Consider the following 114,011-nt stretch of genomic DNA (forward strand, 5'->3'; position numbering starts at 1 on the left):
CAACCAGTTTCTGGTTGCCGCTGGCGTCGCGGATATCGGCGGGAACGGTTGCGCCGTCGAAATCCGAGCCGAGGCCGACGCAGTCGATGCCCATGCGCTCCACCATGTAATCGATATGGCGCACCATCAGGTCGAGGCCGGTGTTGGCGTCATCGCGGGCATCCGGGCGCAGCATGGTCACGGCATAGTTGAGGCCGACAATGCCTTTGCGCTCGCGGATCGCGTCCATCTGCCGGTCGGTGAGGTTGCGCGCGACCGCCGTCAGCGAATGGACGTTGGAGTGGCTTGCCACGAGCGGCTGGGTGGAGGTGTTGGCGACGTCCCAGAACCCCTTTTCCGTGATGTGGGCAAGATCGATGAGAATGCCCATCCGGTCGCAGGCCTTCACCAGTTCAAAGCCGAGATCCGTCAGGCCAGGCCCGGTATCGGGCGAAAGCGGATAGGCAAAGGGCACGCCATGTCCAAAGGCATTGTGGCGGCTCCAAACGGGGCCGAGCGAGCGCAGGCCGGCCGCATGAAACACTTCGAGCGCATAAAGATCACGGTCTATTGCCTCGCAACCTTCCATATGGATCACCGCTGCAAACTGCCCCTCGCCGATCGCATCGCGAATGTCGGCGGTGGACCGGCAGATGCGCCAGGCGCCCGCCTCGTGCAGCTTCAGCGCGATGGCAAATTTTTCCATCGCAATGTCCAGCGAGGCCGCGCGGTCCAAAGGCGCGGCAAGCGGCGTGTAATAATGGCCGTTGACGTCCGGTTCCTTGAGGATCAGGTCACCGGACGGGATGTAGATGGCGCAGAGCCCGCCCACCAGACCACCTGCGCGGGCGCGCGGCCCATCGATATGGCCTTCGCGCGTTCCCTTGACGAATTCCGCCACCGGATCAGCACCGTTGCGCATGGTGCGCCACAGCCGCAAGAGAACATCGTTGTGGCCGTCGAACACAGGTTCCATCTGGGATTTCCGAATTGTCATACTAAAGCACTCGATAGGAGGGCGATCCTAGGCCAATCTACAAACTGTCGGCAAGGCGGAAAGTGCCGCCACGCACAACTACTGCCAGCGACCGTCAGTACCCTTCGTCAGCATCGGCGTCTCGAGCACGCCATGGACCAGCGGCCGCCATGCCGGATCCGCGGCATCGAGCGCCGTATGCCACCGCGTGGATTGCAGCATGGCAGCGCCGATGGCGACCGGCGCGACGCCCACAGTGTCTAGCAATCGCAGGCCCGCCACGATCGAACTGCCGCTCGAAATCACGTCATCAACCAGCACGACCCGCCGGCCCTCGATGAGCGGCAGCATGCGCGGGTCCACATAGAGGCGCTTTGCCTGTTCGGGCGTGGTGATGGAGGTGAGCGGCACCGACAGCGTTTCCTCGTACCAGAATTTCCGCGAGGTCCCGAGCGGCACATACCGCGTGTGGCCGAGATGGCGGGCAAGGGCTGCGGCAAGGGTCAGGCCGAGCGTCGGCAGGCCCACGACCACATCCGGCTGAAGCGGTGCGATGCGCTCCGTCAGATCCTTGGCCAGCGCCTCGACCACGGCAAAGCCGGCCTGGTTGATGATGAGGGAGGCCAGCGCATGGCGCCCGTCCGGCAGCGGCCGGATCGGCAGGCGCAACTGCCGGCCATCGGCGAAGCGGGCCGGATAAAAGGTCTCGAACGGGCCGTCGTCCGGGAAACTTGCCGGCGCATGAACCTCCTGCCAGAATTCGTGAGGCTGCATCAAAAACTCCGCATCAGGCATAATAAGGCTCGTCGCGCCAGCGGCCGACTTCCTCGATCAGCCAGCTGCGAAACAGCTTGACCGGACGGAATTCGACGCGGGTAATCGGCGCGACCACATAATAGGAACTGGGGCTGCGCACCTGTTGCGGCAGCGCCTGCACGAGGTCTCCCGCCGCAAGCTCGGATTCGATCAGAAACAGCGGCATCAGCGCGACACCAAGACCGGCGCTGCAGGCCTGGGCGACGCTTGAAAACTGCTCGAACCGCATGCCGGGCGCCGGCGTGCCGGCAACCGCCATGCTTTCGAAGAAATGCGTCCAGGCGCCGGGACGCGAGGCCATGTGCAGAAGCGGCAGCGGCAGAAGATCAGCCGGCTGCTCGATGACATGGCCTGCCATGAAGGCCGGGCTGCAGACCGGCGCCACCATCTCTTCCATCAGGAAGGTGCATTCCGCGCCCGGCCAGTTCGGTTGTCCGATATGGATGGCGACATCCAGCCCGTCCTGCTCGAAATCGAACATGCCGATCCGCGTGGCAAAGTTCAGCGTGATTTCCGGATGGGCGGACACGAAGCGGGGAATGCGCGGCAAAAGCCAGCGCGTGCCAAAGGTCGGCAACATGGCAAGGTTCAGCGTATCGCCATGCCGTTTCGTCATGGCCTGCAGCGAGGCGGCGCGGATCTGCGACAGAGCGCCGCCAATGGCGCGCGCATAGGCGCGTCCGGCCTCCGTCAGCGCCACGCCGCGGCTGGAGCGATCAAACAAAAGGATGCCCAGCTGGTCTTCCAGACCGGAAATCTGGCGGCTTATGGCGCCTTGGGTCAACGACAGCTCGTCGGCGGCATTGGAAAAACTGCCGAGCCGCGCCACGGATTCGAAGGCGGCAAGGGCGCTGGTGGAGGGTAAAAGCTTGCGGCTGACATTGGACATCGTCCATTCCTATAGCTCATGTCATCGTGAGTAAACGGCGCTGGACCCGACAAGCCTGTTGGCGGATAACCTCTCCCACAGTTTTAAAGTGGAGGTTCCATTGAGCGACCGTGCAGCATTTTCCTGGGAAGACCCCTTTCTTCTCGACGACCAGTTGAGCGAAGACGAGCGGATGATCCGCGATGCGGCTGCCGCCTTCGGCAAGGCCGAGCTTCTGCCGCGCATTCAGGAAGCCTATCTGTCCGAAACCACCGAGCCGGACCTGTTTCGCCTGATGGGCCAGGCCGGGCTTCTCGGTGTCACGCTTCCGGAAGAATACGGCGCAGCCAATGCCAGCTACGTGGCCTACGGCCTTGTCGCCCGCGAAGTCGAGCGCATCGACAGCGGCTATCGCTCGATGATGAGCGTGCAGTCCTCGCTCGTCATCTACCCGATCTTTGCCTATGGCTCGAATGAACAGAAGAAGAAGTATCTGCCGGGCCTCGTCTCCGGCGAACTCATCGGCTGCTTTGGCCTGACCGAGCCCGATGCCGGCTCCGATCCGGGCGGCATGAAGACGCGTGCCGAAAAGATCGAAGGCGGCTATCGCCTGCGCGGCTCGAAAATGTGGATTTCCAACGCGCCGATCGCCGATGTCTTCGTCGTCTGGGCAAAATCGGAAGCGCACAACAACGAGATCCGCGGCTTCGTGCTGGAAAAGGGCATGAAGGGCCTGTCTGCGCCGAAGATCGGCGGCAAGCTGTCGCTGCGCGCCTCGATCACCGGCGAAATCGTCATGGACAGCGTCGAAGTTTCCGAAGACGCGCTTCTGCCGAACGTGTCCGGCCTGAAAGGTCCGTTCGGCTGCCTCAACCGTGCCCGCTACGGCATTTCCTGGGGCGTGATGGGGGCTGCCGAAGATTGCTGGCTGCGCGCCCGCCAGTATGGCCTGGATCGCAAGCAGTTCGGCAAGCCGCTCGCCGGCACGCAGCTTTACCAGAAGAAGCTCGCCGACATGCAGACCGAAATCACGCTTGGCCTGCAGGGCTCGCTTCGCGTCGGCCGCCTGATGGACGAGCACAAGATGGCGCCGGAAATGATCTCCATCATGAAGCGCAACAATTGCGGCAAAGCGCTCGACATCGCCCGCCAGGCCCGCGACATGCATGGCGGCAACGGCATCCAGATCGAATACCACGTGATGCGCCACGCGCAGAACCTGGAAACGGTGAACACCTACGAGGGCACGCACGACGTTCATGCGCTGATCCTCGGTCGCGCGCAGACTGGGATCCAGGCCTTCTTCTGATACCCGCGCACGGCACCGGACGATCATGAAAAGGATCGGGGGACATCTCCCGATCCTTTTTTTATTAGTCATACTTTTTGCCTCGGGCGTTGAATGTCGAACCTTTTTGTCCTAACTGAGGGGCGAAACTTCCAAACCAGGCCGCGATCCTCCCTCGCCCTGCCTCCCCGACCGTCCGCTTTTAAAGACCAAGAATTGAGGTCCTCTCATGCATAGCTATCCTGACGTAAAGCTTTTCATCGCCGGCGAATGGCGCGATGCCATCGGCGGCAAGACCATTGCCGTGGAAGATCCCGCGACCCAGGAAATCATCGGCCAGATCGCCCATGCGGAAAAGGCTGATCTCGACCTCGCACTCGAAGCCGCCGACAAGGGCTTCAAGATCTGGCGCGACACGTCCGCCTTCGAACGCTCGAAGATCATGCGCAAGGCGGCCGACCTGCTGCGCGAACGCATCGATTACATCGCCTGGCTGATGACGCGCGAACAGGGCAAGCCGCTCGGCCAGTCCAAGGCCGAAATCATCAATGCCGCCGACACCATCGACTGGTTCGCCGAAGAAGCCCGCCGCACCTATGGCCAGATCATTCCGGCTCGCTTCGGCGGCGTGTCCAACATGGCCGTGAAGTTCCCGGTCGGCCCGGTTGCGGCCTTTACGCCGTGGAACTTCCCGATCAACCAGATCGTGCGCAAGCTGTCTGCTGCCGTCTCCGTCGGCTGCTCCATCATCATCAAGGCGCCGGAAGAAACCCCGGCTTCGCCGGCTGAACTCATCCGTGCCTTTGCCGATGCCGGCGTTCCGGCAGGCGTCGTCAACCTCGTCTACGGCGTTCCGGCGGAAATTTCCGAATATCTCATCCCGCATCCGGTCATCCGCAAGATCTCGTTCACCGGCTCCACGCCGGTTGGCAAGCATCTGGCAGCGCTTGCGGGCAAGCACATGAAGCGTGCGACGATGGAACTCGGTGGCCATGCGCCGGTCGTCGTGTTTGACGATGCCGATCTCGACAAGGCGATCGAAGTCTCGGCTGCGGCGAAATTCCGCAATGCCGGTCAGGTCTGCGTGGCACCCACCCGCTTCCTCATCCAGGACGGCGTGGCCGACCAGTTCATCGACGGCATCGTGAAGTATGCGGAGAACCTTAAGGTCGGCAACGGCCTTGAAGCCGACGTCACCATGGGTCCGCTCGCCAATGAGCGCCGCATCCCGGCCATGGAAGACATGATCAACGATGCCGTGTCCAAGGGTGCTGTCCTGAAGACCGGCGGCAAGCGCATCGGCAACAAGGGCCATTTCTTCGAGCCGACGGTTCTCGTCGACGTGCCGACCTCGGCCAAGATGATGAACGAAGAGCCCTTTGGCCCGATCGCCATCGTCAACCGCTTTTCGACCATCGATGATGCCATGGCAGAAGCCAACCGCCTGCCGTTTGGCCTTGCATCCTATGCCTTCACCGGCTCGGTCAAGACCGCCCATGCGCTCGGCCGCCAGATGGAAGCCGGCATGCTGACCATCAACCACAACGGCTTTGCCATTCCGGAAGTCCCGTTCGGCGGCATCAAGGATTCCGGCTACGGCACGGAAGGCGGCTCGGAAGCGGTGGAAGCCTACATGGAAAGCCGCTTCGTCAGCCAGATGAGCTAAGCCTTTCGCTTGTTATAAAATCGAAAAGGCGTCGGGGAACCGGCGCCTTTTTTGTTGGTCGCGTCTTGAGAAGAAAGCCCCCTCTGGCTGCCGCCATCTCCCCCACAAGGGGGGAGACACCATGTGGCAACGCCATGCCCTTCCGCCAACGCGCTCCTTGCCGTGACGACAGATGGGACAGGGTTGACTGTAGCTCATAGATTAGTGCGAGCCTCAGCCACCTGCGCTCTCCCCCTTGTGGGGGAGATGGCGGCAGCCAGAGGGGGACTTTTGCCAACTATCACCCCAGCGAAAACACCTTGGCCCGGCGCAGCGTGACGAAACCCGCCTCGCCTTTTTCAACGGCCTGTTCCGGCTCGACGTCGAATTCCAGCGTCTCGCCGGTCGAAACCGTGGCAATGACCCGACGCTCACCCGGACGATCCAGCACGCGCTCCACCTTTGCGGCCAGACCCGGTCCATGGGTCGACCAGTCGAGATCGCGCGGGCGGGCAAAGATGTCGACTGGTCCATCCGGAACGCCGGCGGCAGCCACCTGCGCACCGCCGACATGGGCAACCCCTGCCCGCACCTCACCCGTCAGGCGATTGGCGTCGCCCAGAAATTTCATGACGAAGGCATCCTTCGGATCGCGGCAAACCTCTTGCGGCGTGCCCTGCTGGACGATTTTTCCCTCTTTCAGGATCACCACCCGGTCGGCAAGATCGAGTGCTTCTTCCTGGTCATGGGTGACGAAGATGGTCGTGATGCCGAGTTCCTGGTGGATCTCGCGCAGCCAGCGGCGCAGGTCGTGGCGCACATTGGCGTCGAGCGCGCCAAAGGGTTCATCGAGCAACAGAACCTTCGGATCGACGGCAAGCGCACGGGCAAGCGCCACACGCTGGCGCTGACCACCGGAAATCTGGCCGGGAAACCGGTCGCCGAGGCCTTCAAGGCGCACCAGCCGCAGAAGATCGGCGACGCGGGCGGCAATCTCCGCCTTGTCGCGCTTGACCTTCGACACTTTCATGCCGAAGCCGATGTTTTCCGCCACCGTCATGTGCGGGAAGAGCGCGTAATGCTGGAAGACGAAGCCGACGCCACGTTCGCGCACCGGAATGTCCGTTGCTTCCTCTTCGCCGAAATAGATGCGGCCCTCATCGGCATATTCGAGGCCGGCGACCATGCGCAGGATCGTTGTCTTGCCCGAACCGGACGGCCCGAGCAGCGCGACCAGTTCGCCGCTTTCGATTTCGAGTGAAACGCCATGCACGGCGCGAAAGGTCTCGAATGTCTTGATGACGCTATCGAGGCGGATTTTCATGGGCGTATTTCCGGCGTGGCGAGGATGGCTACAGGCTTGACGCGGCGGCCGGCGCCCCGGCCTTCCAGCGCCACCTTGGCAATGATGGTAAAGACGGCGATGACCGCCAGAATGGAGGCCGAGGCAAAGGCGCCGGCGGCCTGGTAATCATGGTAGAGCAGTTCGATATGCAGCGGCAGCGTGTTGGTCTGGCCGCGAATATTGCCCGACACGATAGAGACGGCTCCGAACTCGCCCATCACGCGCGCGTTGCAGAGCACGACGCCGTAGAGCATGGCCCATTTGACATTGGGCAGCGTGACGGAAAAGAAGGTGCGCCAGCCGGATGCGCCAAGCGAGGTGGCGGCCTCTTCCAGATCACGCCCCTGCGCCTGCATCAGCGGAATGAGTTCACGCGCCACAAAGGGTGCGGTGACGAACATCGAGGCAAGCACGATGCCTGGCAGCGCAAAGAGGATTTTCACGTCATAGGCATCGAGCAGCGGGCCAAAAATGCCCTGCAGGCCATAAACGAAGAGATAGGCCACACCGGCGACGATGGGCGAAACGGAAAACGGAATTTCCGTCACGATCAGCAACAGGCGTTTGCCGCGAAAATCGAATTTCGTCATGGCCCAGGCGGCCGCCACGCCAAAGACGGTGTTGAGCGGCACGGCGATGAGGGCGGTGATCACCGTCAGCATGATGGCATGCTGCGTATCGGCATTGGCAAGCGTCGCGACATAGACCTTCCAGCCTTGGCGAAACGCTTCAACGCCGATGACGATGAGCGGCGCCAGGATGAGCAGTGCGCCCAGCAAAAGCACGATGCCGATCAGCAGGCGGCGAAAGAGCGGATTGTCGCCGACACGCGGCGGTTTTCTACGGGCGGTGCTCATCGGCTATCCTTTCACCGTGTAGCGCAAGGCGCGGGCCTGCAGCCAGTTCGTGACGGCAAGCATGGCAAAGGCTGTCAGCAGAAGCACCGAGGCAATGGCGGCGGCGGCCTGATAGTCATATTCCTCCAGCCGGATGAAGATCAGCAGCGCGGTGATTTCCGTCGACATGGGCTGGTTGCCGGCAATGAAGATGATGGCGCCGAACTCGCCCAGTGACCGGGCAAAGGAGAGCGATGTGCCGGCGAGAAGCGCCGGCGCCAGAAGCGGCAGGATGACGGTTCGAAAGATCGTCCAGTCTGACCCGCCGAGCGACTGCGCCGCCTCTTCCAGCGCCGGGTCCAGGTCCTCCAGCACAGGCTGCACCGTGCGCACGATAAACGGAAGGCTGGTGAAGCACATGGCAATCATGATGCCGAGCGGCGTATAGGCGACCTTGATGCCGATATCGGACAGAACCGATCCGAACCAGCCATTGGCGGAAAAGAGGGCCGTGAGCGAAATGCCGGCCACCGCCGTTGGCAGGGCAAAGGGCAGATCCACCATCGCATCGATGATCCGGCGACCGGGAAAGCGGTAACGCGTCAGCACCCAGGCAAGCGCCAGCCCGAAGAAGAGGTTGAAGATGGTCGCCGCCAGCGCGGCAAGCGCCGTCACCCGATAGCTCGCAACCGAGCGCGGCGAAGAAACAATGGTCCAGTATTCGGCAAAGCCCAGGCTGGAGGCCTTGAAGATCAACGCTGCCAGCGGCAGGACAACGATCAGGCCGACGTAAAACAGGGTAATCCCGAGCGACAGATTGAGGCCCGGCAGGACATTGCGTCTCACGATGCGCTTCTTTCGGGGGTCATGGTAGGCACTCCTCGGACTTCACGGCAAAACCCGGCGGTGAGGATCCGCCGGGTTTTGCAAGCGTTGCCAATGGTATTGGGTTAACGGCTGCCGTACAGCTTGTCGAGCGTGCCGCCGGAGGCAAACTGCTCCTTCTGGATCTTGTCCCAGCCGCCGAACACGTCGTTGACATTCACCAGACGGATGGACGGGAACTGATCCTTGAACTCTGCCGTGACCTTTTCATTGTGAACGCGGTGGCCGAACTGCGCCGCGATGCGCTGGCCTTCCTCGCTGTAAAGGAAGTCGAGATACGACTTGGCCAGTTCCTGCGTGCCGTGCTTCTTGGCCACCTTGTCGACCACGGCGACCGGGAATTCGGCGAGCAGCGAGACGGACGGAATGACGCTTTCCACCTTGTCGGCACCGTATTGCTTGGCAATGCCGCGCGTTTCGGCTTCAAACGTGATCAGGACATCGCCGGTTCCGCGCTCGACAAAGGTGGTAGTTGCCGCACGGCCTCCGGTGTCGAAGACCGGCACGTTGTCAAAAATCTTCTTCACGAAGGCTTCCACCTTCTCCTCGTCGCCGCCGAAGGCTTCCTTTGCGTAGGCGGTGGCGGCGAGATAGGTATAGCGCGCATTGCCGGAGGTCTTCGGGTTGGGGAAGATCACCTTCACGTCGTCGCGGGCAAGATCCTTCCAGTCCTTGATGTTCTTCGGATTGCCGGCCCGCACCAGGAAGGACGGGAAGGAATAGAAGGGCGAAGCCTCATTGGGAAAGTTCTTCTGCCAGTCGGCCGAGACAAAGCCCTGCTTCACCAGAAAATCGATATCCGTGACCTGGTTGAAGGTCACAACGTCAGCTTCCAGACCTTCCACGATGGCGCGCGCCTGCTTCGAGGTTCCGGCATGCGACTGATCGATGGTGATGCCCGGATGGGTCTTGATGAAGGCCTCGTTTTCGGCAGCAAACACCTCGCGGGCGACATCGTAGGACGCGTTGAGAAGCTTGTTCGGACCTTCGGCAAAGGCAGGTGCTGCAAAAAGTGCCGCAAGCGCAGTGCCAAGAATGAGGAGGCGGTTCATGAAAATCTCCGGTCAACGTCAGTTGAGCGGAATTTACGGGTTCACCTGCGCCAACGCGAGAAACCCGGCATCTGCCTTGGCAGACGGATCGGGAATTTTCCACTCAATCCAGGGTCGAACCGCGATGGTCTTTCCAAGCCATGCTTCCCCTTGAAGAGAGGGCGGGAAGCGGCAGGGGCACCGCTTCCCGCCTGTCGCTCATTCCGCGGCGGTGGGAAGAGTGAGCGACGAGGGCTCCTTCGGGCGATCATCGTTCTCGCCGGAGGTCTTTCGGGATTTCGGCTCGCGGCCGAAGAACAGGGCGTAGGCGGCCGGCAGCACCAGAATGGTAAGGACAGTGCCCACCAGGATGCCGCCCATCATGGCATAGGCGAGCGGTCCCCAGAACAGGCCGCGGGAAATCGGGATAAGGGCCAGAACCGCCACCAGCGCCGTCAGCATGATCGGGCGGAAACGGCGCACGGCGGCTCCGACGATGGCTTCGGCCCGCGCCATTCCGGAGGCAATATCCTGGTCGATCTGGTCGACCAGGATGATCGAGTTGCGGATGATGATGCCAAGGAGCGCAATAACACCGAGGATCGCCACGAAACCGAAGGGAGCACCGGTAACGAGGAGCGCGGCCGATGCCCCGATGATGGCGAGCGGCCCCGTCGCCAGCACGAGCATCGACTTGCCAAAGTGCTGCAGCTGGATCATCAGCAGCGCGACGATCACGAACAGCATGACAGGCGCCTTGGCGGCAATCGACATCTGGCTCTCCGCCGCGTCCTCGGCGCCACCCTGGATCTCGACCTTATAGCCCGCCGGAAGCGCGCTGCGCAGATCGCCCATGCCCTGATACATCTTCATCGCCAGGTCGTTGGGTTCAACACCATCCGGGACGGTCGCCTTGATGGAGACGGTCGGCAGGCGGTCACGGCGCCATTCGATGCCGTTTTCCTGCACGGGTTCGACGCGCGCCACCTGCGAGACCGGCACGAAGCCACCATTGTCCGTCGGGATGTAGATCGAATTAACCGCCGTCAGCAGATGGCGCGTCGCATCGGGCTCACGCAGGACGATGGACACGGTTTCCTCGCCATCGCGGAACTGGTCGAGCGTTGCCCCGCTCATCGTGGCATAGAGCATCTGGCGCACGCGCTGCGAACTGACACCCAGCGCACGTGCACGGTCCTGGTCGATGATCAGCTTCATGGCTGTCACCGGCTCCAGCCAATCGTCATGCACGGTGCCGAGAAGCGGATTCTGATGGAAACGCTCCTTCACCTGATCGGCAATGCGGCGCACTTCGGCACGGTCTGGACCGGTCACGCGCATCTGCACGGCCCAGCCCACCGGCGGACCGAGGAAGAGGCGATCGACCTTGCCGCGCACCGTCGGGAAATCCTCGGCCAGGATCTTGCGCAGCTTGACGATCATCCGCTCGCGCTCCTCAAGCCCGTTTGACATGATGAGCAGCTGGGCAAAATTCGGGTTGCGCAGTTGCTGGTCGAGCGGCAGGAAGAAGCGCGGCGCACCTTCGCCGATGAAGGTGGCGACGAACTTCTTGTCCGGATCGTCCATGATCTTCTGTTCGAGCGCCTTGGCCTGGCGTTCCACCTCCGCAATCGCCGTGCCTTCCGGCAACCACAGATCGACGAGGATTTCCGGGCGCGAGGACTGCGGGAAGAAGCTCTGCGGGATGAACTTGAAGCTGTAGAGAGAGCCTGCAAACACCATCAGCGTCATCAGGAGAACGATGATCCGGTGCCTGACCGCCCAGCCGACCGTTGCGCGCAAGGCGCGATAGAAGCGCGTATCATAGCTGTCATGATGCGTGCCGGCATGGGCGCGCTGCTTCAGGATCATGTAGCCGAGCCAGGGCGTGAAATAGACCGCGACGAACCACGAGGTCACCAGCGCAATGCCGACGACGTAGAACAGCGAGCGCACGTATTCGCCGGCGGTGGAGGCCGCAAAGCCGACGGGAATGAAGCCGGCCGTGGTGATCAGCGTGCCGGTCAGCATCGGGAAGGCGGTGGAGGAATAGGCGAAGGTGGCGGCGTCGAGCTTTTCCAGCCCCTCCTCCAGCTTGCGCTCCATCAGTTCCACCACGATCATCGCGTCATCGACCAGAAGGCCGAGCGCGATGATAAGGGCGCCAAGCGAGATGCGCTGCAGCTCGATGCCAAGCTCGTACATGATGGCAAGGGTGGCGGCGAGCACCAGCGGAATGGAGATCGCAATGACGATGCCCGAGCGCCAGCCGATCGACAGCAGCGACACCACCAGCACAATGACCAGTGCTTCGAGAAGGGCCTGTGAAAACTCGCCGACCGCCTCGTGCACCACTTCCGGCTGATTGGAGATCTGCGCAACGGACACACCGACCGGCAGAGCGCTTTCGAACCGCTTGTATGTTTCCTCGACCCACTGGCCGACATCCGTCACCTTGTAGCCGTTCTGCATGACCACGCCGATTTCCACGGCATCGCGGCCATTGAAGCGGAACTTGCGATCATAGGGATCGATCAGTCCCTTGCTGACGGTCGCGATATCGCCGAGGCGAAACACCTGGTCACCGCTTCGGATGCGCAAGGCGCGGATGTCTTCCGGCGTGCGCACGCCGCCTTCCACGGAGATGCGCACCGAGCGGGTTGCGGTTTCAACCGTACCGGCGGGATCGACATTGTTCTGGCCGGCGAGCGCGTTCTGGATATCGGTGAAGGTCAGATTGCGCTCGGCAAGCGTCTTGGAGGAGACGTCGACATATATCTTCTCGTCCTGGGCGCCCAGGATCGAAACTTTCTCGACACCCTTGGTGGCCAGCAGCATGTCGCGGGCCTGCGTGGCAAAGGTCTTCAGCTCGGGATAGCTGTAGCCGTCACCGGTCAACGCATGGAGCGTGATATAGGTGTCACCGAATTCGTCGTTGAAATAGGGGCCGAGAAGTCCGCTCGGCAGTTCCTGCTCGATATCGCCGATCTTCTTGCGCACCTGATAGAAGGCATCGGCCACCTGCGCGGAACTCGTATCGCCCTTGATCTGCAGCGTCGTGATCGAGGAACCGGCGCGCGTATAGGATTTCACCCAGTCGAGATGCGGGGTTTCCTGCAGCTTGCGCTCAATCTTGTTGACCACCTGATCCTGCATCTCCTCGATGGAGGCGCCCGGCCAGACGGCCTGCACCACCATGACGCGGAAGGTGAAATCCGGATCTTCCTTCTGGCCCATGTTCATGATGGCAAGGCCACCGATGACGATGATGATGCCGAAGAGGAAACGGCCGATGCTCGGATGGGCGATTGCCCAGCGCGACAGGTTGAAGGGCTGTTTTCCGGACCGGTCCTGGCGGGAGGATGTCATGGAGGTGTCCTGCCTTTGAGCGTGGGTGTCAAGAACGGATCGGGGGCGCGGCATCAGCCTCGCCGGCGGTTTCAGGCGCTTGCCCGTAGAGGCGGATCTTCATGTCCTCGCGCATGAACTGCGTGCCGGCGGCCACCACCACATCACCCTTGGCAATGCCACCGGTCACGCGCACGCCGTCATCGGAGAAGCCGCCAACGGTGACCTCGCGCACATGAACGGCGCCGGAGGCCTGGTCAAATACCCAGACGACCGGTTTGCCATCCTGCTTGGCAAGCGCCGAAAGCGGCAGAACATAGGCGGGCGTCGCGCCCTCTGTGGTCGCCGTCACCGTTGCGGTCATGCCAAGGCGCAGCTGCGGATCATCCGGCAGGCTGACGCGAACGGCAAAGGTTCGCGACGTGCTGCTGGCGCTGCCGGCGATTTCGCGCACGGTCCCAGTGAGCGACAGGCCGCTGTTCGACCAGAAGCTGGCCTTCACCGCCTTGCCGGGCTTGAACTCGCTAATATCGACCTCCGGAACGGCAATCTCGACTTCCTTGGCACCATCGGCAGCCACCGTGACGACGGAAGAACCGGCCGCCACGACCTGGCCCGCTTCAGCGCTGACGGCCGTGACGATGCCATCGACACCTGCCTTCAGGCTGGCATAGGACACCTTGTTGCGGGCCTGCTCGAGTGCGGAAACGGCTGCATCGCGCGCGGCAACGGCCTGATCATGCGACAGCTGGCTCTGCTCCAGCGCCGATTGCGAGGTGACGCTCTTTTCCTGCAGGATTTCGGCGCGGCGCAGCGCAAGGCGGGTGATATCCACCTGCTTTTCCGCCGAGGCAAGTTCCGCTTCCGCCTGGCGCACGGACAGTTCGTAATCGACCGGGTCGAGACGCGCCAGCACGTCTCCCGATTTGACCCGCTGCCCGACATCGATCAGGCGTTCCGTGATCTTGCCATCCACGCGGAAGCCGAGCGCGATCTCGCGGCGCGCCTTGACGGCGCCCGAATACTGCAGAAGCCGTCCTTCATCCGGCTCCGCCACCGTGACCACCTTGACGGGTCGCGCTTCGGGAGCGGCAGCCTGCTTTTCCTCGCTGCAGCCCACCAGGACCATCAGCGAAGCAGCCACGGCGAATTGTTGCCAGGACAACGTGGTCTTTTTCGTCACTTCTGCGGCTCCTACCGGCATGTGAAGGGCGGATCGTCTCGATCCCCCTGCTCTGGACTGACTAAACGAGAGCGCGCAGGATGAAGGCGGCCATGTCATCCGGGCCTGCAACCTCATCCTGGCTCAGTTTTTTCGAAACGATCTGCGGGTGGCAGAATGCGGTGGCTGCCTGCATGAAGCACTCGGCCGCCAAAAGGCTGTCCTGCGCACGAAATTCGCCTGCAGAAATGCCATCGTCGATGATCGAGCGGATCAGGTCGCGCACGCGCTCCAGATGCTGCTGGATCACCTGCCATTGCTGGTCCATGGCCACCAGCACCATTTCATGAACCTTCTCGTCATCGAGCATGGTTTCGACGGTGATGCGGTGCTGCAGCAGAAGATGGTTCTTCAGGCGCTCTGCCGCCGCCCCGCCGCCTTTGGCATTGGCGGCCAGGATGGCATATTGCTGCTCCAGCATACGCCTCGCGATGGCCTGATGGATCTCGGCCTTGGAGGAGAAGAAGCGATAGATATTGGCGGGCGACATCGACAATTCGCGGGCGATGTCTGCCACGTTCGTCTTCGCATAGCCGTAATGCATGAACAGGCGCGCAGCGGTGTCGAGGATACGCTCGACATTCTCCTTGCGCACATTTTCCTGGGACGGGGCCGACTGATCGCTCATGACACCTTCTGACTAACGACTGACGAATTTATAATTTCGTCAGTCGTATCATGTGCCGCCCTTTTGTCAACGCCCCCCGAAGATTTTTGAATGCCGTGGAACCATTTATGACAAAGCGCGTTTATAAGAGCCGCAAAATGTAGGCGAGGATGGGGGCGCAATGGCCGATGGCCTAAAGGAGCAGCTGGCAACACACGATCACGCGCGGCTGCTGATCAATTCCATTAGCGATTATGCCATCTACATGATCGACCCTCAGGGTCATGTGGCCAGCTGGAACCCGGGCGCCGAGCGCGTTAAAGGCTATGCGGCGTCGGAAATCATCGGTGAGCACTTTTCCCGCTTCTATACGCCGGAAGACCGTGCCAGCGGCGCCCCGGAAAAAGGCCTTGCCGTTGCAACCAGCATCGGACGCTTCGAAAAAGAAGGCTGGCGTGTTCGCAAGGACGGCAGCCGCTTCTGGGCGAATGTGCTGATCGACGCCATTCGGGATGAAGACGGCACGCTGCTCGGATTTGCCAAGATCACCCGCGACATCAGCGAGAAACGCGACACGCAACTGGCGCTCGCCAAAGCGCGCGAAGATCTGTTTCAGGCCCAGAAGGTGGAAGCCATCGGGCAGCTGACGGGTGGCATTGCGCATGATTTCAACAATCTGCTGATGGCCGTGCTCGGCAGCCTGCAGATCCTAGAGAAACGACTGCCCGCCGATCCACAGCTCACGCCGCTTGTGGCCAACGCCATTCGCGGCGCCGAGCGCGGGGCAGCACTGACACAGAGGCTGCTGGCCTTTTCGCGCCGGCAGGAGCTGGATGTCCGGACCATCGATGTGGAAGAGTCGATCGAAGGCATGCTGGAGCTGATGCGTCGGTCACTGGACGCCAACACGGCCATCGAGGCCTCCTATGAGGCCGACCTCCCCTATATTCTCACCGATGCCAACCAGTTCGAAACGGCGCTGATCAACCTCGTCGTCAATGCGCGCGATGCCATGCCGGGCGGCGGCACGATCCGCATTTCCGCCGCGGCTGAACACCTGAGCGAACCCCAGGGAATGCTGGCGAGCGGCACCTACGTGGCCGTTTCGGTGAACGACCGTGGCGAAGGCATGGATGCGCAGACGCTGGAGCGGGCGACAAGCCCCTTCTTCACCACCAAGGGGATCGGCAAGGGCACCGGGCTCGGCCTTTCCATGGTTCAGGGCCTGACGGAGCAATCCGGGGGGCAATTGCGGCTGGAAAGCGAAAAGGGCGTCGGCACCACCGTCACCATGCTGCTTCCAGCGATCGTTCAGAAAGATGCAGTGCACGTGCTGCCGAAGGAAGAGGTAATCCCCATGTTTGACAGCCCGATCCTCGACCGCGCGCTCACCATTCTCGCCGTCGATGACGATGCGCTGGTGCTCATGAACACTACGCTCATGCTGGAAGATCTCGGCCACACCGTGATCGAGGCGTATAATGGAGAAGAGGCGCTGAAGGTCCTCGAAGGTGGCACGATGGTGGACATGGTGATCACCGACCACTCCATGCCGAAGATGACGGGGGCCGAACTTGCGCACCGCATTCGCGTGTCCCAGCCTCGTTTGCCGATCGTGCTCGCAACCGGCTATGCGGAGCTGCCGTCCGGCGAAACCATCCAGCTTCCCCGGCTTCCTAAGCCGTTTTCGCAGCAGCAGCTGAAGGCGTCCATCGCCTCTGCCCTGCAGGCCGGCTGAACCAAGGTCGCCTTCAGGCGTTAGAATAGCACGCAACATCAGGAGGACACCGCATGGTTTTCAAACCACAGACTTTTCATGAACTGGAGCCGACGGTGGAGCGTGAGGTTCCGCCGCAGGCGGCGCTGGAAACCGCCGTTGCCGCAGCCCTTGCGGGCGCCGGCGGCCTTGACGCCACCGATGTCACCGTGACCGTCAAGGGCTCTCAGGCAAATCTTGCGGGACGCGTGCTTCGTCCCGGCGAAGTGACCCGCGCCGAAGAAGTGGCTCTCTCCGTGCCGGGCATCCGGTCGGTCGTCAACAGCATTACGGCCCAGCAGCCTCTCTGACCTTTTCCAGGCTGCCTTCAACGCAAAAAGCCCGGCGCGTGAGCCTCACGCGCCGGGCTTTTCTCATGAATGCCGAGGCTTAGCGCGGCAGGGCATAGGCGATAACATAATCACCGGCCTTGGTGCCGACCGAGCCATGACCACCGGCGACCATCACCACGAACTGGCGACCGTCATCCACCGAATAGGTCATTGGCGTGGACTGGCCACCGGCCGGAAGCCGTGCTTCCCACAGCTGCTCGCCATTGGTGAGGTTGTAGGCCCGCAGGTAGTTGTCGACGGCAGCACCCAGGAAGGCAACGCCGCCCTTGGTGATCATCGGGCCGCCGATGCCCGGAACGCCAAGCTTGAAGGGCAGCGGCAGCGGCGTCATGTCGTAGACGGTGCCGTTCTTCAGCTTGTAGGCGATGTCGCCGGTGCGCAGGTTGGTCCCTGCGACATAACCCCATGGCGGTGCCTGGCAGGGGATCTGCAGCGGGCCGAGGAAGGGTCCCATGCGAACGGCATATGGTGCACCTTCGTTGCGGTTGAGGCCCTGTTCCGACCCCTTCTCGTCCGATCCCTTCGGCGGAACTTCCGAACGCGGAACGAGCTGCGAGGTGAAGGCAAGGTAGGTCGGCATGCCGAACATCACCATGCGCTCCGGATCGACCGCCACGGAACCCCAGTTGAAGGTGCCGAAATTGCCGGGATAGACGATCGTTCCCTGCAGCGAGGGCGGCGTGTACTGGCCTTCGTATTTCAGCTGCTTCAGGCGGATGCGGCACACCAGCTGGTCAAACATGGTGACGCCCCACATGTCGCGGCCCTCCAGCGTACGCGGGCGGAAGTTGAGCGCAGAGATTGGCTGGGTGGGGGAGGTATGATCCTCGGGGATGGCGCCGCCCGGAGCCGGCTTTTCGCTGACATCGATGATCGGCTCGCCCGTGCGGCGGTCCAGCACATAGATGTCACCCTGCTTGGTCGGGCCGATCAGGGCCGGTACCTGCGTGCCATCGGACTTGGTCAGATCCATCAGCACCGGCTGGGCCGGCACGTCCATGTCCCAGAGGTCATGATGCACGGTCTGGCGCACCCAGCGATCGGCACCAGTGTTGATGTCGAGCGCCACGATGGAGGACGAATATTTCTCCACGCTTTCCGAGCGGTTCATGCCGAGTTGGTCAGGCACCTGATTACCGAGCGGAATATAGACCAGCCCGAGAGCCTCGTCATAGCTGAATACGGACCAGCTATTGGGGGAGTTGGTCTTATAGCTCTGGCCTTCCGGCAATGGAGCCGTCTGCGTCGGATTGCCGGAATCCCAGTTCCAAACCAGAGCGCCCGTCTTCACGTCAAAGGCGCGGATGACGCCGGATTGCTCTTGGGTGGAGTAATTGTCGTTGACGGCACCGCCAATGATGATCTTGCCGCCGGCAATGACCGGCGGAGAGGTCGAGTAATAATAACCGGCCGGATTGTAGCGCATGCCGGCCTGCAGACGCAGCGTACCATTGTCGGCAAAGGTCGTGCAGACCTGGCCGTTCTTGGCGTCGAGCGCGATCAGCCGGGCATCGGATGTCGGCAGATAGACGCGCGTGGCGCAGGGAGCATCCGGTGCGGCGGCCGGATCGGCATAATAGGTCACGCCGCGGCAGGTCTGGTGCTGACGATCCGGATTGAGACCGGAATTGCTGTCGAATTTCCAAATCTGCTTGCCGGTTGTCGCGTCGATGGCGATCGCCCAGTTATGCGGCGTGCATACATAGAGCGAATTGCCGACCTTGAGCGGGGTGACCTGATAGGTCGTTTCGCCCACATCCTGCGGCAGCTTGACGTCGCCGGTCTGGAAACGCCAGACTTCCTGCAGTTTGGAGACATTGTCGACATTCACCTGATCCAGCGGCGAGTATCGCTGACCGTAAGGTGTGCGTCCGTACTGATGCCATTCGCCGGGCGGAACGTCGCCTCCCAGATTGGGCGCTGCGGCGACCTGATCCTGTGGCAGGTTGCCGTGGGTGTCCGTCGTATTGACCACCATAGAGATGACCGCGATGACGATGGCAAGTGCTACGGAGGCCCCAAGCGGGCCGGCGCTTGCGCCATAGCTAAAACCGGTCGTCGGGCTCTTGAAGCCCAGAGGCCTGCGGATCCATGGGGTGAGCAACCACATGCCGAGCACGATGATGACACCGCCGCGCGGGCCAAGCTGCCACCAGTCGAAGCCGACTTCCCACAACGACCAGCCGAGCGAGCCGAGAATGATCAGCGAATAAAGCCAAAGCGCTGCAGCGCGCCGCAGGAAAAGCAGGATGGCGGTGAGGAGAAAAGCAATGCCGGTGATGAGGTAATAGACACTACCACCCAGCATCATGAGCTGGGCGCCACCGGCGGCCAGAGCAATCCCGATCAAGGAGAACAGGACCGCTGTGATCGTAACGGACATATTGAAAATCCCAAAATAGTGTGCGGAAGGCCATGGCCACTGGCCATACCCGCGCCGGTAACGGCATCCATCGTCAAAAGGTTCCAGAGCGTGTCTGAAACTTTCCAGTAGGGCGTTCCAATGCGTCCTCAAGAGGAGGAGGTGTACTTTATTCCTCGCCAAGCTCCTGCAGAATCTGATGGCGGGCACGGTTCAGCCGGCTCTTTACGGTGCCGATGGCGCAATCGCAGATCTCGGCGGCAGACTCGTAGCTTTCCCCGAGGATCGCCACGAGCGTCAGAACCTCGCGGTAATGCGGGGGAAGTTTCGCCAGTGCCTGCTGCACTTCGCGGGCCCTTGCCTGGATCTCCTGCGTTGCCTCCATCGGCGAATCGCCGGACACGCATTCCTCAAGCCCCGGCGCCTCACGCCCCAGGATCTTCGCGCGCGTGTAAAATGTGTTGCGCATGATCGTGAAGAGCCAGGATTTCAGCTTCGTGCCGGGCTCGAACTTGTCAAGGTTCCCGAGCGCCTTCATCAGCGTTTCCTGCACCAGATCATCTGCGTCGGACGAATTGCGGCAAAAGGTGCGGGCAAACGCGCGGAGAGCGGGGATGAGTCTGACAATGTCTGCGCGTGCAGGATCGCGACTCAACTGTGATTCGGACACCGTTGCAAACCTCTCCAATAGCGGTGGTGGGATCGAGGTGGCAAACGTCGCGTGTGTCTATTTGGTTCCGCTTGAATATGGCGATCGGCGGTTGTCCTTACCCCTTCCTCGATCCACGGCGTTGCGGAACAAACTCAGGGTGCTTTTCGTTCTTGGGCCAACTTCAAGGAAACCGAAAAGGTGGCACCATGAGCATCGTTGGAACCCGGGTGATTGCAGAGGGCGGCGGTAAGTCCGGCTATACGGTCGAATTCGTCGAGCAGGGCGGCAATGTCGTCTCCGTCAGCCTTCGCGCGCAGACCGCCGATATCAATCGCACCAACGCGATTGCAAAGGCGAAGGAATTCCTCGGCCGCATCGTTGAAAACGATGTCCTGCCGGATGAGATGGTGGATGCGAACAGCGCATCGGTCGATGGCGGCCAGACCCTGCCGCTGGAATCCGACCGCCATAACGGAGAGGATATCGAACAGCAGCTGGACAAGGGGCTTGAAGACACGTTTCCCGCAAGCGATCCGGTCTCGGCCACCATCACCTCCATCCCCGGCCGCACCTGATCCAAATCTGATCGATAAGTCACGCCCGGCGGCCGATCGCGCAGCCGGGCGTCGCTTTGCGTGCGCTGCCCATTGACAAGCAAGCCCATTCCGCGCTTTCCAGTAGTTTAGAGGTTGCTGCCGGACGCCACTGCCGCGCCGCGCAACCGACGCACGCACACAAGGCTCCGCCGAGAGGTCGGGATGACGAGAAATTCGGAAAAAATGACCGGCGGAAAAACAATTCTGGGAAACAAGGTCAGCGGCAAGGTTGCCGATCTCCTCGGCGAGATCGAAAAAGAGCCGGTTCCCGATCGCCTGCTCGACCTGGCGCTTCAGCTGCAGAAGGCGCTGAACGAAAAGATCGACCAACAGGACTGAGCTGAGGCGAGCAAGGCAGCGTCCGGCGCACCGTCGACGCTGCCGTGTGCTTTTAGTCAACCTGCAGCGGCAGGATGTTGTCGATCCGCACCACGCCATCCAGAACTTCCCGCGGACCCTCGGTTGAAAACCGGCCGGAGAGATCCTCTATAACCGTATAAAGCTTTTCGCTCCGAAAGGCGCTTGCCATGCGGGTTGAGTTTCCCTCGGCGGGACTGGCATCGATCTCGGTGAAATCCAGTTCCGCGTCCGTGGCGACCAGCCGTGCGTCGCCGGCCGTCAGTGCCCGCACGACCACTTCCCCCTGCGGTGGGCGATCCATCCACTGCGGATCATCCAATGGGGCGCTCGGCACCAGCCGGTAGATCTTCATCGTCTGCATTTCCAAATCCTCTCAACGTTTGATCAAGGCAGCCATCAAACATCTGCGCCCTGCCATCGTTCCTGAAGGTTGCGACGAGGAAAGGTCGAACAGACGACAACCGCCGCGCGACGCGTCGGTCAGCCGGCAACTGGCGCAATTTTGCGGTGCGATATGGAACATTGTGGTGGGCGGCCGGTTACACCCTTGCGCTTCACGCGCCACGCTATTCCCCAAAACCCGTTGAGGAGACACCGACCATGGCGACCAAGACCCTTGATGATCTGTTTTACGAAACCCTGAAAGACATCTATTACGCCGAGCGCAAGATTTCCAAGGCGCTGCCGAAGATGGCGCGTGGCGCCCAGGATGAAAAGCTGAAGCAGGCTTTCCTGACGCACAAGGAAGAAACCGATGGCCAGATCGAGCGCCTTCAGCAGGTGTTTGAACTGATCGGCAAGCGCGCCCGCGGCAAAACCTGCGCCGCCATCGAAGGCATTCTTGAAGAGGGCGAGGAAATCCTCGAGGAATTCAAGGGCACGCCCGCCCTCGACGCCGGCCTGCTGGCCGCAGCACAGGCTGTCGAACACTATGAAATCAGCCGCTACGGCACGCTGGTCGCCTGGGCAAAGCAGCTCGGCCTTAAGGACGCAGTAACCCTTCTTGAGGAAACGCTTTCGGAGGAAAGCAAGACCGACGCCACCTTGACCACGCTGGCCGGCAGCGCCGTGAACATTGCCGCCAAGAAGGCCGCCTGAGGTCTCGTCTGCGGCTCGCCGGTGCGCGAGCCGCAGGCACTGCCTCAAGTCTAAATAGTGAAAAGCCCGCCAGTCTCTCGGAGTGGCGGGCCTTTTGCTGTCTTGAAATCAAAGAGGCGACATGGCTGGCGAAGGCGTTCAGCGCTCAGAGAGCAGCGCCGGGCTGCTGCGGCATCACCCGCGTCATATCGCCGTTCACCTCCTGTCGGCGGAAAACCGGACGGCGCAGCGTCTCCAGTTCATCCTGCGCGTGGCGCTTGGCAGCGCTCAACGCCAAGCCATAGGACGGATAGGATGCCGACGGTTTTCCATTCAGCATGTAGATCCAGCCGGTGGCGTGGGGAATGATATCGACACATTTTTCCATGGAACGGGCCTCCTCACCCTGGCGTTTAAACCGCAAGGGACACCGAAGGTTCCACGTCTTTTTATAAAAAATTCCCCTCCCGGCGGGTTGCCAGTTGCCACCGCAGCGCACAAAATTCATCGGCGCTGGAACTTTTACGAAAAGTGCGCGTTTCGATGCTCGGGCAAATGGAGACGACGATGGCGGATTCGGAAGAGTGGATCAGAAACCGGGCCTATGCATTGTGGGAGGCTGACGGTTACACCCACGGCAAGGATGCCGAGCATTGGGAACAGGCACGCAGGGAATTTGAAGCGGCAGGCGCATCCGGCAAAAAGGGCGCCAAAGCGAGCGCTGCCAAGACGAATACATCCAAATCGATCGCCGTTGAACCGGCGCCAACCGATCCCGTCATCGATACCGCTCCCGCCAAGGCAAAGCCGAAGGCTGCCGCAAAGGCTGCGGCCGCACCGGCAAAGACGCGCGCGGTGAAGAAGACCGGTCATTAACACCACGTCACCTCTTAGCGCTGCGGCGTGCGAGGTCCGGGTGCCCCTGCCAAAGACGGCGGTACAGTCGCGCACCCTTTGCCATCAATTGCTTCTTTGCGTCGTGAAGGGATTCACGGCGCCGAATTTCCTTTGATCTTTGTTTGGACACGGCATGCAGGCCCAGCCTTCCTCCCTCCGTATTTCCCCCCGCCGATGGAACGTCGCCCATGGCCGGCGCGTTTGCCACCACACAATGACAGGCGCGCGCAGGATTTCGCCATGATGAACGCTCCGATCAGCTTTATAGACCGCCGGGTTCGGCGTGGCCGGGATCGCTTAGCAGAGACGGTCGCGCCAGAGAGGGACAGGCCCCACATGAACGTATTATCGGTAACTTCGGAGCTATTCCCCCTCATCAAGACGGGTGGTCTGGCCGACGTGACCGGCTCGCTTCCCAAGGCCTTGCAGACCTGCGGAATTTCCACATCGACACTCCTTCCGGGCTATCCCGTCGTCATGGACAAGATCAAGGGCGCGGTTCCACTGCTTGCGTTTGACGATCTGCTGGGCGAACAGGCAAGCCTCCTGCATGCGCAGGTGGATGACCTCGACCTTTTCGTCCTGGACGCTCCGGCCCTGTTCAACCGTCCGGGGGGGCCGTACGTCGACGAGGCAGGCAACGATCATCCGGACAACTGGAAGCGGTTTGCTGCCCTGTCGCGCGCAGCCGCCGAAATCGCCAATGGCGCCCTGCCCTCCTGGAAGCCGGATCTGGTTCATACCCATGACTGGCAGGCAGCACTGACCTCCGTCTACATGCGCGAGATGGGCTGCACCCTGCCGGTCGTTCTGACCATTCATAATCTGGCGTTCCAGGGGCAGTACGGCGTCGACCGCCTGCACGCCATCGGCCTGCCTGCCAGCACTTACACGACCCAATGTCTCGAATATTTCGGCGATATCAGCTATATGAAGGGCGGGCTGCAGACGGCAGACGCCATTACGACCGTCAGCCCCACCTATGCCCGCGAAATCTTGACGCCGCGGTTCGGCATGGGGCTGGACGGCGTGCTGAACGAACGCGTGATGGCTCTCCGCGGCATCGTCAACGGCATTGACCTCGATGTCTGGGACCCCGCCACCGACACCTACCTGCCGCGCAATTACGATGGGACCAGCCTCAAGCGCAAGCGCGAGAACCGCGCTGTGCTTCTGGAACGCTTCGGCCTCGACCATGGCGAAGGGCCGGTGTTTTCCGCCGTCACCCGGCTGACCTGGCAGAAGGGCATGGACATGCTCGCCGAAACCGCCGACGAAATCATCCATAATGGCGGCAAGCTGATCGTGTTCGGCAAGGGCGACCATGACATTGAGGCAGCGCTGCTGGCCACCGCTGCCCGTTTCCCCGGACGCATGGCCGTGCATATTGGCTATGATGAGCCCACCGCCCATCTGATCCATGGCGGATCGGACGCGATCGTGCAGCCATCCCGCTTCGAACCCTGCGGCCTCACCCAGCTCTATGCGCTGCGCTACGGCTGCGTGCCGGTGGTGTCGCGAACCGGGGGTCTCTCGGAAACCATCATCGACGCCAATGATGCCGCTGTCTCTGCGCGCGTGGCCACCGGGTTCCAGTTTCACCCGGTCAACACCGATGGCCTGAGGCTGGCGCTCCGCCGCGCGCTCGACACCTATTCCGACACGCGCAGCTGGGCACGCCTGCAGAACCAGGGCATGAAGACCCGCTTCTCCTGGGAACGCAGCGCGGAAAAATATGCCGCGATCTATGCGAACCTCGTCGGCAACCGCACGGATGGCGGTCTTCGCCGCCTGGGCGCCTGAGACAAAAGCCGGTCGCTTCTGTCGCGTGACCGCCCGATGATTTCCTCCCCGGCTGTCATGCTGTGGTATTGCTGATCAAGAAAGGCCCGCAGCCCATGCTTGAGGGCCTTTTTTCATGCCGCCTCAGCGGCGAGCATGCTCCGTCTCACTTCACAGTTCACAAATCCCCTTTGCGATTTACTTTGCCGACTGCCCAACACAAAAAGGCCGGCAAACGAGCTGCCGGCCTTCCCATGTCGTAAAATCGTTTAGGCCTTAGCCGCGGCGGAACACCGCAAGGCTGCGCCCTTCAAGCTCGAAATCCTCATCCTGATCGATTTCCTGGCCACGGATAGCCGGATCGGCGGTTGTCAGCTCGAGGATCCAGCGGCCCTTGTTGAGCGGCGGGATCTTGAACGGCACTGTGCCTTCGAACGGGTTGAACAGCATCAGCACGTCCGACCAGATGCCCGGCTGGCCTTCCAGGTCGCGGCGGCCGAGATGCAGGCCAAGCGTCGTGCCTTCCAGCCATTGCTCCGGCTGCTGGTAGCCGCCGCCGGCGTTGAACCAGTTCACCTCCATGCCATCGCGCCAGTTTTCGCGACGGAACAACGGCTGCTTCTGGCGAAGGGCAATGACGTGGCGCGTGAAGTTGCGCAGAGCCTCATTGGTTTCCGGCAGGCCTTCCCACTGGACCCAGGAGATCTCGCTGTCCTGGCAGTAGCCATTGTTGTTGCCCATCTGGCTGCGGCCGAATTCATCGCCGGCCAGCAGCATCGGCGTCCCGTGCGACAGGAACAGGGTCGCAAGGAAGTTGCGCTTCTGGCGTTCGCGCACCGCATTGATGCCCTCGTCTTCCGTCGGACCTTCCGCACCATAGTTGTAGCTGCGGTTGTCGTTGTGGCCGTCGTTATTGTCCTCGCCGTTATCGTCGTTGTGCTTCTCGTTGTAGGACACCATGTCGTTCAGCGTGAAACCGTCATGGGCAGCGAGGAAGTTGACGCTCGACCAGGGGCGACGGCCGCGCAGGTCATAGATATCGCCGGAGCCGAGCAGGCGGGCGGCAAAATCCGGTGCCGTGTTCTGGTCGCCCTTCCAGTATTCGCGGGTGGTGTCGCGATACTTGTCGTTCCATTCCGCCCAACCGGGCGGGAAACCGCCAACCTGGTAACCGCCAGGGCCGATATCCCAGGGCTCGCCGATGAGCTTGACCTTGGAGAGGGTCGGGCACTGGGTAATGGCGTCAAAGAAGCCGCCGCGCTCGTCAAATCCTTCCGGCTCGCGACCGAGAATGGTCCCGAGATCGAAGCGGAACCCGTCGACATGCATGTGATCGACCCAGTAGCGCAGCGAATCCATCACCATCTGCAGCACGCGGGGATGCGAGGTGTTCACCGTGTTTCCGGTGCCGGTGTCGTTGATGTAATAACGGTGATTGTCCGGCAGCGTGCGGTAATAGGAAAAGTTGTCGATGCCCTTGAAGGAGAGCGTCGGCCCCAGCTCGTTGCCCTCGGCAGTGTGGTTATAGACCACGTCGAGGATCACCTCGATGCCGGCGTCATGGTAGGCGCGCACCATATCGCGAAAACCCTGGAGGCCGCGCGGACCATAGTAGCGCGAGGCGGGCGCGAAGAAGCCGATCGTGTTGTAGCCCCAGAAATTATGCAGCCCCTTGTCGAGAAGGTGCTGGTCGTCCGGGAACTCGTGCACCGGCATCAGTTCGACGGAGGTGATGCCAAGGCTCTTGATGTAGTCCACCGTTGCCTTGTGGCCCATGCCTTCAAACGTGCCGCGCAGGTTTTCCGGGATGGCCGGGTTGAGCTTGGTGAAGCCCTTGACGTGGGTTTCATAGACGACGGTTGCGGGCCAGGAAATATTCGGGCGGTTGTCGCTGCTCCAGTCGAAGGCAAAGGGATCGATGACCCGGCACTTCGGCGTATAAGGGGCGCTGTCGCGCTCGTCGAAGGTAAGGTCCTTGTCTTCATGCAGCAGATCATAGGCGAAATGCGCATCGTTCCAGTCGAAATTGCCGACCAGTTCGCGAGCATAAGGATCGATCAGCAGCTTGTTGGGATTGAAGCGATGGCCGTTTTCCGGATCGAACGGGCCATGGACGCGGTACCCATAGAGCTGGCCGGGCTTTACGCCGGGAAGATAGCCATGCCAGATCTCGTTGGTATATTCGGGAAGCGTGATGCGCGCGATTTCGCTCTTGCCGCTCGGATCGAACAGGCAAAGCTCAATGCGTTCCGCATGCGCGGAGAAAATGGCAAAGTTCGTGCCATTGCCGTCATAGGTCGCGCCGAGTTCCAACCAGGAACCCGCTTCCACTTTAAAATCGGTCGTTGTGATATCCATGTCCGCACCTTCTGTCGCTGTGCGCAAACAAAGCGCCACGGACCATTTCGTTCCCGCATTGCGGCAAGATCGACGCTTTAATCAAAGTTAGCGCGGAGGAGCGCCTCCGGTCGCCGGAATATCGCCGCCGCTGCCGCTCTGCGGCGTCGGATCGCGGTCGGTGGGCGCCGTGTTGCCGTCCAGCCGATTTTCGACGGGTGGCGATGTGTCGGAAGGCGCGTTCTTCTTCTCATCGTCGGCAGGACCGCAGGAAGACAGTGTGGCAATCAAAGCGGCGCATCCGGCCATAAACAGCGTTCTCATGAATGAGCCCTCTTCTTGTCGCCCCTCCGTCAACCGTGGTGACCTCGGTAGCGATTAAAAATTTCTCGTCCTGCCAGTAACCTTTTGCGCCTTTCGATGTTCCTCCCATCCGACAAACCAGTTCGCCGTGACCGGCTAGAGGAGAAGGACAATGATGAACCCGCAGTCTGCAGAAGAGATGGAAGGCCGCCTCAATGCCCACCGTGAGCTGATGATCGATTTCATTGCAGCTTTGCTCGCCGGCGATCAGAGCCTGCAGCGGTTCACGCGACGGCTGTCGGAGGATGCAAGTTTCAAGGATCATGAGGAGGATCCCGGCGTCGTTCCGGGGGAAGGCATCGCCATTGCCAACAAGGCTGCCGACGAGATCCGTTCCATTCTCGAAGCCGCCCGTGCGCGCGCAGGAGCCGAGGACCGCATGGCGTAAAAATGTGCCTCGGGCGCGCGCCGGCGTCATGGTTGTGACACGATCGCAACACATTCTTAACACCTGTGGCAATCGTGTGGAACCAGATGAAGGCAAGCCCGTTCTGGAGGCACAACCCCTCAGGAGAGACGTCATGCCGCGTGAATGGCTGGAAGCTGCAAGTCTCGTGCTTGCCATCGCAACATGCTACATGCTGATCGTGCCGGTCTGAGCGGCCCGATCCTGGCAGCACGATCGACCGTGCGCGGGCCCTCTCAACGGGTGTTGGCGCGCGCGGCAAAATACGCGGCCAGATCCTCCACATCCTTGTCCGTCAGATCATTGGCGGCGCGTGCCATCAGATGGTGAAACGCCGTGCCGCCGCGATGGCCCTCGCGAAACAGCCTTAGCTGGCGTGCCAGATAAGGCGCGCTCTGGCCGGACAGGGTGGGATAGACCGGATTGCCATCCGCCTTCTCGTGACAGCTGAGACAGGCGGGAATGCGATCCTCGGGCCGGCCTGTGCGCGCAAGCTTTTCCCCATCCTCGACGTTGCCGCCATTTGGATTTGCCTCTTCCGCCGAAAGAGTGTTGCGCGGCATCTCGGCATAGTGGGCCGAAAGCGCCGCCACCTGATCGGAGTTGAGCCCGTTGACGGCGGTCTGCATGACGCCGCTTGCGCGCTCTCCCTTGAGATAGGCCATGAGGCTTTTCCGCAGATAGTCAGGCGATTGCCCGGCAAGGCTCGGGATGAGACTTCTGCCGTTCAGCCGGTCCTCGTCATGGCAGGACTGACAGCCGAGCTTTGCCGTTCCCCCTTCAGAAGACGCCGCAAGACCCGCAAGACGTTGATACTCGGCGGCGTCCATGTTCGGCATCCTGCGCAGGAAGGCCACCATCGACCAGACCTCATCTGGGCGGTGCTCCGCCGGCCAGGCAGGCATGCCGGTAAAGCGCACGCCCTTGTCGACGATGTGAAACAGTTCCGCATCCGTCCAGGTGGGGATGCGGGGCTTCAGATCCGGAGGAACCGGCAGCATGCCGAAGACAACCGACGAGCGTTCGCGCGCGGGCGATCCATGGCACATCGCACAGCCGGCTTCATAATGCCCGGCCGCAAGTTTGAGCATTTCGGGATTGTCGAAGGGCGGAACCTCGGTAGAAAGCGAAGCGGTGCGCACAGAACTTTGCATCGACCAGTGGAGGAACCAGTCGGTGATCGCCCAGTGGCCGCTTCTTGCCCCGATATTGATGAGACCTGACCAGGCCACGAGCAGCGCAAGGACGGGCGCGATGATGACGGCTGCGATCAGATATTTCCAGCGGATGTACATCAGCCCTCCTTTATCCCGGTCGTTTGCGGCGCATTCAGCGTGCGCGCCAGAAGCGCGACACCGCCGGCGAGATAGACGGCCGCGCCGACCATCAGCATCACGACCCCGCCGACCTGCTGGTCCTCTCCCGCCGAGAGCGTCGTGCCGAAACAGGTGACGAGGCCGTCGCCGTAGAGCGGGCGCGGCGACAGCGCCAGAAGCGCGCCGAGAAGCGTCATGTGCATGGTGGTGAAGAGAAGACCCAGCGTGCCGCCGAGCCGGCGCTCGTCGCGTGCCTCACCCGATCCCCCAAAACAGGAGAGCCAGAGGATGAGGCCGGCCGTGAGGAAACACGCCTGCTCCAGCATGCGAAAGACGGCAGAACTTTCCGACAGAGCCCGAAGCGCCGGCAGGTGCCAGCCCCAGACGACGATCAGCTCGATGAGCGACGCCGTGAGCGGCGTAAGCATGCGGCTTGTCGCAACGCGATCATAGCGCGAGCCGGAGATGGAAAGAGCCAGAAGCGGGGCAGCGCCCGCAACCACGGCCATATGGGTGATCATGTGGACCGAAAAAGAGGCGGCGTTTTCGAAGATGAGCAGCGCCCAGGCGGCGCACAGCACCAGCAGGCCGGCGAGGAACATCACGCGTTTCGTCGTGGTGGTCATGTCTGGCACTCCGCCAGGATGATCAGCGGAATTGCAGTGTAGATGACGGCGACGAAGCTGAGACCGGATAACAGCAGCGTCGCAAAACCCTGGAACAGGCGCCGATCATGTGCGGTTGGCGCATCATGAGGGGCATCCTGGGAGCCAAAGCCCCATTGTCGCCAGGCGAGGTAACCGGCAAGCACGATGAAGGCGAGCGCAAACAGCGTGAAGGCGACGAGGCCCCAGCGGAAATGGTTGAAGCTGAGGCCGTAGATACCGGGCTTGGCGCAGTAGATCGCCATCACGACATAGCTGACGACAAAATGCAGCGCCCAGACGGTGGGCGCGGTAAACAGGGTCCAGAGCGTTTCGACTTCGCGGGGGATGACGCTTTTCATGAAACCCTCATCTCAGGCTCGGGAAGAGGCCGATGGTGGCAAAGGTGCCGACCGCCGTTGCCAGCATGAAGTGCCAATAGAGCACGACATTGCGCAGGTCCTGGTCATAGGTGCCGGTGAGGCGCCCGGCAAAACTGCGCGCCAGGCAATAGGCCTGCATGATGACGGCAACCGCCGCATGCGCCGCCGTCCAGACCACGAGAACCCAGACGACCGCCGGATAGACGTGCCGCGTCGGCTCCATGGCATGCGTATACGGCCCGAGGAACCCGGCAGCCGTTCCACCGACGGTGAGCAGGATGGCGAGAACCAGAAGCAGCCGTGTGCCGACCGTCCGGTCGCGATCATTGACCGACCGTGCCGCCATCATCGCCAGCCACGCGGCGATGAAGAGGGCGGCGGCCACCAGCGGCCACATCATGCCGGGACCGGCGGCCCCAGCGGTGAAATCGTCGTGAATGGTCCAGTAGAAGAAATAGCCGAAGATGAGGCTTGCAAAGGCTGTGCCGTCTCCGACCATGGTGATGAACATCGCCCACCAGCCGACGGAGGCCGGACCCGAGACATAGAGCGGAAAGCTCTGTCCCATGCCGGCGTTCCGATTTTCCGTCTCGGGGATTTGCGCCGTTCCCGTCCACAGCCAGTAGAGGATGGAGACCAGCGTGCCGATGGCGCAGAGGATGGTGATCCACCACCACTCATAGGTCAGCGAAATGAACACGCCGCCCAGCATGAAGGCGGCAACCATCGTGACACGCGACGATCCGCCGACCCGCAGCACCTGCAGCGGCTTGCCATCGAGAACGGAGGTGACCAGCGTTTCGCGGTGGCCGGTCTCTGCGTCCGGCAGGTAGAAGCGCCCCTCGGCAATATGCTGGCGCAGGTCCGGCTGGTCCCACAGCGGATAGCGGCTGCTGACGGCGGGAATGGAGCGGTACCCCCAGGTTTCGTCCTTCTCGTTCAGCCATTCCATTGTCCCGGCATTCCACGGGTTGACCGGCGAGGCCGGCACATTGCGCTTGGGCCGCAGCACATCGAGGACGACCAGAGCAAAGCCCGCGGCAAAAACGAAGGCGCCAATTGTCGAGATGAGGTTGAACCAGTCCCACCCCATCTCCTCCGGATAGGTGTAGACGCGGCGCGGCATGCCGCGAAGGCCCGCAAAATGCATCGGGAAGAAGGCGACGTTAAAACCGATGAACATCAGCCAGAAGGCGATCTTGCCGAGGCGATCGGACAGTTTCTTGCCCGAGAAGAACGGGTAGAAATAATAGATGCCGGCCGTTACCGGAAACAGCATGCCGCCGATCAGCACGTAATGCAGATGGGCGACGATGAAATAGGTGTCATGCGCCTGCCAGTCGAAGGGCACCAGCGCCACCATCACGCCCGTCAGACCGCCGATGATGAAGATCGCAAGGCCGCCGGCGCCAAACAGCATCGGCGTCGAAAAAATCACCCGGCCGGCAAGCATGGTGGCGATAAAGACGAAGATCTGCACACCGGTCGGAATGACGACTGCTTCGGAGGCGGCCGAAAAGAAGGCAAGCGAGATCTGCGGCAGGCCCGTGGTGAACATGTGATGCACCCAGAGCCCGAAACTGAGAAAGCCGGTGCCCACCGCAGCCAGCACGATCCAGGAATAGCCGACGATCGGGCGCTGCGAAAAGGTCGGCACGATCATCGCCATCAGCGCAATCGCCGGCAGGAAGATGATGTAGACCTCGGGATGCCCGAAAATCCAGAACAGGTGCTGCCACAAGAGCGGGTCGCCGCCGCGGGCGGAATCGAAGAACGGCCAGTCGAACATGCGCTGCATTTCAAACAGCAGGTCGCCGGCAATGAGCGGCGGAAAGGCAAACAGGATCATGCCGGCCACCACCAGCAGATACCAGGCAAAGAGCGGCATCATGTTGACGCGCATGCCCGGCGCCCGGCATTTCATGATGCCGACAATGAGTTCGACGGCGGCAGCGATCGAGGCCACTTCGATGAAGGACAGGCCAAGCAGCCAGATATCGGCACCGATGCCCGACTGTTCCTTGTCGGTGGCGAGCGGCGGATACATGAACCAGCCGCTATTGGGCGCCGCATTGAAGAAGATCGAGCCGCAGACGAAGACACCGCCGATGGCAAAGCTCCAGTAGCCGAAGGCCGAAAGGCGTGGAAACGGCAGTTCGCGCGAGCCGAGCATCGAGGGCAGGATGAAGATCGCCACGGCCTCAAAGATCGGCACGGCAAACAGGAACATCATCACCGTGCCATGCAGGGTGAAGGCCTGGTTGAAGAATTCCGCCGAGACGAGATCATTGTTCGGCACAGCGAGCTGCAGGCGGATCAGAAGCGCCAGCAGGCCGGCAAACAGCATGAACACGAAAGCCGTGCAGCCATACCACAGGCCGATCTGGCTGTTGTTGACCGAGGTCCAGTAACGCCAGCCCGACGGCGTGCGCCAGACGTCCCGCAGGCGCTTTTCCTGCGCGGCGCGCTCCTCTTCGGTCAGCAGCGGTCCCAGTTCGACGGTCATTCCAGTCCTTTCAGGTAGAGGGCAATCGCTGACACATCGGCCGCGGGCAGCATGGTAAAGCCTGGCATGCGCACGCCGGGCTTGATGGCATCGGGATATTGAATGAAGCGGGCAAGGTTTTCCGGCGTATTGGGCAAGGTCCCGGCGGCGACCGTCGGCCGGCTTCCAAATGCCGTGAGGTCCGGCCCGAGCGCGCCGTCTGCCGGCGTGCCGGAAATGGCATGGCAGGAGCCACAGCCATGGCGCAGAAAGAGATTGAGCCCCCGCGGCTGGCCGCTCACGACAGGCTCGACGCTTACGACCGGAACCTCCCGGTGCCGCGCTGCCAGCCAGTCCTCAAACGCTTGAGGCTCCAGCGCCTGCACCGAAAAGGCCATGAGCGCATGGGCGGTGCCGCAGAATTCGGCGCAAACGCCGCGATAGGTGCCGGGCCGTGTCGCTTCCAGTTGCAGAGCATTGGTGCGGCCGGGAATGGCATCCATCTTGCCGCCAATCGAGGGGATCCAGAACGAATGGATGACGTCCTTGGCCTTCAGAAGGAAAAGCACCCGCTCGCCGACGGGCATGTGAACCTCGTTCGCCGTCTCGCGGACCACGGCACCGGTGCTGTCGAGATAGCGCACCCGCCACCAGTATTGCTCGGCCGTTACTTCGATCCGCCGCAGCCCCTCGCCTTCACCGCCGAACCACGGACGCATGGCCGGCATCAACCAGACCGCATAGGCGAGCAGAAAGGCCAGCACGACCACCGGAAAGGCCACCCCGCCGAAGAAGATCACCCGGCTTGCGCCCCTCTCGGACATCGGCTTTTTCTTCAGGCGGCTCGCATAGATGACGGCGCCGACGACGATCAACCAGATCACGCCGCCGCCGGCGACCATGGCCCAGAACAGCGTCGCGACGGCCTCGGCCTCCGAGCCGGCGGGGTCGAGCGCCGACTGGACGCCCGTGCAGGAAGTAAGGCCAAGGCCCGATAAAAAGACGGCGAGTGGGAGCCGACAGTTAACTGGAGATCGTATTGGCCGGCTCCTGCCGGTCAAGCGGTCATCACACATCCATGCCCCTGCGGCTGATCGTCAGTGAAATTGCCGCATCCCGGCAATGGCGAACAGGGCGGCAACAGCGGGCATTCGAATTTGTTCCAACCAGCGTTCGATTTTTTTCTGCGGAACCATCCGCAGCGCGTGCCGGTTTATCTGGCACCACAGGCCAATCAGGGCCTGAACGACATGCAAGGCACTTCGTCTCCCCAGGGGCCACCTCGAACCCGGTTCATCGGGAGCGATACACCGGAGGAAGTGAAATGCACAATGTCATCGCCAAACTGAGGGGGCTGATCGGCCTTCGCCCGTCAAAGCCCCTGCGTCCTGCTGAACGCGCACCCGACGCATTCCATGTCGTGATGCCGGACAGCGTTGAAATGCCCCTTCCAAGGGCTCCTCGGGAGGAAATGCGTGTGCCCGCCTCTATCAATGGGCGCGACCTCTCGACCGGTCGTCTCTGAGACGGCCGCCATCGACTGAACGCGCCGTCTCTGACGGTTCGAACTAAACGAAAGGACTTACAATCATGACAGATATCAAATCCGCTCGCATCCTGATCCTCGCCACCGATGGCTACGAGCGCTCCGAGCTTCGGGTTCCGCTCGAAGAGCTGCGCAAGCAGGGCGCCGACGTGAAGATCGCGTCGCTCGAAGCCCGCGACATCAAGAGCTGGGACGAGAAGGACTGGGGCGACAGCGTGCCGGTCGATCTTGTCGTCACCGATGTGAAGGCTGAAGACTATCACGCCCTGGTCATTCCGGGCGGGCAGATCAACCCGGATATCCTGCGCGCAAACGCCGATGCAGTTCGTGTCGTGCGTGACTTCGTCAAGAGCGGCAAGACGGTTGCTGCCATCTGCCACGGCCCGTGGCTGCTGGTGGAAGCCGACGCCCTTCGCGGCCGCAAGGCAACCTCCTTTGCCTCCATCCGCACCGACGTGAAGAATGCCGGCGCCTCCTGGGAAGACAAGGAAGTCGTGGTCGACAAGGGCATCATCACCTCGCGTTCGCCGAAGGATCTGCAGGCATTCGTTGCCAAGATCGTCGAGGAAATCGGCGAAGGCATTCACAATCGCCGCGCGGCTTGAGACCACACGCCTCAACCGAAAACTGGCCGCTCCTTCACCGGGGCGGCCTTTCTGCGTTCGGGATCTATCTGCATGAGAAACAATGGCCGGACGAGGCCTTATATCTGCTGTGAGGGTTCAACGATGGCGGCGTTCTTCAGGAAGGAGAGCATCCGCTGTTCGTCGCTCCTGAGGCCTGACAGCTGCGCATCGGCGCGCACAGGATTTTCCACCAGCGCATCAAGCGGACTGGCGTCTTCGGCAAGCTCCAGGATGAGCGGGTGGATATAGCTGTTGCGGCACACGGTGGGCGTGTTCTGCAGCTCTTCGGAGGCAGCCGTCGTCAGGAGCTTGACCTTGATCCGCTCGCCAGCCTGATGGGCCCGGCGCGCCGCACTGAAGGCTGCAACGCTGCCGCCCCAGGTGCGAAACGTCTTGGCGGAAATCGGCAGGCCGGAGACCTCGGCCAGATAGGCGTTCAGACGGCCCGAATCCACTGCATGCGGTAGCCCGTCCTCGTCGGGAAACGAAAACAGCTGGCGGCCCGGCAGATCGGCGATCTCTTCGAAGATGCGCTGAAGGCGGGGTTGGCGAATGGTGTGGCGCACGCGCTTGCCGCCCTTGGCAGTGAACTGCAGCACCACGGCATCATCCATCAGCTTCATGTGCCGCTTCAACAGGGTGGTTGCGCCATAAGTCTTGTTTTCCTTGGCATAGGCCCGGTTTCCCACGCGAAGATGCGTGGCATCCAGAAGAGCGACCAGCGCCGCAATGACGGCTTCCGGATGATCGAGGCCGATCCCGAGATCCTTCTGCACACGGCGGCGGATGCGGGGCAGCGCCTCGCCGAAGCGGATCAGCTGATCGTATTTCAGCTCGCTGCGGAACAGCTGCCACTCGGCGTGATAGCGATATTGCTTGCGCCCGCGTGCGTCGTAGCCGGTTGCCTGCAGATGGCCGCGCGGATCAAGGCAGATCCAGACATTCTCATAGGCCGGCGGCAGGCCGAGCGACTGAATGCGCTGCTTTTCCGGCCCGGCACAGACAAGTGTTCCGTCCGGCATCCGATAGCAGAAGCCGCGGCCCTTGCGCAACCGGCGGATACCGGGGACGGTATCGTTGACATAGGTGAGGCCGATGGTGGCAAGCGCCTCGATGGCCTCATCGGCGGAGGGAGCGGTGACGGTCATATCCATAGCCGCCAAACGCTGAAGACTTGCGTTCGTTCCTGTTGCCTTACCCAGGAAGATAAGAAGTCAACCGGGACCGTCCTTGCCAGGCTCGGCACTACACCGCTCGAAGAGGCGGCGGGGGCCCACAAGGCTCCAGCGGAAGCCGTCCACGGCATAATCGACCTCCACCTGCCCGTTGAAGGAAGCCGCCGCGTGACGCTTGATGATCGTGGTGCCAAAGCCCGTGGCGGCAGGCTCCTTAACCTGCGGCCCGCCTGTCTCCTGCCAGGTGACCCGCAGGAACGGCTCGTCCGCGCCCTCCTTCTCGACAGGCGCCCAGGTGAGGTCGACTCGACCTTCCGGCACGGAGAGCGCACCGTATTTGACGGAGTTTGTCGCCAACTCGTGCAGCACGAGGCCAAGGTTCTGCACCGCCTCGGCGCGCAGCACAAAATCCTCGCCCGACAGTTTGACGCGGTGGCGCGTTTCGGCAAAGATTTCCAGATGCAGCGCCACGACCCGCGTCATCGCGACACCGGCCCATTGCTCCTGCGCCAGCATTTCGATGGATTTTCCAAGCCCCTGCAGGCGCTCGCCGATGGCGCGCTGAAACTCCTCCATGGTAGTGCCGCGCCGCGCCAGCTGGCGCATCATCGCCTGCACCAGCGTCATGATATTCTTCGTGCGATGCACGAGTTCATGCATGACGAGATGCGCGCGGTCTTCCGCTTCGGACCGATCAAACGACGCATTCGACAGCGCAATGGCAATATGGTTCGCTTCCGTGATCCGTGTATTGACCGGAGAGACGATTTCGCCGCGTCCGATGCGATCCGCCATGGCGGCAATCTGGCGGATCGGAACACGCAGCTGGCGGGCGACCGCATAGGCAATGATCAGCCCGACGGCAAGGATGATGAGGCTGCCGGAGATGAGGTAGCGCGAAGCGGTGATGATGCTTTCTTGCGCTGTGGCGATCGGGCCCCAGACCACCACCTTCCAGGGCCAGTCCTGCAGGCGAGCGTAACCATACATTTGTCGGGGCTTGCCGCCGATATCCTCGATCGTGCCGCTGACCCCGCTCATCAAGGCTTGCGTTTCCTGTGCGAATGGCGGCGTCTCCCCAGCGCCGGCGGCCGTTGAGGTCACGATCCGGTTGTGCTGGTCGAGAACGGCCACGGACCAGCCGTGAGGCAGGCTTTCGGCGCTGATCAGCCGCTGCAGGTCCTCGGCGTTCTGCGTAAGGACCAGCGCCGCCCCGACATGGGAAAGCTCTGGCGGCAACGGCATCATCACGTTGAACACCCAGCGCCTGGCATTTGCGCCGACGAAGACGGAGGACACCTCGATCCGCCTCGACGAAAGGGCGGCTTGCAAGCCCTCCTTATCCGCCATCGGCCGCAGGGGTTCGCCGAAATCGGTACGCGTATTGAGCTTCTGGCTGCCATCGGCATTGGCAAGCACGATGAACCGGGCACTGCTGCGCAGACTGCTGCGGGTTCTTTCGTGGAAGGACTTGAGGTCGCCGGTGGTGAGTTCCGGTGCATTGGCGATCAGCCGCAGCGTGGTGACGGAATCGCGCAACTCCTGTTCGATAGAACGGGCGATGGCACGGGCATCTTCCTGCGTATCGCTGTTCAGAATAGCGCGCTGCTGGCTTTCCAGCTGCAGCATCAGGAAGACGACGAAGGCGACCAATGGCAGGGCGATAACGGCCGACAGAGCGACAAGGTAGAAGCCGATGGAGGCCGTCGGGAAATCGCGCGAAAGCCTGCCCATCGCGCAATCAACCCCGCAGACGTGACGATTGAACGTTCCTGGCCGTGGCCCTCATGCCCTTTCGCCCCCCGCTGCACTGCCGATCTTTATGTTCTAACCGACTTCGCCCTCGGAACCAAGTGATTATGCCCATTGCAGAAACGGGTTGGCCGCCCCCTGCCCGGCTTGATTGTCTCTGGTCACCTCCGCCGTTGGGCAGCAGTCTCACCGCCACGTCAACGTCGCGCTCGCGCCTATTCCGGCTTGTGCCGCTTCAGCCCCTCATCATAATGCGGCGACCATTCCTTGCCGATGTGCTGGCCCGGTGGCTCCTTGTGGGCCGTTGCGTCCTCGGAGCCGGTGATGACGGTGGGCTTTGCCGAATCGACACCGCTTGCCTTGCGATCACCCTGATTCTTGCCGAACTGCCCCTTGGCGTCCTGCCTTATGGTCGCTGCGTCATTATCCTGGGGAATATCCTTGCGCATCGTCGCCTCCTGCCGGGTTTGTGCGCGCGCAGCGGTTGCTGCACGCCTATTGCCTTATGAACCGGTGGCAACAGCGAAGGTTCCACTTCTCCAGTATTGCGGGCCCGGCTTCCGGGGTCCATGCGCAAACGGGAGTTGCACCGCCCGATCCATGCGCCGTGCCGCGGGCTTGCACGGGCAGAAACGACATGTTCCACCCCCATAAAAAGTATGATTTATATGCCGCCGGGATGAGGAACAGGGTAAGCAGGAGGACGATAATGACGCTTGAGGAGACCGGGTGGCCGAAGCGGTTGCCGGGTGCGCGAGCCGCCGCCAGGGGCAGTGGCTCGGAAAAGCCCACGTTGCGCACGATTGCCGAGCTGACCGGGCTTGCCGTCACCACCGTCTCCCGGGCTCTGGCCGGCGCGCCACAGATTGCGCTGGAAACGCGCCTTCGGGTGGCCCGGGTGGCGCAGGACATCGGCTATCAGCCCGACAGCGCCGCCCAGCGGCTTCGCACGGGCCGCACGCATGTCATCAGCCTCATTCTCGACCCGCACGAGGAAATCCTCGGCTATGCCACCTCGATGATCGGCGGATTGTCCAAGGCGCTGCGCGATACGCCCTACCACCTGGTCATAACCCCGCATTTTTCCGACCGTCCGCAGGTCGAGCCGGTTCGCCACATCATCCGCAACCGCACGGCAGACGGTGTGATCTTTACCCGCACCGAGCCGCAGGACGAGCGGGTGAAACTGCTTCTGGAAAATGATTTCCCCTTCATCTGCCACGGTCGCACCGAGCTTGCCACGCCGCATCCATATGTCGACTACGACAACCACGCCTTTGCCTACCGCGCCAGCCGCCGGCTGATCGAGAACGGCTGCCGCAAGCTTGCAATCATCCTGCCGCCCTCGCAGTTCACCTTTTCCCGCCATATGCAGGATGGCTTCATGGCCGCCGTCGGCGAGGCAGGGATCGCCTATGAAATCCCTGGCGACATCACCATCGACAGCCGTTCGGCCGCGATCCGTGACTGTTTCTTCGAAGCCTTTGGCAAACGCGACCGCCCGGACGGGGTGATCTGCGGCGGCGAGGTCATTGCCATGGCGGTGATGGCGGCAGCCCATGACCGCAGCCTGACGCTCGGGAGCGACGTGCATGTGGTCACCAAGCAGACATCCGGCCTCTTCGACCAGGTCCGGCCCCGCATTCCCACCATCCGCGAGGATCTCTTGGAGGCGGGCGTGCAACTCGGTACGCTTCTGATGGAACGCATCCTGCGCCAGACGCCGGTTGCAGACCTTCAGCACCTGCAGACGGTGGAGAATTTTTGAAGAAGGCCCCCGTCGTGGGACGGGAGCCTTGCGGTCTGCTTCTCAATCTTCGTCCTGGAACACCACTTCGCGCTTGGCCCGCACGCTCGGCACCAGCACCACGATCAGCACGCCGAGCGCCAGTGCCAGAAGCGTGGCGCTGATCGGCCGCGTCACAAAGGTCGACGGATCACCGCGCGACAGGATCATGGCGCGCCGCAGGTTTTCTTCCAGAAGCGGCCCGAGCACAAAGCCGAGCAGCAGCGGCGCCGGCTCGCAGCGCAGTTTCACCAGCACGTAGCCGATGAAGCCGAAGAAGGCGACGGCATAGAGATCGAAGACGTTGGAATTGACGCTGTAGACCCCGATGGAGCAGAAGGCCATGATGATCGGGAAGAGCACGTAATAGGGAATGGTGAGCAGCTTCACCCAGAGCCCGATGAGCGGCAGGTTCAACACCACCAGCATCAGGTTGCCGATCCACATGGAGGCGATGATGCCCCAGAACAACGCCGGCTGTTCGGTTGCCACATTCGGCCCCGGCACGATGCCCTGGATGATCATCGCGCCGATCATCAGCGCCATAACCGGATTTGCCGGAATGCCGAGCGTGAGAAGCGGAATGAATGAGGTCTGCGCACCGGCATTGTTGGCCGATTCAGGTCCTGCCACACCGGCGATCGCGCCCTGGCCGAATTCCTGCGGGTTTTTCGAAACGCGCTTTTCCACCGTATAGGAGGCAAAGGCGGCGAGGATTGCACCGCCGCCGGGCAGAATGCCGAGCGCCGATCCGATTGCCGTGCCGCGCAGGACCGGGGCGACCATCTGGCGGAAATCGTCGCGCGTCGGCATGAGGCCGCTCACCTTGGAAATCAGCACCGAACGGGTCTTTTCGTTTTCCAGATTGCGCAGGATTTCGGCAATGCCGAAGACGCCGACTGCGACCGCCACGAAATTCAAGCCATCGGCATATTCACGGATGCCGAGCGTGAAGCGCGGCGTGCCGGAATAGATATCAGTGCCGACAAGCCCGAGCAGCAGGCCGAGCACGACCATCGCAAGCGCCTTGACGATGGAGCCGGAGGCGAGCGCAATCGAGGAGACGAGGCCGACCACCATCAGCGAGAAATATTCGGCCGCGCCGAACTGCAGCGCGATCGAAGTGAGCGGCGGAGCAAAGACGGCAACCAGGAAGGTCGAGACCGTGCCGGCAAAGAACGAGCCCAAGGCCGCAATGGCAAGTGCGGCTCCGGCGCGCCCCTTGCGCGCCATCTGGTAACCATCGATGGCGGTGACCGCAGACGAGCTTTCACCCGGCATGTTGATGAGGATGGCGGTGGTCGAGCCGCCATACTGGGCGCCGTAATAAATACCGGCGAGCATGATCAGCGAGGAGACCGGCTCCAGCTGGAACGTGATCGGCAGCAGCATGGCAATGGTTGCCGTGGCACCGATGCCCGGCAAAACGCCGATGAGGGTGCCGAGAAGCACGCCCACCAGGCAGAAGAACAGATTGGCAAGCGAGGTCGACGTGGAAAAGCCGAGGGCCAGATTGTGAAAGAGTTCCATCGATGCCTCCTAGTAACCGAGCCAAGGGCCAAAACTGCGGAAAGGCAGGCCAAGGCCGTAACTGAAGACGAGCACGGAAAACACCGTGATGGCGGCCGACAGCACAACAGCCATGACCGGCTTCATCCGCGACGAGGCGAAGGAGGCAATGAACGCCGCAAGAAACAGCGCCGGCACGAAGCCGAGCCCGCGCACAGTAAAGCCGAACACGATCGGCGCCGGCAGGATGAAGAGCAGGCCGCGCCAGGCTATGGCGCCGACGCCTTCATGCACGGTGCGCAGAGACTGGATCACGATGATGGCGCCGAGCACGATAAGCGCGCCTGCGAGCAGCAGAGGAAAATATCCCGGCCCCATGCGAAACGCGGTGCCAAGCGTAAGGTCCAGCGACTGCGCAGCAAAAAACAGCCCGAGCGCCACGAAGATCGCGCCACAGAGCGCATTTGTCCTGTCGATTACTATGGATTTCATGGTGTCCCCGTTGGTCCCCTGGAGATCTGCACGAGAGGGCGCGCTCGACGCGCCGGCCGGTATGCGCCCGGCGGTCCTGCCGCCTTTCGCAACGGGAGCCGGCGTCGCGCCGGCTTTCCCACCTCTCAATGTCCTTTGAACGCATGGCCCCTTCCCTTAGGAGAGAGGCCATGCGGCCGGCGTCTCAGTCGGCGTACTGGCCGGCCCCTTCGATGACCGGCTTCCAGCGGGCGATCTCGGTTTCGAGCTTGACCTTCAGCGCAGCCGGCGTGGCGTCGGAAGCCGAAGACGGGGCCGTGCCGAGTTCGGCAAAGCGGGCTGCAACGTTCGGATCCTTCAAGGCCACCTGCAGGGCCTTGGACAGCCGTTCCGTAACAGCTGCCGGCGTGCCCTTCGGCGCATAGATGCCGTGCCAGATGCCGACTTCGAAGCCGGCCAGGCCAGCCTCGACCGCCGTCGGTACATCCTTCAGCACATCCAGACGCTTGGGCGAGGTGACCGCATAGGCCTTGATCGTGCCGCCCTGGATCTGCTTGGTGGTGTTGGTGGTCTGGTCGCACATGATGTCGACCTGACCGCCGAGAAGGTCGGTCATCGCCGGTCCCGTGCCCTTGTAGGGAACCGTGACAAGCGGCGTCTGGATGGCACTCATGAACAGCATGCCACACAGATGCGAGGCAGCCCCGATCCCCGCATTGGCAACGGTAACCGTATCCTTGTGGGCCTTGGCATACTCGATCAGGCCCTTCAGATCCTTGGCTTCCAGATCCTTACGCGCGACGATCGTCATCGGCACATCGGTGACGAGACCGACATATTCGAAGGACTTCAGCGTATCATAGGCGAGCTTGCGATAGAGCGTGGCGCTGGTGGCCATGCCGATATGATGCAAAAGCAGAGTATAGCCATCGGCTTCAGCGCTTGCCACGCGCCCGGCGCCCAGCGTGCCGCCGGCACCGCCGACGTTTTCGATGATGATCTGCTGGCCGAGATCCTTCGACATGGCTTCGGCCACCAGGCGCGAGACCGTATCGGTCGGGCCACCCGCCGAGAAGGGCACGATCATGGTGATCGAACGTTCCGGATAACCGGCCGCCTGAGAGACGGTGGACGACAGGGCAAGAGCGGCAAACGCGGTCGCACAGGCGATAGCCTTGATGATTTTCATCGACATCCTCCTCGAGATGAAATCCGGCCGGTCGCTGACGGCTCCTCCCCCAGCAACCAGATGAGGCCATCTGTTCCCGCACACGGCTTTCATGCAACAACCCGATGAAGGCCGCCGCCCTTCAAACCGCGATACTGCAGTGCGGCATGGGTCGATTTCTTCCCATCGCGGCGTTTTCATGGGTGGATTTCCACCCATCGGCGTCGCCGCTTAGTCTTCCCCTAGCTCCATCAGGCTTTCCGGCGACAGCAGCTTCTTGTCGAGGCCATATTTCTGCATCTTCTCGTAGAGCGTCTTGCGGCTGATTCCGAGCTGTTCGTAGACGGGCCGAAGGGCCCCGCCATGGGCGGCAATGGCACTCGCGATAATATTGCGCTCGAAGGCTGCAACGCGGTCGGAGAGCCTACCGCTGTCCGGCTTCACCAGCGCGCCGCCATCGCCCGGGCGCATATCGAGGCCGAGCACAAGCCGGTCGGCGGCATTGCGCAGCTCGCGCACATTGCCCGGCCAGTCACGCTGGGCAACCGAAGCCACCACTTCCTGGGGCACGTCGATATCGTCGCGGCCATAGCGGGCGCAGGCTTCGCGCACCAATTGCAGGAAGAGCAGCGGAATATCCGCCCGGCGCTGGGCAAGCGAGGGCACGCGAAGGGTTGCGACATTCAACCGGTACAGAAGGTCGGCACGAAAGCGGCCGGCCGTCACTTCCGCTTCCAGATCGACCTTGCTGGTGGCGATAAAGCGCACGTCGAGGCCGACCGTCTCGTTGGAGCCGAGCCGTGTGATCACCCGCTCCTGCAGCACGCGCAGGAACTTTGCCTGCAGGTCGAACGGCATGGAGCCGATCTCGTCGAGTAGGATCGTGCCTCCCCGGCCATGCTCGAATTTGCCAAAGCGCGGACGAAGCGCACCGGGAAAGGCACCCGCCTCATGGCCGAACAGCTCGCTTTCGATAAGGTTTTCCGGCAGTGCCGCGCAATTGATGGCGATGAACGGCCGGTTGGCGCGCGCGCTCACATCATGCAGCGCCCGCGCCACCACTTCCTTGCCCACACCCGTATCGCCGATCACCAGCGTGTCGGCATCGGCTGCCCCGATGGCGCGGATCTGGTAGCGCAGATCGACCATGCCCTGGGTGCGCCCCGGCAGCCGGCTTTCCAGGTCATCGCGCTTGCCCGCCACGGCCCTCAGGCGCCGGTTTTCGAGAACGAGACCCCGCCGGTCGAGCGCTCGGCGGATGACGCCCGAAAGATGCGTCGTGGTGAACGGCTTTTCGATGAAATCATAGGCGCCTTCCCGCATCGCCTTCACCGCCAGCTGCACGTCGCCGTGGCCAGTCACCAGGATGACCGGGATTTCCGCGTCGAGTTCCCGGATCCGTTGCATCAGCGTCATGCCATCGAGGCCCGGCATGCGGATATCGCTCACCACGACGCCGTCAAAGGCATAGCCGATGAGTTCCAGAACGTGGTCGGCACTGGCAAGCGTCTGCACCGAAAGCCCGGACAGCTCCAGCGCCTGCGCGGTGGAGCGGCGCAGTTCCTCCTCGTCGTCCACCAGCAAAACCCGCTGCATGCGTCCCAGCCTATCCTTGTGTCCGCTCGCCTGCCGGCTGCAGCCTGATGCGAAAAAGCGCCCCGCCCTGGGGGTGATCGCTGACGTCCAGGCTGCCACCGAAGTCCTTGATGATGTTATAGGAGATGGAAAGGCCAAGTCCCAGCCCCTTGCCGACACCCTTGGTGGTGAAGAAGGGATCGAAGATGCGCTCGCGGATGGCCGCCGGCACGCCGGGCCCGTGGTCACGCACGAAAATGGCCACGAGTCCATCTTCCGGCCGGGCGGATATCTCGATCTCCCTCTCCTCCAGCCCCTCCATCGCATCGGCGGCATTGGTGATGATGTTGACGAGCACCTGCTGCAGGCGCACGAAGCCCGCCTCCACCGCAAGATTGGGTGACGACAGATCGACGACGAGCGTCGCGTCGGCGGCTTTCAGGCGGGCGGCGACGATGTCCAGCGTGTCCCGGATCACCTCATCGAGCAGCACCGGCCCGAGTTTCTCGTTGGGTTTTCTGGCAAAGTTGCGCAGGTGCCGGGAGATCGACGCCATGCGGTCGATGAGCGCCGAGATGCGGCGGATATTGTCGTTCGCCTCCTCCAGACGGCCGCGCTCGATGAGAACGGCGGCACTGTCGGTATAGGTCTTGGCGGCCGCGAGCGGCTGGTTGAACTCGTGCGACAGCGCCGCCGACATCTGGCCGAGCCCGGCAAGCTTGCCGGCCTGGATGAGATCGGCCTGGGTCTGACGCAGCTGCTGTTCGGTGAGACGCCGTTCGGCGATTTCCTCTTCGATGCGCGTATTGACGCGGGCAAGGTCGGCGGTGCGCTCCACCACGCGCCGTTCCAGCTCGCCCTGCGCTTCGGCCTGCAGCATAAGACGCTCGGCAAGGCGCTGACGCCGCTGCAGCAGGATGGCAAGGCCAAGCCCGGCCAGACACAGAAGCAGGAACCCGGCGATCACGACGGTCTGCGCCTGCGCCCGAGCGGATGCCGTATCTGTGAGCACATTCACCGTCCAGCCCGCCTCCGGCATGGCTTGCGACAGCGCCAGATATTCGCGCGTGCCCTGACGTTCGACGATGCGCACGAGCCGGTGGCCAGCCTCCATGACTTCGGTCGAGGGCAGCGGCTTCAGCACCGCATCGGCATAGCGGCGCGATGCGCTCGTGCGTGCCAGCCGTTCGGGTGTCAGCGGCAGCACGGCATTGTAGAGCCATTCCGCCGTGCCCGTCATGAAGATGATGCCTTCCGGATCGGAGACGAAGATGCGTGCATCACCCCCCACCCAGGAGGCCTCGATCATGTCGATGTCCACCTTGAACACCAGGACACCGAGGATGCGGCCGGAAATTTCGATGGGCGAGGAAAAATAGTAGCCGCGCTTGGCCGATGTGGTGCCGAGCGCATAAAAGCGGGCCTGAGCCCCCTGTGCCGCTTCCTGGAAATACGGCCGGTAACTGAAATTCTGCCCGATGAAGCTGGTCGGCAGTTCGAAATTGCTGGCAGCGATCGTCTGGCCATCCATGGTCATCATGTAGATGTCAGAGGATTTGAGAAGGGCATTGATCTCGCTGAGATAGCGGTTGGTCGCGTGGCGGATCACCACATCGTCCGGATGCTGGATCAGTGCCTCTATGGCCGGCTGGTCGGCAAGAAGCGCCGGCAGTGCCTCGTAGCGACGCAGATGCCCTTCAAGCGCAGAAACGGCCAGACGAAGCGTTGTCGCGCCTTGCGTTTCGGCCTCGCGCAGGTAGCGCTTCTTGATGACCTCGCCGCCATAGACGACGAACAGGATGCCGATGAAAAGGATGGCAAGAACCGCCGCCTGTGCCGTCAAGAGCCGCCGGCGCGGTCGCGCGCGGTCCGCGGTACCGTCCCCCTCGCCTCGTCGCATCAGACCCGCAAAGGCACCTGCAGGCTCGGCTCGCCCGTTTTCTGCCACCGTTTCCGATCCTCCCACTCTCCCCTTGGGGCAGTTGAGCCGATCTTTAGCGTACACTCAAGTGCGTCGCGCCGTTTTGCGCGCCGACCGGACGCGCCACCGTTTCAGCCCGGACACCAAGAGTTCAGACGATCGTGAGAGGGGATCGGTTGCAATGCGCCCTGATGGGCGTAGTCTTGCGATACCGTTGGCCATTGCACGGGGCGCCGGCGGCTGGAAGACGAGCAAAAGCTTTCGCCCTCTATGAAGGAGGTGGCAAACGTGACCATATCGGCTGCTGAAACCACACTCGAACCGCAGGAACTCGCATTTCTGCAGACCTGCTTTGATGTCTTGCGCCGGGAACGCGGCTTGGAGGGCGTGGCTCTCAGCGACAAGCGCGCGGCCGACAATCTGGCTGCCGAAATCATCGAGCTCTATCGCACCGGCATTCGCGATCCGGCTGAACTGACCGCCAAGCTGAGCTCCTGAGAGCCGGCCCGCAGCAAGCCCGCCGCACAGCCTGCCGGCGGGCTTTTCCGTTCAGCCTCTTTGAGACGATCAGCGCTTGGCCAGAAGATCCCGCTCGTCGCGCATGAGGTAAAGTCGCGTGACGACATCAAGATGAGTTTCAAGCCAGGCTGCCATCGCCGCCTCCTGCTTGAGGATGGTCTCGAACACGCCCACCGCTTCGGTGTCACCCAATTCGTCCGCGGCCGTGAGCAACACCCGGTAGAGCGCGATCTTTGAATGTTCGAAGCCATAGGCCGCCATGGCGATCCGCACCACCTCGTCGGCGGCCAGCATCCCGGTCATGCCCTGCGCCACGGCTGAGAGCCGACCGGCCACACCCTTCAGCACCGAGCCGCTTCCCGAAGCGCGGTCGAGAAGCCGCAGCAGAACGTCCGCCTGTGCTTCGGTCTGCGTCAGGTGCTCCTGCAGGCGCTCGCGCAATTCCGGATAGTTCTCGATGCGGGCGATCTGGGCGCGCAACAGAGCCGATGCCTGCACCTCCAGAGCGTGCGCCTCGCCAAGCCAGGCAATGAAATGGTCGACGGAATGGGCCATCAACAAACTCCTTCAATCTTCGTCAGTCGGCGCCGGTCAAAACCTCAGCCGGAGACGACCTCTCCTGCGGCTTTTGATCCTATCCCAGGATTCAGCCCTTTCCTTGACATAAATGCCGCAACAAAGATGGGAACGATCTCCCGGGCTTGCGGTTCAACAGTCAGCAAACGAGGAGATGATCATGCCAGCCCCGCGCGATCCGAGCGAACAGCCGCCGATGCCGTCCCCCGTCTGGGCTCCCGAGCCGCCGATCCAGGAACCTGAACCGGACCGGTTGCCCGATGAGACGCCTTTGCCAAACCCGGACGAGACGCGCGAGCCGCCGGCACAATTCTAGCCGGCCGGCGCGTGGCGGAACTTCCCGCCGCATTCCTGAAGTTTGATCGATCCGCAACTTGTCGTGCCCCGGACGGGAACCGGCGTCGCACCGGTGCGTTCTGTGCCCAGAGCAGGGATCCAGAAGGTGACGATCGTGGACGCGAGCATGTACAGCGCCGGCCAGAGCCAGACAGCGCAAGGCAAAACAGCACAGGGCCAGACATCAAAGACGGCTTCCATCATCCGTCCCGGCCGCAATGCCTGGCGTGAAGCCGTTACAAGCCGCGCCGCCTTTCTTGTCGATGGCGCTGAATATTATCAGCGCCTGGCGCAGGTTCTGGCCAAGGCCGAAAAATCGATCTTTATCGTCGGCTGGGATTTCAATCCGCACATTCGCCTGACGCCGGAAGAGGACGGAAGCCCGACCCTTGGCGAAATTCTGCGCGCGCAGGTGGAGGCCCATGAGGGGCTGATTGTGCGCATTCTCGTCTGGGGCATGGGGCCGATCTATTCCGGCAAAAGCTTCAAGCTCTTCCAGAAGACCGGATGGAACGACCATCCGCGCATCAAGCTGGAATTCGATTTCCGCCATCCGGTCCGTGCCAGCCATCACCAGAAAATGGTGGCGGTGGACGATGCGGTGGCGTTTCTCGGCGGCATCGACCTCACGGCCCGCCGCTGGGATGACCGCCGGCACGCCATTCCCAATGCGCTGCGCTGCTCGCCGGACGGCACCTGCTATGGACCGGTGCATGACCTGCAGGCCATTCTGGCCGGTGATGGCGCCGTTCTGGTGGGAGACGCCGCCCGCAAGCGCTGGAAACGCGCAACCGGCGAAGTCTTGAATGCCGATCCCGGCAATGCCGAGTCACTCTGGCCGCAGGATCTGGCGCCGTCGCTCACCGATTGCCCGGTGGCACTGGCGCTGACCGAACCGCTTCTGTGGAACGGCAAACGCGGCCGCCGCGAGGCGGTGCAGCTGACGCATGATGCGCTTCGCGCGGCACGGCGCCACATCTACCTGGAATCCCAGTATCTGGCCTCGTTTACTGTCGCCCGCACGCTGGCCGAGCGGCTGCAGGAGCCGGACGGCCCCGAGATCGTCATTCTGGTGACGCGGGAATCGCACGGGCTCCTCGAAAAACTGATGATGGGCCATAATCGCAACCGGCTGATCCGCCGCCTGAAGCGGCTGGACCGCTACAATCGGCTGCGTGTGTACTATGCCGTGACGCGGGATGGCGAGGGCAAGGAGACGGAGATCATCGTCCATTCCAAGCTGGTGGTGATTGACAACCGCTTCGTGCGCATCGGCTCCTCCAACCTCAACAACCGCTCGGAAGGGCTCGATACGGAATCCGACATCGCCTTCGAGCCGACGACCGACGAGGGTCGCCGGGCGCTGACTGCCTTGCGCGACGATCTGATTGCCGAACATCTGGAGGCAAGCCCTGCCGATATCTCGGCCTCGATTGCCGAGACCGGCTCGCTGATCCGGACCATCGAGCAGTTCAACAGCAGGCCGCGCGGTCTGAGGCCGTTCGTCATTGCAAGCAATGGCGAGACGGAGTCGCTGATCGGCACCTCGCTTGCCGATCCCCGCCGGCCGTTCTGGCCGTTCCGCCAGCTGAAGGTCGGCACGCGCTGGGCGCTGTCACGCCTGACGCGCAGCTTCACCTGACGGTTCACGCTCCGGCGCCAGCCGGCGGAAATAGGCTTCCGACACGAGGAAGACCGGCACACCGATCAACAGCGGAATGAAGTAATAGAGCACGCGGAAAGCAACCAGCGCCCCGATCGAGGCGCTGGCGGGCAACAGCATCAGCATGGTTGCCTCCAGCACCCCAAGCCCGCCCGGAACATGGCTCAGCATCGCGGCAATCGTGGCCGTCACATAGGACGCTGCCACCTGCAGATAACCGGCATCGGTAAAGGTGGCGAGCAACTGGTGGAGCGCGCCGGCCACGCAGCCGAAATTGACGGTGCCGACGGCAATCTGCGCCAGACACATCTTCGTCTGCGGCATCTCCATGCGAAACGAGCGGAATTTGAGCGGCGGCCTTCCCCAGATGGAGCAGACGACATAGGCGACCGGATAGGCAAGAAACAGAAGTCCCAGCCAGAACCGAGCTGCTGGATCGAGATCAAGCATGCCGTCGCCCGTCGGCGGCATGAAGAGAAGGGTGATGGCTGCGAGCATGCTGAGGCCGAGAAGCACGGTTGCCCCGCAAAACAGGATGACCTTGGCCACTTCATCGCCCGAAAGCCCCCAGCGCGTATAGAAACGGTAGCGAACCGCACCGCTCGATAGTGCTGCCCCTCCTACATTGTGGCCGATCGACAGTGCCGTGAAAGAAGCAAGTGCCGCACGCCGGAAAGGTTGCGGCCTGCCGACATAGCGCAGCGCCAGCCAGTCGAAGCCGGACAGGCAAAGATAGGAAGCCGCGACAAAAAGCGATGCCGTGACAAGCCGCCAGGGCGGGATCATGGATAGCGAGCTGCGGATATCCTCAAGACTGTAGCGGCTCAGACTTCGATAGACGAGTACAGCTGCAATACAGATGATTGCGGCCACGAGTAGTCGGATGATCTGCCGCGTCACGTCAGCTCCCTCGCTCTTCAGGTGGTTTCGGCACGATGGCCAAAGGTGAGTTTTGCGTTAAGGGAACGAAACGCGCGGATAGGGGTTCCCTGCCTCATGATCGAACCTGTCGAAGATACGGGCCCTGTGCCACGCCGGACCATCCGCATCCTCAGCTATAATGTTCACAGTTGCGTGGGCACGGATAAACGGCTCGATCCGGGCCGGGTCGCAGACATGATCGCGCAGATTTCGCCCGACATTATCGGTCTGCAGGAACTCGATGTCGGCCGAAAGCGCAGCGGCGGCATTGACCAGGCCGAAGCGATTGCCAGCCTCTTGAAGATGGATTTCCAGTTCCACCCGGCGCTCAGCGTCAAGGAGGAGCGCTATGGCGATGCGCTTTTGACCGCCTTTCCGATGCGTCTTCGCCGCGCCGGCGCGCTGGCCTCGATCGGGGAACCGCGCGGCGCCATCTGGGCGGACATCGATGTGGACGGCCAGCCCGTGCAGGTGTTCAACACACATCTTGGGCTGCTGCGCCGCGACCGGCTGCGCCAGGCCGAGGAGCTTGTCGGGCCGGGCTGGCTCGGCCACCCGGATGTGCAGGGAAAGCCGACCATCCTCATCGGCGATTTCAACTCGATCCCGTCCTCGGCCCCCTACCGGACACTTGCCGCCCGGATGCAGGATGTGCGCCATCACGCCGGCGGGCTTGCAAAACCGACCTTTCCCTCGCGCTTTCCGCTTCTGCGGCTCGATCACATTTTTGTCTCGGGCGGCCCGCGGATTTTAAGCTCCGAAGCGGTGGAACATCCCTTGGCCCGCCGCGCATCCGACCATCTTCCGCTTCTGGCCACGGTCGAGATCTGACGCAGATCGGGGAAACCAACCCGCGACAAACAGCAAATTAACCAAGGGCACTTTACGGCGAAGCAACCCCGCCCATTTCATGGGGGTGTGACACTTTGCCTGCGCGGATCCGCCCGGCTGCGGCAACGCTACGCATTGTGCAGCGCAGCAGATGCCCCGAGACTGCCTTTACCAGCGCCCCGCAGCCACGGGGTCGGACAAAGAGCGAGTGCCCCCATGTTTGACAATTTCGATGCCACGATGCTGGCGCGAATACAGTTCGCCTTCACCGTTTCCTTCCACATCATCTTTCCGGCCTTCTCCATCGGGCTTGCAAGCTATCTTGCCGTGCTGGAGGGCCTGCACCTCTGGACGAAGAAACCCGTCTACATCGAGCTGTTCGACTTCTGGAAAACCATCTTCGCCATGGCCTTTGGCATGGGCGTCGTCTCCGGCATCGTGATGTCCTACCAGTTCGGCACGAACTGGAGCGTGTTTTCCGACAAGGCTGGCCCGGTCATCGGCCCGCTGATGGGCTATGAGGTGCTGTCGGCCTTTTTCCTCGAGGCCGGCTTCCTGGGTGTCATGCTGTTCGGCCGCAAGCGCGTCGGTCCGGCCCTGCATTTCTTTGCAACCCTGATGGTGGCGCTCGGCACGCTGATGTCGGCGATCTGGATCCTGGCGGTCAATTCGTGGATGCAGACGCCAGCGGGCTTTGCCGTCAACGATGTCGGCCAGTTCGTGCCGGTGGACTGGTGGGCGGTGATCTTCAACCCGTCCTTCCCCTATCGCTTCGTCCATATGGTGATGGCGGCCTATCTCACCACGGCGCTCGTCGTTGGCGCGGTCGGCGGTTATCACCTGCTCCGCCGCACCGCGCCGCTTCGCGCCGGCACGATGTTTTCCATGGCGATGGGCATGATTTCCGTCGTCGCCCCCCTGCAGATCCTTGCCGGTGACGCGCATGGTCTCAACACGCTGGAGCACCAGCCGGTGAAGGTCATGGCGATGGAAGGCCATTATGATAGCCATCCGGATGGCGCACCGCTCATTCTCTTCGGTCTTCCGAACCCGCAGGAGAAGCGGATCGACTATGCGGTCGAGATCCCGAAACTGTCGAGCCTGATCCTCAAGCACGATCTCAACGCGCCGCTTGCGGGCCTCGACACGGTGCCGGACGAGCTGGAGCCGCCGGTCACCGTGGTCTTCTGGTCCTTCCGCGTCATGGTCGGGCTCGGCTTTGCCATGCTGGGACTTGGGCTCTGGAGCCTCTACTGTCGGTTCCGGCACACGCTTTACCAGGCAAGCGGGCTGCATCGGCTGGCTGTCGTCATGGGCCCCGCCGGTTTCGTCGCCGTACTCGCCGGCTGGATCACCACGGAAGTCGGCCGCCAACCCTACACGGTCTATGGCCAGTTGCTGACGGCGCAGTCGATATCGCCCGTTTCGGCACCGGCCGTCGCCTCCTCGCTGATTGCCTTCGTCATCGTCTATTTTCTCGTCTTCGGCGCGGGTACATTCTACATCCTGCGGCTGATGGGCAGGTTGCCGCGTGACCCAGACGGCCATCTCGGCCAGGGGCCGATCCGCACGGCCGGCATCACGCCGGCCTCCGGCCTTGCGGACGGTCACGCAGCCCATTCAGTTTCTCATGCCCATTCTCATGGAGGTGCCCACCATGGCGCTTGATCTTCCCTTCATCTGGGCGGCCATCATTGCCTTTGCGGTGCTGGCCTATGTCATCCTTGACGGTTTCGATCTCGGCGTCGGCATCCTGTTTCCGTTTTTCGATGCCAAGCATGATCGCGATGTGATGATGAACTCGGTAGCACCCGTCTGGGATGGCAACGAGACCTGGCTGGTGCTCGGCGGTGGAGGCCTGCTTGCCGTCTTTCCGCTCGCCTATGCCACCATCCTGCCGGCCCTTTACGCCCCGCTCATTGCCATGCTGCTGGCGCTGATCTTCCGCGGTGTCGCCTTCGAATACCGCTGGCGCTCGAAACGGGCCGAACGGCTTTGGGACGGAGCCTTTGCCGGCGGCTCCACCGTCGCCGCCTTCTGCCAGGGCGTGGCGCTCGGCGCGCTGGTGCAGGGCATTCCGGTGGTAAACCGCGCCTATGCCGGCGGCTGGTGGGACTGGCTGACGCCCTTTTCCATCGCAACCGGCTTTGCGGTTCTCGTCGGCTATGCGCTTCTCGGCGCAACATGGCTGGTGATGCGCACGAGCGGGGATCTGGCCGCGCGCGCCCGGCGCTTTGCCTTTGCAACCGCGCTTCTCACCGTCCTTGCCATGGCATGCGTCAGCCTGTGGACGCCCTTCCTCAAGCCCGACTATCTCGACCGCTGGTTTCGCTATCCGACCGCGATCTTCAGCGTCATCGTCCCGCTTCTGGTGATCGGCTGCCTCATGGTACTGCTGAACGGGCTGAAGACGAAGCATGACAGCCGGCCGTTCCTGGCGGCACTCGGGCTTTTCGTGCTGGCCTATGCCGGCATAGGCATCAGCTTTTATCCCTATATCGTGCCGACGTCGGTCACGATCTGGGATGCCGCAGGGCCCGACAAGAGCCTTGCCTTCCTGCTGGTGGGTGCAGCCGTGCTGGTGCCCGCCATCCTTGCCTATACGGCCTATGCCTATTGGGTGTTTCGCGGCAAGGTGAACCCGGAAGAGGGATACCACTGATGGCATCGAAGATGGCCCGGCAGATCGGCTGGTTCGTGGCACTCTGGGCGGCCGGCGTTCTCAGCGTCGCCCTCGTCGGGCTGATCATCAAGCTGTGGCTCGGGGCGTGAGCCGCCCCGGCCGTCGTGAAGGGTTAACGCCGTGTCAGCGCCACGAGATACCGCGATGGCTCGGCACCCGGATTGAAGAACACGCAGGCGCTGGGCGGACCAAGCTCCAGACAATCCCCCGGCGCCAGATGGTGGAGCGTCTCGCCCTCAGAAAAATCCAGCTGTCCTGACAGAAGCCAGATCTGCTGGCGCTGGAAGGCAAAGGCAGACGCCGGATAGGGAATGCGCACGCCAGCCGGCAGCGTCACCTCGATCAGTTCCAGAAGCCCGCCATTTGGAACCGACACCGCCCGGCGCGTATAGCCGGTTTCGGGATCCGTCCAGACCGGCTGGTCGCTCATGCGCGAGAGGCGGTCGTCGGCGCGCTCGGCAAGCGCCAGCAGCACCGAGAGCGGCAGGCCGAAGGCGCCGGAGAGGCGGCCGAGAACCGTGGCTGTCGGGCTTGCCTCACAGCGCTCGATCTTGCTGATCATGGCCTTGGAGACACCGGAGCGCTCGGCCAGATCCGACAGCGACCAGCCGCGATTTTCCCGCTCGATCCGCAGGCGCTCGGCAATCGCCTGCCCGCTCAGAATAAAGGCGCCAGACGCTGCCGGAAGATCCTCGCCGCCCATTCTTGCATTTCCTTAAAATCGTCTCTTATAGTGGACGACAGAAATCCTATACGAAACAGCTGGCGGGCTGCAAACCATTTAACCGGGAAAGCCGGAGGGGAATAATGCGCGAAATCCGCTTCAACGCCTTCGACATGAACACGGTCGGCCATATTCAGCAGGGTCTGTGGCGGCACCCGCGCGACCAGTCGTACCGCTATCATGAGATCACCTACTGGATGGATTACGCCAAGCGGCTGGAGGCAGGCCTGTTCGACGGCATTTTCCTTGCCGATGTGTCGGGTGTCTACGATGTGCTGGGCGCAAGCGCCGATGCGGCCATCCGGGGAGCGGTGCAGGTGCCGGTCAATGACCCGATGATGCTGGTGCCGGCCATGGCCGCCGTCACCACGCATCTCGGCTTCGGGGTGACGGCAAACCTCACCTACGAGCCGCCCTTCCTGTTTGCCCGACGCCTGTCGACGCTCGATCACCTCACACAGGGACGCATCGGCTGGAACATCGTCACCGGCTACCTGGACAGTGCCGCGCGTGCCCACGGTCTTGCGGGCCAGATGGCGCATGACGACCGCTACGATCTGGCCGATGAATACATGGAGATCGTGTATCGCCTGTGGGAGGAAAGCTGGGAGGACGACGCGGTGGTGTTTGACCGGGACGCCGGCCTCTATGCCGACCCCGCCAAGGTCCACAGGATCGACCATCAGGGCCGGCAATACAGGCTGGAGGCGATGCATCTCACCGCCCCCTCGCCGCAGCGCACGCCGGTGCTTTACCAGGCAGGCTCTTCGCCGCGCGGGCGAAAATTTGCCGCAACGCATGCCGAATGCGTCTTCGTCAACGGCCAGAAGATCGACGGCGTGAAGGCGATCGTCGAAGACATCCGCAAAAATGCGGTCGATGCCGGCCGACAGGCGGATGATATCAAGGTGTTCATGGGCGCCACCATCGTCACCGGCCGCACCGAAGCCGAGGCGCGCGAAAAGTTCGAGGACTACAGGCGCTATGTCAGCTCGGAGGCAGCCCTCGTGCACGCCGCGGCCTCCCTGGGTATCGACTTTTCAAAATACGATCCGGACGAGCCGATCGAGACCGGCAAAAGCAATGCCATTACCTCCAATGTCGAGGCAATGACCCGCGCAGCCGGCCCGCAATGGACGCGCCGCAAGCTGCTTCAGCAGATGGTACTGGGCAGCCGGCAGGCCCCGATGGTGGGTGCCGCCGATGATATTGCCGGGCGGTTGATCGCGTGGAGCGAACAGGCCGGCATTGACGGGTTCAACCTGTCGCGCACCGTCGTTCCGGAATGTTTTGACGACATCATCGATCTCATCGTGCCGATCCTGCAGGAGCGCGGAGCCTACAAGACCCATTATGCTGAAGGTCCGATGCGGCAAAAGCTGTTTGGAACGCCGCGCCTGCCGGACCGGCACGTGGGCGCAAGCCACCGCAGAAAGACATCCTGACCGGGTGCGGCAGGAGGGCGAGCAGCGCCTCGGCCCTGGAAAATGCTTCTGGAGATTCCGGCTTGTATTCCCGGCACCCAGCGCTGCGGCCATGCTGTGGCTGCACCGCCGGACGTGGGCCGCCTGAAACGCGGCTTCAGGCGCCCCTGGTCGGGATACGGTTTTCCAGCTGCCGGAAGGCAAAGACCAGAATGCCGGTGAGGCAGAGATAGATGAGCGCCAGAAGCAGCAGCGGCTCATAGGTCAGGAAGGTTTCCTGGCGCACGCGCGAAATGATGGCGTAGACATCCACCACCGTGACCGTCGCCACAAGCGGGGTCGATTTGAGCTGCAGCACCGTCTCGCCGGTCAGTGTCGGCAGCGCGCGGTGAATGGCGCGCGGCAACCAGATGCGGCGAAACAGCGTGAACGGACCCATGCCATAGGCGCGCGCCGCTTCCAGCTCTCCGCGCGGCACGCCGGCAAAGGCGCCGCGCATCACCTCGCCCTCATAGGCGGCAAAGGAAATCATAAGCGCGGCAAAACCATAGGGCCAGGCCTGGCGCAGATAGGGCCAGAGGAAAGAGGAGCGGATTTCCGGATATTGCGCAAACAGCGAGCCGAGCCCGTAATAAAGCAGCCAGAGCTGCAAAAGAAGCGGCGTGCCACGGATCAGCGTGCAGAAGCCGCTCGCCGCCCAGGCCAGCGGCTTTGGCCCCGTCACCTGCACGAGACCGAGCGGCACGGCAAACAGGAAGCCGACGATGGCAGTGGAAAACAACATCAGCAGCGTTTCGCCAATGCCGTAGATCAGCCGTTCCTGATAGCGCGGCAGCCAGTCCCAGCGCATGAACCAGGCCACGCAGAACACCAGCACGGCGGCAACCGCCATGAGAAACAGGCGATGCGGCTCAAACAGGCTGCGCGCCTTAGGCGCCACATAGGCGGCCGGGCTTTGGGCCTCGCTCATCAGGCGCCTCCCTGACGGACAAGGCCGCGGCGGGCGCGTTTTTCCAGAAGGCCGATCAGCAGGTTGGAGATGAGCGTGACAGCGAGATAAAGCGCACCGGCAGCGAGGAAAAAGGTGAGGTAGGCCTTCGTCGTGCCGGCCGCCTGGCGCGTGACCAGCGTCAGTTCGGCAAAGCCGACGACGGCCAGCAGCGCGGTATCCTTGGTGGCGATCATCCAGAGGTTGGACAGACCCGGCAGCGCATAGGGTAACATCGCCGGCAGCGTGATGCGCCGCAGCGACAGAAGCGGCGACATGCCATAGGCGCGCGCCGCCTCAAGCTGCCCCTGGGGGACGGACAGGATCGCGCCGCGCAGCACCTCGGTCGAATAGGCCCCCTGCACCACGCCGATGACGAAAATGCCGGCGGCAAGACCGCTGATATCGATGGACGGCAGCCCAATCAGCGCCGTCAGATGGTTCACCGCATCGGTGCCGGCGTAATAGAGAATGAGGATGAGCACGAGTTCCGGTACGCCGCGCACGACGGTCGTATAGACTTCCAGGAGATCGCGCAGGATCGGCCCGCCCCACAGCTTGCCGGCCGCGCCGCCGGTGCCGATGAGGAGGCCAAGCAGATATCCGCCGAACGCCACCTGCAGCGAGTGGAGAAGACCGGTCAGGAGTACGCCGCCCCAGCCCGGAGACCAGAGCGAGAGAAGTTTGAGAGTGGCGTCCATGAAGAGGCGCTTTCAGAGCCGGAGAGGCACGTCCGGCCCGACACACAAACGTGCGGGGCCGGACGAACGGATCTCTGTCGGCTTAATTGCCGTAGATGTCGAAGGCGAAATACTTCTTGGAGATCTTGTCGTAGGTGCCATTAGCGCGCACGGCCTTGATGGCGGCGTTGAACTTGTCCTTCAGCGCCGTATCTTCCTTGCGAAGGCCGATGCCGATCCCGGTGCCGAGAATTTCCGGATCGTCCTTCACATTGCCCTTGGATTCGCAGCAGGCCTTGCCCTGCTCGCTGTCGAGGAACGCCTGCAGCGTAATGAGGTCAGCCTGGGTGGCATCGATGCGGCCGGCGGCCAGATCCTGGTTTGCCTCGTCCTGAGTCTGGTATTCCTTGATCTCGGAAACGACCGGCGCAAAATACTTCTTGGCATAGTCAGCCGAGACGGTGGACACCTGGACGCCGAGGATCTTGCCCTTCAGGCCTTCCGGCGTGGCGGTGAACTTCTCGCTCTTCGGACCGATGACGGTCGCCGGCGTGTTGTAATACTTGTCCGAGAAGGCGATCGTCTTTTCGCGTTCTGCCGTGATCGACATGGAGCCGATGATGGCATCGATCTTCTTGGAGGTCAGCGCCGGAATGATGCCATCCCAGGCAACCGGGGTGACGACACATTTTTCCTTGGCTTCGGCGCACAGCGCATCGATGAAGTCGATTTCCCAGCCGACCCACTTGCCGCTCGCATCCGGCGAGGAAAAGGGCGGATAGGGTTCCGCGGCAACGCCGATCTTCAATTCCTGGGCGGCAGCCGAGCCGAAGGCTGCAGCGCTGACGGCAAGCGCAATTGCGGTGGCCTTGAGCAGATCTTTCATGATTTTCCCCTTTCGGTGATGCTTTGCGTTTTTGGTTCTTGTTAGTGGATGGAGCTGATGAACTTCTTCAGGCGCTCCGACTGCGGGTTCTCGAAGATTGCCTCCGGCGAACCCTGCTCCTCGATATGGCCTCCATGCAGGAACACCACATGGTTGGCCACCTGGCGGGCAAAGGCCATTTCATGGGTCACCAGGATCATCGTGCGCTTTTCGCGCGCCAGATCGCCGATGACGGAGAGAACTTCGCCGACCAGCTCGGGATCGAGCGCGGATGTCGGCTCGTCGAAGAGCATCACCAGCGGCTGGATGGCAAGTGCGCGGGCAATGGCTGCACGCTGCTGCTGGCCACCGGACATGAAGGCCGGATAGGCATCGCGCTTCTCGTAAAGGCCGACGCGGCGAAGCAGCGTCTCGGCGGTCGCAATCGCCTCATCGCGCGGCTGCCCGAGCACATGCACCGGCACTTCAATGACATTCTGCAGAACGGTCATGTGCTGCCACAGGTTGAAGCTCTGAAATACCATGCCGAGTTTGGTGCGGATGCGCTGAACCTGGCGACGGTTGGCCGGCAAGAGACCGCCATGGCCATCCTTCTTCATCTGGATGGTTTCGCCGTGGATGGACACTTCACCGGAGGTCGGCAATTCCAGGAGATTGATGCAACGCAAAAATGTGGATTTGCCCGACCCGCTGCCGCCGATCAGGGCAATCACATCACCCTGATTTGCACTCAGAGAAACACCCTTTAAAACCTCAAGCGGACCAAAGCGCTTAAAAAGGTTTTTCACTTCAATGGCTTGCGCCGTTTCCGCCATGTTACCTTCACCGCCGGACGTTCATCGCCCGGTCTGCTCTGCCGACTATTCCCCCAGCATGTTGTTCTTCTTGCGCGGTGCTGGCGCCGCATGATCAGGACTTAGTTTTGCACTTGTCTAAAAATTACTCAAGCGTATAATAAGGGCAGTCCAAGGTTTTCATCCCGAACTCATCGAGGTTATTCATGAACGGATACGGCTGCCAGGCCATGTCAACGACGCTTGCGCGCGTGCTGATGCGCCGCCCGGGCGCCAGCCTTCGCGCCGCCAATGCCCGGGAATGGCATTACGGCCCCGGCTTCGAGGCGGAAAAGGCGATTGCACAGCATGCGCAGTTTGCCGGTCTCGTGGCAGCCTCCGGCGCCGAAATTCTCTGGGTGGAAGACGATGGCGACGGGCTTGCCGATTCCATGTTCACGCATGACCCTTCGCTGATGACCGACAAGGGCGCCGTGATCCTGCGCATGGGCAAGGCCTTGCGCGCCGGCGAACCGGCGCTGCATGCCAAGGCCTATCGCGAGGCCGGCATTCCGATCCTCGGCACCATCGAGGCGCCAGGCACGGTGGAAGGCGGCGATTGCGTCTGGGTGGATGACAAGACGCTCGCCGTCGGGCGCGGCGTGCGCAGCAACCAGTCGGGCATCGAACAATTGCAGGCCATTCTCGGCCCGATCGGCGTCACGGTTCTCGGCTATGACCTGCCGCTCTGGCAGGGCGAAGAGGCCTGCCTGCACCTGATGTCGGTGATCAGCCCGCTTTCCGAAACCATGGCGCTCGTCCACGCACCGCTGATGCCGGCCGCATTCTATCTGATGCTGAAAGAGCGCGGCTATACGCTGATCCATGCGCCGGAAGCCGATTTCGCCGCAAGCAACGGCCTCAATCTCAACGTGCTGCCGACGAGCCCCGGACAGGTGATCATGGTCGATGGTTTTCCGGCGACCAAGGTTGCCATGGAAGCCCATGGCTGCACCGTGACCACCTTCGAGGCGGATGCGCTCTGCATCGCCTGCGAGGGCGGCCCGACCTGCCTCACCCGCCCGATCCTTCGGCAGGCGGCGTGAACCGGCGGACCTTTCATCGGGCCCCAGAGGCCGAGCGGCGCGAGGATCTGATCACCGCGACGCTCGACTGTATTGCCGAGCTTGGCATCCAGGGTGCCACCGTGCGCCAGATCGCCACCCGCGCCGGCGTGACCGGCGGTCTCATCCGCCATTACTTCGCAAGCAAGGACCTGATGATGCAGGACGCCTATCGCGAGGTGATGCGGATGATGAGCGCGCCCGCCTTTGCCGCGGCCGATAGCCCCGGCACGGCGCGTGACAGGCTGATCCGCTTCATCGTCGGCAACCTCACGCCGCCCGTCACCGATGCGCGCATGCTGTCGCTCTGGGCCGCCTTCATCGGCCATATCCGCGTTGAGCCGGCCTTTGCCGCCATTCACCGCGAAAATTACGTCGCCTTCCTGTCAGTGCTGCAGGATCTGCTGCAGGCCTTTTTCGAGGAACAGGGAAAGCCGCTGGCTGCCGATACATGCCGCCACCATGCGATTGCATTGAACGGCTTGATCGACGGGTTGTGGCTGGAGGGAACGCTGGTGTCCGACATGTTTCACGATCATGAACTCGCCGATACCGCCATCCTCTCGGTCGAGCGGCTGCTGGGCCTCAACCCCGGCGATCTCGTCGCTCCCATCCGCACCTGAACTGGAGATTTTTCTGTGCGCTACGCTTCCATCACCGACCGCCTGGCCGATCTCGGTTCCGGCCGCTGGGCCCTTCATTTGCAGGCGCGCCGCATGAAGGCTGCCGGCGAACCAATCATTGAACTCACCATCGGCGAGCCGGACCTGCCGCCGGACCCGGAGCTTCTGGCCGAATGCGCCCGCGCCATGCATGCCGGCCGCACCCGCTATTCCAACGGCCGCGGCGAACCGCCGGTCCTGAAGGCGCTGGTGGAAAAATATCAAAAGCGCCGGCCGGGCGTGACGGAAAAGAATTTTCTTTGTTTTCCCGGCACGCAGACCGCGCTCTATGCCGTGATGACCGGGCTGGTGGAAGCCGGCGACGGCGTACTGGTCGGCGATCCGCTTTACGCGACCTATGAGGGCGTAATTGCCTCCACCGGCGCGCATTTCATCCCCGTGCCGCTTCGCCCGGAAAACCGCTTCCATATGCAGGCAGAGGATCTGGAGCGGGCGATCACGCCGGAAGCGCGCGTGCTGCTTTTGAACACGCCGCACAATCCGACGGGCGCCGTGCTGAGCGAGGCGGAAATTGCCGCCATCGGAAAGATCTGCCGCAAGCACGATCTCTGGATCGTCTGCGACGAGGTCTATGAACAGCTGATCTTCGGCGAGGATTTCGCCTCGCCCTTCGACATGGCCGAGCTTGCCGAGCGCACCATCGTCGTGTCCTCCATTTCGAAGTCGCATGCAGCACCCGGCTTTCGCAGCGGCTGGGCGGCAGGCCCGGAGGAATTTTGCGAACGGCTGCTGCCGGTGTCGGAAACCATGCTGTTCGGTGTCCAGCCCTTCATTTCCGACATGACGGCGCTGGCGCTGTCCAAGCCCTTCGAGACGGCCGGCATCATGCGCGCCAACTACGAGCGCCGCGCCGGAATCGTCCGCGATACGCTCTCCGGCAGCAATCTCTTGAAGCCGATGATGCCGGAAGGCGGCATGTTCGTGGTGGTGGACGTGACGGCAACGGGGCTATCCGGCGCCGATTATGCGCTGGAACTGCTGCAGACGGAAAAGGTCGCGGTCATGCCCGGCTCCTCCTTCGGCCACCAGGCGGCCGGCTTCATCCGCATTTCGCTCACAGTGCCCGACGAGGTGCTGGAAGAGGCCGTCAAGCGCATGGCGGTGCTTGCCGGGCGGCTCGCGGCACTGCCGGCAGACCAGAAGACGACCTCCACCCCACTGGGCGCCTGACGTCCTTTCTCATGAAAGTGCGGCTCTTGCGCCCCGACGCCAGAGCCGCATTTCTACACACCGAGATAACGATCCTGCAGATCCGGCGTCAGCCCGTCCGGCGGTCCGGCCCACACCGTCTTGCCGTTTTCCAGCACGACGCAGCGATCGGCCACCGGCAAAAGTTCCGACAACGTCTTGTCGACCACCAGGATCGACAGTCCGTCGCCCTTCAGGGTGCGGATCGCCCGCCAGATGTCCTGACGGATGACGGGGGCGAGACCTTCGGTCGCTTCGTCGAGGATCAAGAGGCGCGGATTGGTCATCAGCGCGCGGCCGACCGCCAGCATCTGCTGCTCACCGCCCGACAGTGAGCGCGCCATCTGGTCGCGCCGTTCGGCAAGGCGGGGAAAGAGGTCGTTGACCCGCTCCAGCGTCCAGCGGCCCGGCCGTGCAGCGGCAACCAGGTTCTCGTAGACCGTGAGGTTCGGAAAGCAGCGGCGGCCTTCCGGCACAAGCCCAATGCCGAGGCGCGCGACCTTGTGCGGCGGCAGGCGCCCGGTCGTTGCGCCATCGAACCGCACCTCGCCCGATTTCGGCGGCATCAGGTTGCAGATCGATTTGATGGTGGTCGATTTGCCCATGCCGTTACGCCCCATCAGGGCCACGACCTCGCCTTCGGCGATGTGAAGGTTCACGCCGAACAGGGCCTGGCTTGCGCCATAGAAGGTGGCGATATCCTTGACATCGAGCAGCATCAGGCGTGATCTCCGAGATAGGCCTGACGCACGGCCGGATCGTTGCGGATCTCGTTCACCGTGCCGGTCGCGATCACCCGACCATAGACCAGAACCGAAATCCGGTCGGCCAGCGCAAAGACGGCATCCATGTCATGCTCCACCAGCAGGATCGGCGCCTCCTGGCGCAGGCTGTCGAGAAAGCCGGTCAGCACCTTGGAGCCTTCCGGCCCCATGCCGGCCATCGGCTCGTCGAGCAGGAAGGCCTTCACATCGAGCGCCAGCGCAATGGCGATTTCCAGCTGGCGTTTCTCGCCATGGGACAGCTCGGATGCCGGCACATGGGCACGCGCCGCAAGCCCCACCCGCTCCAGCCGGTTCATGGCGGCATCGGTGAGCGAGCGATCGCGCATCACCGGCTTGAAGAAGGCAAAGCTCGAGCCCTGCCCGGCCTGAACCGCCAGCATGACATTGCGCAGGGCGGAAAATTCACCGGCGAGCGACGAAATCTGAAACGTGCGGCCAAGCCCCAGCCGGGCGCGTTCGGCCACCGGCAGACGGCCGATCTCGCTGCCTGCCAGCGTGATCGTTCCGGAATCGGGCTTCACCGTGCCGCAGATCTGGTGGATCAGGGTCGACTTGCCCGCCCCGTTCGGGCCGATCAGCGCATGGATTTCGCCGGGGTGAAGATCGATGCTGACGCCATCGGTCGCCTTCAGCGCGCCAAAGCTCTTGTGGAGGTTCTGGATGGAAAGGACCGGATCAGCCATGACGCACCTTTCCGGCAACGAGACCGATCAGCCCGCCGCGCGCAAAGAGCACGGTTGCCAGCAGGATGAGGCCGAGGAAGAACTGCCAGCGTTCCGTCAATCCGCCGAGCAGGTGTTCGAAGATGACATAGAGCGCTGCCCCCGCCACCGGTCCCATCAGTCGGCCGGTACCGCCCAGAATGATCAGCACGATGAGTTCGCCCGACATGTGCCAGGAGAGCATGGAGGGACTGACGAAGCGGTTGAGATCGGCATAGAGCGCGCCGGCGACTGCCGTCAGCATCGCGGAGATCACGAAGGCGGTGAGCCGGATCGGCATCGGCGAAATGCCGACGGCGGCCACGCGCACATCGTTCTGACGCACGGCCTGAAGCGCTGCCCCGAACCGCGACGAACGGATGAGTGCCGACAGCACGATGCCGACCAGAAGCACACCGTAACAGATCAGGAAAAAGTTCATCGGCCGCATGGTGTTGACGCCGGGGAACTGGTTGCGGACGACAATCGACAACCCGTCCTCGCCGCCATAGGCCGGCCAGGAGATGGCGAAATAATAGACCATCTGCGCAAAGGCGAGCGTGATCATGATGAAGTAGACGCCCGACGTGCGAAGGCTGATCGCGCCGATGGCCAGCCCCAGAAGCCCGGCCGTCCCCATGGCGACCAGCCAGACGACTAGCATCTGCTTGGAACCGGACAGGCCGAACAGCATCGGATCGCCGGAAAAGGCATGCGAGGACAGGATGCCGGCCACATAGCCGCCGACGCCGAAGAAGGCCGCATGGCCAAAGGAAACGAGACCACCAAGGCCAAGCGCGATATTGAGCCCGGTTGCGGCAAGCGCGAGGATCGCGATGCGGGTGGCAAGCGTGATGGTGAAGGGCTGGCCGGCGGCCTGCGCGATGTAAGGCACAGCCAGAAGCGCCAAGGCCAGCACGAGATTGAGGACGGTTTCGCGGCTCATCAGAACACTCCTCATGCCTGCGCCGGAAACAGGCCGCGCGGTTTGACCGCAAGGATGACCGCCATCAGGATATAGATGAGCATGGAGGCAAGCGCCCCGCCGATAAGACCCGCCTGCGCCGGGGGAACCATCAGCGACAACACCTGCGGCAGAAGCAGCCGGCCCATCGTATCGACGACGCCGACCAGAAGCGCGCCGATGAGAGCCCCCTTGATCGAGCCGATGCCGCCGATGACGATGACGACGAAGGCAAGGATCAGCACTGGTTCACCCATGCCGACCTGCACCGATTGCAGCGCGCCGACCATGCCACCGGCAAAACCCGCAAGAGCCGCGCCGAGAGCAAAGACCAGCGTGTAGAGTGTGCGGATATCGACGCCGAGGGCGGCAATCATCTCACGGTCGCTTTCGCCGGCGCGGATGCGCATGCCAAGCCGTGTGCGGGAAATCAGCCCATAGAGGCCAAGGGCGACAAGCGCGCCGGCGAGGATGATGGCCAGCCGGTAGAGCGGATATTGTGCCCCGCCCGGCAGCGCGACGGCGCCCTCAAGCAGCGGCGGGATATCGAGATAGAGCGGGAACGAGCCGAACAGCCAGCGCATGCCCTCCGAAAAAATGAGAATGAGTGCAAACGTCGCCAGCACCTGATCAAGGTGATCGCGGGCATAGAGCCTGCGGATCACCGTGATTTCGATGAGGGCGCCGGCCGCCGCAGATGCTGCAAGGCTTGCGACAAGGCCAAGCCAGAACGATCCGGTGAAGGCGGCCACGGTTGCGCAGGCAAAGGCGCCCACCATGTAGAGCGAGCCGTGGGCCAGATTGATCAGGCCCATGACGCCGAAGATCAGCGTCAGCCCGGCGGCCATGAGAAAGAGCATGACGCCGAGCTGAACACCGTTCAGCAGCTGCTCGATTGCAAGCGCAAAGGTCACGAACAGCCCTTACTTCTTGCAGGCCTGGGCGTAGGCATCGCCATGATCGGTGAAGATCTTTTCGATGATCTTGTTGGTCAGCACGCCGCCGTCCTTCACCACTTCCGTCACGTAGATATCCTGGATCGGGTGACGGTTGGTGTTGAACTTGAACTTGCCGCGCGGCGACTGGATGTCGGCCTTCTTCAATTCGGCGGTGAAGGCAGCCGTATCCTTGACGCTTGCCTTGGACGCGGCAGACAGGATCAGCTGGGCCGCATCATAGGCCTGCACGGCATAGATCGACGGCAGGCGACCGTATTCCTTCTGGAAGGCCGGGACGAACTTCTTGTTGGCCTCGTTGTCGAGATCCTTTGCCCACTGGCCCGACGCCTTGGCGCCAAGGGCTGCATCGCCGATGGCCGGCAGCACGTCCTGGCTGAACGAGAAGCCGGGGCCCATGACCGGGATTTTGACGCCGGACTGCGCATATTGCTTCATGAAGGCAATGCCCATGCCGCCAGGCAGGAAGGCGAAGACGCCATCGGCGCCGGAGGCACGGATCTGGGCGATTTCCGCGGCATAGTCGGTCTGGCCGACCTGGGTATAGACTTCGTTCGCCACAGTGCCCTTGAAGTAGCGCTTGAAGCCGGTCAGCGAATCCTTGCCGGCCGGATAGTTGGGCGCCATGATGAACATCTTCTTGTAGCCCTTGTTGGCATATTCGCCCATGGCTTCATGAAGGTTGTCGTTCTGGTAGGCCGCGTTGAAATAGAGCGGATCGCATTTTTCGCCGGCAAGCGCTGCCGGTGCGGCATTGGTGGACACGTAGATCTTGCCCTGCGCCACGGCACCCGGCACCACCGCCATCAGAAGGTTCGACCAGACGATGCCGGTCAGGATATCGACGTCTTCGCTCTGGATCATCTTGTCGGCGATCTGCACGGCCAGTTCCGGCTTCTGCGCGTCGTCTTCGGTGATCACCGTCACGTCCTTGTTGCCGGACTGCTTGATGGCCAGCATGAAGCCGTCGCGCGTATCAAGGCCGAGACCTGCACCGCCCCCCGACAGCGTGGTGATGAGGCCGATCTTGACCGGCTCTGCCATGGCAAGGCTCGATGCCCCGAGCGACAGCGCAAGGGTGGCGGCTTTCAGGAAAGTCTTCATGTCATGCACTCCCGTTCTTGGTCTGATGTCCCACATTTATTCTTGTCTCAGGCCCGCTTCTCAGTGCGGGCGTCTGGCCTTGGCGGCAAACCCTTGGCGGTCTTTTCGCCAAACTTCCACAACCCGGGCAAAACATCCACTGGCTGCAAGGGCAAATTACGCCGTCTTACGCCGCAGAGGCGGATTTCAACCGGAAACGCTGAATCTTGCCGGACTCGGTTTTCGGCAGCGCCTGCGTAAACACAATAGAGCGCGGATATTTGTAAGGCGCGATGATTGCCTTCACATGCTCCTGCAGGAGCTTTGCAAGCGCATCGCAGGCCTGACCATGATCCGTCAGCACCACATGCGCCTCAACGATGTGGCCACGCGCCTCGTCGGGCACGCCGATCACGGCGCATTCCAGCACCGCCTCGTGCTTCAGAAGTGCTGCCTCCACCTCGGGACCGGCGATGTTGTAGCCAGCCGACACGATCATGTCGTCGGAGCGGGCGGCGAAATGGAAATAGCCGTCATCATCCTCGAAAAAGCTGTCGCCGGTGAGGTTCCAGCCGTCGCGTACATATTCCTTCTGGCGCTCGTCGGCCATATATCGGCAGCCGATCGGCCCCTTGACGGCAAGCCGGCCGATCGTGCCGCGAGGCACCTCGTTCATCGCCTCGTTGACCACCTTGGCCTGGTAGCCGGAGAGCGGCCTGCCGGTACAGGACGGCTTTGCTTCGCCAAGACGATTAGAGATGAAGATATGCAGCATTTCGGTGGCGCCGATGCCGTCGAGGATCGGAATACCTGTCTTTTGCGTCCACTCCTCGAAGACCGGTCCCGGCAGCGTCTCGCCGGCAGAAACCGCGATGCGGAGCGAAGAGAGATCCGCCTTGCCCTCGCCGGAGGCCGCGAGCATGGCACGATAGGCCGTTGGCGCGGTAAAGCAGATGGTGGCGCGGTAGGTCTCGATGATCTCCATCATTTTTGGCGGCGTCGCATGTTCCAGCAGCGTGGCCGCCGCCCCGAAGCGCAGCGGGAAGATGGCAAGACCGCCAAGGCCGAAGGTGAAGGCCAGCGGCGGCGACCCGACGAAGACATCATCCGGAGTGACGCTCAGCACTTCACGGGCATAGGCATCCGCGATGATCAGCAGGTCGCGGTGAAAATGCATCGTCGCCTTGGCAATGCCCGTGGACCCGGACGTAAAGCCCAGAAGCGCCACATCGTCGCGCCCGGTCTTCACCGCCTCATAGCGCACCGGCTTGTTCAGTGCTGCGCGGTCCAGTTCGGCATCGTGATTGGCCGTGCCGTCGAAACCGATCACCTGGGTCAGATAGCGACTTTCCTTGGCCACCGCCACCAACTCGTCCATCAGGCGCGTGTCGCACAGCGCCATCGAGATTTCGGCCTTGTCGATGGTCTTGGCAAGCTCGCCGGCGCGCAGCATCGGCATGGTGTTGACGACGACGGCGCCGGCCTTGGTGGCCGCCAGCCAGCAGGCCACCATGGCCGGATTGTTGGCCGAGCGGATCAGCACGCGGTTGCCCGGCTTCAACCCGTAGTCCTCAGTCAGCGCCCGCGCGATGCGGTTCGTCCAGTCGGACAGTTCCTTGTAGGTGCGCCGGCGGCCATTGCCGATGAGGGCGGTGTGATCGCCGAAACCTTTTTCCACCATGCGGTCCGTCAGTTCGACCGCAGCATTCAGATAGTCAGGGTAGTCGAAGCCCTCAAGCAGCAGTTCCGGCCATTGATCCAATGGCGGAAGATTATCCCGGGCAAACGTATCCACATGGCCGGTGGGTCCCAGCATGGCTCTTGTTCCCTTTCGTTCCTCAAACGCTCAAAACCGGTTTCCTCGCCGGTCCAGGCGCCTTTGCGAGGCTGTTTCCGCCTCTTGTTGAGCCAAGAATTGCACCGGAGGTCGCCCGTGGCAAGACAGAAATTTTAAGTTTGTAATAATTTTGGGAGCGCACGCTTGTGGGCGGTCTCACGGACCCTTGCAGACATCAGGCTCGGGCAATCGAAATGGCAAAGAATGGGAAGAGGTCGCTGAAGGCACAGTTTCAGGAAATCTTTCCCGTGCTCCCGCCGTCCGGTAGCAAGGGGGCCGATTTGCAGTATAGCTCTGTTGAAGGACCTCGCCCGACGACACAAAGCTGATCGCGGGGCAGATCGCGCAAGATCACATGCGGAACGAACCATGGCAGCACTGACGGATCAAAACGGCAAGGACCCCTCCGATTTCGAGATCGGCAATGCCAGTTTTCGCTTTGATGCGCAGCTGCGCATGATGATCAGCGCCTTCTGGACGTCGGCGGTGCGCGTAAAAGTGCTGCTGCTGATCGTCGGGCTGCTGGCCGTGATCCTCACCACCGTCTATGGCCAGTATCGCCTCAACCACTGGAACACGCCTTTTTACAACGCGCTTGAGCAACAGGATCTACCCGCCTTCTTCCAGCAGCTGAAAGTCTTCTTCGTCATTGCCGGATCGCTTCTGGTGCTCAACGTCATACAGGCCTTTTTGAACCAGATGACCGCGCTTTACATGCGTGAGGGCCTTTCGCGCGACCTTGTCGACCAGTGGATGAAGCCGCGCCGGGCGCTGAAGCTCGCCAGCTACGGCAAGATCGGCATCAACCCGGACCAGCGGCTGCACGAGGACGCGCGAAACCTTGCGGAACTGACGACCTCGCTTGCCATCGGCCTTGTCAACTCCACCATTCTTCTGGTGAGCTTTATCGGCGTGCTCTGGGCAATTTCGGCCGATTTCAGCTTTACCATCGACGGAAGGCAGATCGCCATTCCCGGCTACATGGTCTGGGCGGCCCTTCTTTATGCGGCCACCGCCTCCCTCATCAGCAACGTCGTCGGCCGCCATCTGCCCCGCCTCAACACCGAGCGCTATTCCAAGGAAGCGGACATGCGCTTCACGCTGATGCATACCAATGAAAACCTCATGGCCATCACGCTAACCAATGGCGAAGACAGCGAGCGCCAGCGCATCCAGCTGTCGATCAGCGCCGTTCTGGCGGTCATCCGCAAGCTCGCCTTTGCCTATACCAATCTCACCTGGATTTCCTCAGGCTTCGGCTGGCTGACCACCATCGCGCCGATCCTCATTGCAGCACCTGTCTATTTCAGCGGCAGCATTTCCTTCGGTGGGCTGATGATGGCAGTCGGCGCCTTTAACCAGGTGAACACGGCCCTGCGCTGGTATATCGACAATTTCCGCCCGATCGCCGACTGGAAGGCCGCTCTGTACCGGGTCTCCGTGTTTCGCCGCGCCCTGATCGAGTTGGATAAGGCCGAAAGCGACAGTTCGCCGCTCATCCGCCCCTCGCCCACCAGACAAATTATCCTCAAAGACCTGATCCTGCGGGCAGGACCTGCCATGACGGCGACGGAACGCGGTCTGCAGCTTGCAGGTGAAACCGTCATCGAACCCGGCGCGCGAGTCATGATCAATGGCGATCCGAAGGCCAACCGCCACCTGCTTTTTTTGGCCATGGCGGGCCTGTGGCAATGGGGGCAAGGCGAGATCCTGATGCCGCCGCTCGAGGATATCCTGTTCCTGTCGCAGAAAGGTTATTTTCCCGATGCAACGCTGCGCGAGGCCATGACCTATCCGAAAAAAGCCACCGACTATTCCGACGCCGCGATGGTGGCGGCCCTTTCGGAGGTCGGCCTGGAGCGACTTGCCGGACAACTCGATACGCGCGATCGCTGGGAGCGCGTGCTGGATGAGGAAGACCAGGCACGGCTGCGGCTGGCCAATGCCCGCCTGATGGCGCCCAAATGGATCATACTCGATGATGCGCTGGAACTTCTGGATACCCCCGCGCAACAGGAGCTGACACAGATTCTTGACACGTTTCAGCACACGGGAATTGTCTATATTGGCCGCTCAGAGGTCTTTTTGACGATAAATCCGACACCTATACATCTTTCAGCATTGCAATCGGCCGAAAATGCGTAATATAGTTGAATTCGAAACAAGTATGACCGATTGCACATCTTCTATAAATCATTAAATATTAGTTAAAATGCACCGGACCACCCATGGTCAAGCCCCGGAGCCATGATGCAACCGACCCGAGACATGGACATGCAACCGCTCATGCAGTCTGAAGCTGGCGCGCTCGGCGACAGCCACGGCAGCATGGCGCAGGTCATGGGCCTGTCTGTTGCGTCCTCCAACAGCGGTTTGGAAGAGATCATACCACCCGGTGGCGGGAATGAGCCGATGGCAAAGCGGGTGAGCGGCCAGCAGGAAACGCCGTCTGTCGGCGATGCGGCGCTCATGAATGCGGCAGCCTTTGCCAATGCCACGCACCTTCCACTCCTGTCGATGGCGACCGCCGGCGTCATCGAGTTCGTCAATGACGCCGCCTTGCAGCTGTTTGGTTACCGCCGTGACGAACTGGTCGGGCAGTCCGTGCTCCTGATCGTTCCGGAGCGCCTGCGGGAGGAATGCCATTACAACCTCACGCGCATGATGGATGTCAGCACCGGGATCCTGAGCGGCAAAATCTTCGAAATCCTCGCCTGCGACCGCAACGGCCGAGAATTTCCCCTCGAAGTCACGTTGACCGCCTGGGATGCCGACGGGGATCGACATCTCGGCATGGCCGTCGCCGACATTTCCGAGCGGCATCGGCGGCAGGCGCGTCTGACGCGTCTCAAAGACCAGGCCAGTCTCACCGGCCTCCACAACAGCCACGGTTTTCAAGAACTCTTGGGCGAACGGTGCGAGAGCGGGCATGTCGGTGCGCTCCTCATGCTCGACATCGACGGCCTGCGCGACATTCGCGACCACCTGGGGACGCAGGTCCATGAGACGCTGATCCGGAGCATCATCGTGCGCATAAGCCTGCCGCTGGGGCTCCATACGGCACTGGCACAGCTCGCCGCCAATCGCTTTGCCATCCTGCTGCCGCAGCAGGCGCGCGGTGACACCACCCCTCACCTCGCCGGGCAGCTACTCGAGGCGCTGGCAGTTCCCTTCATGATCAACGGCCACCGTCTGCGGGTTATCGGCAGCATCGGCTATGCCCTCGCCTCCGATGAGGTCGATGCGGAAGAACTGGTGGCGCAGGCTGATTTCGCCCTTCTGCACGCCAAGCGATCCGACACACAGAAGGCGCTGGCTTTCGATGCCTCCCTTCAGGCGGTGGCGCAGAACCGGCGTGCCGTCCAACGCGATCTCCTGCGGGCGCTGACGAAGCGCGAATTCGTTCTGCAATACCAACCGCAGGTCAACCTTCGCAATGGCAGCCTTTGCGGCATGGAAGCGCTGATCCGCTGGCAGCATCCCGAGCGCGGCCTGTTGCCACCCGGCGAATTCCTGCCGATGCTGGAGCAAAGCGCCCTGAGCGTCGATGTCGGCTGGTGGGTGCTGGACGAAGCGCTGCGGCAGCTCTCCGAATGGGCGGCCGCTGGCCTGCCCCTGGTGAAGATGAGCGTCAATCTCTTCCCCTCGCAAATCCGTTGCGCCGATCTGGCGGCCGAAGTGGCAGACCTGCTCCACCGTTACCACATCGATCCGGCATGGCTCGAACTAGAGATCACCGAAACGGCCACGCTCCAGGACGGGGACCAGTCGTTCAAGGTGATCAGCGAGTTGCGTGATCTGGGCGTGGGCATCGCCTTTGACGATTTCGGCACCGGCTATGCGTCCTTGGGCACCCTGCAACGCTATCCGATCACCACGCTCAAGATCGACCGCGGCTTCGTGCGCGATCTCATCACCAAGCAGCGGGATGCTGCCATTACGCGCGCCCTGATCATGCTCAGCAAGGATATCGGGGTTACCACGATCGCCGAAGGCATCGAGACGGCCGAACAGGAAATCACACTGAAGATCATGGGGTGCGATTGCGGCCAGGGCTATCTCTACGGCCGCTCCATGCCACCGTCGGAGATTGCCGCCCAGCTGTCACGCCTTTTGCCGCAACCGGCCCAGCCGGTGGCACGCGCAAGCTGACGGGCCGCTCCAGCACTCCTACGCCGAGGCAGAGCCCGTGGCAGACTGCGTGACCGGCGCCATGGGGCGAACCGACGCTCGCACTGAGGCTGCAAAAATTTCCAAAAGAGGCTGATTTCAGTCCAGCAAGAGGCGCAGTTGCAAGGCCAGTTCGCGGGCCGTATAGGGCTTTTTCAGCCAGCTGCCATCGGCCGCCAGCTGCTTGCCAGCAATTTCCGGTTCGGCATAGCCGGAGGTGAACAGGATGCGGATCTGCGGATACCGTTCGCGCACGACCTTGGCGAGCTGGTCACCCGACATGCCGGGCATGGCAATATCGGTAAACATCAGCGCCACGTCGGGATGCGCATCGAGAACGGCAAGCGCCTCGATGCCGTTTGCCGCCTGGTGGACCGTGTAGCCGCTGTTTTCCAGTCGCGCGACGGCGACCCGGCGCACACGCGGATCGTCTTCCACCACAAGAATGGTTTCCGTGCCGCCCGGAATATCCGGCATGACAGGCAGCCGGTCTTCGTCCGCCTTCAGCGCCGATGCATCCAGCACGCCGGGCAGGAAAAGCCGGACGCTGGTGCCCTGACCCTGCTCGCTGTAGATCTGGATATGCCCGCCGGACTGGCGCACGAAGCCATAGACCATGCTGAGGCCAAGGCCGGTGCCGGCACCGGTCGATTTGGTGGTGAAGAAGGGCTCGAACGCGCGCTGTTTCACCTCCTCCGTCATGCCGGTTCCGGTATCGGTGACAGCAACGAGGATGTAATCGCCAGCGCGGACCTGCGGATACATCTGCGCATAATCCATGTCGAGATGCACCCGGCTGACGTCTATGGTCAGCTGACCGCCGCCGGCCATGGCATCGCGGGCATTGAGCGTGAGGTTGAGCAGCGCATTCTGCAACTGCGGACCATCGACCAGCGCTTCGTTGCTGCCGCCGCGGATCGTCGTGCGCAATTCGATGCGGTCTCCAATGGTGCGGCGGATGAGTTCGGAAAAGCTCGACACCATCTGGCCGAGATCGGTCATGCGCGGATTGAGCGGCTGCCGGCGCCCGAAGGCCAGCAGTTGCCCTGTAAGCTTGGCACCGTCATCGGCGGCCCCCTGCGCTTCCTTCAGAAGCGTCAGGGTTTTCGGATCTTGCAGCTTCATCTCCAGCATTTCGAGATTGCCGCTGATGATGGTCAGAAGATTGTTGAAGTCGTGCGCCAGACCGCCGGTCAGCTGGCCGATGGCCTCCATCTTCTGCGCCTGGCGCAGCTCCTCCTCGATGCGGTGACGGCTGGTGAGATCGCGGATGAAGCCGGTGAAGATGCGCTTGCCATTGGAGACCGCTTCGCCGACGGCAAGTTCCATCGGGAAGGTCGAGCCGTCTTTCCGCAGGCCCTTCACCACGCGGCCGATGCCGATGATGCGGCGCTGGCCGGTAGTCATATAATGGCGAATGTAACCGTCATGGCCATCCCGATCGGGCGATGGCATCAGGATCGACACATTGCGCCCCTCCACCTCTTCCGCGTCGTAACCGAAGAGATCTTCCGCCGTGGAGGAAAACGACGTGATGATGCCGGTTTCGTCGATCACCACCATGGCTTCCGGCACGGTCTGCAGAATGGACCGGAAATGCGCCTCGCGCACCGCGAGATTTTCCTGGATGGTGGCGGCAGCGCGAAAATCCTCGTTGATCTGGACGATCACCGGACCATCGGCGCCTTGGGCCACCACCCAGCGGCTGAGCACGGAAATCGTGTGACCGTCCTTGTGGCGGTATTCCAGATTGCCCTTGAACGCCCCCTCCGCGCGGATGGTGGCAATCGTATCCTCAAGGGACAGGGTCGGTGATGGCTGCAACAGCGCCAGCACATCAAGCCCGTCCACCTCATCCGCCGTCCAGCCGAACAAGCTTGCGCTGCCGGCGCTCCAGTGAGAGATCAGCCCCGTTGCATCATGCGCGATGACATTGATCGGCCCGAGAAGGGACAGCAGGCTCGACATATCGACCGCTTGCCCGGCATTGACCTTCTCACCCATGGGGTTCCCTTACAGACGTCCAAATTTTGGCGTGAGACCGCAATCAGTGCGGCCAGACAGCCTGTCTGGTCTTTGCGCCACGCTCGCCGATGTCCTCATAACTATCGCCATCGCCGCACAGCGCAAGCAGTTTTCCGGGCTTGCCGATATCAAAGGCATGGCGACCATTGGGGACGATCACGCCGCGGGCAATCAGCTTGGTGATGGTGCGCGAAACGGTCTCGATGGTGAGGCCGAGATAGTCTGCCATGTCCTGCCGGCTCATCGGCAACTGCACCGTGCGGCCGACCTGCCTGTCGCCCTGCATGCGCCGCGCCGTCAGCATCAGGAAGCTGCACACCCGCTCCTCGGCGCTCTTGCGTGACAGAAGCACCATCTGGTCCTGGGCGGCGGCCATTTCGTCGCACATCAGGGCAAAAAGCCGCGGGCGAAGTTCTGGAGAATGCTCGATGGCATCCTGGAAAGCCTTCTTCGTGAGGCGGCGCACCTTGACCGGCGTCACGGCTTCGGCGCTGTAGAGATAGACATCGCGCAGCGTCAGCCCCACCATGTCGCCCGCATACAGAAAGCCGGTAATGACCCGGCGCCCATCGCCTATGATCTTGAAAATCCTCAACACTCCCTCCGAGACCTCGAAGATGTGCTGTGCCCGGTCCCCCTCCCAGAACAGGCCGGCGCCAATATCCAGCGTCTCGCGCGGCACCGCTGCAAAGAGTTCGTCAAGCGTCTCCAGCTGCGGTTTCATCATCGCCACGGCGGCGAAATTGGACTGTGCGGTTGAGCCTGTCGAAAGCATTGTGCGTCCCTCTGTCTTGATGGCCAAACTATGGTGGGGAGCGGTGACAAGAGGATGCCGGGCATGTTACGGTGGGTTGAAATGTGTAACAGTCTGTAACAGCGCATGAGCAGTCGGGTGAGGACATGACGAAACTCGAGCGGCGGGCCGAGCGAATCCTCATCGTTGATGACGATCCGCGCATCCGCCAGATGGTGACCCGCTATTTCGAGGACGAAGGTTTCATCGTCACCGGCGCGTCCGACGGTTCCTCCATGCGCAAGGCGCTTGCCGATTACACCATCGATCTCATCCTGCTCGATCTTGTGCTGCCCAACAGCGAAGACGGGCTGGCGCTCGCCCGCGAGGTGCGGGCAAGCTCCGACGTGCCGATCGTCATGCTGACCGGTCGCGACGACGTGGTGGATCGCATCATCGGTCTCGAAGTCGGTGCCGACGACTATATCCCGAAGCCCTTTCACCTGCGTGAAGTGCTGGCGCGGGTGCGCAGCATTCTGCGCCGCCGCCGCCCGGTGGAGCCCCCGCAGGTCGAGATCGGACAGGTCTTTGCCTTCGACGGCTGGCGCCTGGAAGTCAGCCGTCGAAGGCTGCTCAACCCAAACGACGAGGAAGTAGAACTCACCACCGGCGAATTCGACATGCTGACGGTGATGATCCGCAATGCCGGCCGGGTGCTGACCCGCGACATGCTGATGGACCAGACGCGCGGGCGCCAGATGGAAGCCTTCGACCGCGCCATCGACGCCCAGATTGCCCGCCTGCGCAAGAAGATCGAGAGCAATCCGACCCATCCCGTGCTGATCCGTTCGGTGCGCGGCGTCGGTTACATTTTTACCGCAGAAACCAGCGCTTCCTGATATCGGCCAAAGGGCCTACTCCTCTATCGGCATCAACGTGCAGCCCGCCTCGCTGGCCAGCGCCTGCAGGCTTTCGCGCAAGGCCTGGCGAACACCCTCCTCGTCTGCGACCGTCAGCACCACATGCAGAGGCACATCGAGCACGCATGCCTCCGGATCTGCGCGTCGGCGCACGAGGCAGAGGCCCTTCAGGTAACCATTGGCATTTTCGCAGACCAGAAGGCGCTGCGACGCGGCTTCCCCCCGCTCGGCAGAAAGGACGTCGGAACAGGTGCGCCGCCAGTCGGAAAGCTCTGTGCGGGCATCTGCGGCATGAACCAGTGCAAAGGCGCGGTCCACTTGCGCTCTGGTGATATCGGCCACCCGGTATGCGGAAACCATGAACCTCCCCCTGGAGGGTTGCCCCTCTCTTCCTCAGCCGTGAGATATGCTCCGACCGGCTGTCAATGCGTCACCGGAGAGCCTAGCGCAAAAAGAGCAAGGCGCTTTGAGCAGGATCAACCGCCGGCGGCCGGAAGGGCGAGGGAAAAGGATCAGACGGTTTCGAGGACGGGGCTTGTAAGCAGGCGTCCACTGGCCACATCGGCAATGCCGAGATCCGTCTGATGCGGGCCGGCGTTGCAGGCAAGCGTTGCCCCGAAACAGGCCTTGAACACCAGATAGGGTGGCTGCCAGTCGACGATGCGATCCATCTCGGTCTTGATGGCGGCAAAACCTGCCGCGATTTCCGGAACGCTGCCCTCGGCGACGAGGCCGGCAAGCGGCAGCGGCAGCACGGCCTTGACCACGCCGCCTGCGGCAACGGCCAGCCCGCCGCCTGCCGCAATCACCGCATTGGCAGCCGCGGCCATATCGTCGGGATCCTTGCCGAACACCGTCAGATTGTGGCTGTCATGCGAGACGGTGGTGGCAAAGGCACCGCGCCACCTGCCCCAGCCGGTAAGGAAGCCGATGCGCGGGCTAGCGGGCGCCCGGCCATGGCGATGAACGACGGCAATCAGCGTCGTCTCTTCCGGCGGCACCACATGGCCATCGGCGATCTCGGCGGATGTTTCGCCCCATTGCGTGAAGCGCGGCTTGTCGATGGTGGCAATGCGGGCAGAGGTGCCGCTTGCCGGCACGCGAAAATCAATCGCTGTCAGGACGCCAAGCTTCATCGTGTCGCAAAGCGTTACCGTTTCGCTGGCGGACGGTGGCGACAACAGCGCCCCGCCGGCCGCCACCTCGCGTCCCGACACCAGCACGCGGCGCGCTTCAAAAGCTTCAAGATCTTCAAACAGAACGATATCGGCGCGACGGCCGGGCGCGATCAGACCGAGATCCGGCCGGCCAAGCCGGCGCGCACCATTCAGCGTTGCCGCCTGCAGTGCCCATTGCGGCTTCATTCCATAGCGCACAAGACGGCGCACTACATCGTCGAGCCCGCCCGCGCGCGCCAGATCATCCGGGAAGACGTCATCGGTGCAGAGTGTTACGGTCTGCGGCAGATGGCCAAGCCCATTCAGGGTCTTGACGAATTCCGGCAGGAGATGGTCGTGGCTGCCGCGAAGCTCGATGGTGAGGCCGGCGCGCAGTTTTTCCAGGAGATCGGCGCCCGAAACCAGTTCATGGTCCGAGGTGACACCGGCGGTGATGAAGGCCTGCAGATCGGCGCCGGAAAGGCTTCTGGCATGGCCGCAGATCAGCTTGCCCGTCTCGAGCCCTGCCCGCAGGATGCCCTCCATGTTCTGCTCGCCTTCGATGATGCCACGCATGTTCATCATTTCGGCAATGCCGGCGATATCGGGACGCGCCAGCAGCGTCTGCAACACGTCCGGGCCGAAATCGGCGCCAGCCAGTTCGAGGCCCGGTGCCGAGGGAACCGATGACGGGGCAAGCAGGATGACACGCAGCGGCAGGTCGATCACCGCATCGGCGGCCCAGTTGACGCCGGCAAGGCCCAGTACATTGCCGAACTCGTGCGGATCCCACACCACCGTCGTCACGCCACGCGGCACCACGGCCTGCGCATAGCCGGCGGGCGTCACCATCGAGCTTTCGATATGCATATGCGTATCGATGAGACCCGGCGACAGGAAAGCGCCGGCGGCATTGATGAGGGTTGCGGCATCTGTGCGGCTGCCCGGCGCATGAACGCTTGCGATCATCGGACCCACGATGCCGATATCGGCTGCCCGAAGTTCGCCGGTTGCGACATCCACCAGCGTTCCGCCCTTCACCAGCACATCGAACGGCATGTCCCCCCGCGCCGCCTGCACGGCGCGACGACGCAGTTCCGGCAGGTTGAGATCGAAGAGTTCGAAGGGACGGGTCATCGGGATGCTTCACTTTCAAGAACGTCGAGTATGATCCGCCGTGCCGCGTCCACGTCGATATCGACGGCGTAATCGGCGTTGAACGGAGCGCGGCCGTCACGGGTTTCGATGACGGTGCGGCCGCGTGTATGCGTGCCGCACAGTTCCACATCGAGCCGTGCGCGGCAAAAGGTGACGAGGTCGTCGCGGATGAAGGCGACCGCTGCAACGGCATCGTAGAGCGACATGGCGGGGCGTCCGCGCTGGATGGCGATATCGATGAAGCCGGCAAGCAGATCGGCAATGAGGGTCGCATTGCGCCCGCCGGCCCGGCGCACGGGTGCGACATCGGCGGGCGTGGCGAGAACCTTGCGGCAAAGATCCAGATCGACCATGCGCAAGGCAACGCCATGGGCAAGCACGATGGCCAGCGCTTCGGGATCGGCAAAGGCGTTAAATTCCGCCGATGCTGTGTGATTGCCCGTCGTCACGCCACCGCCCATCCAGACTATCTCATCGATCTCTGCCGCCAGATCGGGGCGGGCAAGGGCCAGGGCTGCAAGATTGGTGAGCGGCCCGAGCGCCAGGATGCGGCGTGGCAATCCGTCCGCGTGCTTGCCCGAAAGCCAGCCGCACAGCGCCGAAAAAGCATCCTCGGCGTGCAGGACCACGGGTGCCTCGGGCAGGCGCTCGCCCGCACTTGGCATTCCGTGATCGCCGAGGATGCTTTCTGCCGTCTCCAGACGGCCGAGCACGGGAGCAGAGCGCCCCCGAAACAGTGGGAAGGACCAGCCAAAGGCAGACCTTGCGCCGCAGGCATTGCGTTCGACCTGCGCAAGCCCCGCATTGCCGAAGACCAGCGACACGCCATCGACCGGCTCGCCGCCCCGGCTTGCCACCAGAATGGCGGCGATATCATCAAAGCCCATGTCGGTATCGATCCAGACGCCCATCACGCCCTCCTCAAAAGAGCATGGCCGTCCGGGGCGCAGCTGTGATTGTAAAAGATCCGATTTGAAAATTCGCCGCGCGCAACGACCTGGAAAGGACCTGAGACCAGGCACATCACGCGCGGCTGACGGACCTGCTCCGCCGCTATCGGAACATGGCCGGTCATCTCTAATTTCCTGTCTGGGGCTTCCGGGTGAGCACCTGCCTTCGGTGCCCGCCCATCGGCTCCACCAAACGCTCGAAGCAAGGCGGAAATGGGGCTTTCGCACAGCTTTGCAACATCCGAGTTACGAATGTTGCGACGGGCAGGCCTGCCCGCCATGGAGGACGCGGCCATCGTCATCGAACGATCCCTTCCACGGCCTCGGGCACAAGGGTGCGACAGGGGCCGGTCGACTGGCGCACAACCAGCATCATCGGCACGCTGGAGCGCTCGGCCGTCACCGTGCCGGAGGCCGCCACCCGGGCGCGCGGCAGCCCTTCAATGACGGCGGTGAGAGCCGAAACAGCCAGCCGGGCGATCTCGGCCATGTCCATGCGCAGCGTGGTCAGCGACGGCGTCACGACGGAGGACCAGATCAGATCATCAAACCCGGCAACGCTTGCAGCCTCTGGCACGGCAATGCCCGCGCCCTGCAATTCGGTCAAGGCGCGAACGGCGGTCAGGTCCGACAGCGCCGCAAAGGCGGTGACCCCCTGCTCGACCCGCGCGGCGAGATTGAGCGAATGCTCGGGCGCACGATCGGGTGCTAGGTCGGGCGCATTGGGTGACGCAAGCGTTTCAAGCCAGACAACCTCGACGTCGGCACCCGGCCCAAGCCCTGCCTTCAACCCGCCGACCCGATCATTTTGGACGGTCGACAAGGGACTGCCGGCAAGGATCAGCACCTTGCGATGCCCAAGCGCGCGCAGATGCGCGCCCATCTGGCGCCCGCCATCCCAGTGATCGGACGAAACGGTATTGCCGGGCGTGGAGGGCGTATCGATGACGGCAACCGGGCAGCCGATATCGGAAATGCGCGTGCCCCGGCGCGGGATCACCACCATTCCGTCAACGCCCCGGTCGATCAGCCGCTCGATCGTCTCCGTCTGGACGCCCGTATGGCCGCGCGAGTCACCGATCAGCACGCCGTAGCCGGCCGTGGAGGCTGCCTGCTCTATGGCTTGGGCAATCTGCGGGAACAAGGGATTGGAGATATCGGGCAGAACGAGCCCGAGAACGCCGCTTCTGCCCGTGCGCAGTGCCCTGCCCGCCATGCTCGGCACATAGGCAAGCGCCCGCGCCGTCTCCCGGATGCGCTCGGCCAAATCCGGCGAAACGCGCCCCTTGCCCGACAGGGCATTGGACACGGTGGCAACCGAGACGCCGAGCGTTTCGGCGATCACGGCCAGTTTCGGTTTTTCGCTGCGCATCGCAATGCCATCGTTGCTTAATCGTTTAAGCGAATACGTCCATCTTATGCCTCTTGTCGAGGAGTTTCTGCTGCGCTTGCTTCAATTGCTTGAGCCGATGCGGCATCACGGGAGAATAAGCCGCATTTTTCCTGTCCCCGCCGTTTTTCGAAGGATTATTCCTTGCGTCTGAACCTCTGCAAGTGGCACGGAACATGCATGTTTTGTCACATGCCTGCCGCCAAGCGTGAGCGGGACGACCACGAGAGACCGGGAGAACGGTGATGCAGGTCATGCAGCCGCTGAAGAACGACAGCCGCCGGGCAACGCCCGCCCGCATGGAGCCGCTGGCGAAGCTTCCGGTGTTCTTCAATCTGGCCGACAAGCGCGTCGTGCTGGCCGGCGGTTCCGATGGTGCAGCCTGGAAAGCCGAGCTGCTGGTGGCCTGCGGCGCGACCGTGCATGTTTTCTGTCCCCGGCACGAACTCTCCGGCACATTTTCAGGCATGATCGACGAGCAGGCGCGCCGCGAGACGCCCTTGATGGTGCATCACGACCACCCCTGGCACATCCATATGTTCGAGAACGCGGCTCTGGCGCTGGGCGACTGCGAGACGGACGAGGAAGCCAAGGCGTTTTATTGCGCCGCAAAGGCCGCGGGCGTGCCGGTCAATGTCATAGACAATCCGGCCTTCTGCGAATTCCAGTTCGGCTCCATCGTCAACCGCTCGCCGGTGGTCATTGCCATTTCGACGGACGGGGCCGCGCCCATCCTGGCGCAGGCGATCCGCCGACGCATTGAAACGCTTCTGCCGCCGGCGCTCAAAGCCTGGGCCGAAATCGCCCAGGGCATTCGCGAGGCGATCAACGAAAAGCTGAAGCCGGGTACGGAGCGGCGCAGCTTCTGGGAAGGGTTCGTCGACCGGGTGTTTCGCGAAGCGCCGAGCGAGACAACGGCTGCCGCGCTGGTGACCGACGCCGGACGCATCGCCCATGGAACCGGCGAACAACCGGTGGGCCGCGTGACGCTGGTCGGCGCCGGCCCCGGCGATGCCGAACTTCTGACGCTGAAAGCCGTGCGCGCCCTGCAGGCTGCCGACGTGATCCTGTTCGATGATCTTGTTTCCGGCGACGTGCTGGAGCTTGCCCGGCGTGAAGCCAAGCGCATGCTGGTTGGCAAGCGCGGCGGCCGCGAAAGCTGCAAGCAGGAAGATATCAACGCCACGATGATTGCTCTTGCCAAGAGCGGCAAGCGCGTGGTGCGGCTGAAATCCGGTGACCCGATGATTTTCGGTCGGGCCGGCGAGGAAATCGAGAGCCTGGAAAAAGAAGGCATTCCGGTCGAGATCGTGCCCGGCGTCACCTCCGCCACCGCCATGGCGGCCCGGCTTGGCGTATCGCTCACCCACCGCGACCACGCCCAGTCGGTGCGGTTCGTCACCGGGCATTCGCGCAAGGGCGAGCTTCCGGCGGACCTCGACTGGTCAAAACTTGCCGATTCGACCGTCACCACTGTCTTTTACATGGGTGGACGCACAGCCGCCGCCATCGCTGCCAAACTCTGCGCAAACGGCATGGCGGCAACGACCCCCGCCGTCATTGTCAGTGCCATTGCTCGCGAGGATGAGCGCCGCTGGGTTGGAAAGCTCATCGACATGCACTCTGCCATGGCAGAGATCGGCTACGAAAACCCGGTGCTGATCGGTATCGGGGACGCCTTCATCAAGGCAAAGGCAGGGTCCGGCCTTGCGTGTGAAGACGGGCACGAAAAGGCGCAGCAGGCCGTCTGACGCCTGTTATACTCGCTGATCGCCGGGCATCGTCTTCTGCCGTTCCTCCCGCAATGCGCCTGCGACCGAGGAGAGAAGGTCGAGATCCTCCAGTGCCTCAACCGGCACCGACAGCTTGGGGCGCCAGTTGGGATGGCTGTCGCTGGTGCCCGGGATATTGGTCGGCTGCGCTTCCTTGGTGAGATCCGCCAGCCGAACGGCAAGAAGCATGGACGGCGTGCGGGCCAGAAAACGGTGCAGCGACAGGGCCAGTTGATCGAGGTCTTTCCCCTTCAACACGGCAGCAGCCGCATCCGGCACAGGAAGACCTTCCAAAGCCAGCGCCCGCACCAGGTCGGATTTTTCCTTCGCGCGGGCGGTGAGATCGGCCTTGGCTGTTTTCTGGGGCACGAGGCCATGCTCGGCCCGGGCCTTGATATCGGCGCCGGACCACCAGCCACCCAGCGTCTGATGGTCCTGGGTGGAAACGCAGGCGAGCGACAGAGCCGGATAATCGGCCGGCGCAACAAAGCCCTCTTCGTTCAACTCATAGGAGAAGATGCGGTAGGAGAGCAGCGAGGCGCGTGCCAGATCCTCCCGTAGCCCCTCCGGCAGATTGCCGAGATCCTCACCGATGACCAGGCAATGATGATCGTGCGAGGCCTCGGCCAGAACCTGCAGCATATCCTCCTTCGGGTAGGCGACATAGGCGCCGTCAGCCGGGGTCCCATCAAAGGGCACAAGAAACAGCCGCGCAAGCGCTGCCGCGTGATCGATGCGCACGGCGCCGGCATAGCGCATGGCCACGTCCAACATGCGCCGATAGGGCGAGGGATCGCCCTCGGCAATTTTCGACGGGAGAAAGGCGGCAAGCCGCCAGTCCTGCCCGTCCACCGCCCAGGGGTCGGGCGGCCCGCCGATGCTGGCGGAAGACACGTAGATGTCCGGCTCGCTCCAGGTGGCGGATCCATCCAGCGCCTCGCCGACGGCAAGATCCAGATAAAGCCCGATGCGCAGGCCCGCCTGTTCGGCCGCCCCCACCACATCGGAAAGCTGCACATGCGCCACCCATTGCAGCCACATGTGAAATTCGATCTCATCCAGTCTGGACTGGGCAAAGGTCACCACAGCCGGGCTGTCCGGTGCCTGCATGTCACTTGGCCAGTTCCGCCAGCCGGCCGGCAGACCACGCGAGACCATATCGGCAGAGATCACCTCAAACAGCGCGTGGCGGCGCAGGCTTTCGCCGAATTGTTCCAGAAAGCTTTCAAAGGCCGATGCCCCATAGGCCCCGGATGACAGGTTCGCCTTCCGCCATGCCTGCCACAGACGCCGCAGTTCCCGCAGTTTGGCCGTGGCCACCGCCGGATAATCGACAAGCTTTGCCTGCCGGAGCTTTTGCAAAGCCTTGTCCAGATCGGGCCGTGGCGCAAAACCCGGAACCTGATCGACAGCGATATAGAACGGGTTCAGCCATTGGCGGCTGGACGGCTCATAAGGGCTGCACCGGGTCGGATCTGCCATGAAGGGTGCATGCAACGGGTTGAGCCCGATGAAATCAGCACCCACCCGGCCGGCAAGACCACATATGGCACGCAGATCGGCAAAATCGCCGATCCCCCAGTTGCGATCGGACCGAAGTTCATAAAGCTGCAGGCTGAGGCCCCAGAGACGATCCTCAGACAGGACATCCGGCAGGAAGCAGACGGGCGCGGCCTCCATCAAGGCCGCGTCCTCGACCGTCACATTGAGCGCCGAAAGTATTTTCCGCTTCGTGTCGCGGGAAATCGCGACCTCCCGCCCATCCGGGTCGGGGCGGGTGAACTCGATGCCATGCTGGCGCGCCAGTTCGTCCAGGGTGGCTGTATGCCCCTGCGTGACGGATGGGGTCGAGGGGCTGGACGCAAGAGTGGTCGGGTCATCCATCGGCCAGGCTCCACACCACAGACCACGGCGCCGCCTCGCCCGCCTCGATCGTGCCCAAGCGGAAAATCACCTCTCCCTCCGACACCTCAGGCACCCGACCGGCGTTCGCGGTGAGGTTGGCCCGCAGGCTGAGGCGCTTGTTGCCCAAGTTCCATTCCACCAAGAGGCCATCGCCTTCGTGTTCAAACCGGGCACTGGTGCCGGTCAACTGGGCAAGAAGCGGCACGACATGGTTTTGCCGGATCTCGATCAGCCGGCGGTAAAAGCCCAGCATGTCCTGTGCTTCCTGCTGCGACAGCTTTGTCCAATCGAGCTTGGCGCTTTCAAAGGTTGCACGCGCCGTTGGATCCGGCAGGTCATCGCCATCGAAGCCCGGCAGGCGCGACATTTCCTCGCGACGGCCCTTGCGCACCTTCTCGTTCAGCTCCTCATCGAAATCGCAGAAGAAGGGAAAGGGTTCGCGCGCACCCCATTCCTCGCCCATGAACAGCATCGGCAATTGCGGCGCCAGCAGATAGACGGCAGCCACCGCCTTCATGGCCTCCAGCGGCTGCGAAACGATCATGCGATCGCCCAGCGCGCGGTTGCCGATCTGGTCGTGGTTCTGGATGAAAGAGATGAAGGCGGTGGGCGGAAGGTGGCGGCTCGGCTTGCCTCGCGCCTCGCCGCGATACGGCATATGTTCGCCCTGGAAGACAAAGCCTTCCGCCAGCGCGCGGCCGACCTTGGCGGGGTCGCCGGCGTAATCCTGATAATAGCCGAAGTCCTCGCCGGTCGCGGCGATATGCAGGACGTGGTGGATGTCATCGTTCCACTGGGCCGAAAAATGCACCGGCCGACCATCCGCGTTGCGCCGCAGGAGGTCGCTGTTGTTGTCCTCATTCTCCACGACCAGATGCACATGCCGATCGCCTGCTTCCGCCCGGACGCGGCGCGCCAGTTCATGCAGCAGATGTTCGCGCGTATCATCCTTGATGGCATGCACTGCATCGAGGCGCAGGCCATCCAAGCGGAACTTGCCGATCCAGTAGAGGGCATTTTCGATCACGAATTCACGCACCGGGCGCGAGGAGGCGCCATCATAATTGATGCCGCTGCCCCACGGCGTCTTGTGCTGCTCGGTAAAGATCGGCGCATAGGCCGGCAGGTAATTTCCGTCCGGGCCGAAGTGATTATAGACGACGTCGAGCAGAACACAGATGCCGCGTTCATGCGCGGCATCGATGAGCGCCATCAGATCCTCTGGCCTGCCATAGCTTGCCTCCGGCGCATAGGGCAGGACACCATCGTAACCCCAGCCGTAGCTGCCGGGAAAATCGCTGATCGGCATGATCTGCAGGGCCGTGACGCCTAGGGCTGCGAGATGATCGAGCCGTTCGATGGCAGAGAGAAAAGTGCCTTCCGGGGTAAAGGCGCCGATATGCATCTCGTAGATCACCAGTTCCTCGATCGGGCGACCGCGCCATGCGGGTGTGCGCCAGACATAGGCGTCGAGATCGATCACCTCGCTTGGACCATGGACATCCTCCGGCTGGTGGCGCGAGGCGGGATCCGGAACAACGAGGTCATCGGGCAGGACGAAGGAATACCGGGTGCCGGCCCCGGCTCCCGGCACCGTTCTTTCATGCCAGCCATCGCTCACAGGCGTCATGGAGATAGGGTCCTGACCTTCAAGCTTCAGCCGGACGCTGTCATGGAGGGGTGACCAGAAGCGGAACCGGGTTTCGGACGGGGAAACGACTGGGCCGAACAGAAATTCAGACACGTAGGAAACCTTTTGCAGGAGGGGTCGACTGTTCAACTCGTCAAAGCGGGAAAGGTTTCGCGCGGCCTGCGCTCAAGCAGACGAATAAACCGAACCCAGTCAAAGACATAGTCAGTCAGCGGATGGAGGCGCAGGGACATAGCGCGAAAAATTGCGTCAAAAAGCCCGCAAATGCGGGGTTCCCGGCGCTCTCCACCAGCGTCACGCAAGCTTCATCCGGGAATATGACACGTCATCTCTGCGAAAGCCCATCACCAGAAAAAGCCAGACGAGCGCGCCACCGCACGAGGATGAACCACCCCATTTTTGCTTGAAGGTTAGCCATGGCTACAATCACATTTGCAAATACCAAGGGAGGCGCCGGCAAGACGACCGTCGCTCTCATTCTTGCCGCAGAACTCGCCGAACGCGGACACCGCGTTGCCATTCTCGATACCGATCCGCAACAGTGGATCACCCGCTGGCAGGGCCTCGACGCCGCTTCGGCAAAATTCACCGTCGTTTCACATATCACCGAGGAGACGATCGAAGAGGACGTGAAGGCCCTGTCGAAGAAGATGGACTATGTCATCGTCGATGTTGCCGGCGGCATGTCCCCGCTTCTGGCCAAGGCGATCGGCCTGTCGAACCGGGTGATGATCCCGGTTCAGGGCTGCGCCATGGATGCCGTGGGCGGTGCGCAGGTGCTGGAGATCCTTCAGCAGCTGGCGATCCAGTGCGATATCCGCATCCCCCATTCGGTGGTGCTGACGCGCATCAATTCCATCATCACCACCCGCGCGCTGACCGCCGTGAAGGCCATCCTGGCCGAAAAGCAGGTGCATATGCTGGAAACGGCCCTCATCGAACGGGCTGCCTATCGCGACATGTTCGTCACCGGCGGCACGCTGCATACGATGGAAGCGGAACGGGTCAGCAATCTCGACAAGGCGCGTGACAATGCCCGCCAGTTTGCCGAGGAAGTCATGAGCCTTGTGCCGCTGAAGGCTGCCAAGCCGAAGACGAGCAAACCGAAGGCCGAAAAGGCGCCGAAGACCACGGCAACCCGCCAGCGCAAGGCGGCCTGACAACCGCCGTCGGCAGCCCGATCCACCGCCCCGACTTCCGGCAGAAGGCACCCGCAAACCCTGCGGGTGCCTTCTGCCGTCTTCAGTGCCGTCACGCCGTCAGCGTGACCGTGATCGATTGACCGCCAAGGCTTGCCGTAAACTCGGACGCCGCGGGGATAGAGGGTGCGCCGCAGAGCGTGCCGGTGGTCACCACAGCGCCCTTCGTCAGATGGCCGCCCATCGGCAAGCCGCCATTGGCTGCCGCGATGACGGCCGCCAGAGGATCGCCGTCCGGGTGCCGGGGGGCTCCGTCAAAGAGAACCGTCTCGCCATTGGTCAGAACAAGGGTGCCGAGTTCTGCCCCTTCGGCCAGAAGCGCCCGGTCGAGGACCGGCCCGACGATATACCCGACATTGCTCATCATGTCCGACAGGAGGAGCGGCAGCGAACTGCCGGGGCCTTGCGTATAGCGGCTGCGCACGAGTTCGACCCCGATCGCAACGCTTTCGATGGCATCGACGATATCCTGCCGGCTGTAAGGGTGAGCGCGCGGCGGCAGGTCACGGCCAAGCGTCAGCGCCAGTTCGATTTCCACCTTGATGCCGGCGCAGAACGGTGATTCCGGAACGGTGCTGACAAAGATGAGGGGCGCACCGTAGAGGCCGCCATCGCGCAGCGAGAACTTGTAGCCCTTCGGCGCACCTGCCCCGAGCCGGTTCAGGATGTCGGCCTGGATGGCATAGGCGCCGGAGACATCCGGCACAACAAGGCCCTCCGTACCGATGGTCTGCCCGTCGCGCATGGCCTGTGAAAGCTGGTCGGTAAGCTTTGTCGTCCCGGCCGCGTCGTTGATGTCCGTCATGTCTTTGATCTCCCGATGATGTGCATGCCTTGCATGTCTTTTGGCCGGCAGCAACCGGCAAGCCGACAAAACAAAAAACCGGCCGTCTGTCGACGGCCGGGATGTCTGATGCCAGAGGTGCCGGAGGGCGCTTAACGGTTTGCCGCCGCCTGATGCTCGGAGGAATCGAGGATCCGGCTGAGACTGAGCGCCGCAAGCGTGCAGATGGCGCCGGAAATCAGGTAGCCACCGATGAAGATGATGCCGAAATTGCTGGCAAGACCGAGCGCCACAAGCGGCGCAAAGCCCGCGCCCACCAGCCAGGAGAGGTCAGACGTGAGCGCCGAACCGGTATAGCGATAGGGAAGCGAAAAGCGCGACGAGACCGCGCCGGACGCCTGACCGAAGGAGAGGCCGAGAATGCCGAAGCCGATGATGATGAAGGCATCCTGCCCCTTGCCGCCGGCATCCAGAAGGAAGGGCGCCGAAAAGCTGAAGAGGGCAATAATGCCGGCACCGACCATCAGCTGCTTGCGCCGGCCGATGCGGTCGGCGGCAAGCCCGGACACGACGATCGCCCCGATGCCGACGATCGCGCCAAAAATCTGCACGAACAGGAATTCGCCCGCCGACTGGCCGCCATGCAGCGTCACCCAGCTGAGCGGGAAGATCGTCACGAGGTGGAACATGGCAAAGCTTGCAAGCGGCGCAAAGGCACCGAGCAGGATATCACGACCATGGACGCGAATGGTTTCGAGAACCGGCCGCGGCTGCAATTCGAGCGTTTCGAACAGCTGGCCGAATTCGCGGCTGGCGACGATACGCAGACGGGCAAACAGGGCGACCACGTTGATGGCGAATGCGACGAAGAACGGGTAGCGCCAGCCCCAGGTGAGGAAATCCTGATCGGTGAGGCTGACGGCAAAATAGCCGAACAGCGCGCTTGCCAGCGCAAAGCCGATGGGCGCCCCAAGCTGCGGGATCATGGCATACCAGCCGCGATGCTCCTTGGGCGCATTGAGTGCCAGAAGCGAAGCCATGCCATCCCAGGCACCGCCGAGCGCAAAGCCCTGGCCGAGACGAAACAGCGCCAGAAGCGCCACCGACCAGACGCCGGCGGATTGGTAGCTCGGCAGGAAGGCAAGAGCGGCCGTCGAGCCGCCGAGCAGGAAGAGCGCGATGGTGAGCTTGGATCCGCGGCCATAGGTGCGGTCGATCCACATGAAGAACAGCGAGCCGACCGGTCGCGCCAGGAAAGCCAGCGAAAAGACGGCAAACGACATCAGTGTCGCCGTCACCGGATCGCCGGCAAAGCTGAAAACAAGGCGCGGGAAAACCAGAACCGAGGCAATTCCGTAGACAAAGAAATCGAAGAATTCGGACATGCGGCCGATGACCACGCCAATGGCGATGCTGCCGGGAGACAACGGCTTGCCATCGTGCATCTGCCGGGCGTCGCGCTCGAACTCGGACGATGTGGGGTTGGTTGTAATGCTCATGATGCGGTCTCCTCCTTTGCGGCGAATAGTCGCCTCCCCAAAAGATAGGATGATGCATATTTGCGTGTTATCAAGCCCGGTCTCGCTTCAATGGCAAAGAATTTGCTCCAAACGGTGCAGGTGCCGTATATTGTTGCAAAGTCTTTACCGTTTCGGGTGGAACTCTGGCGTCGTGCGGGACTTTTGCACACACCCGCTCCATCATCGGCGAGGCGGTCCCCGGTTTCTTGTTGCGTTGCACGAAAATGTTTTGCACTGCGACGAAAGACCTCATAGGGAGCCTTGCTCTCATGCTTTAGTCGCAGAGTGACAAAACGCAAATTTCGAACTGAAAGATGCCACGGTTGATGAAGCTCATTTGCCGGCTTAGTGCCCTCATCCTACTTCTCGCGCTCTCGGGCTGCGATCTCGTCGTCATGTCGCCGTCCGGTGACATTGCCATGCAGCAGCGCGACCTCATCATCATTTCGGTGGTGCTGATGTTGCTGATCATCATTCCGGTGATCTGCCTGACGCTCTATTTCGCCTGGCATTACAGGCGGTCGAACACCAGCGCCCAGTATGACCCGGAATGGCATCACTCCACGCGCCTGGAAGTGATCATCTGGGCCGCACCGCTGGCGATCATCATCGCGCTCGGCGCCGTCACCTGGATCAGCACCCACAAGCTGGACCCGTATCGCCCGCTCGACCGCATCGATGCGGCCCGTCCGGTCACGCCCGAGACCAAGCCGATCACCATCGAAGTGGTGGCGCTCGACTGGAAGTGGCTGTTCCTCTACCCGGAACAGGGCATTGCCACGGTCAACGAGATCGCAGCGCCGATCGACACGCCGATCGAGTTCAAGATCACCGGTTCGACCGTGATGAACTCCTTCTACATCCCCGCCCTTGCCGGTCAGATCTATGCCATGCCCGGCATGCAGACCAAGCTGCACGCGGTGATGAACAAGGAAGGCGTCTACGAAGGCTTTTCCGCCAACTACAGCGGTGACGGCTTCTCCGGCATGCGCTTCAAGTTCCACGGCGTGAGCAACCAGGCGTTCGACCAGTGGGTCTCCCAGGTCAAGAACCAGGGCTCCCCGCTCAACCGCGACGCATACCTGAAGCTGGAACGTCCGAGTGCCCGCGTGCCGGTCACCTATTATGGCCAGGTGGAGAACGGTCTGTACGAGGCCATCCTCAACCTGTGCGTCCAACCCGGCCAGATGTGCCAGAACGAAATGATGCATATCGACATGATGGGCGGTGCCGGCAAGGACAGCGCGGAAAACCGCGAACGCCTGCAATACGATACCCGCTGGACCAACGAAGAAGGCCCCGGCGCGACCTATCCGGCCACCGGCCATGGAGCAAAGAGCCATGAGGGCACCGAAGCGGAAACCGCACCGGGTTCAGCCGCGCAGCCGGGCAAGGGTAACGACGGCATGTCGAATATGCCCGGCATGTCCGGCCACGAAGGCCATGATGGCAAAGGCGTGGCGCCTGACCAGCTGAACACAAACACGAAGCCGTAATCGCCGGCTTGAGACGTATCGGAAACTGCAATGTTCACGAACAGTAACCTGTTGGAATTCATTTTCGGACGGTTGTCATGGGATTCGCTGGCTTTCACCCATGAGCCGATCCTCCTCGTCACCTTCATCGGCGTGGTGCTCGGCGGCCTCGCCGTCGTCGGCGCCATCAGCTATTTCCGCCTGTGGGGATATCTGTGGAACGAGTGGTTCACCAGCGTCGACCACAAGAAGATCGGCATCATGTATGTCATCCTCTCGCTCATCATGCTGCTGCGCGGCTTTGCCGATGCGGTGATGATGCGCACGCAGCAGGCCATGGCCTTCGGTGCCAATGAGGGCTATCTGCCCCCAAGCCACTATGACCAGATCTTCACCGCCCATGGCGTGATCATGATCTTCTTCTTCGCCATGCCGATCGTGACGGGCGTCATGAACTTCGTGGTGCCGCTGCAGATCGGCGCTCGCGACGTGTCCTTCCCGTTCCTGAACAACTTCTCATTCTGGATGACGGCAGCCGGCGCAGCGATCATCATGCTGTCGCTGTTCGTCGGCGAATTCGCCCGCACCGGCTGGCTTGCCTATCCCCCTCTGTCGGGTGCCGATTACTCGCCGGGGGTCGGGGTCGACTATTACATCTGGGGCCTGCAGGTGGCCGGTGTCGGGACAACGCTCTCCGGCATCAACCTGATCGCCACTATCGTGAAGATGCGCGCGCCGGGCATGACCATGATGAAGATGCCGATCTTCACCTGGACCTCGCTCTGCACCAACGTGCTGATCGTCGCCTCGTTCCCGATCCTGACGGCCACCCTCGTTCTGTTGACGCTCGACCGCTATGCCGGCACGAACTTCTTCACCAACGACCTTGGCGGCAATCCGATGATGTATGTGAACCTCATCTGGATCTGGGGCCATCCGGAAGTCTACATCCTCATCCTGCCGGCCTTCGGCATCTTCTCCGAAATCGTCTCGACCTTCTCCGGCAAGCGCCTCTTCGGCTATGCCTCGATGGTCTATGCGACGGTCGTCATCACCATCCTGTCCTATCTCGTCTGGCTCCACCACTTCTTCACGATGGGCTCCGGCGCCAGCGTCAACGCCTTCTTCGGCATCACCACGATGATCATCTCGATCCCCACGGGCGCGAAGATCTTCAACTGGCTGTTTACGATGTATCGCGGTCGCATCCGCTATGAAGTGCCGATGCTGTGGACGATCGGCTTCATGGTCACCTTCGTCATCGGCGGCATGACCGGCGTGATGCTCGCCGTTCCGCCGGCGGACTTCGTGCTGCACAACTCGCTGTTCCTGATCGCCCACTTCCATAACGTGATCATCGGCGGCGTGGTGTTCGGCCTGCTCGCCGGCGTGAACTTCTGGTTCCCGAAGGCCTTCGGCTACAAGCTCGATCCGTTCTGGGGCAAGATGTCCTTCTGGTTCTGGCTCGTCGGCTTCTACTTCGCCTTCATGCCGCTCTACGTGCTTGGCCTGATGGGCGTCACCCGCCGCGTCAACCACTTCGAAGATCCCTCGCTGCAGATCTGGTTCGTGATTGCCGCCTTCGGTGCGTTCCTGATTGCGCTCGGCATCGGCTCCTTCCTCATCCAGCTTGTCGTCAGCTATCTGAAGCGCGAGGAACTGCGCGACCTGACCGGCGATCCGTGGAATGCCCGCACGCTGGAATGGTCGACGTCTTCGCCGCCACCGGAATACAACTATGCCTTCACGCCCGTCATCCACGACCATGACAGCTGGTACGACATGAAGCGTCGCGGCTATGTGCGTCCTCTGGAAGGCTTCAAGCCGATCCATATGCCGAAGGGCACCGGCACCGGCGTCATCCTGTCGGGCCTCAGCGTCGCCTTTGCCGTCGGCATGATCTGGTACATGTGGTGGCTGGCGGCCCTCGCCTTCCTCGGCATCATTGTCGTCTCCATCGCCCATACCTTCAACTACAAGCGCGATTACTACATCCCGGCTGAAACCGTTGTCGAAACGGAAAATGCCCGGACCAAGCAGCTCGCGGAACAGGCGTGATTGTCATGAGTGAAAACCAAGCCGCCGTTTCGGCAGAGAACCCGCAGTTCTATCTGACGGAAGACCACCATCCGGAAAACAGCACCATGCTGGGCTTCTGGATCTACCTGATGAGCGACTGCCTGATGTTTGCAGTCCTCTTTGCCACCTATGCCGTGCTCGGCCGCAACTATGCGGCCGGCCCCGCACCGGCCGACCTGTTCGACCTGCAGCTCGTGGCCATCAACACCGCCATGCTGCTGTTCTCCTCCATCACCTATGGCTTTGCCATGCTGCGGATGGAAAAGGGCGACAAGAGCGGCACGCTGATGTGGCTTGCCATCACCGGCCTGTTCGGCCTCGCCTTCCTCGGGATCGAACTCTACGAGTTCAGCCACCTGATCCACGAAGGCGCCGGTCCGCAACGGTCTGCGTTCCTCTCGGCCTTCTTCACGCTGGTCGGCACACACGGTCTGCACGTCACCTTCGGCAGCATCTGGCTGGTGACGCTGATGGTGCAGGTGGCAAAGCACGGCCTGATCGAGGCCAATCGTCGTCGCCTGATGTGCCTGTCGATGTTCTGGCACTTCCTCGACGTGATCTGGATCGGCGTCTTCTCTCTCGTTTACCTGATCGGAGTGATCGGATGAGTTCGCACCCACATGCACCGGCGCAGGAAAGCGCGCACAACACCCACCACGCCCACAGCCATGGGCATGAAGCCGCCCATGGCAGCTTCAAGAGCTACATGACGGGCTTCGTCCTGGCGGTCATTCTGACCGCCATCCCCTTCTGGCTCGTCATGGCCGACGTGCTCGACAACAAGGCGCTGACGGCCGGTATCGTCATGGCCTTCGCCGCAGTCCAGGTCGTCGTCCACATGGTCTACTTCCTGCACATGAATTCGAAGTCGGAAGGCGGCTGGACCATGCTCGCGATGATCTTCACCATCGTCATCGTGGTGATCGCGCTCTCCGGTTCGCTCTGGGTCATGCATCATCTGAACACCAACATGATGCCGATGAACCCGGAAATGATGAAAAACATGCCGTAACAGCGTTCGGGCTGGCGGCAGCGATGCCCCGGCCCGCGCAAGGATACCTGTTGAATGGATACAGAGGCCCGCCCCCACCCCGGCAAGCGCTATACCGCCTTCGCCTGTGTGATGGCGGGCCTTGTGCTTGTGTTTCTGGCGCTCGGCACCTGGCAGGTGCAGCGGCTGTTCTGGAAGCTCGACCTGATTGCCCGCGTCGATGCCCGCATTCATGCGGACGCCGTCCCCGCCCCCCTGCCCGCCCAATGGCCCCAGATCAACCAGGCAGCCGACGAATATCGCCGCGTGACCATCCACGGCACCTTCCTGCATGACAAACAAGCGCTGGTGCAGGCCGTGACGGAACGGGGCGCCGGCTTCTGGGTGCTGACACCGCTCATGACGACGGATCGCGGCACGGTTCTCATCAATCGCGGCTTCGTGCCGATGGAGAGACGAGACGCTGCTGCCCGGCAGGCGGGCGAAATCGCCGGCGACGTCGCCGTGACGGGCCTTCTGCGGCTACCCGAGCCCGGCGGCGGCTTTCTGCGCACCAATGATCCGGCTGCCGATCGCTGGTACTCGCGGGACGTGGCGGCCATTGCGGCCTCGCGCGGTCTGGGGGAGGTTGCGCCCTATTTCATCGATGCGGATGCCACGGAAAATCCGGGCGGCCTTCCTGTCGGGGGGCTGACGGTCGTTTCCTTCCGCAACAGCCATCTCGTCTATGCCCTCACCTGGTATGCGCTTGCCGCCATGTCGATCGCAGCCGTCGTCTACCTCATGCGCCAGCGCGGGAAGCAGACGTAGAGCAGCGGCAACTCACGGCTTGGCTTGGTTTTCAAGCATGGGGGGCAGCGGTGCGAATGTGACGTTTTCTGCGGAACTACGCCTGCGCTCACCGGTTACCTCATCGACACATGAGGCGACCATCAATGACCAAGACACCAGACAACGACCCCATCGCACAGCCGGAAGACAGCCTGCCCACGCAACGCCGCAAGCGCCGTGCCGGCGGCGGCATCGTGACGTTCTTCATCATTTTCGCGATTGGGGCCTTCAGTCTCTATCTGTTCATCGTGTTTTACGGTGCCATCGCTGGGAGCCAGTGACGGCACCGCAAAGCGTCAGAGCGCCACAGGCTCGTCCGGATGATAGGCCATGCCGCGGGCGCGAAAGCGCTCCGGAGCTCCGGCATCGGAATATTTTGCCAGTTCGTCCATATCCGTCTTGTTCAGGATCACGCCAGCGGTCTTCGACGCGATGCCGGGCTCCGCTTCCAGAAGGCTTTCCACCAGTTTCACCGGCGTTTCCCCCCATTCGGCCACGAAGATATAGGCATCGACATAGGGCGAAAACGCCTTGGCATCGATGGTCGGCACCAGCGGCGCGAGATCAACGACGATATATTCGAAGCGGCTGCTGACCGTTTCCATCAGCCTGCCCATTTCAGGCGATGCGAGCAGTTCGCTGGTATGTGGCAGGGCATTGTGCTTGGAAGCAATCGGCAGAACAGCAAGGTTGGCCTTGGCATCGATGGTGATGGCGCTCGTCCACGGCGCATCGCCGCGCAGCACTTCCAGAAGACCGCTTTCCGGCTCGGTGTCGAGAACAATGCTCGATCCGCCGGCCGTCGGGTCCGCGTCCAGAAGCAGGGTGCGCTTGTTCATGGCGCCCAGCATGCTGGCGAGGTTTGCAGCAACCGTGGACTTCCCCTCCCCCGACAGGGCTGAGACGACAGCGATCACCCGGCATTCGCGGCTGGGCAGGGCGACATCGCAGGCAAGCTTGGCATTGCGCAATGTTTCGGCAAAGGCCGAGCGCGGATGATCCACGGCCACCCGGGTGAGTTTCTTGGCAAAGCGGGCGGCATCTTCGGCCAGCGCCTGATCATCGACCTGTTCCGCGACCTTGCCCCCGCTCTTGCGCGCCTTGGCGGCCTCGGCTTCGCGCGCCTTGACCTTTTGCGAGCGCAGAAGCGGGATATAACCGAGGAACCGCAGACCGAGCCGGCTGCGTACATCCTGGCCCAGCCGGAACGACCGCTCCTTCAATTCGAGCGCCGTTGCAAGACCGCCGCCGACGAAAAGGCCAAGCACGACGGACAAAGCCATGGTGATGGTCTTTTTCGGGCTGGACGGTGCTGTCGGCACACCCGCCTCCGATATCACCCGAGCCTTGGCAATCGGGAAGGACTGCTGCTGCGTTGCCTGCTCGAAACGGTCGAGATAGGTCTGGTACATCGCCTTCAGCGAAGCAGCCTTCTGCTCCAGTTCACGCAACTGCACGACCGACACATTGGCCTGCGAATTGCTGCCGGCTAGACGGTCGATGCTGTCGCGCAGCGATTTTTCACGCGAGCTTGCCACTTCATAGTCGTTGCGGAAGCCCGATGTCATCTGCTGCAATTCGCGGAAGATCTGCTGGGCGATATCGGCCTTCTGTGTAGCGAGCAGCTTTGCCTGTGGGTGATCCGGGCCGAACTGTTCCTCGACGGTGCGCTGGCGCTCCGATGCCGACTGGTAGCGCTTGCGAAGATCCTGGATGACCGAATTTCCGCCGTCCGTGGAGGAGACGATGGCATTGTTCACCGCCGCATCCGGGCCCTGATCGACAATCGCCTTGTACTGGTTGAAGCGAGCAGAGGCGGTTGCCGTGTCGGCCTGTGCGACGATCAGCTGGCTGGTGAGATCGGAAAGTTGCTGGGCCGACAGAAGTTCGCCGCGCGGCGAAATGAGCCCGTTCTTGATCTTGTATTCCTCGACCGCCAGCGCCGCATCCTGCGAGCGGCGATTGAGATCGGTCAGCCGCTCCTGCAACCAGTCGGAAGCCCGCTCGGTGGCATTGAAATTGGCGCTCAGCTGTTCGGTCAGGTAGGCGGCGGCATAGGCCTTGGCAAGCTGCGTCGACAACAGCGGCTGCGGTGACTGTACCGCAATGGCAATGACCGAACTGCGCCCGACGCGGTTGACGTCGAGCGATTGCTGCAGGATGGCAGAGGCCTTTTCGCGCCGGCCATTGCGCGCCGCCTCTTCCGACACTGGCGGATCCGACGGTTTCAGCAATCCGACGATGCTCTTGACGCTGCCCTTCACAAGACCGATCGGCGATTCCGGCGGATCGAGAAACAGCGCATTGTCGGCAAGCTTCAGATCGTCGGCGACCCGAAGCGCAAGCGCCTTCGATTTCAGGATTTCCACCGCGCTCGACATGCGGTTGTCGATCTGCTGGGCCGACTGGACGTCGGTTTCGTTTTCGGCATAGCGCGACAGGTTCTCGTCGATGAGGATCTGCGTCATGGCCGTATAGGCCGGCGGCGTCATCAAAAGATAAAGCCCGGCCAGCACCATGGCGGCCAGGACGCAGAGGCCGATCAGCCGTATCCGCCGCATCAGCGCGGAAAACAGCCGGTCCAGATCGATAAACGAATCCTGATCCCGGTTTACGCTCGGAAACGTCGTCGAACGAAGGTTGATATGGTCCATCAGAAAGATCCTTTGGCGTCCCTCGACGCGAGGGAGATAATCAGGATGACGCCTTGGCAGGACGTGTGGCGGAACCGATGAGACGGCGCAGACGCGCCGCAATCGGCATTTTGAGATGGCGCAGGGCGCCGGGATGGGCAATGGCGACCTTCAGGCAACCGGGGAGCGAGCGGTGCTTGATGTGCGACACCAGCGACAGAAAAGCGCCCGCTTCAATGAGGCTGCGGCTGCGGCGTTCCTGTGCCCGTCGCGCCTTGGCATCCAGCGGATAGGCTTCGACAAAGCCCTTGTCCGCATCGATCATGGCGCGGACATGCTGCGGCTCGAGCACCCGCGAGATCGAGCCCTCGCGGATATGGTAGACATAGCCGACACTCGGTTCGACCGCGCAGCGACCGCCGCTTGCGAGCGCCGAGGCGAGCAGCAAATAATCCTCGCCGATCCGTAGGCGCTCATCGAAGCGCAGGCCGGTGCGCACGAGAAAATCCCGCAGAAACATCGGCTTCATGTAGCCGAAATTGAAAGTGGACCGGAAGATGACGTTGGATTCGATGAATTCGGCAAGCGTCAGCGAGGGGCGATGCTGCAGATCGCGTTGCGTAAACATGGTCACGGCCGGCTCGCCCGGTTTCACCACGTCGAGATTGTCGACGACGATCTCCGCTTCGAGGCGGCGTGCGCAGGCAATCATTGCTGCGGATCGGTCTTTCTTGACCTCGTCGTCGGAATCGAGAACCGCAATCCACCGGCCACTGGCCGCCGTAAACCCCGTGTTGCGGGCTCCGGCCGGGCCGCCATTGCGTACCATCTCGATCAGCCGCACGCGCGGATCGCCATAATAGCGCACCAGTTCCGCCGTGCCGTCGCTCGAGCAGTCATCGACGACGATGACCTCGACCGAGACGCCCACCTGGGCAAGCGCGCTGTCGATTGCCCGCCCGATGGTTTCGCGCGCATTATAGGCGGCAATGACAAAGCTCACATCCGGGATGCTCTCGGGCAGCACGTGGTCGCTCTTCAGGCCTTCGTCTGTCATGCAGCCTCCATCGAACCATACTGGCGGATTTCGCGCATGCCGAAGAGGCCGCTGATGGCGCCCAGATGCAGCATGGCGCGCAGCGCATAGCGGTTTCGCGCCACGGGCGAAAAGAACGAAACGACGGCAGCGCCACCGCAAAATGCCGCTTTGAGACCGGCGAGCCCCGCCTGGACCATACGGCCGGCAAGCGAAGTTTTCGCGGCAAGGATGCGACCATGCGTCTGGCCGGACCGGAACCGACGTTTCATCAGCCAGCCGAGCTGCGCCCGCTTGGGTGGCACAGGTTCAACCAGCATGGCCTTTTCCGCAAAGGCGATGAGGCCGCCGTCGTCGGTGACGCCGCTGAAGAAATGGGTGTCCTCACCCCCGCTTTGGCCGAGCGCCAGCGCGAAGCGGCGCCCGCGCACGCGCGGAGAGCGCATGTCGAGAAGGACATTGCAGGTATAGCCCGTGCGGATGGAACCGCCGACCCAGACGGGCAGCGTCGAATGGAAATCGCCGCTCTTCATCCAGCCCGGAGCGCCCTCGCCGTAGAGCGCGCGGACCGGCCCCAGCACGGCATCGGCAGTGGTTGCCGAAGCGGTCGCCAGAAGCTCGCCCAACCATTGCGGGTCGGCCGTTTCGTCGTCATCGATGAAGGCGAGGTAATCGCCATGGCTTGCGTGCAGGCAGGCGTTGCGAGCAATCGAGATATTGGACTTCGGGCAGTGGACATACTGGATGTCGAAGGGCGAGCGGCGGCGCAGGCTCTCGACCAGCTCTTCGGCACTCGGTGTCGCGTCATTGTCGGCGACGATCAGGCGAACGCGAGTGCCCGCCGGAACGATCAGCGCAAACAGCGACAGCAAGGTCTCCTCAAGCTCCGGCCGGCGGAAGGTGCAGATGCCGATATCGACATGGACGAGGGATTGATCGCGATCGTCTCTCATGCGGCAGCCCTTCCGGGTCGAATGCGCAAAACTTCAAGCCAGAAGCCGGTGGACCAGGCGAGATGCATGATCATGGCCGACACCGCCGCCAGCGGACCGTGGGGACTGCGCTGCGAGACCGCGATCCAGAGACCATAGGCGATGCAGACACCCGCCCAGGCGAAAAGCGGCACGGCGGCCAGCCAGTGCACGACGGACAGAAGCGCAAGCAGCGTAACCGGCATCACGGCCAATGGCAGGGCCTGGCGCAGTTTCGGGATCGAACGATGCTTCAACAGATTGCGCGCCCTGCCCCGCCCATAGCCGAGATATTGGCGGAAAAGCGCCAAGGGACGTGTGCGCGGATAATAGGTCATGAAGGTTCGCCCGGTCATCCAGATGCGAAAACCGGCCTTGCGCAGACGAAAATCCAGCTCCGCATCCTCATTATGGGTGAAGCTCTCGTCATAGCCGCCGACGGCGCGAAATGCCGCGATGCGCATCAGCGCGTGATGGCCATGGTCGATCCAGTGGCCGGCGCTGCCGGCGCGATGTTTCGAGCCGCCATTGCCAAGCTTGGAATTCTGCGCCACGGCCGTTGCCTTCTGGAAGGATCCGAAACCGACCGTCTTCATCCCGACAACGATGGAATCGGCTCCCGTATCGACCGCCTCCTGCAACAGGGTCCGGCAGTAATCGAGGGGATAATCGCCGTGGGCATCGACGCGGATCAGATAATCGCGCCCGTTTCCATATTCTGCGACCGCCAGATTGACTGCCACGCTCTGGATGCGGCGGGGATTGGTCAGCAGCACCAGATCATCGATCTCCTCGGTCAGACGCGACACGATGGCGCGCGTGCCATCGGTGCTGCCGCCGTCGGCGACCACGATCAGCATGTCATGATTGCCGCGCCCGGCATTCAGCTGGCGCAGCAGCGGCTCGATATGGGCTGCCTCGTTGAGACAGGGAATCACCACCAGGGCTTTCATCTCGGGCAGGACGGGCTCAGACATCATGATCCTTCCGATTGCAGGGGCGACGACAGGGAGAGCGCGCCGGAGGGCGGCACCTTGGTGCAAAGAAGGCCGAGTTGGCGCACGAGCGCCTGGCAATCCGCCTCGCTGGTGATCCACTGCCGGCGATCGGTCGCGGCAAGCTTTTCGAACAGGCTGTTGTACTGGGTGACCGTCAATGCACTGAAGCAGGCTTCCAGCGCTGCGGGATCGGCGGTTGGCAAAAGAAGGCCAAGACCACGACGGGCAAGGAACCGCCCGGTTTCGGTGGAAGACAGCGCAATCGGCACAGCGCCGTGCAGCGCGCCTTCATAGAGCCGGTTGGGTAGCAGCCATTCCGAATTCAGCCCCTCCTCGAAAAAGTCGATAGCCCAGACGAACTGGATATCACTGTAGATGTCCTGCAGGTCCTCGGGATTGCGATAGGTGCCGTGAAAGGAAACATGCGGGGTCGCGGCGACGCGCGCCTCGAAATCGGGAAATTCCTTCGGCGAAACCCGGCCACGAATGACGATTTCGACGCGACCGTTCATGGCGGATGCAAAACGGCTGAGGATATCGAAGGATTTCCTGCAGCGGATGGCACCGAACCAGCCGATGCGCCAGGGCGCATTGGCAAGTGGTGGGCGCGGCGCAGCAGGCGCGGTACCGCCCTGTGGCGAAAGCTCCAGAACCTGGTTTTCGAGAAGCATGACCGGCAGGTCGAGACGCGACAGCGGCTTGAAATAATGGGCGACGAAGGCCGGCGAACTGGTGACCAGAAGCGAAGCACTGCGCCCGAAAAAGCCTTCGGCTGCGCGAAGAAGCCTGCCCTTCACCCCTTCGTCGAGAAGAAGGCGATGAATATCGAGGCACTCATAGACCACCGGCACATCCTTGCCGAAATGGCCGGATGTGGCACCGGCCAGCGCCAGGGTCTCCAGATTGCGGGCCAAGATCACATCCGGCCGATCAAGCCCACGCAACAGGCGCGACAGCGACAGGCGCGCCTTGATGACGGCTGCCATACGCTGGCCAAGGCGACCATCGGCCGTCCGGCCCAACACGACAAGACGAATTCCCGGTTCGTCGGCCAGGCGGTTTTCATCGCGCAGAAAGCCGGCGACGGTCACCGTCGCGCCGCCGGCCTTCAGCATGATCACCCGTCTGCGGATCGCCGGATCGGACAGATCGTGGGCGAGATAAAGAACGTTCAACGTCACGTCGTCCAACTCCTACTTCCTGCCCTGAACGAAGGCGCAAACCATGGTGGCAAAGCCGCGACCGCGGCTCAGTTCAACGTGCAGAGGACCGAGCCCTCGAACTTGCATTTCTCGCCGAGCGCGGTGAAGGCGATGCGATCCACCTGCATGGAAACCGGGCCGTTATAGGCAAAGGTGCCCATCCAGTCCTTGAAGGTGTCGGAGCCCCAGAGGCTGGCAAAGATTTTTTGCGGATGGGTGGGGATCTTGGCCGGATCGGTGACTTCGTGAACCAGCTTGCCGTTCAGAAAATAGCGCAGCCGGTTCTTTTCCCAGATGAAGGCATAGGTGTTGAACGCCTTGTCGGCGCCGCCCGCCACCGGCACCAGCTTCTCGTTGCCGCCCTTGGCCGAGATATACTGGTTGACCTGCACTTCGTTGGTGTTCTTGCCGAGCACCTCGAAATCGATCTCGTCATGCGGCTGCTTGTCGGTTGGCCCGATATAGCTGAAGAACGCCGAGTTGAGCCCCGACCCGGTCGCTGCCTTCATGCGGATCTCGTAGGTGCCGTAGCCATAGCGCTGGCGCGTCTGGATTTCGCCGCAGGTATAGGCGCGTTCGGCGGTCTGCTTCTGGCGAAACTCGAGCGTCAACTGGCCGTTTGCGACGGTAATGGCATCCTTCGACCAGGTGCAGTTCTGGTGAGCGCCATTGTTCCAGCCATCGGACAGATACCAGAAGGTCGAATCAAGCTTGTCGAAATTCTCGACGAAAGAAGCGCCGGTCGTCTGCGCCATGGCCGCCGGGGCGGCGAACGTCACCAGGGCCGCAAGCGCCTGTGGAACGATCATCTGCCGGATGTGTGCGAAAGGGGACATGCTTTACCTCTGTTGTTGCGTGGCCGCAGCGCGGCCGCTCCCAAGCGTCTCGACCTGCCTCGAAGGGCTGGACGAGCTCCTGCGACGGCCCCTGCTGCCGGTCAGAACCTCGTACAGGCCCGGGACGTACCGCAGGGCCAGACGGTTGCTGATGATAAGGGCGGTAAAGGTGATGAGGACGGAGACGACGTAAAAAACCGGATAGAGCGCCGCATCCGCATGGCGGTTCCAGACCATCCACAACAGCACGAGCAGCGGATAATGGGCGCAGAATGTCCAGAAACTCAGGCTGCCGGAATTGGCCATCCGCTGTCCAAGCCGCGTGCGAACAAGCGGTGCGGAGATCACCCAAAAGCCGACGGCGCCGAGGATTGCGAGCGTATTGCGCAGAATGTTGAGCGTGTCGGGATAGTCCGGCCCGGTGTTGAAAAGGCCAAGCGCCAGAACCGCCGCAAGCGCCAGAACCAGCGCCGCAATGGGCAGCGCGTAGGGATCCAGTCGCTTAAGATCGACACGATAGAGCGCAAAAAATATCCCCAGGGTGAAACTGAAGAGAATCGATTGTTTCAGGACGATACCGGAGGTGAGTGCCGGAAAGACCGCCACCAGAAACAGCACGCCGAGCACCGCCGTCGGCACGCGGCGGACGAGAAAGGCGAGGATCGGCGAAATCAGGATGCACACCATCAGGTCGCGCAGGAAATAGAGCGGGAGATTGACCGGAAAATCGTTGAACGCCAGCGTGTGGTTGAGCCACTCGCCGAACGAGGATCCCCACAGGTCCGGAAAATAACCGATCCCCATGCCGAAATGCTGGATGAGCAGCACGAAGAGCAGAGCCGCAAAGTTCCACAGAAGAAAAGGCAAGAGAACCGTGCGGCTCTTTGACAGGAGCGTGCGGCGGTAATCGAATGTCTCCAAGCCTTTATGGAAGAGGAGATAGCCGGAGATCGCGCTCAGGCACGGAACGCCGATGCGAAACAGGCTCTCGCCCAGGAAGACACGCACCCAGTCAAAAAAACCGTTAGGCTCAATGAACGGACTTGCGTCGAGATCATACGGCACGTGCACGAACACGATGCCGCTGATCAGGAGAATGCGCATCAGGTTGATGCGGGAGGATATGTTCTGGTCCACAGGCATATCGTTGACCCCTCTTGGGTTGCGCCTCCCCCGCAACCGAATTTCAACCAGAGCAGACGTCGGCCCTCGAAGCCAAAGCATGCTGTTCAGTGTTGGGGAAAATGTGGCAGTGCAACAAAAACTCAAGATGGGCGCGACCTCCGACAGCTGGAGATCAGGCCGTTCCCCATTCGACAGTCCGGATGTGCAGCGGCTGGATGCTTGGAATCAAAGGATAATTTTCCAAGCTGGCACACCATCGATCCTGTTCCATTTCTCGACACCGGCATCGGAATAATTCCGACAGAGAGACGGAATGCCGCCTCTGCCGCTTAAAAACCACCGCAAATTACGGCGGAAATACGGCAGAAATGCTACGAAACGGCGGCAACGGCATCTTTGCAGCACATTACCGTTCGAAATTGACACGTATGCGTGAAAATGAAACATATTAAGGCGACGGATCGACAGGAAAATCGCCTTCGTTTGACTGCCTCTTGCCGCAATGCAAAAAACGGACAAATTTCCCCTCGAAACTAAAAGCTTTCCGCGCACAGACCACGCACGGGAAGAGCTTGATGCATCAGGCGAGTGCTCCCACAAAAGGCCGTCGTGGCCAGGGTCACCCGCAGGAACTGCCGCTCACCGAAGCAGCCTGGCGACAGCCGGGCGGTTTCATGTCTTTTGAAAGCAGGGCACTTCATGGCGACCTTCACGGTTATCATTCCGTTCTACCAGCAAGAGCCAGGCGTGCTGATGCGCGCCTTGCGGTCCATATTTGCGCAGACCTATGCGGATTTCGATATCATCGTGGTCGATGACGAATCCCCCTATCCGGGCGAACGGGAACTGGAGGGTCTGAGCGCGGATGAGCGGGCGCGGATCACGCTGATCAAGCAGCCGAATGGCGGCCCGGGCGGTGCACGCAACACCGGGCTCGACAACATCCCCGCAGACACCCGCTATGCCGCCTTCCTGGATTCCGACGACATCTGGCTGCCAACGCACCTGGAAAACGCCCACAAGGCGCTGACGGGGCTTGAGGCCGATTGCTACTGGGCCTCCATGCAAGCGGACGATGATTTCTATTACCACTTCGGCATGGCCAAGCTTCGCGAGGAGGCCGGCGCGCAGCCGGTCATGGAAAATCCGCTGGTGCTGGAAGTGCCGGATCTTGCCAGCACGATGCTGAAGAACTGGAGCTTTCTGCACCTGTCCTGCATGGTCATCGGCCGGCAGATCTTTGAAACGGTGCGGTTCGATCCGGCGCTGCGGCTGGCCGCCGAAGACGTGCTGTTCTTCTGCGACTGCATTCTTGCGGCCAAACGTCCGGTCCTCTGCGACGATGCCGGGGCCGGACGCGGCCGGGGCATCAACATCTTTCACAGCATCGACAACCAGTCGCCACAGTTCCTGCGCCAGCAGTTCAACACCTGGGTCGCGCTCGACCGGCTGGAGCAGCGCTTTGCGCGGCGCCCCAACGATGTGGCATCGATTGCCTCCTACAAGAACACCGCGCGCCGGCAGGCGCTGTGGAGCCAGGCCGGACTGGTGCGCAAGCGCAAGGTGCCGGATCTTTCAACACTTGCCCGCTGGGCCTGGCGCGATCCGGCCCTGATCAGAACAGTGCTGGAACTTGGCACCGGCAAACTGAAGGGCGCCCGCTGATGGCCCGCCTTCTCCTTTCTCCCCAACGGACCCCGAGGACCGCACTATGAAGCCTTACTTCTGGGAATCCCATCACGGCAATTTCGGTGATGACCTGAACCTCTGGCTGTGGGACTACCTGCTGCCGGGCCTGCGCGACAGCCATCCGGATACGCTGCTGGTCGGCGTCGGCACTGTCTTGAACCCGGTCCTCCTGCCGACGGGCGTGCGCAAGCTGGTCATCGGCAGCGGTTATGGCTACGGCACGCCGCCGGACGTCAGCAACCCGGCCGAATGGGATGTGCGCTGCGTACGCGGGCCGCTGACGGCTGCAAAGCTCAGCCTTGCCCCGGACATGGGCATTATCGATCCGGCGGTCATGGTGACAGACATGCCGGAATTCCAGAACCTGCCGAAGCGGTTCAAGAAAACCTTCATCCCGCACTGGGAATCGGCGGAATTCGGCATCTGGCAGAATGTCTGTGAGCCGGCGGGCCTCACCTATCTCGATCCGCGCGGCGAAGCCAAGGACGTGATTTCGAAGATTGCGCAGTCGGAGTTGATCGTGGCGGAATCCATGCATGGCGCCATCCTTGCCGATGCGTTTCGCGTGCCGTGGATTGCCGTCAGCACCTCGCGATCCATCAACAGCTTCAAATGGACCGACTGGGCAGAGACGGTGGGGGCGACCTATGCGCCGCGCTATGTGCCGGTATCAACGCGGGCCGAGGCGGTGCAGAAGCAATCGCGCTTCTGGGGGCTGAAATTCCCTGATAGCGCTCAGTCTGCCGGAGCCACGACAATTTCGGCTGTCGCCGAGACTGCAACGCTGGAAAAGCCGCAATCGGCGGCCTCGCCGGGCACCAAAACCATGCTGCGCAACGCTGCCAAGCAGATGCTGGCGGCACCGTCAACGCTTGCCCTGTGGCAGGCAAGCCGGGCGGAACCGCAGCTATCCCCCGATGGCAGCCTTGAGGAACGCAAGGCACGCTTTCGCGAGGTTCTGGACGGCGTGCGGCGCGATTACCTGCTGGCGTAACTGACGGATCATGGCCACCCTGCCCTCACCGGCAGCGTGGCTTACCGCCTCAGCGCTGGGCGACAGGCACGCCCGGGAGAAGATAGCGCAGCTTGCCCGCCGGCACCGGCGGCTGGCTCTGCCCTCCCTTGCCGGCACGCGCCTCCCACTTGTCGGCAAGAACGCCGGACAACACCGCCGGCGCAGAGGCCGGATGCGAGAGCAGATGCCGGATGGCCGCCCCCTTGCCCTCTCGCGCTTTCACGTCGAGGATATGGCGAAGGTCGTAGCGCGCCTTGATATGACGCTCATGGCGCTCAACCATTCGCGCCTCTTCGGGCTTCAGGAGACCGGGCGTCTGGCGAAGCCTGCGCTCGGCCTCGTAGAGCCGGCGCAGGTCATCGGTGCGGTGTGCACCGCTTAGCGAATTTGCCCGCACCACGGCACCATATCCGCAATGGTCGATCACCTTGTAGCGGGCGCCGTGGGCGAGCGCGCGCAGGTAAAGATCGTAATCCTCGCCAAGCCGCAGATCCTCGTCGTAGCGCAGGCCATGAGCCAGCATGAAGGCGCGCCGGATGACCGGCTTCAGGAAGCCGATCTCGCCGCGCCGGACACCGCGCTTGGAAATATTACCCTCGACAAAATCGATGAGCGACAACTGGCGTGTTCGCGCCTGGAAACGCTCGGGCTCGATAGCAAGCGCCGGGTCATGGTGAATGAAGCCGATATTGTCGGCAATGAGATCCCAGCCGCTTTCCGCCTGCATGGCGGCAAACCGCCCGGGAAAGAAGAAATCATCCGCATCCAGAATGGCAATCAGCGGCGATGTCGAGATGTCGATGGCGTGGTTGCGGGCCGCGGATGGGCCGCGGTTCTTTTCAAAACGCGCAACGACCAGACGGCCACTGCCATCGTCGGCAGCCAGTGCCGCAGCGTCCGTTCCATCCGACGAGCCATCATCCACCACCACCACTTCGCCGACGGCCTCCTCCCTGAGGGCCGAGGCGATGGCCTTTGAAATCGTGTCGGCGGCATCCTTGGCCGCGATGATGACGCACACCTTTTCAGGGGCATTGACGGTCATGGCAGTCTCCGTTTCGGTCGATCGCTCGAACACGAACCTAGGATATTTGCCAGAATATGGAAGCACCTGCAGCAAAATTGCAGCCGTGGAGGTGGTTCCTAGTGGTCGCTGACCTTCAGATGCGAGGTGGATGGGCGGATCTCGCCGGAGATTGCACCGTCGCTGCTGCGCGAGACACTGCCGCTCTCCGCGGCCTTGCGGACCCGTGCGGCCCGTTCGCGCGAGACAAGAAACAGGACGCAGAGGAAGTAACCGGTCTGCAGCAGGATGGCGCAAAGAATTGTTTGCCAGAAAGTTGCAACGGCCGAGCCCTGGAGGAAGTAGGTAGCGACGGCAAACACCACAAGCACGATCGACATGCTGGCAATGACACGTGGTCCATACATGGTCGAAACCTCCCGGCACTTGGCCCTGCGTCGTCACCGCCTCGGCTTTGCTCTTTGCCCACCCGCCTTATCGCAAAATGCCGACAAAACGCTATCACATTCCTGTGGCCACCCTTCATGAATATTTCGTAATGAACTCATGGAAGGCCGCTTGCAGCTTATGCCCGATTTCGGCCGCATTAAACCGCCGCCGCTGTCCGATACGACCTTTTCAATCGGTTGAGGCGCGGTTTTTGATCAAAATTTGTTACAGAGAAATGCTGCGCTGCGATCGCCTCATTGCGATGCAACATAAACATTGCGGCGCACAAAAATGAGTGAATGACAGTTATTTATTGGGCAAAATCGTCAGTTTCAAGCAATGATATCGGAGTGGTCGGCAAGTTTATCCCTGTGCAACCTGCCACAGCGCGCAGTGGCGCGACTCACAAGACTATTCCAGACCAAAAAGAGACAATATATCTTGAATTTCAGCAAAAACTGCATTTCGATCTCGGAAAGTATCGCCTCATAACGAGACACTTCATAACCCAAAATGGCACAAGCTCGGGCGGTCGCCATAAAAAAATAACTGGAAACAAATTCCAAACACACAATTATTGTCCCATCCGCCGGCACATGATGGGCCGCAAGGGCACCGACCACTCGCACCACCAATGGAGTTCCTCTCTATGAAGTCCGCGACACGATCGGCAATTTCGCCGCTTACCGCACCCGACGACCTGCACTTCGCCTTTCCCACAGGCGGTGTTGCCAAACGCGCTTTTGATATCACCACGGCGATGATCGCCCTGGTCGTGTTCAGTCCGCTCTTCCTGATGATCATGGCCCTGGTCAAGTTCACCGATGGCGGCCGCATTTTCTACGGCCACAGCCGCGTCGGCCATAACGGACGCAGCTTCAAATGCCTCAAGTTCCGCACCATGGTGATGAACGGGGACGAAGTGTTGCGCAAGCACCTGCACAACAACCCCGAGGCTGCCGCCGAATGGCGGGCAACCCGCAAGCTGAAGGATGATCCGCGCGTCACGGCTGTCGGCTCGGTCCTGCGCAAGCTGAGCCTCGACGAACTGCCGCAGCTGTTCAACGTCATTCGCGGCGAAATGAGCATTGTCGGCCCCCGCCCCGTGGTGGACGAGGAACTGACGCTTTACGACAATTTCGCCGTCTATTACCTGCGCACGCGCCCCGGCCTCACCGGTCTGTGGCAGATCAGCGGCCGCAACGACGTCTCCTATGAAAGCCGTATCGCCTTCGATACGCACTATGTCCAGAACTGGTCCCTGATGCGCGACATGTCGATCATCCTGAAGACCATTCCCGCCGTCTGCATGTCGCGCGGAAGCTACTGATATCAATCGGTACAGTTCGACCGCGCATGTCTTGAGGCGCGCGGTTCTTATCCCCCTTAAGCTCTTATGAATGGCGGATGGCGTCGACGAAAGTTCGACGTCCTTGTCCGCCCTCAACCAGGAATATTCAATGCTGGCAAAACCAAGCGCGACGCAAAAGAGCGGCTCCAGACGCATCATCGCCTGCCTGATGGCCGGCATGACGCTGGTCATGGCCGGCGCAGCCATGGCAGATGACCAGACCTACAAGCTTGGCGTGATGGACAGGCTGCGCATTCGCGTTGCGGAATGGCAGCCTGCCGAAGGCGTCGTCAAAAGCTGGGATGCGCTGAGCGGCGATTACAGTGTCGGCGCGTCGGGCACCCTCTCCTTGCCCTTCATCGGCAACCTTGATGCCGCAGGCCGCACGCCGGCCGAAGTGGCGACAGACATCGGCGCAAAGCTTCAGCAGCAGTTCGCCCTTAGAAACCTGCCCTCCGCATCGGTGGAAGTCGCTGAATTCCGTCCGGTGTTCCTCGCCGGTGACGTCCAGACGCCAGGGCAGTATCCGTATTCGCCCAATATTACGGTTTTGAAAGCCGTAAGCCTTGCCGGCGGCCTGCGCCGTTCCGACAGCGGCCAGCGCTTTGCCCGTGATTTCATCAATGCCAAGGGCGATCTCGCCGTCTATGATGGCCAGCGCGCCCGCCTCATCGCCCGCCATGCCCGGCTGGAAGCGGAAATGTCCGGCGCCCCCGAGATCAAGGTGCCTGCGGAACTGCAGAAGGTCGCCAATGCGTCCGAGCTGATCCGCAGCGAAACTGCCTTGATGAAGCAGCGCCGCGACCGCTATGAATTGCAGCTGAAGGCGCTGGCCGATCTCAAGGCGCTGCTGCAGAGCGAAGTGGAATCCCTGCAGCGCAAGACCGAGACACAGACGCGCCAGCTCGACATCGTCGAAAAGGATCGCGAAAAGATCAGCCGCCTCAGCGACCAGGGTCTGGCGCTCAGCTCCCGCATGATTTCGAGCGAGGAGCGGGCAGCCGAGGTTCAGTCCGCCCTTCTCGATATCGACACCAATTCGCTGCGGGCCAAGCAGCAGATCAGCCAGGCGAACCAGGACGAGATCAACCTGCGCAATGACTGGGAAGCGCAGCGCGCCAAGGAGATGCAGGATACCGAGGCGGAACTGGAAAAGCTGAACCTGCAGATCGGCACAAGTCAGCAACTGGTGGCCGAATCGCTGGCGCAGTCCGCCGAAGCCCTGAAATTTGACCCGCACGGCAAGTCCGCCAGCATCCGCTACTCGATCGTGCGCGACGATGGAACAGGCGCCAAGGAAATCGCCGCCGACGAAACGACGAAGCTTCAGCCCGGCGACGTGATCAAGGTCACCTCCGAACTCCTGATGCAGTAACGCCCATGAAGATAGCCAAGGCCGCCTTGATCAATCCGGAAGAAAACGCGCTGTACGGCACGGCGGCAGTCATGCTGTCGCTGTTCGTCTTTGCCTATTCCAGCCGGTTCGGTCAGGTCTCGATCCTTGGCTATTATGCCGTCTGGCTGCCGCTGGTGATGCTGGATTACAAGCGGGTGCTTGGAAACCCGATGCGCTCGTTCTGGATCTTCGGCTTTGCCGGTTTCTGCTTTCTGTCGGTCTTCTGGTCGCCGGCACCGGGCGTGTCGCTTCGCACCGCAATCCAGTACCTCACCCACATCATCTGCGCGCTGATTGCCATGCGCACCCTCAGCGTCGCGACGCTCGTGCGCGGCGTCATTGCCGGCTGCGCCGTGGTGCTGGGCTATTCGATGCTGTTCGGTGTCTACCACTTTGATCCTCTGGACGGCACCTACAGCTTTGTCGGTGCCTTTGCCTCGAAGAACCAGCTCGGTTTCTATGCCTCTCTCGGGCTCTACTTTGCCTATGCGGGCATCATGCTGATGGGCATGCGCCGGCTCTGGCTGGCCGCCTGTGCCGGCACGGCGCTCTTGTCGGCCTACTGCCTCCTTGCCTCGCAATCGGCCACGTCGGTTCTGACGACGCTTGTCATCATTGCCGCCTGCAGCGGGCTGCAGGTTCTCCTGCTTCTGGCGCCGACCACCCGCAAGATCGTCTTTGCCAGCGGCATCATCCTTGCGGTCATCGGCGTCAACGCCGCCCTCACCATGGGCGCCATGGATGCGGTCCTTGGAATTTTCGGCAAGGATTCAACGCTGACGGGACGCACCTATCTGTGGCAGCAGGGCATCGAGGCGGCGCGCCAGTCTCCGTTGATCGGGCTCGGCTACCAGGGTTACTGGGTGCAGGGATTTCCGGAGGCGGAACGCCTGTGGGAGGAATTCTACATCGGCTCGCGCAGCGGCTTCCACTTCCACAACACCTATATCGAGACGATGGTGGAAACCGGCGTGGTTGGAACCGCGCTTCTCGCGCTGACGCTGCTTGCCGGCTTCTTCGGCCATCTGAAGCGGGTGCTGCATGATGGCCGCAATCTCGATTCCATGGTGCTCTTCGGGCTTCTGGCACTGCTCCTGGTGCGCTCCTTCGTGGAGATCGACATCATGCACCCCTACCATGTCGGGTCGTTCCTGTTTTACTTCGCCGTCGCGCGATTGTCGCTTGGCTCGCGGGTCCCCTCGCCTGCCTTCGAACGTGCACGCTTTTTGCTCGAACGGCGGGCGCATCTTGCATGACGCAATTCAGCGCCGAACGGCCGGACGGGATCACACCATGAAGACGCTCTACGGCATTCAGTATCTCCGGGCGATCGCAGCGCTTGCCGTGGTCCTGTTCCACGCCGCCGAACGCTTGGACGAGAATTTCGCCATCGGCGCTGCCGGTGTCGATGTCTTCTTTGTCGTCAGCGGCTTCATCATGATCGTCATCAGCCAGAACCGGAACCAGACGCCCGGCGCCTTCCTCAAGGATCGCCTGTTGCGCATCGCCCCGAGCTACTGGCTTGCAACGACGGTGATGGTCTTCGGCGCATTTGCCGGTCTCTTCCCGAACCTCGTAATCGATACGCCGCACCTGATCGGCTCGTACCTCTTCCTCCCCGTCCTCTCGCCGAATGGCGGCGCGCTCTGGCCGGTTCTCGTCCAGGGCTGGACGCTGAATTACGAAATGTTCTTTTACCTCGCCTTTGCCGCCTCGCTGATGCTGGCACCCGGCCGCCGCCTTGCGGCCCTCAGCCTCATTTTTGGCGCGCTGGCTGTCGTCGGCTTTGCCGTGACGACACCCGGCACCCCCGCTTTCTTCTATACGCGGCCGCTCATTCTGGAGTTTCTGGCCGGTGCCGTGATCGGAAGGCTCTGGCTGTCCGGCCGCGTGCCGCGCGCCGATACCGGGCTGATGCTGATTGCGGTTGCAATCTTTTCCTTCACGGCGATCTATCTGCTGCGGGCCGAGTTCAACACCTTCCTCTGCGCGCCGCTCGCCATCTGCCTTGTGCTGGGCGTGCTGGCGCTGGAAAAGGCCGACATGCTGCCGACACTGCCGGGACTTGCCTATCTCGGCGACGCGTCCTATTCGATCTATCTCTGGCACACCTTTGCCATCTCGGTGGTGCTGAAGCTTGGCCTTTCCGCCGGCCTGCCGACATGGCTCATCCTCTGGAGTGGTGCCGTGATCGGAACGCTGGTCGGCATCGCCTGTTACGAGGTGATCGAGCGGCCGCTCCATGTCTTCATCAAGCACCGCCGCATCGTCTTTCGCCTGCCCGGGCGCCGGGTCACCGCCGACTGATCATTCGACCGTTGCACGGCAGACCGGTTCAGTAGCGGGCAAGATCCTCGTGCGCCAGTCCGAAATGATCGAGGATCATCTGGATATTGCGCCGGTGCGGCTTGAAGTAGACGTCGAACAGGTCACCGACCAGCGGCAGGCTGCCGAAGACAGCATCGGTGCCGATATTGGCAAGCATCTGCATCTGCTTTGACGTCGGCAGTCCAAGCCGGCGCGCTTCGTTGACGATGACGAGACCGATCACCGCGCCTGCCGCGTCGCCCGCCACCGGCAAGAGGCCCATGACGGAATCGGCGCCGAAGCGGATATTGGTACCAGGTACGCGCAGCGCCGTATCCATGAGGCGGGCAAGCTTTGCCATGCGCACGAGGCGGCGCATGGCGTTAGCATCCAGAACGGTTCTGCGCCGTGCCGCGCCGTGTAATGGGTCTGCATCTGCCATTGCCGCAACCCCTGTCGCTTCGATGAGGCGCTAACGAGGCAGCGATCAAGCGGTTCCCCGAACGTCCGGGGAACCCACCAAAATCATCAGGTCACGGCGCCGACCTGCCACGGCACGAATTCGTTGTCGCCGTAGTCATAGATTTCGCTCAAGGTCTTCTGGCCGGAGGCAACGGCAATGATATGCTCGAAGATGCGCTCGCCGGACTGTTCGATCGTCTCGTCACCCGTGACGATGCCGCCGCAGTTCAAATCCATGTCTTCGCGCATGTGCTCGTACATGTCTGTATTGGTGGCGATCTTGATGCAGGGGGACGGCTTGAAGCCGGAGACCGAGCCACGTCCCGTGGTGAAACAGATGACGTTGCAGCCGCCCGCC

General features: G+C 62.2%; 105 protein-coding genes (2 of these 105 running past the window's edge). 41 read left to right on the plus strand and 64 right to left on the minus strand.

Translation table 11 applies throughout. From position 1 onward, the window contains the following. From ACEXP3_RS07970 to ACEXP3_RS07980, 3 genes are all read right to left on the minus strand, one after another. Positions 1–955, minus strand: partial view of a dipeptidase gene (locus ACEXP3_RS07970; RefSeq protein ID WP_377296755.1) — the 5' portion only. The gene continues 98 nt to the left of window position 1, outside the view; only the first 955 of its 1,053 coding nucleotides appear in the window; the start codon lies at positions 953–955; its stop codon lies beyond the left edge, outside the window. Between the two features lie 99 nt (positions 956–1,054). Further along, complete coding sequence (locus ACEXP3_RS07975; RefSeq protein WP_377296756.1) at positions 1,055–1,729, minus strand: phosphoribosyltransferase; 675 nt, start codon at positions 1,727–1,729, stop codon at positions 1,055–1,057. Between the two features lie 13 nt (positions 1,730–1,742). After that, on the minus strand, positions 1,743–2,660 hold the full coding sequence (locus ACEXP3_RS07980) for a LysR family transcriptional regulator (RefSeq protein ID WP_377296757.1): 918 nt from the start codon (positions 2,658–2,660) through the stop codon (positions 1,743–1,745). A 100-nt stretch (positions 2,661–2,760) separates the two neighbouring features. Between ACEXP3_RS07980 and ACEXP3_RS07985 the strand changes: the two genes are divergently transcribed. Together ACEXP3_RS07985 and ACEXP3_RS07990 are read left to right on the plus strand one after the other, a co-directional pair. Further along, on the plus strand, positions 2,761–3,948 hold the full coding sequence (locus ACEXP3_RS07985) for an acyl-CoA dehydrogenase (RefSeq protein WP_377296758.1): 1,188 nt from the start codon (positions 2,761–2,763) through the stop codon (positions 3,946–3,948). Positions 3,949–4,156: 208 nt separating this feature from the next. After that, a complete protein-coding gene (locus tag ACEXP3_RS07990; protein ID WP_377296759.1) occupies positions 4,157–5,593 on the plus strand; it encodes an NAD-dependent succinate-semialdehyde dehydrogenase in 1,437 nt (478 codons plus the stop codon). Positions 5,594–5,873: 280 nt separating this feature from the next. Here the strand turns inward: ACEXP3_RS07990 and ACEXP3_RS07995 are convergent, their stop codons facing one another. From ACEXP3_RS07995 to ACEXP3_RS08025, 7 genes are all read right to left on the minus strand, one after another. Then, on the minus strand, positions 5,874–6,896 hold the full coding sequence (locus ACEXP3_RS07995) for a sulfate/molybdate ABC transporter ATP-binding protein (RefSeq protein WP_377296760.1): 1,023 nt from the start codon (positions 6,894–6,896) through the stop codon (positions 5,874–5,876). Next, the gene (gene cysW, locus ACEXP3_RS08000; protein ID WP_377296761.1) at positions 6,893–7,774 is read right to left on the minus strand and encodes a sulfate ABC transporter permease subunit CysW; all 882 of its coding nucleotides are present in this window, start codon (positions 7,772–7,774) and stop codon (positions 6,893–6,895) included. Before cysW ends, ACEXP3_RS07995 begins: the two co-directional genes overlap by 4 nt. A gap of 3 nt (positions 7,775–7,777) precedes the next feature. After that, a complete protein-coding gene (gene cysT, locus ACEXP3_RS08005; RefSeq protein ID WP_210105440.1) occupies positions 7,778–8,599 on the minus strand; it encodes a sulfate ABC transporter permease subunit CysT in 822 nt (273 codons plus the stop codon). 104 nt (positions 8,600–8,703) lie between these two features. Further along, positions 8,704–9,690 carry a thiosulfate ABC transporter substrate-binding protein CysP gene (gene cysP / locus ACEXP3_RS08010; protein WP_210105439.1) on the minus strand — a complete coding sequence of 329 codons (987 nt, stop codon included), beginning with the start codon at positions 9,688–9,690 and terminating at the stop codon, positions 8,704–8,706. A 198-nt stretch (positions 9,691–9,888) separates the two neighbouring features. Beyond that, entirely contained in the window at positions 9,889–13,038 is a 3,150-nt protein-coding gene (locus tag ACEXP3_RS08015) for an efflux RND transporter permease subunit (protein ID WP_377296762.1), read from the minus strand. Between the two features lie 28 nt (positions 13,039–13,066). After that, positions 13,067–14,200: an efflux RND transporter periplasmic adaptor subunit gene (locus ACEXP3_RS08020; protein ID WP_377296763.1), complete on the minus strand. Its 1,134-nt coding sequence runs from the start codon at positions 14,198–14,200 to the stop codon at positions 13,067–13,069. A 61-nt stretch (positions 14,201–14,261) separates the two neighbouring features. After that, positions 14,262–14,867 (minus strand): TetR/AcrR family transcriptional regulator, encoded by a 606-nt coding sequence (locus ACEXP3_RS08025; RefSeq protein WP_377296764.1) that lies wholly within the window; start codon positions 14,865–14,867, stop codon positions 14,262–14,264. Between the two features lie 160 nt (positions 14,868–15,027). On the opposite strand from ACEXP3_RS08025, the gene ACEXP3_RS08030 reads away from it, so the two are divergent. Both ACEXP3_RS08030 and ACEXP3_RS08035 read left to right on the plus strand, forming a co-directional pair. Further along, positions 15,028–16,584, plus strand: a complete 1,557-nt coding sequence (locus ACEXP3_RS08030) for a PAS domain-containing hybrid sensor histidine kinase/response regulator family protein (RefSeq protein ID WP_377296765.1) — start codon at positions 15,028–15,030, stop codon at positions 16,582–16,584. Between the two features lie 53 nt (positions 16,585–16,637). After that, on the plus strand, positions 16,638–16,913 hold the full coding sequence (locus ACEXP3_RS08035; protein ID WP_377296766.1) for a BON domain-containing protein: 276 nt from the start codon (positions 16,638–16,640) through the stop codon (positions 16,911–16,913). A gap of 79 nt (positions 16,914–16,992) precedes the next feature. On the opposite strand, the gene ACEXP3_RS08040 is transcribed toward ACEXP3_RS08035, so the two are convergent. Together ACEXP3_RS08040 and ACEXP3_RS08045 are read right to left on the minus strand one after the other, a co-directional pair. Then, the gene (locus ACEXP3_RS08040) at positions 16,993–19,338 is read right to left on the minus strand and encodes a glucose/quinate/shikimate family membrane-bound PQQ-dependent dehydrogenase (protein WP_377296767.1); all 2,346 of its coding nucleotides are present in this window, start codon (positions 19,336–19,338) and stop codon (positions 16,993–16,995) included. A 148-nt stretch (positions 19,339–19,486) separates the two neighbouring features. Then, positions 19,487–19,987, minus strand: coding sequence for a sigma-70 family RNA polymerase sigma factor (locus tag ACEXP3_RS08045; RefSeq protein WP_210105433.1), 501 nt, complete (start codon positions 19,985–19,987; stop codon positions 19,487–19,489). Between the two features lie 188 nt (positions 19,988–20,175). Between ACEXP3_RS08045 and ACEXP3_RS08050 the strand changes: the two genes are divergently transcribed. Beyond that, on the plus strand, positions 20,176–20,544 hold the full coding sequence (locus ACEXP3_RS08050) for a hypothetical protein (RefSeq protein ID WP_377296768.1): 369 nt from the start codon (positions 20,176–20,178) through the stop codon (positions 20,542–20,544). Positions 20,545–20,727: 183 nt separating this feature from the next. Next, the gene (locus tag ACEXP3_RS08055) at positions 20,728–20,904 is read left to right on the plus strand and encodes a hypothetical protein (RefSeq protein WP_210105676.1); all 177 of its coding nucleotides are present in this window, start codon (positions 20,728–20,730) and stop codon (positions 20,902–20,904) included. Positions 20,905–20,956: 52 nt separating this feature from the next. Here ACEXP3_RS08055 and ACEXP3_RS08060 read toward each other — a convergent pair whose 3' ends face one another. Next, positions 20,957–21,286, minus strand: a complete 330-nt coding sequence (locus ACEXP3_RS08060) for a hypothetical protein (RefSeq protein WP_377296770.1) — start codon at positions 21,284–21,286, stop codon at positions 20,957–20,959. Positions 21,287–21,525: 239 nt separating this feature from the next. On the opposite strand from ACEXP3_RS08060, the gene ACEXP3_RS08065 reads away from it, so the two are divergent. Beyond that, a complete protein-coding gene (locus tag ACEXP3_RS08065) occupies positions 21,526–22,023 on the plus strand; it encodes a YciE/YciF ferroxidase family protein (RefSeq protein ID WP_377296771.1) in 498 nt (165 codons plus the stop codon). A gap of 145 nt (positions 22,024–22,168) precedes the next feature. On the opposite strand, the gene ACEXP3_RS08070 is transcribed toward ACEXP3_RS08065, so the two are convergent. Further along, complete coding sequence (locus ACEXP3_RS08070) at positions 22,169–22,390, minus strand: hypothetical protein (RefSeq protein ID WP_377296772.1); 222 nt, start codon at positions 22,388–22,390, stop codon at positions 22,169–22,171. A gap of 179 nt (positions 22,391–22,569) precedes the next feature. Here ACEXP3_RS08070 and ACEXP3_RS08075 point away from each other — a divergent pair, with 179 nt between their 5' ends. Beyond that, positions 22,570–22,878 carry a DUF2934 domain-containing protein gene (locus tag ACEXP3_RS08075; RefSeq protein ID WP_377296773.1) on the plus strand — a complete coding sequence of 103 codons (309 nt, stop codon included), beginning with the start codon at positions 22,570–22,572 and terminating at the stop codon, positions 22,876–22,878. 357 nt (positions 22,879–23,235) lie between these two features. Further along, positions 23,236–24,702, plus strand: coding sequence for a glycogen synthase GlgA (gene glgA / locus ACEXP3_RS08080; protein ID WP_377296774.1), 1,467 nt, complete (start codon positions 23,236–23,238; stop codon positions 24,700–24,702). A gap of 255 nt (positions 24,703–24,957) precedes the next feature. On the opposite strand, the gene glgX is transcribed toward glgA, so the two are convergent. Both glgX and ACEXP3_RS08090 read right to left on the minus strand, forming a co-directional pair. After that, positions 24,958–27,039, minus strand: a complete 2,082-nt coding sequence (gene glgX, locus ACEXP3_RS08085; protein WP_210105426.1) for a glycogen debranching protein GlgX — start codon at positions 27,037–27,039, stop codon at positions 24,958–24,960. A gap of 87 nt (positions 27,040–27,126) precedes the next feature. Then, positions 27,127–27,342 (minus strand): hypothetical protein, encoded by a 216-nt coding sequence (locus ACEXP3_RS08090; RefSeq protein ID WP_377296775.1) that lies wholly within the window; start codon positions 27,340–27,342, stop codon positions 27,127–27,129. A gap of 151 nt (positions 27,343–27,493) precedes the next feature. Here ACEXP3_RS08090 and ACEXP3_RS08095 point away from each other — a divergent pair, with 151 nt between their 5' ends. Together ACEXP3_RS08095 and ACEXP3_RS08100 are read left to right on the plus strand one after the other, a co-directional pair. Further along, positions 27,494–27,769 carry a hypothetical protein gene (locus ACEXP3_RS08095; protein ID WP_377296776.1) on the plus strand — a complete coding sequence of 92 codons (276 nt, stop codon included), beginning with the start codon at positions 27,494–27,496 and terminating at the stop codon, positions 27,767–27,769. A gap of 76 nt (positions 27,770–27,845) precedes the next feature. Then, positions 27,846–27,980 carry a hypothetical protein gene (locus ACEXP3_RS08100; protein ID WP_281067734.1) on the plus strand — a complete coding sequence of 45 codons (135 nt, stop codon included), beginning with the start codon at positions 27,846–27,848 and terminating at the stop codon, positions 27,978–27,980. Positions 27,981–28,023: 43 nt separating this feature from the next. Here the strand turns inward: ACEXP3_RS08100 and ACEXP3_RS08105 are convergent, their stop codons facing one another. The 6 genes from ACEXP3_RS08105 to ACEXP3_RS08130 are packed head-to-tail and all read right to left on the minus strand — an operon-like array spanning position 28,024 to position 33,871. Next, the gene (locus ACEXP3_RS08105) at positions 28,024–29,082 is read right to left on the minus strand and encodes a c-type cytochrome (protein ID WP_377296777.1); all 1,059 of its coding nucleotides are present in this window, start codon (positions 29,080–29,082) and stop codon (positions 28,024–28,026) included. Then, on the minus strand, positions 29,082–29,729 hold the full coding sequence (locus ACEXP3_RS08110; RefSeq protein ID WP_377296778.1) for a cytochrome c oxidase assembly protein: 648 nt from the start codon (positions 29,727–29,729) through the stop codon (positions 29,082–29,084). Before ACEXP3_RS08110 ends, ACEXP3_RS08105 begins: the two co-directional genes overlap by 1 nt. Beyond that, on the minus strand, positions 29,726–30,109 hold the full coding sequence (locus tag ACEXP3_RS08115; RefSeq protein ID WP_377296779.1) for a hypothetical protein: 384 nt from the start codon (positions 30,107–30,109) through the stop codon (positions 29,726–29,728). Before ACEXP3_RS08115 ends, ACEXP3_RS08110 begins: the two co-directional genes overlap by 4 nt. Before the next feature lie 7 nt (positions 30,110–30,116). After that, on the minus strand, positions 30,117–32,636 hold the full coding sequence (gene ctaD, locus ACEXP3_RS08120; protein ID WP_377296780.1) for a cytochrome c oxidase subunit I: 2,520 nt from the start codon (positions 32,634–32,636) through the stop codon (positions 30,117–30,119). Continuing rightward, entirely contained in the window at positions 32,633–33,691 is a 1,059-nt protein-coding gene (coxB, locus tag ACEXP3_RS08125) for a cytochrome c oxidase subunit II (protein WP_377296781.1), read from the minus strand. Before coxB ends, ctaD begins: the two co-directional genes overlap by 4 nt. Before the next feature lie 21 nt (positions 33,692–33,712). After that, positions 33,713–33,871 (minus strand): hypothetical protein, encoded by a 159-nt coding sequence (locus ACEXP3_RS08130; protein WP_377296782.1) that lies wholly within the window; start codon positions 33,869–33,871, stop codon positions 33,713–33,715. 334 nt (positions 33,872–34,205) lie between these two features. Between ACEXP3_RS08130 and ACEXP3_RS08135 the strand changes: the two genes are divergently transcribed. Beyond that, positions 34,206–34,766, plus strand: coding sequence for a type 1 glutamine amidotransferase domain-containing protein (locus tag ACEXP3_RS08135; protein WP_210105418.1), 561 nt, complete (start codon positions 34,206–34,208; stop codon positions 34,764–34,766). A 98-nt stretch (positions 34,767–34,864) separates the two neighbouring features. On the opposite strand, the gene ACEXP3_RS08140 is transcribed toward ACEXP3_RS08135, so the two are convergent. The 3 genes from ACEXP3_RS08140 to ACEXP3_RS08150 all read right to left on the minus strand — a co-directional run bounded on the left by ACEXP3_RS08140 (position 34,865) and on the right by ACEXP3_RS08150 (position 38,163). After that, a complete protein-coding gene (locus ACEXP3_RS08140) occupies positions 34,865–35,935 on the minus strand; it encodes a DNA topoisomerase IB (protein ID WP_377296783.1) in 1,071 nt (356 codons plus the stop codon). Between the two features lie 66 nt (positions 35,936–36,001). Beyond that, the gene (locus tag ACEXP3_RS08145; RefSeq protein WP_377296784.1) at positions 36,002–37,696 is read right to left on the minus strand and encodes an HWE histidine kinase domain-containing protein; all 1,695 of its coding nucleotides are present in this window, start codon (positions 37,694–37,696) and stop codon (positions 36,002–36,004) included. A gap of 233 nt (positions 37,697–37,929) precedes the next feature. Further along, positions 37,930–38,163 carry a hypothetical protein gene (locus ACEXP3_RS08150; RefSeq protein ID WP_377296785.1) on the minus strand — a complete coding sequence of 78 codons (234 nt, stop codon included), beginning with the start codon at positions 38,161–38,163 and terminating at the stop codon, positions 37,930–37,932. Between the two features lie 260 nt (positions 38,164–38,423). On the opposite strand from ACEXP3_RS08150, the gene ACEXP3_RS08155 reads away from it, so the two are divergent. After that, positions 38,424–39,482: a LacI family transcriptional regulator gene (locus tag ACEXP3_RS08155; protein ID WP_377296787.1), complete on the plus strand. Its 1,059-nt coding sequence runs from the start codon at positions 38,424–38,426 to the stop codon at positions 39,480–39,482. A 42-nt stretch (positions 39,483–39,524) separates the two neighbouring features. Here ACEXP3_RS08155 and ACEXP3_RS08160 read toward each other — a convergent pair whose 3' ends face one another. The 5 genes from ACEXP3_RS08160 to ACEXP3_RS08180 form a co-directional block, all read right to left on the minus strand. Continuing rightward, positions 39,525–41,030, minus strand: a complete 1,506-nt coding sequence (locus tag ACEXP3_RS08160) for a tripartite tricarboxylate transporter permease (protein ID WP_377296788.1) — start codon at positions 41,028–41,030, stop codon at positions 39,525–39,527. Positions 41,031–41,039: 9 nt separating this feature from the next. Continuing rightward, positions 41,040–41,501, minus strand: coding sequence for a tripartite tricarboxylate transporter TctB family protein (locus ACEXP3_RS08165; protein ID WP_377296789.1), 462 nt, complete (start codon positions 41,499–41,501; stop codon positions 41,040–41,042). Between the two features lie 184 nt (positions 41,502–41,685). Further along, a complete protein-coding gene (locus ACEXP3_RS08170) occupies positions 41,686–42,669 on the minus strand; it encodes a tripartite tricarboxylate transporter substrate-binding protein (protein WP_210105412.1) in 984 nt (327 codons plus the stop codon). A gap of 210 nt (positions 42,670–42,879) precedes the next feature. After that, positions 42,880–44,244 (minus strand): sigma-54-dependent transcriptional regulator, encoded by a 1,365-nt coding sequence (locus ACEXP3_RS08175; RefSeq protein ID WP_210105411.1) that lies wholly within the window; start codon positions 44,242–44,244, stop codon positions 42,880–42,882. Between the two features lie 10 nt (positions 44,245–44,254). Beyond that, on the minus strand, positions 44,255–46,123 hold the full coding sequence (locus ACEXP3_RS08180) for a sensor histidine kinase (RefSeq protein WP_377296905.1): 1,869 nt from the start codon (positions 46,121–46,123) through the stop codon (positions 44,255–44,257). A 309-nt stretch (positions 46,124–46,432) separates the two neighbouring features. On the opposite strand from ACEXP3_RS08180, the gene ACEXP3_RS08185 reads away from it, so the two are divergent. Then, complete coding sequence (locus ACEXP3_RS08185; protein ID WP_377296790.1) at positions 46,433–46,642, plus strand: hypothetical protein; 210 nt, start codon at positions 46,433–46,435, stop codon at positions 46,640–46,642. Between the two features lie 69 nt (positions 46,643–46,711). On the opposite strand, the gene ACEXP3_RS08190 is transcribed toward ACEXP3_RS08185, so the two are convergent. Continuing rightward, complete coding sequence (locus ACEXP3_RS08190; RefSeq protein WP_377296791.1) at positions 46,712–47,218, minus strand: ferritin-like domain-containing protein; 507 nt, start codon at positions 47,216–47,218, stop codon at positions 46,712–46,714. Positions 47,219–47,399: 181 nt separating this feature from the next. Between ACEXP3_RS08190 and ACEXP3_RS08195 the strand changes: the two genes are divergently transcribed. Both ACEXP3_RS08195 and ACEXP3_RS08200 read left to right on the plus strand, forming a co-directional pair. Further along, the gene (locus ACEXP3_RS08195; protein WP_210105408.1) at positions 47,400–47,555 is read left to right on the plus strand and encodes a hypothetical protein; all 156 of its coding nucleotides are present in this window, start codon (positions 47,400–47,402) and stop codon (positions 47,553–47,555) included. A 126-nt stretch (positions 47,556–47,681) separates the two neighbouring features. After that, positions 47,682–49,217 (plus strand): phospholipase D-like domain-containing protein, encoded by a 1,536-nt coding sequence (locus ACEXP3_RS08200; RefSeq protein WP_377296792.1) that lies wholly within the window; start codon positions 47,682–47,684, stop codon positions 49,215–49,217. Here the strand turns inward: ACEXP3_RS08200 and ACEXP3_RS08205 are convergent. Next, positions 49,191–50,138, minus strand: coding sequence for a lysylphosphatidylglycerol synthase domain-containing protein (locus tag ACEXP3_RS08205; protein WP_210105407.1), 948 nt, complete (start codon positions 50,136–50,138; stop codon positions 49,191–49,193). The two genes, ACEXP3_RS08200 and ACEXP3_RS08205, sit on opposite strands and share 27 nt — an antisense overlap. A 96-nt stretch (positions 50,139–50,234) precedes the next feature. Between ACEXP3_RS08205 and ACEXP3_RS08210 the strand changes: the two genes are divergently transcribed. From ACEXP3_RS08210 to cydB, 3 genes are all read left to right on the plus strand, one after another. Beyond that, positions 50,235–50,990 carry an endonuclease/exonuclease/phosphatase family protein gene (locus ACEXP3_RS08210; protein WP_377296793.1) on the plus strand — a complete coding sequence of 252 codons (756 nt, stop codon included), beginning with the start codon at positions 50,235–50,237 and terminating at the stop codon, positions 50,988–50,990. Between the two features lie 216 nt (positions 50,991–51,206). Continuing rightward, positions 51,207–52,658, plus strand: a complete 1,452-nt coding sequence (locus ACEXP3_RS08215; RefSeq protein ID WP_377296794.1) for a cytochrome ubiquinol oxidase subunit I — start codon at positions 51,207–51,209, stop codon at positions 52,656–52,658. Beyond that, the gene (gene cydB, locus ACEXP3_RS08220) at positions 52,648–53,652 is read left to right on the plus strand and encodes a cytochrome d ubiquinol oxidase subunit II (RefSeq protein WP_377296795.1); all 1,005 of its coding nucleotides are present in this window, start codon (positions 52,648–52,650) and stop codon (positions 53,650–53,652) included. Before ACEXP3_RS08215 ends, cydB begins: the two co-directional genes overlap by 11 nt. A 133-nt stretch (positions 53,653–53,785) precedes the next feature. On the opposite strand, the gene ACEXP3_RS08225 is transcribed toward cydB, so the two are convergent. Next, the gene (locus tag ACEXP3_RS08225; protein ID WP_377296796.1) at positions 53,786–54,376 is read right to left on the minus strand and encodes a helix-turn-helix domain-containing protein; all 591 of its coding nucleotides are present in this window, start codon (positions 54,374–54,376) and stop codon (positions 53,786–53,788) included. Positions 54,377–54,480: 104 nt separating this feature from the next. On the opposite strand from ACEXP3_RS08225, the gene ACEXP3_RS08230 reads away from it, so the two are divergent. Then, positions 54,481–55,842 (plus strand): LLM class flavin-dependent oxidoreductase, encoded by a 1,362-nt coding sequence (locus tag ACEXP3_RS08230; RefSeq protein WP_377296797.1) that lies wholly within the window; start codon positions 54,481–54,483, stop codon positions 55,840–55,842. Positions 55,843–55,978: 136 nt separating this feature from the next. Here ACEXP3_RS08230 and ACEXP3_RS08235 read toward each other — a convergent pair whose 3' ends face one another. From ACEXP3_RS08235 to ACEXP3_RS08250, 4 genes are all read right to left on the minus strand, one after another. Further along, positions 55,979–56,794: an ABC transporter permease subunit gene (locus ACEXP3_RS08235; protein ID WP_377296906.1), complete on the minus strand. Its 816-nt coding sequence runs from the start codon at positions 56,792–56,794 to the stop codon at positions 55,979–55,981. Further along, a complete protein-coding gene (locus ACEXP3_RS08240) occupies positions 56,791–57,510 on the minus strand; it encodes an ABC transporter permease (protein ID WP_377296798.1) in 720 nt (239 codons plus the stop codon). The genes ACEXP3_RS08235 and ACEXP3_RS08240 overlap by 4 nt, the downstream gene beginning before the upstream one ends. 82 nt (positions 57,511–57,592) lie before the next feature. Further along, the gene (locus ACEXP3_RS08245) at positions 57,593–58,375 is read right to left on the minus strand and encodes a transporter substrate-binding domain-containing protein (RefSeq protein ID WP_210105399.1); all 783 of its coding nucleotides are present in this window, start codon (positions 58,373–58,375) and stop codon (positions 57,593–57,595) included. Between the two features lie 41 nt (positions 58,376–58,416). After that, on the minus strand, positions 58,417–59,190 hold the full coding sequence (locus ACEXP3_RS08250; RefSeq protein ID WP_210105398.1) for an ABC transporter ATP-binding protein: 774 nt from the start codon (positions 59,188–59,190) through the stop codon (positions 58,417–58,419). Positions 59,191–59,399: 209 nt separating this feature from the next. Here ACEXP3_RS08250 and ACEXP3_RS08255 point away from each other — a divergent pair, with 209 nt between their 5' ends. From ACEXP3_RS08255 to ACEXP3_RS08265, 3 genes are read left to right on the plus strand one after another with little or no spacing between them, the layout of a single operon-like run. Beyond that, entirely contained in the window at positions 59,400–60,254 is an 855-nt protein-coding gene (locus ACEXP3_RS08255; protein WP_377296799.1) for a dimethylarginine dimethylaminohydrolase family protein, read from the plus strand. Continuing rightward, the gene (locus ACEXP3_RS08260; protein WP_377296800.1) at positions 60,251–60,895 is read left to right on the plus strand and encodes a TetR family transcriptional regulator C-terminal domain-containing protein; all 645 of its coding nucleotides are present in this window, start codon (positions 60,251–60,253) and stop codon (positions 60,893–60,895) included. The genes ACEXP3_RS08255 and ACEXP3_RS08260 overlap by 4 nt, the downstream gene beginning before the upstream one ends. Positions 60,896–60,910: 15 nt before the next feature. Then, the gene (locus tag ACEXP3_RS08265) at positions 60,911–62,125 is read left to right on the plus strand and encodes a pyridoxal phosphate-dependent aminotransferase (protein ID WP_377296801.1); all 1,215 of its coding nucleotides are present in this window, start codon (positions 60,911–60,913) and stop codon (positions 62,123–62,125) included. Positions 62,126–62,178: 53 nt separating this feature from the next. Here the strand turns inward: ACEXP3_RS08265 and ACEXP3_RS08270 are convergent, their stop codons facing one another. The 6 genes from ACEXP3_RS08270 to ACEXP3_RS08295 all read right to left on the minus strand — a co-directional run bounded on the left by ACEXP3_RS08270 (position 62,179) and on the right by ACEXP3_RS08295 (position 68,448). Then, the gene (locus tag ACEXP3_RS08270; RefSeq protein WP_377296907.1) at positions 62,179–62,865 is read right to left on the minus strand and encodes an ABC transporter ATP-binding protein; all 687 of its coding nucleotides are present in this window, start codon (positions 62,863–62,865) and stop codon (positions 62,179–62,181) included. Beyond that, positions 62,862–63,611, minus strand: coding sequence for an ABC transporter ATP-binding protein (locus ACEXP3_RS08275; RefSeq protein ID WP_377296802.1), 750 nt, complete (start codon positions 63,609–63,611; stop codon positions 62,862–62,864). Before ACEXP3_RS08275 ends, ACEXP3_RS08270 begins: the two co-directional genes overlap by 4 nt. Then, positions 63,604–64,575 (minus strand): branched-chain amino acid ABC transporter permease, encoded by a 972-nt coding sequence (locus ACEXP3_RS08280; RefSeq protein ID WP_377296803.1) that lies wholly within the window; start codon positions 64,573–64,575, stop codon positions 63,604–63,606. Before ACEXP3_RS08280 ends, ACEXP3_RS08275 begins: the two co-directional genes overlap by 8 nt. Positions 64,576–64,586: 11 nt before the next feature. Next, positions 64,587–65,507 carry a branched-chain amino acid ABC transporter permease gene (locus ACEXP3_RS08285; RefSeq protein ID WP_377296804.1) on the minus strand — a complete coding sequence of 307 codons (921 nt, stop codon included), beginning with the start codon at positions 65,505–65,507 and terminating at the stop codon, positions 64,587–64,589. Positions 65,508–65,516: 9 nt separating this feature from the next. Next, complete coding sequence (locus ACEXP3_RS08290; RefSeq protein ID WP_377296805.1) at positions 65,517–66,653, minus strand: ABC transporter substrate-binding protein; 1,137 nt, start codon at positions 66,651–66,653, stop codon at positions 65,517–65,519. A gap of 166 nt (positions 66,654–66,819) precedes the next feature. Further along, positions 66,820–68,448 (minus strand): AMP-binding protein, encoded by a 1,629-nt coding sequence (locus tag ACEXP3_RS08295; RefSeq protein WP_377296806.1) that lies wholly within the window; start codon positions 68,446–68,448, stop codon positions 66,820–66,822. A gap of 390 nt (positions 68,449–68,838) precedes the next feature. Between ACEXP3_RS08295 and ACEXP3_RS08300 the strand changes: the two genes are divergently transcribed. Further along, entirely contained in the window at positions 68,839–70,614 is a 1,776-nt protein-coding gene (locus ACEXP3_RS08300) for an ABC transporter ATP-binding protein/permease (protein WP_377296807.1), read from the plus strand. A 141-nt stretch (positions 70,615–70,755) separates the two neighbouring features. Continuing rightward, positions 70,756–72,621, plus strand: a complete 1,866-nt coding sequence (locus ACEXP3_RS08305; RefSeq protein ID WP_377296808.1) for a putative bifunctional diguanylate cyclase/phosphodiesterase — start codon at positions 70,756–70,758, stop codon at positions 72,619–72,621. 117 nt (positions 72,622–72,738) lie between these two features. Here ACEXP3_RS08305 and ACEXP3_RS08310 read toward each other — a convergent pair whose 3' ends face one another. Both ACEXP3_RS08310 and ACEXP3_RS08315 read right to left on the minus strand, forming a co-directional pair. Next, entirely contained in the window at positions 72,739–74,643 is a 1,905-nt protein-coding gene (locus ACEXP3_RS08310; RefSeq protein WP_377296809.1) for a PAS domain S-box protein, read from the minus strand. 43 nt (positions 74,644–74,686) lie between these two features. Next, entirely contained in the window at positions 74,687–75,439 is a 753-nt protein-coding gene (locus tag ACEXP3_RS08315) for a Crp/Fnr family transcriptional regulator (RefSeq protein ID WP_210105386.1), read from the minus strand. A gap of 125 nt (positions 75,440–75,564) precedes the next feature. On the opposite strand from ACEXP3_RS08315, the gene ACEXP3_RS08320 reads away from it, so the two are divergent. Then, positions 75,565–76,296, plus strand: a complete 732-nt coding sequence (locus ACEXP3_RS08320) for a response regulator (protein WP_210105385.1) — start codon at positions 75,565–75,567, stop codon at positions 76,294–76,296. A 15-nt stretch (positions 76,297–76,311) separates the two neighbouring features. On the opposite strand, the gene ACEXP3_RS08325 is transcribed toward ACEXP3_RS08320, so the two are convergent. The 4 genes from ACEXP3_RS08325 to ACEXP3_RS08340 form a co-directional block, all read right to left on the minus strand. Further along, positions 76,312–76,677, minus strand: a complete 366-nt coding sequence (locus ACEXP3_RS08325; protein WP_210105384.1) for a hypothetical protein — start codon at positions 76,675–76,677, stop codon at positions 76,312–76,314. A gap of 152 nt (positions 76,678–76,829) precedes the next feature. Beyond that, a complete protein-coding gene (locus tag ACEXP3_RS08330) occupies positions 76,830–78,611 on the minus strand; it encodes an adenine deaminase (RefSeq protein ID WP_377296811.1) in 1,782 nt (593 codons plus the stop codon). Beyond that, entirely contained in the window at positions 78,608–79,543 is a 936-nt protein-coding gene (locus ACEXP3_RS08335; RefSeq protein WP_377296812.1) for a nucleoside hydrolase, read from the minus strand. Before ACEXP3_RS08335 ends, ACEXP3_RS08330 begins: the two co-directional genes overlap by 4 nt. Before the next feature lie 337 nt (positions 79,544–79,880). Then, positions 79,881–80,954, minus strand: coding sequence for a LacI family DNA-binding transcriptional regulator (locus tag ACEXP3_RS08340; RefSeq protein ID WP_377296813.1), 1,074 nt, complete (start codon positions 80,952–80,954; stop codon positions 79,881–79,883). A 263-nt stretch (positions 80,955–81,217) separates the two neighbouring features. On the opposite strand from ACEXP3_RS08340, the gene cysG reads away from it, so the two are divergent. After that, positions 81,218–82,723: a siroheme synthase CysG gene (gene cysG, locus ACEXP3_RS08345; protein WP_377296814.1), complete on the plus strand. Its 1,506-nt coding sequence runs from the start codon at positions 81,218–81,220 to the stop codon at positions 82,721–82,723. A gap of 6 nt (positions 82,724–82,729) precedes the next feature. Here cysG and malQ read toward each other — a convergent pair whose 3' ends face one another. Both malQ and treZ read right to left on the minus strand, forming a co-directional pair. After that, positions 82,730–84,628, minus strand: coding sequence for a 4-alpha-glucanotransferase (malQ, locus tag ACEXP3_RS08350; protein WP_377296815.1), 1,899 nt, complete (start codon positions 84,626–84,628; stop codon positions 82,730–82,732). Beyond that, entirely contained in the window at positions 84,621–86,393 is a 1,773-nt protein-coding gene (treZ, locus tag ACEXP3_RS08355) for a malto-oligosyltrehalose trehalohydrolase (protein ID WP_377296816.1), read from the minus strand. Before treZ ends, malQ begins: the two co-directional genes overlap by 8 nt. A 323-nt stretch (positions 86,394–86,716) precedes the next feature. Between treZ and ACEXP3_RS08360 the strand changes: the two genes are divergently transcribed. Continuing rightward, entirely contained in the window at positions 86,717–87,460 is a 744-nt protein-coding gene (locus tag ACEXP3_RS08360) for an AAA family ATPase (RefSeq protein ID WP_377296817.1), read from the plus strand. Between the two features lie 91 nt (positions 87,461–87,551). Here the strand turns inward: ACEXP3_RS08360 and ACEXP3_RS08365 are convergent, their stop codons facing one another. Both ACEXP3_RS08365 and ACEXP3_RS08370 read right to left on the minus strand, forming a co-directional pair. Next, entirely contained in the window at positions 87,552–88,304 is a 753-nt protein-coding gene (locus tag ACEXP3_RS08365) for a hypothetical protein (RefSeq protein WP_377296818.1), read from the minus strand. Between the two features lie 131 nt (positions 88,305–88,435). Then, positions 88,436–89,782 (minus strand): MFS transporter, encoded by a 1,347-nt coding sequence (locus tag ACEXP3_RS08370; RefSeq protein ID WP_210105375.1) that lies wholly within the window; start codon positions 89,780–89,782, stop codon positions 88,436–88,438. Positions 89,783–90,117: 335 nt separating this feature from the next. On the opposite strand from ACEXP3_RS08370, the gene cyoA reads away from it, so the two are divergent. The 6 genes from cyoA to ACEXP3_RS08400 all read left to right on the plus strand — a co-directional run bounded on the left by cyoA (position 90,118) and on the right by ACEXP3_RS08400 (position 95,460). Continuing rightward, complete coding sequence (gene cyoA / locus ACEXP3_RS08375) at positions 90,118–91,299, plus strand: ubiquinol oxidase subunit II (protein ID WP_377296819.1); 1,182 nt, start codon at positions 90,118–90,120, stop codon at positions 91,297–91,299. 30 nt (positions 91,300–91,329) lie between these two features. Continuing rightward, positions 91,330–93,336: a cytochrome o ubiquinol oxidase subunit I gene (gene cyoB / locus ACEXP3_RS08380; RefSeq protein WP_377296820.1), complete on the plus strand. Its 2,007-nt coding sequence runs from the start codon at positions 91,330–91,332 to the stop codon at positions 93,334–93,336. 5 nt (positions 93,337–93,341) lie between these two features. Further along, positions 93,342–93,965, plus strand: a complete 624-nt coding sequence (cyoC, locus tag ACEXP3_RS08385; protein WP_377296821.1) for a cytochrome o ubiquinol oxidase subunit III — start codon at positions 93,342–93,344, stop codon at positions 93,963–93,965. Continuing rightward, positions 93,962–94,369 (plus strand): cytochrome o ubiquinol oxidase subunit IV, encoded by a 408-nt coding sequence (gene cyoD / locus ACEXP3_RS08390; protein ID WP_377296822.1) that lies wholly within the window; start codon positions 93,962–93,964, stop codon positions 94,367–94,369. The genes cyoC and cyoD overlap by 4 nt, the downstream gene beginning before the upstream one ends. Before the next feature lie 54 nt (positions 94,370–94,423). Next, the gene (locus tag ACEXP3_RS08395) at positions 94,424–95,158 is read left to right on the plus strand and encodes an SURF1 family protein (RefSeq protein WP_377296823.1); all 735 of its coding nucleotides are present in this window, start codon (positions 94,424–94,426) and stop codon (positions 95,156–95,158) included. Positions 95,159–95,283: 125 nt separating this feature from the next. After that, entirely contained in the window at positions 95,284–95,460 is a 177-nt protein-coding gene (locus ACEXP3_RS08400) for a hypothetical protein (RefSeq protein ID WP_210105369.1), read from the plus strand. 15 nt (positions 95,461–95,475) lie between these two features. On the opposite strand, the gene ACEXP3_RS08405 is transcribed toward ACEXP3_RS08400, so the two are convergent. From ACEXP3_RS08405 to ACEXP3_RS08435, 7 genes are all read right to left on the minus strand, one after another. After that, entirely contained in the window at positions 95,476–97,833 is a 2,358-nt protein-coding gene (locus ACEXP3_RS08405; protein WP_377296824.1) for a Wzz/FepE/Etk N-terminal domain-containing protein, read from the minus strand. Positions 97,834–97,873: 40 nt separating this feature from the next. Further along, positions 97,874–98,869, minus strand: a complete 996-nt coding sequence (locus tag ACEXP3_RS08410; RefSeq protein ID WP_377296825.1) for a glycosyltransferase family 2 protein — start codon at positions 98,867–98,869, stop codon at positions 97,874–97,876. Next, entirely contained in the window at positions 98,866–99,801 is a 936-nt protein-coding gene (locus tag ACEXP3_RS08415) for a glycosyltransferase family 2 protein (RefSeq protein ID WP_210105366.1), read from the minus strand. The genes ACEXP3_RS08410 and ACEXP3_RS08415 overlap by 4 nt, the downstream gene beginning before the upstream one ends. Continuing rightward, positions 99,798–100,796 carry a glycosyltransferase family 2 protein gene (locus ACEXP3_RS08420; protein WP_377296826.1) on the minus strand — a complete coding sequence of 333 codons (999 nt, stop codon included), beginning with the start codon at positions 100,794–100,796 and terminating at the stop codon, positions 99,798–99,800. Before ACEXP3_RS08420 ends, ACEXP3_RS08415 begins: the two co-directional genes overlap by 4 nt. After that, positions 100,796–101,998 (minus strand): glycosyltransferase, encoded by a 1,203-nt coding sequence (locus ACEXP3_RS08425; RefSeq protein WP_377296827.1) that lies wholly within the window; start codon positions 101,996–101,998, stop codon positions 100,796–100,798. The genes ACEXP3_RS08420 and ACEXP3_RS08425 overlap by 1 nt, the downstream gene beginning before the upstream one ends. Before the next feature lie 68 nt (positions 101,999–102,066). Further along, the gene (gene exoK / locus ACEXP3_RS08430) at positions 102,067–102,855 is read right to left on the minus strand and encodes an endo-1,3-1,4-beta-glycanase ExoK (protein WP_377296828.1); all 789 of its coding nucleotides are present in this window, start codon (positions 102,853–102,855) and stop codon (positions 102,067–102,069) included. 3 nt (positions 102,856–102,858) lie between these two features. Further along, complete coding sequence (locus ACEXP3_RS08435; protein WP_377296829.1) at positions 102,859–103,998, minus strand: acyltransferase family protein; 1,140 nt, start codon at positions 103,996–103,998, stop codon at positions 102,859–102,861. Positions 103,999–104,077: 79 nt separating this feature from the next. On the opposite strand from ACEXP3_RS08435, the gene ACEXP3_RS08440 reads away from it, so the two are divergent. The 3 genes from ACEXP3_RS08440 to ACEXP3_RS08450 all read left to right on the plus strand — a co-directional run bounded on the left by ACEXP3_RS08440 (position 104,078) and on the right by ACEXP3_RS08450 (position 106,663). Then, positions 104,078–104,275, plus strand: coding sequence for a hypothetical protein (locus tag ACEXP3_RS08440; RefSeq protein ID WP_377296830.1), 198 nt, complete (start codon positions 104,078–104,080; stop codon positions 104,273–104,275). 404 nt (positions 104,276–104,679) lie between these two features. Then, the gene (locus tag ACEXP3_RS08445; RefSeq protein ID WP_377296831.1) at positions 104,680–105,645 is read left to right on the plus strand and encodes a glycosyltransferase family 2 protein; all 966 of its coding nucleotides are present in this window, start codon (positions 104,680–104,682) and stop codon (positions 105,643–105,645) included. Between the two features lie 46 nt (positions 105,646–105,691). Further along, positions 105,692–106,663 (plus strand): polysaccharide pyruvyl transferase family protein, encoded by a 972-nt coding sequence (locus ACEXP3_RS08450; protein ID WP_377296832.1) that lies wholly within the window; start codon positions 105,692–105,694, stop codon positions 106,661–106,663. A gap of 49 nt (positions 106,664–106,712) precedes the next feature. On the opposite strand, the gene ACEXP3_RS08455 is transcribed toward ACEXP3_RS08450, so the two are convergent. Both ACEXP3_RS08455 and ACEXP3_RS08460 read right to left on the minus strand, forming a co-directional pair. Beyond that, positions 106,713–107,729 carry a glycosyltransferase family 2 protein gene (locus ACEXP3_RS08455; protein ID WP_377296833.1) on the minus strand — a complete coding sequence of 339 codons (1,017 nt, stop codon included), beginning with the start codon at positions 107,727–107,729 and terminating at the stop codon, positions 106,713–106,715. A 98-nt stretch (positions 107,730–107,827) separates the two neighbouring features. Then, complete coding sequence (locus tag ACEXP3_RS08460; RefSeq protein ID WP_377296834.1) at positions 107,828–108,115, minus strand: exopolysaccharide production repressor protein; 288 nt, start codon at positions 108,113–108,115, stop codon at positions 107,828–107,830. A gap of 671 nt (positions 108,116–108,786) precedes the next feature. Between ACEXP3_RS08460 and ACEXP3_RS08465 the strand changes: the two genes are divergently transcribed. The 4 genes from ACEXP3_RS08465 (at position 108,787) to ACEXP3_RS08480 (ending at position 113,191) form a co-directional block, all read left to right on the plus strand. Then, positions 108,787–109,467 carry a sugar transferase gene (locus ACEXP3_RS08465; protein ID WP_377296836.1) on the plus strand — a complete coding sequence of 227 codons (681 nt, stop codon included), beginning with the start codon at positions 108,787–108,789 and terminating at the stop codon, positions 109,465–109,467. Positions 109,468–109,597: 130 nt separating this feature from the next. Further along, positions 109,598–110,863, plus strand: coding sequence for a polysaccharide biosynthesis/export family protein (locus ACEXP3_RS08470; protein WP_377296837.1), 1,266 nt, complete (start codon positions 109,598–109,600; stop codon positions 110,861–110,863). A gap of 5 nt (positions 110,864–110,868) precedes the next feature. Then, entirely contained in the window at positions 110,869–112,140 is a 1,272-nt protein-coding gene (locus ACEXP3_RS08475) for an O-antigen ligase family protein (RefSeq protein ID WP_377296838.1), read from the plus strand. 37 nt (positions 112,141–112,177) lie between these two features. Further along, positions 112,178–113,191 carry an acyltransferase family protein gene (locus ACEXP3_RS08480; RefSeq protein ID WP_377296840.1) on the plus strand — a complete coding sequence of 338 codons (1,014 nt, stop codon included), beginning with the start codon at positions 112,178–112,180 and terminating at the stop codon, positions 113,189–113,191. Positions 113,192–113,219: 28 nt separating this feature from the next. Here ACEXP3_RS08480 and ACEXP3_RS08485 read toward each other — a convergent pair whose 3' ends face one another. Further along, positions 113,220–113,570, minus strand: a complete 351-nt coding sequence (locus ACEXP3_RS08485; RefSeq protein WP_377296908.1) for a DUF4112 domain-containing protein — start codon at positions 113,568–113,570, stop codon at positions 113,220–113,222. 149 nt (positions 113,571–113,719) lie between these two features. Then, positions 113,720–114,011, minus strand: the end of a protein-coding gene (locus tag ACEXP3_RS08490) for a UxaA family hydrolase (RefSeq protein WP_377296841.1). Its footprint extends 1,241 nt past the window's final position; only the last 292 of its 1,533 coding nucleotides appear in the window; its start codon lies off the right edge, out of view; it ends in the stop codon at positions 113,720–113,722.

The sequence above is a fragment of the Neorhizobium fuzhouense genome (assembly GCF_042611105.1).
Taxonomy (GTDB): domain Bacteria; phylum Pseudomonadota; class Alphaproteobacteria; order Rhizobiales; family Rhizobiaceae; genus Neorhizobium; species Neorhizobium galegae_A.

Coding starts and splice junctions, on each gene's coding strand:
- ACEXP3_RS07975 (WP_377296756.1), bottom strand. CDS start 1,729: ATGCAGCCTCACGAATTCTGGCAGGAGGTTCATGCGCCGGCAAGTTTC.
- ACEXP3_RS07980 (WP_377296757.1), bottom strand. CDS start 2,660: ATGTCCAATGTCAGCCGCAAGCTTTTACCCTCCACCAGCGCCCTTGCC.
- ACEXP3_RS07990 (WP_377296759.1), top strand. CDS start 4,157: ATGCATAGCTATCCTGACGTAAAGCTTTTCATCGCCGGCGAATGGCGC.
- ACEXP3_RS07995 (WP_377296760.1), bottom strand. CDS start 6,896: ATGAAAATCCGCCTCGATAGCGTCATCAAGACATTCGAGACCTTTCGC.
- cysW (WP_377296761.1), bottom strand. CDS start 7,774: ATGAGCACCGCCCGTAGAAAACCGCCGCGTGTCGGCGACAATCCGCTC.
- cysP (WP_210105439.1), bottom strand. CDS start 9,690: ATGAACCGCCTCCTCATTCTTGGCACTGCGCTTGCGGCACTTTTTGCA.
- ACEXP3_RS08015 (WP_377296762.1), bottom strand. CDS start 13,038: ATGACATCCTCCCGCCAGGACCGGTCCGGAAAACAGCCCTTCAACCTG.
- ACEXP3_RS08025 (WP_377296764.1), bottom strand. CDS start 14,867: ATGAGCGATCAGTCGGCCCCGTCCCAGGAAAATGTGCGCAAGGAGAAT.
- ACEXP3_RS08030 (WP_377296765.1), top strand. CDS start 15,028: ATGGCCGATGGCCTAAAGGAGCAGCTGGCAACACACGATCACGCGCGG.
- ACEXP3_RS08035 (WP_377296766.1), top strand. CDS start 16,638: ATGGTTTTCAAACCACAGACTTTTCATGAACTGGAGCCGACGGTGGAG.
- ACEXP3_RS08040 (WP_377296767.1), bottom strand. CDS start 19,338: ATGTCCGTTACGATCACAGCGGTCCTGTTCTCCTTGATCGGGATTGCT.
- ACEXP3_RS08050 (WP_377296768.1), top strand. CDS start 20,176: ATGAGCATCGTTGGAACCCGGGTGATTGCAGAGGGCGGCGGTAAGTCC.
- ACEXP3_RS08055 (WP_210105676.1), top strand. CDS start 20,728: ATGACGAGAAATTCGGAAAAAATGACCGGCGGAAAAACAATTCTGGGA.
- ACEXP3_RS08060 (WP_377296770.1), bottom strand. CDS start 21,286: ATGCAGACGATGAAGATCTACCGGCTGGTGCCGAGCGCCCCATTGGAT.
- ACEXP3_RS08065 (WP_377296771.1), top strand. CDS start 21,526: ATGGCGACCAAGACCCTTGATGATCTGTTTTACGAAACCCTGAAAGAC.
- ACEXP3_RS08070 (WP_377296772.1), bottom strand. CDS start 22,390: ATGGAAAAATGTGTCGATATCATTCCCCACGCCACCGGCTGGATCTAC.
- ACEXP3_RS08075 (WP_377296773.1), top strand. CDS start 22,570: ATGGCGGATTCGGAAGAGTGGATCAGAAACCGGGCCTATGCATTGTGG.
- glgA (WP_377296774.1), top strand. CDS start 23,236: ATGAACGTATTATCGGTAACTTCGGAGCTATTCCCCCTCATCAAGACG.
- glgX (WP_210105426.1), bottom strand. CDS start 27,039: ATGGATATCACAACGACCGATTTTAAAGTGGAAGCGGGTTCCTGGTTG.
- ACEXP3_RS08090 (WP_377296775.1), bottom strand. CDS start 27,342: ATGAGAACGCTGTTTATGGCCGGATGCGCCGCTTTGATTGCCACACTG.
- ACEXP3_RS08095 (WP_377296776.1), top strand. CDS start 27,494: ATGATGAACCCGCAGTCTGCAGAAGAGATGGAAGGCCGCCTCAATGCC.
- ACEXP3_RS08105 (WP_377296777.1), bottom strand. CDS start 29,082: ATGTACATCCGCTGGAAATATCTGATCGCAGCCGTCATCATCGCGCCC.
- ACEXP3_RS08110 (WP_377296778.1), bottom strand. CDS start 29,729: ATGACCACCACGACGAAACGCGTGATGTTCCTCGCCGGCCTGCTGGTG.
- ACEXP3_RS08115 (WP_377296779.1), bottom strand. CDS start 30,109: ATGAAAAGCGTCATCCCCCGCGAAGTCGAAACGCTCTGGACCCTGTTT.
- ctaD (WP_377296780.1), bottom strand. CDS start 32,636: ATGACCGTCGAACTGGGACCGCTGCTGACCGAAGAGGAGCGCGCCGCG.
- coxB (WP_377296781.1), bottom strand. CDS start 33,691: ATGTGTGATGACCGCTTGACCGGCAGGAGCCGGCCAATACGATCTCCA.
- ACEXP3_RS08135 (WP_210105418.1), top strand. CDS start 34,206: ATGACAGATATCAAATCCGCTCGCATCCTGATCCTCGCCACCGATGGC.
- ACEXP3_RS08140 (WP_377296783.1), bottom strand. CDS start 35,935: ATGACCGTCACCGCTCCCTCCGCCGATGAGGCCATCGAGGCGCTTGCC.
- ACEXP3_RS08145 (WP_377296784.1), bottom strand. CDS start 37,696: ATGGGCAGGCTTTCGCGCGATTTCCCGACGGCCTCCATCGGCTTCTAC.
- ACEXP3_RS08150 (WP_377296785.1), bottom strand. CDS start 38,163: ATGCGCAAGGATATTCCCCAGGATAATGACGCAGCGACCATAAGGCAG.
- ACEXP3_RS08155 (WP_377296787.1), top strand. CDS start 38,424: ATGACGCTTGAGGAGACCGGGTGGCCGAAGCGGTTGCCGGGTGCGCGA.
- ACEXP3_RS08160 (WP_377296788.1), bottom strand. CDS start 41,030: ATGGAACTCTTTCACAATCTGGCCCTCGGCTTTTCCACGTCGACCTCG.
- ACEXP3_RS08165 (WP_377296789.1), bottom strand. CDS start 41,501: ATGAAATCCATAGTAATCGACAGGACAAATGCGCTCTGTGGCGCGATC.
- ACEXP3_RS08170 (WP_210105412.1), bottom strand. CDS start 42,669: ATGAAAATCATCAAGGCTATCGCCTGTGCGACCGCGTTTGCCGCTCTT.
- ACEXP3_RS08175 (WP_210105411.1), bottom strand. CDS start 44,244: ATGCAGCGGGTTTTGCTGGTGGACGACGAGGAGGAACTGCGCCGCTCC.
- ACEXP3_RS08180 (WP_377296905.1), bottom strand. CDS start 46,123: ATGCGACGAGGCGAGGGGGACGGTACCGCGGACCGCGCGCGACCGCGC.
- ACEXP3_RS08190 (WP_377296791.1), bottom strand. CDS start 47,218: ATGGCCCATTCCGTCGACCATTTCATTGCCTGGCTTGGCGAGGCGCAC.
- ACEXP3_RS08195 (WP_210105408.1), top strand. CDS start 47,400: ATGCCAGCCCCGCGCGATCCGAGCGAACAGCCGCCGATGCCGTCCCCC.
- ACEXP3_RS08210 (WP_377296793.1), top strand. CDS start 50,235: ATGATCGAACCTGTCGAAGATACGGGCCCTGTGCCACGCCGGACCATC.
- ACEXP3_RS08215 (WP_377296794.1), top strand. CDS start 51,207: ATGTTTGACAATTTCGATGCCACGATGCTGGCGCGAATACAGTTCGCC.
- cydB (WP_377296795.1), top strand. CDS start 52,648: ATGGCGCTTGATCTTCCCTTCATCTGGGCGGCCATCATTGCCTTTGCG.
- ACEXP3_RS08225 (WP_377296796.1), bottom strand. CDS start 54,376: ATGGGCGGCGAGGATCTTCCGGCAGCGTCTGGCGCCTTTATTCTGAGC.
- ACEXP3_RS08230 (WP_377296797.1), top strand. CDS start 54,481: ATGCGCGAAATCCGCTTCAACGCCTTCGACATGAACACGGTCGGCCAT.
- ACEXP3_RS08240 (WP_377296798.1), bottom strand. CDS start 57,510: ATGGACGCCACTCTCAAACTTCTCTCGCTCTGGTCTCCGGGCTGGGGC.
- ACEXP3_RS08245 (WP_210105399.1), bottom strand. CDS start 58,375: ATGAAAGATCTGCTCAAGGCCACCGCAATTGCGCTTGCCGTCAGCGCT.
- ACEXP3_RS08250 (WP_210105398.1), bottom strand. CDS start 59,190: ATGGCGGAAACGGCGCAAGCCATTGAAGTGAAAAACCTTTTTAAGCGC.
- ACEXP3_RS08255 (WP_377296799.1), top strand. CDS start 59,400: ATGTCAACGACGCTTGCGCGCGTGCTGATGCGCCGCCCGGGCGCCAGC.
- ACEXP3_RS08275 (WP_377296802.1), bottom strand. CDS start 63,611: ATGGCTGATCCGGTCCTTTCCATCCAGAACCTCCACAAGAGCTTTGGC.
- ACEXP3_RS08280 (WP_377296803.1), bottom strand. CDS start 64,575: ATGAGCCGCGAAACCGTCCTCAATCTCGTGCTGGCCTTGGCGCTTCTG.
- ACEXP3_RS08290 (WP_377296805.1), bottom strand. CDS start 66,653: ATGAAGACTTTCCTGAAAGCCGCCACCCTTGCGCTGTCGCTCGGGGCA.
- ACEXP3_RS08295 (WP_377296806.1), bottom strand. CDS start 68,448: ATGCTGGGACCCACCGGCCATGTGGATACGTTTGCCCGGGATAATCTT.
- ACEXP3_RS08300 (WP_377296807.1), top strand. CDS start 68,839: ATGGCAGCACTGACGGATCAAAACGGCAAGGACCCCTCCGATTTCGAG.
- ACEXP3_RS08305 (WP_377296808.1), top strand. CDS start 70,756: ATGCAGTCTGAAGCTGGCGCGCTCGGCGACAGCCACGGCAGCATGGCG.
- ACEXP3_RS08310 (WP_377296809.1), bottom strand. CDS start 74,643: ATGGGTGAGAAGGTCAATGCCGGGCAAGCGGTCGATATGTCGAGCCTG.
- ACEXP3_RS08315 (WP_210105386.1), bottom strand. CDS start 75,439: ATGCTTTCGACAGGCTCAACCGCACAGTCCAATTTCGCCGCCGTGGCG.
- ACEXP3_RS08320 (WP_210105385.1), top strand. CDS start 75,565: ATGACGAAACTCGAGCGGCGGGCCGAGCGAATCCTCATCGTTGATGAC.
- ACEXP3_RS08325 (WP_210105384.1), bottom strand. CDS start 76,677: ATGGTTTCCGCATACCGGGTGGCCGATATCACCAGAGCGCAAGTGGAC.
- ACEXP3_RS08330 (WP_377296811.1), bottom strand. CDS start 78,611: ATGACCCGTCCCTTCGAACTCTTCGATCTCAACCTGCCGGAACTGCGT.
- ACEXP3_RS08335 (WP_377296812.1), bottom strand. CDS start 79,543: ATGGGCGTCTGGATCGATACCGACATGGGCTTTGATGATATCGCCGCC.
- ACEXP3_RS08340 (WP_377296813.1), bottom strand. CDS start 80,954: ATGCGCAGCGAAAAACCGAAACTGGCCGTGATCGCCGAAACGCTCGGC.
- cysG (WP_377296814.1), top strand. CDS start 81,218: ATGCAGGTCATGCAGCCGCTGAAGAACGACAGCCGCCGGGCAACGCCC.
- malQ (WP_377296815.1), bottom strand. CDS start 84,628: ATGGATGACCCGACCACTCTTGCGTCCAGCCCCTCGACCCCATCCGTC.
- ACEXP3_RS08360 (WP_377296817.1), top strand. CDS start 86,717: ATGGCTACAATCACATTTGCAAATACCAAGGGAGGCGCCGGCAAGACG.
- ACEXP3_RS08365 (WP_377296818.1), bottom strand. CDS start 88,304: ATGACGGACATCAACGACGCGGCCGGGACGACAAAGCTTACCGACCAG.
- ACEXP3_RS08370 (WP_210105375.1), bottom strand. CDS start 89,782: ATGAGCATTACAACCAACCCCACATCGTCCGAGTTCGAGCGCGACGCC.
- cyoA (WP_377296819.1), top strand. CDS start 90,118: ATGCCACGGTTGATGAAGCTCATTTGCCGGCTTAGTGCCCTCATCCTA.
- cyoB (WP_377296820.1), top strand. CDS start 91,330: ATGTTCACGAACAGTAACCTGTTGGAATTCATTTTCGGACGGTTGTCA.
- cyoC (WP_377296821.1), top strand. CDS start 93,342: ATGAGTGAAAACCAAGCCGCCGTTTCGGCAGAGAACCCGCAGTTCTAT.
- cyoD (WP_377296822.1), top strand. CDS start 93,962: ATGAGTTCGCACCCACATGCACCGGCGCAGGAAAGCGCGCACAACACC.
- ACEXP3_RS08395 (WP_377296823.1), top strand. CDS start 94,424: ATGGATACAGAGGCCCGCCCCCACCCCGGCAAGCGCTATACCGCCTTC.
- ACEXP3_RS08400 (WP_210105369.1), top strand. CDS start 95,284: ATGACCAAGACACCAGACAACGACCCCATCGCACAGCCGGAAGACAGC.
- ACEXP3_RS08405 (WP_377296824.1), bottom strand. CDS start 97,833: ATGGACCATATCAACCTTCGTTCGACGACGTTTCCGAGCGTAAACCGG.
- ACEXP3_RS08410 (WP_377296825.1), bottom strand. CDS start 98,869: ATGACAGACGAAGGCCTGAAGAGCGACCACGTGCTGCCCGAGAGCATC.
- ACEXP3_RS08415 (WP_210105366.1), bottom strand. CDS start 99,801: ATGAGAGACGATCGCGATCAATCCCTCGTCCATGTCGATATCGGCATC.
- ACEXP3_RS08420 (WP_377296826.1), bottom strand. CDS start 100,796: ATGTCTGAGCCCGTCCTGCCCGAGATGAAAGCCCTGGTGGTGATTCCC.
- exoK (WP_377296828.1), bottom strand. CDS start 102,855: ATGTCCCCTTTCGCACACATCCGGCAGATGATCGTTCCACAGGCGCTT.
- ACEXP3_RS08435 (WP_377296829.1), bottom strand. CDS start 103,998: ATGCCTGTGGACCAGAACATATCCTCCCGCATCAACCTGATGCGCATT.
- ACEXP3_RS08440 (WP_377296830.1), top strand. CDS start 104,078: ATGCTGTTCAGTGTTGGGGAAAATGTGGCAGTGCAACAAAAACTCAAG.
- ACEXP3_RS08445 (WP_377296831.1), top strand. CDS start 104,680: ATGGCGACCTTCACGGTTATCATTCCGTTCTACCAGCAAGAGCCAGGC.
- ACEXP3_RS08450 (WP_377296832.1), top strand. CDS start 105,692: ATGAAGCCTTACTTCTGGGAATCCCATCACGGCAATTTCGGTGATGAC.
- ACEXP3_RS08455 (WP_377296833.1), bottom strand. CDS start 107,729: ATGACCGTCAATGCCCCTGAAAAGGTGTGCGTCATCATCGCGGCCAAG.
- ACEXP3_RS08460 (WP_377296834.1), bottom strand. CDS start 108,115: ATGTATGGACCACGTGTCATTGCCAGCATGTCGATCGTGCTTGTGGTG.
- ACEXP3_RS08465 (WP_377296836.1), top strand. CDS start 108,787: ATGAAGTCCGCGACACGATCGGCAATTTCGCCGCTTACCGCACCCGAC.
- ACEXP3_RS08470 (WP_377296837.1), top strand. CDS start 109,598: ATGCTGGCAAAACCAAGCGCGACGCAAAAGAGCGGCTCCAGACGCATC.
- ACEXP3_RS08475 (WP_377296838.1), top strand. CDS start 110,869: ATGAAGATAGCCAAGGCCGCCTTGATCAATCCGGAAGAAAACGCGCTG.
- ACEXP3_RS08480 (WP_377296840.1), top strand. CDS start 112,178: ATGAAGACGCTCTACGGCATTCAGTATCTCCGGGCGATCGCAGCGCTT.
- ACEXP3_RS08485 (WP_377296908.1), bottom strand. CDS start 113,570: ATGCGCCGCCTCGTGCGCATGGCAAAGCTTGCCCGCCTCATGGATACG.